Annotated in this window: 108 protein-coding genes and 1 pseudogene (2 of these 109 running past the window's edge); 35 read left to right on the forward strand and 74 right to left on the reverse strand. The window is 69.1% G+C overall.

The annotated features are described in order from the left end of the window. Positions 1-1,277, reverse strand: the 5' portion of a protein-coding gene (locus ABIC25_RS01555; RefSeq protein WP_354559646.1) for a phosphoenolpyruvate--protein phosphotransferase. It extends 433 nt beyond the left edge of the window; 1,277 of the gene's 1,710 nt are visible here — the first part of the coding sequence; it begins with the start codon at positions 1,275-1,277; the stop codon falls past the left edge of the window. A gap of 149 nt (positions 1,278-1,426) precedes the next feature. Between ABIC25_RS01555 and ABIC25_RS01560 the strand changes: the two genes are divergently transcribed. The 4 genes from ABIC25_RS01560 to ABIC25_RS01575 all read left to right on the forward strand — a co-directional run bounded on the left by ABIC25_RS01560 (position 1,427) and on the right by ABIC25_RS01575 (position 5,689). Beyond that, the gene (locus ABIC25_RS01560) at positions 1,427-2,197 is read left to right on the forward strand and encodes a DeoR/GlpR family DNA-binding transcription regulator (RefSeq protein ID WP_354559850.1); all 771 of its coding nucleotides are present in this window, start codon (positions 1,427-1,429) and stop codon (positions 2,195-2,197) included. Further along, on the forward strand, positions 2,194-3,159 hold the full coding sequence (gene pfkB, locus ABIC25_RS01565; RefSeq protein WP_354559648.1) for a 1-phosphofructokinase: 966 nt from the start codon (positions 2,194-2,196) through the stop codon (positions 3,157-3,159). The genes ABIC25_RS01560 and pfkB overlap by 4 nt, the downstream gene beginning before the upstream one ends. A gap of 77 nt (positions 3,160-3,236) precedes the next feature. Further along, positions 3,237-5,318 carry a PTS fructose transporter subunit IIABC gene (locus ABIC25_RS01570; protein ID WP_354559649.1) on the forward strand — a complete coding sequence of 694 codons (2,082 nt, stop codon included), beginning with the start codon at positions 3,237-3,239 and terminating at the stop codon, positions 5,316-5,318. 110 nt (positions 5,319-5,428) lie between these two features. Continuing rightward, positions 5,429-5,689, forward strand: coding sequence for an HPr family phosphocarrier protein (locus tag ABIC25_RS01575; RefSeq protein WP_004019388.1), 261 nt, complete (start codon positions 5,429-5,431; stop codon positions 5,687-5,689). A gap of 20 nt (positions 5,690-5,709) precedes the next feature. Here ABIC25_RS01575 and hflX read toward each other — a convergent pair whose 3' ends face one another. The 4 genes from hflX to ABIC25_RS01595 form a co-directional block, all read right to left on the reverse strand. After that, a complete protein-coding gene (hflX, locus tag ABIC25_RS01580; protein ID WP_354559650.1) occupies positions 5,710-7,182 on the reverse strand; it encodes a GTPase HflX in 1,473 nt (490 codons plus the stop codon). A 52-nt stretch (positions 7,183-7,234) separates the two neighbouring features. Beyond that, positions 7,235-8,125, reverse strand: a complete 891-nt coding sequence (gene dapF / locus ABIC25_RS01585; RefSeq protein ID WP_197505676.1) for a diaminopimelate epimerase — start codon at positions 8,123-8,125, stop codon at positions 7,235-7,237. 61 nt (positions 8,126-8,186) lie between these two features. Continuing rightward, positions 8,187-9,122, reverse strand: a complete 936-nt coding sequence (miaA, locus tag ABIC25_RS01590) for a tRNA (adenosine(37)-N6)-dimethylallyltransferase MiaA (protein ID WP_064571744.1) — start codon at positions 9,120-9,122, stop codon at positions 8,187-8,189. After that, positions 9,119-9,907, reverse strand: a complete 789-nt coding sequence (locus ABIC25_RS01595; RefSeq protein WP_354559652.1) for a class III extradiol ring-cleavage dioxygenase family protein — start codon at positions 9,905-9,907, stop codon at positions 9,119-9,121. The genes miaA and ABIC25_RS01595 overlap by 4 nt, the downstream gene beginning before the upstream one ends. 296 nt (positions 9,908-10,203) lie before the next feature. Here ABIC25_RS01595 and ABIC25_RS01600 point away from each other — a divergent pair, with 296 nt between their 5' ends. Then, on the forward strand, positions 10,204-11,607 hold the full coding sequence (locus tag ABIC25_RS01600; RefSeq protein ID WP_354559654.1) for a DUF349 domain-containing protein: 1,404 nt from the start codon (positions 10,204-10,206) through the stop codon (positions 11,605-11,607). 78 nt (positions 11,608-11,685) lie between these two features. On the opposite strand, the gene ABIC25_RS01605 is transcribed toward ABIC25_RS01600, so the two are convergent. Together ABIC25_RS01605 and miaB are read right to left on the reverse strand one after the other, a co-directional pair. Then, positions 11,686-12,270 (reverse strand): Rv2732c family membrane protein, encoded by a 585-nt coding sequence (locus tag ABIC25_RS01605; RefSeq protein ID WP_051987147.1) that lies wholly within the window; start codon positions 12,268-12,270, stop codon positions 11,686-11,688. Positions 12,271-12,378: 108 nt separating this feature from the next. Then, positions 12,379-13,917, reverse strand: a complete 1,539-nt coding sequence (miaB, locus tag ABIC25_RS01615) for a tRNA (N6-isopentenyl adenosine(37)-C2)-methylthiotransferase MiaB (RefSeq protein ID WP_354559852.1) — start codon at positions 13,915-13,917, stop codon at positions 12,379-12,381. Between the two features lie 134 nt (positions 13,918-14,051). On the opposite strand from miaB, the gene ABIC25_RS01620 reads away from it, so the two are divergent. From ABIC25_RS01620 to ABIC25_RS01635, 4 genes are read left to right on the forward strand one after another with little or no spacing between them, the layout of a single operon-like run. Then, a complete protein-coding gene (locus ABIC25_RS01620) occupies positions 14,052-14,780 on the forward strand; it encodes an amino acid ABC transporter ATP-binding protein (RefSeq protein WP_197505675.1) in 729 nt (242 codons plus the stop codon). A 1-nt stretch (position 14,781) separates the two neighbouring features. Continuing rightward, positions 14,782-15,774 (forward strand): glutamate ABC transporter substrate-binding protein, encoded by a 993-nt coding sequence (locus tag ABIC25_RS01625; RefSeq protein WP_004022867.1) that lies wholly within the window; start codon positions 14,782-14,784, stop codon positions 15,772-15,774. Between the two features lie 15 nt (positions 15,775-15,789). Next, a complete protein-coding gene (locus ABIC25_RS01630) occupies positions 15,790-16,467 on the forward strand; it encodes an amino acid ABC transporter permease (RefSeq protein WP_064571738.1) in 678 nt (225 codons plus the stop codon). Then, positions 16,464-17,354, forward strand: a complete 891-nt coding sequence (locus ABIC25_RS01635; RefSeq protein WP_239403452.1) for an amino acid ABC transporter permease — start codon at positions 16,464-16,466, stop codon at positions 17,352-17,354. The genes ABIC25_RS01630 and ABIC25_RS01635 overlap by 4 nt, the downstream gene beginning before the upstream one ends. A gap of 15 nt (positions 17,355-17,369) precedes the next feature. On the opposite strand, the gene ABIC25_RS01640 is transcribed toward ABIC25_RS01635, so the two are convergent. From ABIC25_RS01640 to pgsA, 7 genes are all read right to left on the reverse strand, one after another. Further along, the gene (locus tag ABIC25_RS01640; RefSeq protein WP_354559655.1) at positions 17,370-17,918 is read right to left on the reverse strand and encodes a regulatory protein RecX; all 549 of its coding nucleotides are present in this window, start codon (positions 17,916-17,918) and stop codon (positions 17,370-17,372) included. A gap of 8 nt (positions 17,919-17,926) precedes the next feature. Continuing rightward, positions 17,927-18,970 carry a recombinase RecA gene (recA, locus tag ABIC25_RS01645; protein WP_004022863.1) on the reverse strand — a complete coding sequence of 348 codons (1,044 nt, stop codon included), beginning with the start codon at positions 18,968-18,970 and terminating at the stop codon, positions 17,927-17,929. Between the two features lie 198 nt (positions 18,971-19,168). Further along, positions 19,169-19,363, reverse strand: coding sequence for a DUF3046 domain-containing protein (locus ABIC25_RS01650; RefSeq protein WP_004022862.1), 195 nt, complete (start codon positions 19,361-19,363; stop codon positions 19,169-19,171). Further along, a complete protein-coding gene (locus tag ABIC25_RS01655) occupies positions 19,354-20,562 on the reverse strand; it encodes a glycosyltransferase (protein ID WP_354559657.1) in 1,209 nt (402 codons plus the stop codon). Before ABIC25_RS01655 ends, ABIC25_RS01650 begins: the two co-directional genes overlap by 10 nt. A gap of 37 nt (positions 20,563-20,599) precedes the next feature. Further along, positions 20,600-21,415 (reverse strand): phage shock protein PspA, encoded by an 816-nt coding sequence (pspA, locus tag ABIC25_RS01660; protein ID WP_033203461.1) that lies wholly within the window; start codon positions 21,413-21,415, stop codon positions 20,600-20,602. A 143-nt stretch (positions 21,416-21,558) separates the two neighbouring features. After that, the gene (locus ABIC25_RS01665; RefSeq protein ID WP_064571734.1) at positions 21,559-21,936 is read right to left on the reverse strand and encodes a helix-turn-helix domain-containing protein; all 378 of its coding nucleotides are present in this window, start codon (positions 21,934-21,936) and stop codon (positions 21,559-21,561) included. 146 nt (positions 21,937-22,082) lie between these two features. Continuing rightward, a complete protein-coding gene (gene pgsA, locus ABIC25_RS01670) occupies positions 22,083-22,784 on the reverse strand; it encodes a CDP-diacylglycerol--glycerol-3-phosphate 3-phosphatidyltransferase (protein ID WP_101818732.1) in 702 nt (233 codons plus the stop codon). 163 nt (positions 22,785-22,947) lie between these two features. Between pgsA and ABIC25_RS01675 the strand changes: the two genes are divergently transcribed. Together ABIC25_RS01675 and ABIC25_RS01680 are read left to right on the forward strand one after the other, a co-directional pair. Continuing rightward, on the forward strand, positions 22,948-23,463 hold the full coding sequence (locus ABIC25_RS01675; protein WP_004021859.1) for an amino-acid N-acetyltransferase: 516 nt from the start codon (positions 22,948-22,950) through the stop codon (positions 23,461-23,463). Between the two features lie 2 nt (positions 23,464-23,465). Next, positions 23,466-23,750, forward strand: a complete 285-nt coding sequence (locus tag ABIC25_RS01680) for a YciI family protein (protein WP_004021860.1) — start codon at positions 23,466-23,468, stop codon at positions 23,748-23,750. Between the two features lie 37 nt (positions 23,751-23,787). Here ABIC25_RS01680 and ABIC25_RS01685 read toward each other — a convergent pair whose 3' ends face one another. The 6 genes from ABIC25_RS01685 to thyX form a co-directional block, all read right to left on the reverse strand. Further along, positions 23,788-24,834, reverse strand: coding sequence for a TerC family protein (locus ABIC25_RS01685; protein ID WP_004021861.1), 1,047 nt, complete (start codon positions 24,832-24,834; stop codon positions 23,788-23,790). 219 nt (positions 24,835-25,053) lie between these two features. After that, positions 25,054-28,053, reverse strand: coding sequence for an FtsK/SpoIIIE family DNA translocase (locus tag ABIC25_RS01690; protein ID WP_354559658.1), 3,000 nt, complete (start codon positions 28,051-28,053; stop codon positions 25,054-25,056). Between the two features lie 81 nt (positions 28,054-28,134). Beyond that, on the reverse strand, positions 28,135-28,767 hold the full coding sequence (locus tag ABIC25_RS01695; RefSeq protein WP_239403448.1) for a TIGR03085 family metal-binding protein: 633 nt from the start codon (positions 28,765-28,767) through the stop codon (positions 28,135-28,137). 46 nt (positions 28,768-28,813) lie between these two features. Next, positions 28,814-30,775, reverse strand: coding sequence for a ribonuclease J (locus ABIC25_RS01700; RefSeq protein WP_354559660.1), 1,962 nt, complete (start codon positions 30,773-30,775; stop codon positions 28,814-28,816). Then, positions 30,775-31,680, reverse strand: a complete 906-nt coding sequence (gene dapA, locus ABIC25_RS01705) for a 4-hydroxy-tetrahydrodipicolinate synthase (protein WP_064571729.1) — start codon at positions 31,678-31,680, stop codon at positions 30,775-30,777. The genes ABIC25_RS01700 and dapA overlap by 1 nt, the downstream gene beginning before the upstream one ends. A 38-nt stretch (positions 31,681-31,718) precedes the next feature. Beyond that, positions 31,719-32,471 (reverse strand): FAD-dependent thymidylate synthase, encoded by a 753-nt coding sequence (gene thyX / locus ABIC25_RS01710; RefSeq protein WP_004021867.1) that lies wholly within the window; start codon positions 32,469-32,471, stop codon positions 31,719-31,721. Between the two features lie 149 nt (positions 32,472-32,620). On the opposite strand from thyX, the gene ABIC25_RS01715 reads away from it, so the two are divergent. Further along, positions 32,621-34,279, forward strand: coding sequence for an alkaline phosphatase D family protein (locus ABIC25_RS01715; RefSeq protein ID WP_354559661.1), 1,659 nt, complete (start codon positions 32,621-32,623; stop codon positions 34,277-34,279). On the opposite strand, the gene ABIC25_RS01720 is transcribed toward ABIC25_RS01715, so the two are convergent. The 4 genes from ABIC25_RS01720 to ABIC25_RS01735 form a co-directional block, all read right to left on the reverse strand. Beyond that, positions 34,276-35,055, reverse strand: coding sequence for an HAD-IIB family hydrolase (locus ABIC25_RS01720; RefSeq protein WP_354559662.1), 780 nt, complete (start codon positions 35,053-35,055; stop codon positions 34,276-34,278). The two genes, ABIC25_RS01715 and ABIC25_RS01720, sit on opposite strands and share 4 nt — an antisense overlap. A 76-nt stretch (positions 35,056-35,131) precedes the next feature. Beyond that, positions 35,132-36,361 (reverse strand): winged helix-turn-helix domain-containing protein, encoded by a 1,230-nt coding sequence (locus ABIC25_RS01725; RefSeq protein ID WP_354559663.1) that lies wholly within the window; start codon positions 36,359-36,361, stop codon positions 35,132-35,134. Next, positions 36,361-36,888 carry a dihydrofolate reductase gene (locus ABIC25_RS01730; protein ID WP_248645298.1) on the reverse strand — a complete coding sequence of 176 codons (528 nt, stop codon included), beginning with the start codon at positions 36,886-36,888 and terminating at the stop codon, positions 36,361-36,363. Before ABIC25_RS01730 ends, ABIC25_RS01725 begins: the two co-directional genes overlap by 1 nt. Next, a complete protein-coding gene (locus ABIC25_RS01735) occupies positions 36,885-37,718 on the reverse strand; it encodes a thymidylate synthase (protein WP_354559665.1) in 834 nt (277 codons plus the stop codon). The genes ABIC25_RS01730 and ABIC25_RS01735 overlap by 4 nt, the downstream gene beginning before the upstream one ends. Positions 37,719-37,799: 81 nt before the next feature. Between ABIC25_RS01735 and ABIC25_RS01740 the strand changes: the two genes are divergently transcribed. Then, a complete protein-coding gene (locus ABIC25_RS01740) occupies positions 37,800-38,201 on the forward strand; it encodes an HNH endonuclease (RefSeq protein ID WP_197505669.1) in 402 nt (133 codons plus the stop codon). On the opposite strand, the gene ABIC25_RS01745 is transcribed toward ABIC25_RS01740, so the two are convergent. Next, positions 38,202-39,188 (reverse strand): AraC family transcriptional regulator, encoded by a 987-nt coding sequence (locus tag ABIC25_RS01745; protein WP_354559666.1) that lies wholly within the window; start codon positions 39,186-39,188, stop codon positions 38,202-38,204. It lies immediately after the preceding gene. Between the two features lie 135 nt (positions 39,189-39,323). Between ABIC25_RS01745 and ABIC25_RS01750 the strand changes: the two genes are divergently transcribed. Then, positions 39,324-40,244 (forward strand): NAD(P)H-binding protein, encoded by a 921-nt coding sequence (locus ABIC25_RS01750; RefSeq protein WP_354559668.1) that lies wholly within the window; start codon positions 39,324-39,326, stop codon positions 40,242-40,244. Here the strand turns inward: ABIC25_RS01750 and ABIC25_RS01755 are convergent. After that, positions 40,178-41,572 (reverse strand): HNH endonuclease signature motif containing protein, encoded by a 1,395-nt coding sequence (locus ABIC25_RS01755; protein WP_354559670.1) that lies wholly within the window; start codon positions 41,570-41,572, stop codon positions 40,178-40,180. The two genes, ABIC25_RS01750 and ABIC25_RS01755, sit on opposite strands and share 67 nt — an antisense overlap. 400 nt (positions 41,573-41,972) lie before the next feature. Further along, positions 41,973-42,218 (reverse strand): annotated as a pseudogene (locus ABIC25_RS01760) (flavodoxin family protein); the annotation flags it as partial. A gap of 299 nt (positions 42,219-42,517) precedes the next feature. On the opposite strand from ABIC25_RS01760, the gene ABIC25_RS01765 reads away from it, so the two are divergent. The 3 genes from ABIC25_RS01765 to ABIC25_RS01775 all read left to right on the forward strand — a co-directional run bounded on the left by ABIC25_RS01765 (position 42,518) and on the right by ABIC25_RS01775 (position 45,128). After that, a complete protein-coding gene (locus ABIC25_RS01765; protein WP_354559671.1) occupies positions 42,518-43,684 on the forward strand; it encodes a hypothetical protein in 1,167 nt (388 codons plus the stop codon). Further along, on the forward strand, positions 43,677-44,177 hold the full coding sequence (locus ABIC25_RS01770; protein ID WP_354559673.1) for an endo-1,4-beta-xylanase: 501 nt from the start codon (positions 43,677-43,679) through the stop codon (positions 44,175-44,177). The genes ABIC25_RS01765 and ABIC25_RS01770 overlap by 8 nt, the downstream gene beginning before the upstream one ends. 132 nt (positions 44,178-44,309) lie before the next feature. Continuing rightward, positions 44,310-45,128, forward strand: a complete 819-nt coding sequence (locus tag ABIC25_RS01775) for a hypothetical protein (protein ID WP_354559674.1) — start codon at positions 44,310-44,312, stop codon at positions 45,126-45,128. Between the two features lie 8 nt (positions 45,129-45,136). Here ABIC25_RS01775 and ABIC25_RS01780 read toward each other — a convergent pair whose 3' ends face one another. The 4 genes from ABIC25_RS01780 to ABIC25_RS01795 all read right to left on the reverse strand — a co-directional run bounded on the left by ABIC25_RS01780 (position 45,137) and on the right by ABIC25_RS01795 (position 47,437). Then, positions 45,137-45,589 (reverse strand): flavodoxin family protein, encoded by a 453-nt coding sequence (locus ABIC25_RS01780; RefSeq protein ID WP_354559676.1) that lies wholly within the window; start codon positions 45,587-45,589, stop codon positions 45,137-45,139. 4 nt (positions 45,590-45,593) lie between these two features. Continuing rightward, positions 45,594-46,133 (reverse strand): hypothetical protein, encoded by a 540-nt coding sequence (locus ABIC25_RS01785; protein ID WP_354559678.1) that lies wholly within the window; start codon positions 46,131-46,133, stop codon positions 45,594-45,596. Between the two features lie 3 nt (positions 46,134-46,136). Continuing rightward, positions 46,137-46,886: a 4-hydroxy-tetrahydrodipicolinate reductase gene (gene dapB, locus ABIC25_RS01790; RefSeq protein ID WP_101818948.1), complete on the reverse strand. Its 750-nt coding sequence runs from the start codon at positions 46,884-46,886 to the stop codon at positions 46,137-46,139. Between the two features lie 68 nt (positions 46,887-46,954). Further along, entirely contained in the window at positions 46,955-47,437 is a 483-nt protein-coding gene (locus ABIC25_RS01795; RefSeq protein WP_354559679.1) for an Lrp/AsnC family transcriptional regulator, read from the reverse strand. A 145-nt stretch (positions 47,438-47,582) separates the two neighbouring features. On the opposite strand from ABIC25_RS01795, the gene ald reads away from it, so the two are divergent. Then, positions 47,583-48,698, forward strand: a complete 1,116-nt coding sequence (gene ald, locus ABIC25_RS01800; RefSeq protein ID WP_101818715.1) for an alanine dehydrogenase — start codon at positions 47,583-47,585, stop codon at positions 48,696-48,698. Positions 48,699-48,708: 10 nt separating this feature from the next. Here ald and ABIC25_RS01805 read toward each other — a convergent pair whose 3' ends face one another. After that, positions 48,709-49,488: an NRDE family protein gene (locus ABIC25_RS01805; protein ID WP_354559681.1), complete on the reverse strand. Its 780-nt coding sequence runs from the start codon at positions 49,486-49,488 to the stop codon at positions 48,709-48,711. A 6-nt stretch (positions 49,489-49,494) separates the two neighbouring features. Then, positions 49,495-50,976, reverse strand: a complete 1,482-nt coding sequence (locus tag ABIC25_RS01810) for a putative nucleotidyltransferase substrate binding domain-containing protein (RefSeq protein ID WP_354559683.1) — start codon at positions 50,974-50,976, stop codon at positions 49,495-49,497. A gap of 136 nt (positions 50,977-51,112) precedes the next feature. Here ABIC25_RS01810 and ABIC25_RS01815 point away from each other — a divergent pair, with 136 nt between their 5' ends. Continuing rightward, on the forward strand, positions 51,113-51,853 hold the full coding sequence (locus ABIC25_RS01815; RefSeq protein ID WP_101818712.1) for a chymotrypsin family serine protease: 741 nt from the start codon (positions 51,113-51,115) through the stop codon (positions 51,851-51,853). A 72-nt stretch (positions 51,854-51,925) separates the two neighbouring features. Here the strand turns inward: ABIC25_RS01815 and ABIC25_RS01820 are convergent, their stop codons facing one another. From ABIC25_RS01820 to ABIC25_RS01830, 3 genes are all read right to left on the reverse strand, one after another. After that, on the reverse strand, positions 51,926-54,214 hold the full coding sequence (locus tag ABIC25_RS01820; protein WP_354559684.1) for a polyribonucleotide nucleotidyltransferase: 2,289 nt from the start codon (positions 54,212-54,214) through the stop codon (positions 51,926-51,928). 473 nt (positions 54,215-54,687) lie between these two features. After that, on the reverse strand, positions 54,688-54,957 hold the full coding sequence (gene rpsO, locus ABIC25_RS01825) for a 30S ribosomal protein S15 (protein WP_004021887.1): 270 nt from the start codon (positions 54,955-54,957) through the stop codon (positions 54,688-54,690). 146 nt (positions 54,958-55,103) lie between these two features. Further along, a complete protein-coding gene (locus tag ABIC25_RS01830; protein ID WP_081487019.1) occupies positions 55,104-56,072 on the reverse strand; it encodes a bifunctional riboflavin kinase/FAD synthetase in 969 nt (322 codons plus the stop codon). A 100-nt stretch (positions 56,073-56,172) separates the two neighbouring features. On the opposite strand from ABIC25_RS01830, the gene ABIC25_RS01835 reads away from it, so the two are divergent. Continuing rightward, on the forward strand, positions 56,173-56,841 hold the full coding sequence (locus tag ABIC25_RS01835) for a metal-dependent transcriptional regulator (RefSeq protein ID WP_004021889.1): 669 nt from the start codon (positions 56,173-56,175) through the stop codon (positions 56,839-56,841). A 27-nt stretch (positions 56,842-56,868) separates the two neighbouring features. Here ABIC25_RS01835 and truB read toward each other — a convergent pair whose 3' ends face one another. The 10 genes from truB to rimP form a co-directional block, all read right to left on the reverse strand. After that, complete coding sequence (gene truB, locus ABIC25_RS01840) at positions 56,869-57,768, reverse strand: tRNA pseudouridine(55) synthase TruB (protein WP_004021890.1); 900 nt, start codon at positions 57,766-57,768, stop codon at positions 56,869-56,871. Between the two features lies 1 nt (position 57,769). Continuing rightward, on the reverse strand, positions 57,770-58,426 hold the full coding sequence (locus ABIC25_RS01845; RefSeq protein WP_354559686.1) for a 4'-phosphopantetheinyl transferase family protein: 657 nt from the start codon (positions 58,424-58,426) through the stop codon (positions 57,770-57,772). Further along, the gene (locus ABIC25_RS01850; protein WP_180819257.1) at positions 58,423-59,424 is read right to left on the reverse strand and encodes a metallophosphoesterase family protein; all 1,002 of its coding nucleotides are present in this window, start codon (positions 59,422-59,424) and stop codon (positions 58,423-58,425) included. Before ABIC25_RS01850 ends, ABIC25_RS01845 begins: the two co-directional genes overlap by 4 nt. Positions 59,425-59,452: 28 nt before the next feature. Further along, a complete protein-coding gene (locus tag ABIC25_RS01855) occupies positions 59,453-60,784 on the reverse strand; it encodes an MATE family efflux transporter (RefSeq protein WP_004021893.1) in 1,332 nt (443 codons plus the stop codon). Positions 60,785-60,801: 17 nt separating this feature from the next. Beyond that, the gene (locus ABIC25_RS01860; protein WP_004021894.1) at positions 60,802-61,758 is read right to left on the reverse strand and encodes a DHH family phosphoesterase; all 957 of its coding nucleotides are present in this window, start codon (positions 61,756-61,758) and stop codon (positions 60,802-60,804) included. Next, positions 61,755-62,207: a 30S ribosome-binding factor RbfA gene (rbfA, locus tag ABIC25_RS01865; RefSeq protein ID WP_004021895.1), complete on the reverse strand. Its 453-nt coding sequence runs from the start codon at positions 62,205-62,207 to the stop codon at positions 61,755-61,757. The genes ABIC25_RS01860 and rbfA overlap by 4 nt, the downstream gene beginning before the upstream one ends. Before the next feature lie 100 nt (positions 62,208-62,307). After that, the gene (infB, locus tag ABIC25_RS01870) at positions 62,308-65,163 is read right to left on the reverse strand and encodes a translation initiation factor IF-2 (protein WP_354559687.1); all 2,856 of its coding nucleotides are present in this window, start codon (positions 65,161-65,163) and stop codon (positions 62,308-62,310) included. 99 nt (positions 65,164-65,262) lie between these two features. Further along, complete coding sequence (locus ABIC25_RS01875) at positions 65,263-65,547, reverse strand: YlxR family protein (RefSeq protein WP_338085710.1); 285 nt, start codon at positions 65,545-65,547, stop codon at positions 65,263-65,265. 103 nt (positions 65,548-65,650) lie between these two features. Continuing rightward, on the reverse strand, positions 65,651-66,661 hold the full coding sequence (gene nusA / locus ABIC25_RS01880) for a transcription termination factor NusA (protein WP_004572239.1): 1,011 nt from the start codon (positions 66,659-66,661) through the stop codon (positions 65,651-65,653). A 16-nt stretch (positions 66,662-66,677) separates the two neighbouring features. Further along, a complete protein-coding gene (gene rimP / locus ABIC25_RS01885; RefSeq protein ID WP_239402774.1) occupies positions 66,678-67,274 on the reverse strand; it encodes a ribosome maturation factor RimP in 597 nt (198 codons plus the stop codon). Positions 67,275-67,370: 96 nt separating this feature from the next. Here rimP and ABIC25_RS01890 point away from each other — a divergent pair, with 96 nt between their 5' ends. Together ABIC25_RS01890 and ABIC25_RS01895 are read left to right on the forward strand one after the other, a co-directional pair. Continuing rightward, a complete protein-coding gene (locus ABIC25_RS01890) occupies positions 67,371-67,934 on the forward strand; it encodes a hypothetical protein (RefSeq protein ID WP_354559689.1) in 564 nt (187 codons plus the stop codon). Then, on the forward strand, positions 67,931-68,413 hold the full coding sequence (locus ABIC25_RS01895) for a ferritin-like domain-containing protein (protein ID WP_004572242.1): 483 nt from the start codon (positions 67,931-67,933) through the stop codon (positions 68,411-68,413). Before ABIC25_RS01890 ends, ABIC25_RS01895 begins: the two co-directional genes overlap by 4 nt. Positions 68,414-68,420: 7 nt before the next feature. On the opposite strand, the gene ABIC25_RS01900 is transcribed toward ABIC25_RS01895, so the two are convergent. Then, complete coding sequence (locus ABIC25_RS01900) at positions 68,421-70,151, reverse strand: proline--tRNA ligase (RefSeq protein WP_354559854.1); 1,731 nt, start codon at positions 70,149-70,151, stop codon at positions 68,421-68,423. Between ABIC25_RS01900 and yaaA the strand changes: the two genes are divergently transcribed. Beyond that, a complete protein-coding gene (yaaA, locus tag ABIC25_RS01905) occupies positions 70,150-70,932 on the forward strand; it encodes a peroxide stress protein YaaA (protein ID WP_354559691.1) in 783 nt (260 codons plus the stop codon). The genes ABIC25_RS01900 and yaaA overlap by 2 nt on opposite strands. Positions 70,933-70,950: 18 nt before the next feature. Here yaaA and ABIC25_RS01910 read toward each other — a convergent pair whose 3' ends face one another. The 5 genes from ABIC25_RS01910 to ABIC25_RS01930 all read right to left on the reverse strand — a co-directional run bounded on the left by ABIC25_RS01910 (position 70,951) and on the right by ABIC25_RS01930 (position 75,791). After that, on the reverse strand, positions 70,951-71,517 hold the full coding sequence (locus ABIC25_RS01910; protein ID WP_354559692.1) for a pyridoxamine 5'-phosphate oxidase family protein: 567 nt from the start codon (positions 71,515-71,517) through the stop codon (positions 70,951-70,953). A 3-nt stretch (positions 71,518-71,520) separates the two neighbouring features. Then, a complete protein-coding gene (locus ABIC25_RS01915) occupies positions 71,521-73,071 on the reverse strand; it encodes a DHA2 family efflux MFS transporter permease subunit (protein ID WP_354559693.1) in 1,551 nt (516 codons plus the stop codon). Between the two features lie 86 nt (positions 73,072-73,157). After that, on the reverse strand, positions 73,158-74,462 hold the full coding sequence (gene cobA, locus ABIC25_RS01920) for a uroporphyrinogen-III C-methyltransferase (RefSeq protein ID WP_248645284.1): 1,305 nt from the start codon (positions 74,460-74,462) through the stop codon (positions 73,158-73,160). Positions 74,463-74,490: 28 nt separating this feature from the next. After that, a complete protein-coding gene (locus tag ABIC25_RS01925) occupies positions 74,491-74,757 on the reverse strand; it encodes a hypothetical protein (RefSeq protein WP_231895979.1) in 267 nt (88 codons plus the stop codon). A gap of 26 nt (positions 74,758-74,783) precedes the next feature. Beyond that, complete coding sequence (locus tag ABIC25_RS01930) at positions 74,784-75,791, reverse strand: acyl-ACP desaturase (RefSeq protein WP_354559695.1); 1,008 nt, start codon at positions 75,789-75,791, stop codon at positions 74,784-74,786. 141 nt (positions 75,792-75,932) lie between these two features. Between ABIC25_RS01930 and ABIC25_RS01935 the strand changes: the two genes are divergently transcribed. Beyond that, positions 75,933-76,628 carry a response regulator transcription factor gene (locus ABIC25_RS01935; RefSeq protein ID WP_354559697.1) on the forward strand — a complete coding sequence of 232 codons (696 nt, stop codon included), beginning with the start codon at positions 75,933-75,935 and terminating at the stop codon, positions 76,626-76,628. A 13-nt stretch (positions 76,629-76,641) separates the two neighbouring features. On the opposite strand, the gene ABIC25_RS01940 is transcribed toward ABIC25_RS01935, so the two are convergent. Genes ABIC25_RS01940 through mqo form a run of 6 tightly spaced genes read right to left on the reverse strand, consistent with a single transcriptional unit; the run spans position 76,642 to position 84,428 of the window. Then, the gene (locus ABIC25_RS01940; RefSeq protein WP_354559699.1) at positions 76,642-78,255 is read right to left on the reverse strand and encodes a GAF domain-containing sensor histidine kinase; all 1,614 of its coding nucleotides are present in this window, start codon (positions 78,253-78,255) and stop codon (positions 76,642-76,644) included. Next, complete coding sequence (locus tag ABIC25_RS01945) at positions 78,255-79,736, reverse strand: cobyrinic acid a,c-diamide synthase CobB (RefSeq protein ID WP_354559700.1); 1,482 nt, start codon at positions 79,734-79,736, stop codon at positions 78,255-78,257. The genes ABIC25_RS01940 and ABIC25_RS01945 overlap by 1 nt, the downstream gene beginning before the upstream one ends. After that, the gene (gene cobO, locus ABIC25_RS01950) at positions 79,730-80,347 is read right to left on the reverse strand and encodes a cob(I)yrinic acid a,c-diamide adenosyltransferase (protein WP_064571085.1); all 618 of its coding nucleotides are present in this window, start codon (positions 80,345-80,347) and stop codon (positions 79,730-79,732) included. The genes ABIC25_RS01945 and cobO overlap by 7 nt, the downstream gene beginning before the upstream one ends. Before the next feature lie 42 nt (positions 80,348-80,389). Next, positions 80,390-82,378, reverse strand: coding sequence for a VWA domain-containing protein (locus ABIC25_RS01955; RefSeq protein ID WP_354559702.1), 1,989 nt, complete (start codon positions 82,376-82,378; stop codon positions 80,390-80,392). Continuing rightward, the gene (locus ABIC25_RS01960; protein ID WP_004572256.1) at positions 82,375-82,854 is read right to left on the reverse strand and encodes a GNAT family N-acetyltransferase; all 480 of its coding nucleotides are present in this window, start codon (positions 82,852-82,854) and stop codon (positions 82,375-82,377) included. The genes ABIC25_RS01955 and ABIC25_RS01960 overlap by 4 nt, the downstream gene beginning before the upstream one ends. A 47-nt stretch (positions 82,855-82,901) precedes the next feature. Continuing rightward, positions 82,902-84,428: a malate dehydrogenase (quinone) gene (gene mqo, locus ABIC25_RS01965; protein ID WP_064571083.1), complete on the reverse strand. Its 1,527-nt coding sequence runs from the start codon at positions 84,426-84,428 to the stop codon at positions 82,902-82,904. 198 nt (positions 84,429-84,626) lie between these two features. Here mqo and ABIC25_RS01970 point away from each other — a divergent pair, with 198 nt between their 5' ends. Both ABIC25_RS01970 and mtr read left to right on the forward strand, forming a co-directional pair. Further along, positions 84,627-85,655, forward strand: coding sequence for an alpha/beta hydrolase (locus ABIC25_RS01970; protein WP_354559703.1), 1,029 nt, complete (start codon positions 84,627-84,629; stop codon positions 85,653-85,655). After that, positions 85,652-87,049, forward strand: coding sequence for a mycothione reductase (mtr, locus tag ABIC25_RS01975; protein ID WP_354559705.1), 1,398 nt, complete (start codon positions 85,652-85,654; stop codon positions 87,047-87,049). Before ABIC25_RS01970 ends, mtr begins: the two co-directional genes overlap by 4 nt. Positions 87,050-87,072: 23 nt before the next feature. Here mtr and ABIC25_RS01980 read toward each other — a convergent pair whose 3' ends face one another. Together ABIC25_RS01980 and ABIC25_RS01985 are read right to left on the reverse strand one after the other, a co-directional pair. Further along, a complete protein-coding gene (locus ABIC25_RS01980; protein ID WP_064571096.1) occupies positions 87,073-87,876 on the reverse strand; it encodes an alpha/beta fold hydrolase in 804 nt (267 codons plus the stop codon). 68 nt (positions 87,877-87,944) lie between these two features. Beyond that, positions 87,945-89,492 (reverse strand): cobyric acid synthase, encoded by a 1,548-nt coding sequence (locus ABIC25_RS01985; RefSeq protein WP_354559706.1) that lies wholly within the window; start codon positions 89,490-89,492, stop codon positions 87,945-87,947. Positions 89,493-89,664: 172 nt separating this feature from the next. Between ABIC25_RS01985 and ABIC25_RS01990 the strand changes: the two genes are divergently transcribed. Next, the gene (locus ABIC25_RS01990; RefSeq protein ID WP_354559708.1) at positions 89,665-91,929 is read left to right on the forward strand and encodes a protein kinase domain-containing protein; all 2,265 of its coding nucleotides are present in this window, start codon (positions 89,665-89,667) and stop codon (positions 91,927-91,929) included. Between the two features lie 77 nt (positions 91,930-92,006). Here the strand turns inward: ABIC25_RS01990 and map are convergent, their stop codons facing one another. After that, complete coding sequence (map, locus tag ABIC25_RS01995) at positions 92,007-92,870, reverse strand: type I methionyl aminopeptidase (protein WP_033203484.1); 864 nt, start codon at positions 92,868-92,870, stop codon at positions 92,007-92,009. A gap of 122 nt (positions 92,871-92,992) precedes the next feature. Between map and ABIC25_RS02000 the strand changes: the two genes are divergently transcribed. The 3 genes from ABIC25_RS02000 to ABIC25_RS02010 are packed head-to-tail and all read left to right on the forward strand — an operon-like array spanning position 92,993 to position 95,984. Continuing rightward, the gene (locus ABIC25_RS02000) at positions 92,993-94,015 is read left to right on the forward strand and encodes a heme/hemin ABC transporter substrate-binding protein (RefSeq protein ID WP_354559710.1); all 1,023 of its coding nucleotides are present in this window, start codon (positions 92,993-92,995) and stop codon (positions 94,013-94,015) included. Beyond that, the gene (locus ABIC25_RS02005; protein ID WP_064571080.1) at positions 94,012-95,148 is read left to right on the forward strand and encodes a FecCD family ABC transporter permease; all 1,137 of its coding nucleotides are present in this window, start codon (positions 94,012-94,014) and stop codon (positions 95,146-95,148) included. The genes ABIC25_RS02000 and ABIC25_RS02005 overlap by 4 nt, the downstream gene beginning before the upstream one ends. After that, positions 95,142-95,984, forward strand: a complete 843-nt coding sequence (locus ABIC25_RS02010) for a heme ABC transporter ATP-binding protein (RefSeq protein ID WP_004572266.1) — start codon at positions 95,142-95,144, stop codon at positions 95,982-95,984. The genes ABIC25_RS02005 and ABIC25_RS02010 overlap by 7 nt, the downstream gene beginning before the upstream one ends. Here ABIC25_RS02010 and ABIC25_RS02015 read toward each other — a convergent pair. The 5 genes from ABIC25_RS02015 to dxr form a co-directional block, all read right to left on the reverse strand. Next, positions 95,926-97,767 (reverse strand): penicillin-binding transpeptidase domain-containing protein, encoded by a 1,842-nt coding sequence (locus tag ABIC25_RS02015; RefSeq protein WP_354559712.1) that lies wholly within the window; start codon positions 97,765-97,767, stop codon positions 95,926-95,928. The genes ABIC25_RS02010 and ABIC25_RS02015 overlap by 59 nt on opposite strands. A 57-nt stretch (positions 97,768-97,824) precedes the next feature. Then, the gene (locus ABIC25_RS02020; protein ID WP_004572268.1) at positions 97,825-98,661 is read right to left on the reverse strand and encodes a GNAT family N-acetyltransferase; all 837 of its coding nucleotides are present in this window, start codon (positions 98,659-98,661) and stop codon (positions 97,825-97,827) included. A gap of 33 nt (positions 98,662-98,694) precedes the next feature. Continuing rightward, complete coding sequence (gene ispG / locus ABIC25_RS02025) at positions 98,695-99,882, reverse strand: flavodoxin-dependent (E)-4-hydroxy-3-methylbut-2-enyl-diphosphate synthase (RefSeq protein ID WP_004572269.1); 1,188 nt, start codon at positions 99,880-99,882, stop codon at positions 98,695-98,697. A gap of 85 nt (positions 99,883-99,967) precedes the next feature. After that, positions 99,968-101,194 carry a M50 family metallopeptidase gene (locus tag ABIC25_RS02030; protein WP_101818690.1) on the reverse strand — a complete coding sequence of 409 codons (1,227 nt, stop codon included), beginning with the start codon at positions 101,192-101,194 and terminating at the stop codon, positions 99,968-99,970. Positions 101,195-101,245: 51 nt separating this feature from the next. Further along, positions 101,246-102,439: a 1-deoxy-D-xylulose-5-phosphate reductoisomerase gene (gene dxr / locus ABIC25_RS02035; protein WP_033203492.1), complete on the reverse strand. Its 1,194-nt coding sequence runs from the start codon at positions 102,437-102,439 to the stop codon at positions 101,246-101,248. A 125-nt stretch (positions 102,440-102,564) separates the two neighbouring features. Here dxr and ABIC25_RS02040 point away from each other — a divergent pair, with 125 nt between their 5' ends. Then, positions 102,565-102,867 carry a DUF2631 domain-containing protein gene (locus tag ABIC25_RS02040; protein ID WP_354559713.1) on the forward strand — a complete coding sequence of 101 codons (303 nt, stop codon included), beginning with the start codon at positions 102,565-102,567 and terminating at the stop codon, positions 102,865-102,867. Positions 102,868-102,944: 77 nt separating this feature from the next. Here the strand turns inward: ABIC25_RS02040 and rlmN are convergent, their stop codons facing one another. Then, on the reverse strand, positions 102,945-104,051 hold the full coding sequence (gene rlmN, locus ABIC25_RS02045) for a dual-specificity RNA methyltransferase RlmN (protein WP_064571074.1): 1,107 nt from the start codon (positions 104,049-104,051) through the stop codon (positions 102,945-102,947). A gap of 30 nt (positions 104,052-104,081) precedes the next feature. Here rlmN and ABIC25_RS02050 point away from each other — a divergent pair, with 30 nt between their 5' ends. Next, complete coding sequence (locus tag ABIC25_RS02050) at positions 104,082-104,489, forward strand: LapA family protein (protein ID WP_004572274.1); 408 nt, start codon at positions 104,082-104,084, stop codon at positions 104,487-104,489. Positions 104,490-104,496: 7 nt separating this feature from the next. Here the strand turns inward: ABIC25_RS02050 and ABIC25_RS02055 are convergent, their stop codons facing one another. The 4 genes from ABIC25_RS02055 to ABIC25_RS02070 all read right to left on the reverse strand — a co-directional run bounded on the left by ABIC25_RS02055 (position 104,497) and on the right by ABIC25_RS02070 (position 107,827). Next, the gene (locus ABIC25_RS02055; protein ID WP_004572275.1) at positions 104,497-105,348 is read right to left on the reverse strand and encodes a phosphatidate cytidylyltransferase; all 852 of its coding nucleotides are present in this window, start codon (positions 105,346-105,348) and stop codon (positions 104,497-104,499) included. Beyond that, a complete protein-coding gene (gene frr / locus ABIC25_RS02060) occupies positions 105,345-105,902 on the reverse strand; it encodes a ribosome recycling factor (protein ID WP_004572276.1) in 558 nt (185 codons plus the stop codon). Before frr ends, ABIC25_RS02055 begins: the two co-directional genes overlap by 4 nt. Positions 105,903-105,959: 57 nt before the next feature. Beyond that, entirely contained in the window at positions 105,960-106,694 is a 735-nt protein-coding gene (pyrH, locus tag ABIC25_RS02065) for a UMP kinase (RefSeq protein WP_004572277.1), read from the reverse strand. A gap of 101 nt (positions 106,695-106,795) precedes the next feature. Further along, positions 106,796-107,827 (reverse strand): alpha/beta hydrolase, encoded by a 1,032-nt coding sequence (locus ABIC25_RS02070; protein ID WP_004572278.1) that lies wholly within the window; start codon positions 107,825-107,827, stop codon positions 106,796-106,798. Positions 107,828-108,127: 300 nt separating this feature from the next. Between ABIC25_RS02070 and ABIC25_RS02075 the strand changes: the two genes are divergently transcribed. After that, the gene (locus ABIC25_RS02075; protein WP_354559715.1) at positions 108,128-109,549 is read left to right on the forward strand and encodes a condensation domain-containing protein; all 1,422 of its coding nucleotides are present in this window, start codon (positions 108,128-108,130) and stop codon (positions 109,547-109,549) included. 95 nt (positions 109,550-109,644) lie between these two features. After that, positions 109,645-111,231 (forward strand): MFS transporter, encoded by a 1,587-nt coding sequence (locus tag ABIC25_RS02080; RefSeq protein ID WP_248645580.1) that lies wholly within the window; start codon positions 109,645-109,647, stop codon positions 111,229-111,231. A gap of 54 nt (positions 111,232-111,285) precedes the next feature. Here the strand turns inward: ABIC25_RS02080 and tsf are convergent, their stop codons facing one another. Continuing rightward, positions 111,286-112,110 (reverse strand): translation elongation factor Ts, encoded by an 825-nt coding sequence (tsf, locus tag ABIC25_RS02085; RefSeq protein WP_004572281.1) that lies wholly within the window; start codon positions 112,108-112,110, stop codon positions 111,286-111,288. 56 nt (positions 112,111-112,166) lie between these two features. Further along, the gene (rpsB, locus tag ABIC25_RS02090) at positions 112,167-112,988 is read right to left on the reverse strand and encodes a 30S ribosomal protein S2 (protein WP_064571072.1); all 822 of its coding nucleotides are present in this window, start codon (positions 112,986-112,988) and stop codon (positions 112,167-112,169) included. 357 nt (positions 112,989-113,345) lie between these two features. Between rpsB and ABIC25_RS02095 the strand changes: the two genes are divergently transcribed. Continuing rightward, entirely contained in the window at positions 113,346-113,831 is a 486-nt protein-coding gene (locus ABIC25_RS02095; RefSeq protein ID WP_248645271.1) for a M23 family metallopeptidase, read from the forward strand. A gap of 25 nt (positions 113,832-113,856) precedes the next feature. On the opposite strand, the gene ABIC25_RS02100 is transcribed toward ABIC25_RS02095, so the two are convergent. Beyond that, a protein-coding gene (locus ABIC25_RS02100) for a tyrosine recombinase XerC (protein WP_101818939.1) crosses the window boundary here: on the reverse strand, positions 113,857-114,102 show its 3' end. 639 nt of this gene lie beyond the right edge of the window; 246 of the gene's 885 nt are visible here — the last part of the coding sequence; its start codon lies beyond the right edge, outside the window — the gene reads right to left on this strand; it ends in the stop codon at positions 113,857-113,859.

Consider the following 114,102-nt stretch of genomic DNA (forward strand, 5'->3'; position numbering starts at 1 on the left):
TCGGCCAGGATGGCGGCCGCGGGCACCTCGATCATGACCCCGGCGACCAGGCCCCGGCCGCGGACCTCCGCGGCGAAGGCGCGCGCCTCGGACGGCGAGGCGATCATCGGCGCCATGACCCACGGCGCGACGTCGGAACCCGACGCGGCGTGCGCGATCGCGTCGAGCTGGTGGGCTCGGATCTCGGGATGCGCCAGGGCGATTCGATCCCCACGGACACCGAGCGCGGGATTGGATTCGTCTGGGTGGGTCACGAACCTCAAGGGCTTGTCCGAGCCGGCGTCGAGGGTACGGATCACCACCTTCTGGCCGTCGAAGGCATCGAGTACCTCGCGGTAGATCGCCGCCTGCTCGTCGACCGATGGTTCGTCGGCGCGTTCGAGGAAGGCGAGTTCGGTGCGGAAGAGTCCGACGCCCTCGACCGGATGCCCGGCGGCGGCCCGCGCCGACGATCCGTCGGCGACATTGGCGAGCACCGAGACGGCGATGCCGTCGGCGGTCTGCCCCGGACCCGTCCACCCGGCGACGAGCTCGGCGTGCCGACGATCCTCCTCGACTCGCGCCCGCGCCGTCTGCGCATCGGGCTCCACCTCGACCCGGCCGGTCGTCCCATCGACGAGAATGGTTGTGCCGGGTGCGATCTCGGCGAGATCGGCCACGGCCACCACACACGGGATCCCCAGTTGCCGGGCGATGATCGCGGTGTGGCTGGTCGGCCCACCCAGCCGGGTGACGAGCGCGATCGTGGTCGTCGGGTCGAGGCCGGCGGTGTCGGCGGGCGCGAGGTCGTCGGCGAGCAGCACCGAGGGCACCTGCGGTGTCGGCACGCCCGGTTCGGGTAGACCGAGCAGTTCGGCGAGCACGCGGTCGCGAACATCGTTCAGATCGGTGACCCGCTCGGCCATCAACCCGCCGAGTTTGGTGAACACCGCCGCGAACTGATCGGTCGCGGCGACGGCAGCGGCCTCGGCCGTGGCGCCCTTGGTGATGAGCGCGCTCGCGGCCCCGATCCACCCCCGGTCCTCGGCGAGTCCCGCGGTCGCCGCGAGCACCTCCGCGGTCACCCCGGTGTTCTGGGAGGCGCGCGTACGCAGTCGCGAGGCGACGGCGCCGGCCGCCGTGGCGAAGCGTGTCACCTCGTCGGCACGACGCTCCTCGGCGATCTCCACGCCGACGCCGAGCTTCTCCGGCGAGTGATCGGGTCGCTCGCCCGGCCACAGCGCGGGACCGTGGGCCAGTCCGCCGACCACCGGGGTCCCTGTCAGGATCTGCGCCATCGTCTTGCCTCTCACTCGACTACCGATGTGACCACCGTTACAAAAAGTGCTTGACTTGTCAACACAAACAGGCGTAAACACAATTACTACAACATGCAATCCCACACGCCTCAACAAGCGGGGTGGTCGGAACCGGAGATCGGAGCGGTGTGTACGCCGAGGAGAGACAACAGGCGATCGTCGACGAGGTGCGCGTCGCGGGGCGGGCGTCGGTGGCTGCGCTCGCCGAGAAGTTCGACGTCACGAGCGAGACCGTCCGTCGAGACCTCGCCGTCCTGGAGCGTGCCGGACATCTGCAGCGGGTCCACGGCGGTGCCGTGCGCGCCGAGGTCATGCGCGCCCTGGGCGAGCTCGGCATCGACGAGCGCGAGTCGAGCCAGATCGAACAGAAGACGGCGATCGGCCGGGCGGCGATCCGTTTCCTGCCGCCGGACGGCGGTTCCGTGCTCTTCGACGCCGGCACCACGACCTACCGCGCCGCCGAGGCGACCGCGCCCGATCGGAGGCTCACCCTGTTCACCAACAGCCTGCCCATCGCCGGCCTGCTGGCCGGCACCCACCCCGACGGGCTCCATGCGCTCGGCGGACGCGTCCGTGGTCTCACCCAGGCCACGGTGGGCGTCGAGACGGTGGACGCGCTCCGCCGACTGCGGGTCACCACCGCGTTCCTCGGCACCAACGGTCTGAGCGAGTCCCATGGGCTGTCGACTCCCGATCCCGACGAGGCGGCGGTGAAAGCGGCGATGGTCTCAGCCGCGCAACGCGTCGTGGTCCTCGCCGACAGCTCGAAGATGGATCGCGAAGACCTCTCCTCCTTCGCCGGGATCGACGACGTCGACGTCCTCATCACCGACTCCGGGATAGACCCGGCCTTCTCGGCGGCACTGTCCGCGCGCGGCGTCGAGGTCGTGATCGCATGATCGTCACCGTCACCGCGAACCCCAGCCTCGACCGCACCCTCGAGCTCGGCGCACCGCTGGCACGCGGCGAGGTGCAGCGCGCCGGTACGGTCCGCACCGAACCCGGCGGCAAGGGCGTCAACGTGGCCCGCGTGGTCGCGGCCGCCGGCCTGTCCACCCGAGCCCTGCTCCCCGCGCGGACGGGCGACCCGCTGTGTACCGCACTCGACGAACTCGGACTCCCCTACGACGCGGTGCCCGTCGACGGCGAGGTCCGCTCCAACATCACGATCGCCGAGTCGGACGGCACGACCACCAAGATCAACGCTCCGGGTGTCGCGCTGACCGCGCGGGATCGCGATGCGCTCGTCGAACTCATCCGGGCGCACGCCGACTCCGCCCAGTGGGTCACCCTCTGCGGCTCCCTCCCGCCCGGCGTACCCGACAACTGGTACCGCGCGATCGCCGACGACCTGGTCCTGGCCGGGTGCCGCGTCGCGGTGGACACCTCCGGCGCCCCGCTCCGGGCGACCGTTGCCGGTCGCGTCGACCTGATCAAACCCAACGAGGACGAACTCGCCGAACTGACCGGCGCCGACCCGGCCACGCTGCGGGAAGCCCTGTCGCGCAACGACCTCGAACCCGTGGTCGAGGCCGCGACCACGATCGCGGAACAGATCGGCGGCAACGTCCTGGCCACACTCGGAGCAGCCGGCGCCGTCCTGGTCACCGCATCGGGCGTCTGGTCGGCGACACCCCCGCCGATCGTGCCGCGCAGCACCGTCGGCGCCGGCGACTCCTCGCTCGCCGGCTTCCTCATCGCCCAGAGCACGGGGGCCTCGCCCGCGGACTGCCTCCGGTCGGCGGTGGCCTACGGCGCCGCGGCCGCCTCGTTAGCGGGCACCCAGGCCCCGACTCCCGACCATCTCGACCTCCCCGGCGTCCGGGTGACCGAACTGTCGGGAGCCGCCCGCATGAGCTGACGCCACCTTCACGGACCCGCACCGCACATCCAGTACCACCCGTTGACCCCGTACCCCCTGTCACCGAAGGACATCCCATGACCGAGCAGATCATCACCGCCCAGACGGTGAGTCTCGACGTCGACGCCGGCGGCGATCCCGCCGCCGTCATCACCACGCTGGCCGACGCGCTCGCCGCGGCCGGCCGGACCACCGATCCCGCCGATCTCGCGCGGGCCGCGCTGGACCGGGAGGCCAAGTCCGCCACCGGGCTTCCCGGCGGCATCGCCATCCCGCACGCCCGGACCGCGTCGGTGACCACGGCCAGTCTCGCCATGGCGCGGCTGTCCCGGAAGGTCGACTTCGGCGCGCCGGACGGGCCGGCCGACCTGGTCTTCCTCATCGCCGCCCCCGAGGGGGGCGCCAGCGCGCACATGAAACTCCTCAGCTCCCTGGCCCGCTCACTCGTCCGGCCCGACTTCGTGGCCTCGCTCCGCGCGGCGGAGAACGAGGAGCGAGTGATCGAACTGGTCGACGAGGCCATCAACCCCGCACCCCCCGCGCCCGCAGCTGCAGCGGTGTCGACCGCGAAGTCCGAGAGCGCACCGGCCCAGAAGGACCCGGCCCCGACCGATCCGGCCCAGACCGCGGACTCGAAGCCGCGCATCGTGGCGATCACCGCGTGCCCCACCGGGATCGCCCACACCTACATGGCCGCCGATGCGCTCAAGTACGCAGCCGAGCGGGCCGGTGTCGAGTTCGCGGTGGAGACCCAGGGGTCCTCGGCCACCACCGCTTTCGACCCGGAGGTGATCGCCTCGGCCGATGCCGTCATCTTCGCCACCGACGTCGGGGTGAAGGGTCGCAACCGGTTCAGCGGCAAACCCGTCATCGCATCCGGGGTGAAACGGGCGATCAACGAACCCGACGCGATGATCGCCGAGGCGGTGGCCGCGGGGCGCAACCCGAACGCGGCGCGCGTCACCGGCGATGGGGCCGATGCCGAGTCCGCCGACACCGCAACGTCGGGCGTGGGCCTCGCGGGCCGCACGCGCCAGGCCCTGATGACCGGTGTCAGCTACATGATCCCGTTCGTCGCCGCCGGCGGACTGCTCATCGCACTCGGCTTCCTCCTCGCCGGTTACGAGGTCGCCAACACGACCCTCGACGACGGCGGCACCCTCAGCGACGGCGCGTTCATCGCCCTGAACAACAGTCTGTGGGACCTGCCGTCCGGTGGACTCCTGCAGTACCTGGGTGCGGTGAGCTTCGCGATCGGCTCGGGGGTGATGGGACTCGCGGTCCCGGTGCTCGCCGGCTACATCTCGTTCGCGATCGCCGACCGACCCGGTATCGCACCCGGTTTCGTGGCCGGCATCGTCTCGCTCGCGGTGGGCGCCAGCTTCATCGGCGCGTTGATCGGCGGCCTCATCGCCGGTGTGGTGTGCCTGTGGATCGCGCGGACCCCGGTGCCCCAGTGGGCGCGCGGCCTCATGCCGGTCGTGGTCATCCCGTTGTTCGGCAGCATGATCGTCGGCGGGTTGCTCTACATGGTGCTCGGCAAGCCGCTCGCCTGGCTGACCGAGCAGATGAACAGCGGCCTGGAGAGCATGTCCGGCGGATCGGCCATCGCCCTCGGGATCGTGCTCGGTCTGATGATGTGCTTCGACCTCGGCGGGCCGGTCAACAAGACCGCCTACCTGTTCGCCACCGCCGGGATCGCCGACGCCGCGACCGCAGGCACCGCGCAGTACCAGATCATGGCGGCCGTGATGTGCGCCGGCATGGTCCCGCCGCTGGCGCTCGCACTCGCCACCGTCCTGCGCCCCGGCCTGTTCACCGAGCCGGAGCGCGAGAACGGCAAGGCCGCATGGCTTCTCGGCGCGTCGTTCATCTCCGAGGGCGCCATCCCGTTCGCGGCGGTCGATCCCTTCCGCGTCATCCCCTCGATGATGGCCGGCGGCGCGCTCAGCGGCGCACTGATCATGGCGTTCGGCGTCGAACTCCGTGCTCCGCACGGCGGCATCTTCGTCTTCTTCGCGATGAACAACTGGGTGCTCTTCCTCGTCGCACTCGTCGCCGGTACCGTCTTGTCCGCCGTCCTGGTGATCGCGGCCAAGCAGGTCCATCGCAGTCGCGACGCCGTCGCGTTCGACGAACTCGAGGCGGTCGCCGCCTGACGCCTCGACGACGCGACCACCCGACCACCCGACATCCGGGTCAGACCCCGGCACCGAATCGCACGACGACCGACCACACCCGACATCCCAACCCACTCGAAGGAGTTCCCATGCCCAGCACCACCGCCACCGTCGGCTCCGCCGTCGGACTGCACGCCCGACCCGCCACGATCATCGCCGAGGCGGTCGCCGAGACCGGCAGCCCCGTGACGCTGGGTCTCGAGGGCGGCGATCCGGTCGACGCGGGATCGGCGCTGATGATCATGACGCTGGGGGCCGAGAAGGGGACCCGGGTGGTGGTCACGGCCGACGACCAGGCCGCGCTCGACACCATCGTCGATCTCGTCGAGAAGGATCTCGACGCGGATTAGTCCGTACGCAGCGAACCCGCTCAGATCCGGAGGTCCGCGATCTCGCCCGCGAACGCGGCCGGGACGCGGACCTTCATCGTCGTGCCGGCCTCGGTGTGCTCCGAGGAGATGACCTCACCCTCGCTGTGGACCCGAGAGACGACGTCGCCCCGGTCGAACGGCACCTCGATGGTCATCTCCACGTCCTCGCGACCGACGAACTCGCGAACACGCCCGAACAGTTCGGGCAGTCCCTCGCCGGTCCGGGCGGAGATGAAGACCGCATCCGCACCGAGCGCACCGCGCAACTCGGTGAGGCGGTTGCCGTCGATGGCGTCGATCTTGTTGATCACCAGCAACTCTGGCGGCGCGGAAACGCCCTCCTCGGCGACGATGTCGTTGATGACCTGACGGACGGCCGAGATCTGTTCCATCGGAAAGGCATCCGCGCCGTCGACGACATGGAGCAACAGGTCGGCGTCGACGACCTCCTCGAGCGTGGACCGGAATGCCTCGACGAGTTGGGTCGGCAGATGGCGGACGAACCCGACGGTGTCGGTGAACACGACCGCGCGCCCGTCGTCGAGCGTGGCACGCCTGGTGGTGGGATCGAGGGTCGCGAACAAGGCGTCCTGCACGAGCACCCCGGCACCGGTCATCGCGTTGACCAGACTGGATTTGCCGGCGTTGGTGTACCCGGCGACGGTGATCGTCGGGATCGAACCACTCTTGCGCGCAGCGCGTTTCGTCGTCCGCGCCTTCTTCATCCCACGGATCTCGCGGCGCAGCTTGGCCATTCGCTCCCGGATCCGGCGACGGTCGGTCTCGATCTTGGTCTCACCCGGACCGCGAAGACCCACGCCGCCGTTGCTGCCCGCCCGGCCACCGGCCTGCCGGGACATCGATTCACCCCAACCGCGAAGTCGCGGGAGCATGTACTCCATCTGCGCGAGGGAGACCTGCGCCTTGCCCTCCCGCGAGGTCGCGTGCTGGGCGAAGATGTCGAGGATCAGGGCGGTGCGGTCGATGACCTTCACCTTCACCACCTTCTCCAGCGCGTTCAGCTGGGCGGGGGTGAGCTCACCGTCACAGACGACGGTGTCGGCGCCGGTCGCGAGGACGATCTCGCGGAGTTCCTCGGCCTTGCCGCTGCCGATGTAGGTGGCGGGATCCGGTTTGGAGCGACGCTGGATCACCGCGTCGAGGATCTGGGATCCGGCCGTCTCGGCGAGCGCGGCCAGCTCGGTCATGTTGGCCTTGGCCGCAGCCGCGCTGCCCTCGGTCCACACGCCGACCAGGACCACGCGTTCCAGTCGGAGCTGCCGGTACTCGACCTCGGTGACGTCGGTGAGTTCGGTGGAGAGTCCCGCGACGCGTTGCAGAGATGCACGCTCGGAGAGCTGGAGTTCGCCGGTGGTGGGGTCCGCGCCAATCGGGTCCCCACTGGTGGGACCTGCGGTGTCCCGGACACCGAGATCGGCTGCGGACATGATGTCTTCTCGTGATTCGGTCATACGAGATCCATGGTCTCACGTCCGCCAGGATGCGAGCACGCGAATATCGAGCTCAGCGCTGCCAGCCGGGCCGGAGCACCCCGTCGGCGACGAGCATCGACGGCCCGCGCAGGGTCGATCCGTCGGGACGGATCGTCACCGTGACCTCTCCGCCCGGGATACCGATACGCAGCTCCCCCGCGTCCGTTCCGCGGGCGTCCAGCGCGGCGCGCGCGGCCGCGACCAGGCCGGTCCCACAGCTGCGCGTCTCCCCGACACCCCGCTCGAAGACCCGCATCCGCGCGGTCAGCCCGCCGTCGGGTCCGTCGACAGGAGGCGTGAGGAGCTCGACGTTGGCGCCGTGCGGGAAGTCGTCGGCCTCGATCGTCACGCCGGCCCCGAAGTCGATGGCGGCGAGATCGTCGGCGGTCATGTCCGCGACGACGCACGCCAGGTGGGGGTTGCCCACGTCGACCATCGCGCCCGGGTAGATGTCGTCGCCGATGCGGACCACCGACGATCCGTCCAGCCGTGCCACGCCCATCTCCACGGTGACCTCGGCGTGTACCGCGTCGAAGGAGTGGATGGTGACGCCTCGCGCGCCCGCCCGGGAACCGACGGGGAACGTGTCGGTGTCGACGAGGCCCGACGCGCGTACGAAGTGCGCGAACACCCGGACGCCGTTGCCGCACATCTCGGCGACCGAGCCGTCGCCGTTGCGGTAGTCCATGAACCAGTCGTCGGCGGACACCCCGTCGGGCAGCGCGTCCAGGACACCACCGGACACCAGTGCCCCCGCCCGCGCGACGCGCAACAGCCCGTCGGCACCGATCCCCCGCTGGCGATCGCAGAGCGCCGCGACCATCTCGGCGTCGAGGGACAGCTCGGCCCTCGGGTCGGCGAGGACCACGAAGTCGTTCTGGGTCCCGTGCCCCTTGACGAAAGGCAGGCCGCCGAATTGCACACCCGGTGGGGCCAGGCCGTCGTTCGCACTGCTCTGCGGGGCGGAAGTCACGGAGAACAGCCTACGGGGCGTCGCCGGCGACGACACGCAGCGCTCGGTCGAGGAGGTCGGGTGCGGCGGCGTCGAGCCACACGGCCCGATGATCGCGCCGAAACCACGACCGCTGCCGCCGGACGTACCGCCGGGTCCCGATGAACGTCAGTTCCTCGGCCTGCGCGAGGTCGTACTCGCCGTCGAGGGCGGCGAGCACCTGCTTGTAGCCGATCGCCTGCGAGGCCGTGCGCCCGTCCCGCAGGCCACGGGCACAGAGCTCCTCCACCTCGTCGACGAGACCCTGCTCGAACATCGCACTCGTGCGCCGTCGGATGCGGTCGTCGAGTTCCTCGGTGTCCCGGTCGAGGGCGAGGATGATCGTGCCCCACCGCGGCTCGCCTATCGTCGGCTGTGACGCGGCGAACGGCGCACCGGTCAACTCGACCACCTCCAGCGCTCGCACGATGCGGCGGCCGTCGGTGGCGAGGATGGTCGCCGCCGCGGCCGGGTCGACCGACGCGAGCAACCGGTGCATCGCGCCCACCCCGCGCTCGTCGAGCATGTCCTCGTAGCGCCGCCGGACGTCGGGATCGGTGGCCGGGAACTGCCAGTCGTCGAGGAGTCCCTGGACATACATCATCGATCCGCCGACGATCACCGGGACCCGGCCCGCGGCGCGCAACCGGTCGACGTCGGCCCGCGCGGCCTGTTGATAACGCGCGACGGTCGCCACCTCGGTCACGTCGAGCACATCGAGCTGATGGTGCGGGATGCCGCGGCGCTCGCCGGGCGGGAGCTTGGCCGTTCCGACGTCCATGCCCCGGTACTGCTGCATGGCGTCGATGTTCACGATCTCCCCGCCGAGCCGTTCGGCCAGGTCGAGGGCGAGGTCGGATTTGCCGCAGGCAGTCGGCCCGACGACAGCGATCGGGGTGGGAGCCGACGGGAGGGATGCCTCGCTCACTGAACACGTCCGCCGCGGTCGACGGTCCACGTCGCGACCGCATACCCCACCCCGAAGGGCGCGTCGGCGAAGTCGAGTGCGGCCCGGACCGAACGGTCGCCGACGAGGCCGGCCGAAACCTGCCACGCGACCCGGCCGCCGACACCCTCGACATCGCACTGCTGCTGATCGAGTGCCGCCAGCGCCGCGGTATCCGCCGCACCGAGCGCTGCGACGACCGTGTCGTTGAGCGCCACCGCCGACTCCCGACGACCCCCGCCCGGGGCCTTGTCGGTGAGCGCGGTCGACCCGTCCCCCACCACGAGGACACCGACCCACTCCGTCCCCTCGTCGAGCCGCGCGGACAATCCGGCACCGAGGGCCACGCACTCCGCGGGCGGCGTCGTCGAACCGACACTGCACACCTGCAGGGGTCCGAGCGCCATCCGCTCCGCAAGCCAGCCGGCGATGAGAATCGACAGACTCATCCGACGCGACGCACCGTCGGGGGCCGTATCCCCCGTATCCCCCGTGTCCCCCGTGATCATCGGGGTCACCGTGTCTGTCGCGACCGGGACGTCGACGCCGAACCGCGCGAAGGTCCCCCGGACCGGCTCGCACACCGGACCCGCGGTCGGCGCGTCGGCGGCGCCGAGAGCCACCCACCGGTCGATGCCGTTGTCGCGCACCGCCGCCACCGCGTCGAGCACCGCCCGACGCACCGGTTCGGTGTCGGAGGCGGCCGGTCCGGCCAGTTCGGGAACGAGCAGAGGAGCACTCGGAACGAAGACGAGGGCCGCAAGCACACCACGACGCTAGTCGACAACAAAGCGCCCGCTCGCCCCACTCCCGGCGCCCGGACATTCGGCCCGCTCGCTCCGCTCCCGGCGCCGGGACATTCGGCCCGCTCGCTCCGCTCCCGGCGCCGGGACATCCGGCCCACGACCCACCAACTCGGCACGGACGCCACATCGACGGGCCTGAACTGCTTGAATGGAACGGTACTTCTCGGCGATCGCGGGCATCGGATGCCCGGCGGGAGCCGACTCCAGCGACCGGCAGCCGTGACGCGCGGCACCACTGAGCGGCAGGACACGTGCACATGACCAACCCGACCGAATCGGCACCCGCGACCGGATCGTCCGCCCCGGGCGACGCTTCACCCGACACCCAGCCGGCGCAGGCAGGCCAGAGCGCACCGACACCCGCGCCCAAACCCGGCCCGCGCCCCAAACCCGGACCGCGGCCGGGCGTCGCATCGGAGCCGGTCGTCACGCACCTGGTCACGGCCGATCCGCACCGCTTCGGCCGGATCGACGAAGCGGGCGTCGTGTGGCTCAAGACCGAGGACGGCGAACGCGAGATCGCGTCGTGGCAGGCCGGGACGGTCGAAGAGGGACTCGCGCACTTCGGACGCCGGTTCGACGATCTGGCCACCGAGGTCGAGATCCTCGAGGAACGACTCAGCGCCCGGTCGGGCGACCCGCGCAAAGCGCAGGGTGCCGCCAAGCATCTGCTCGACGAACTGCCCAACGCGCATGTGATCGGTGACGTCGCCGCGCTGCAGCGCCGGCTCGAGGCCATCGTCGGCAGCGCCGACGAGGTCGCCGAGACGATCCGCGCCGAGCGCGAGAAGAACCGCGCCGAGGCGGTCGCCCGCAAGGAGGTGCTGGCCACCGAGGCCGAGCAGATCGGCGCCGACGCGACCAACTGGAAGAGCGCGGGCGACCGGTTGCGCGAGATCCTCGACGAGTGGAAGTCCATCAAGGGCGTCGACCGCAAGACCGACGACGCGCTGTGGAAGCGCTACGCGAAGGCGCGCGACGCGTTCAACCGCCGGCGCGGTGCGCACTTCGCCGAACTCGACCGCGAGCGCGCCGGAGCGAAAGAACGCAAAGAGGCGCTGATCGCCCGCGCCGAGGAGCTGTCCGGCTCGACCGACTGGGGCCCGACGTCGGCGAAGTTCCGGGAACTGCTCGGCGAGTGGAAGGCCTCGGGGCGCGCACCGCGTGACACCGACGAGGCGCTGTGGCAGCGGTTCAAGGCCGCCCAGGACGTGTTCTTCGGGGCGCGCAACGCGGCATCGTCGGAGCGCGACGCCGAGTTCAGCGCGAACGCGACCGCCAAGATCGCGCTGCTCGACGCCGCCGAGAAGGCCATCGACCCGGCTGCCGACCTCGACGCCGCCCGGCGCGAGTTCCGGTCGTTCCGCGACCAGTGGGACGAACTCGGCAAGGTCCCGCGCGACCAGATGCACAGCCTCGAGGCCCGGGCGCGGGCACTGGAGAAGCGCATCCGCGACGCCGAGGACGCACAGTGGCAGCGCACCGATCCCGAGGCGCTGGCGCGGGCGGCGCAATTCGCCGATCGCGCAGCGCAACTCGAGGACCAGGCACGCAAGGCCGCCGAACGCGGCAAGGACCGGGACGCCGCGAAACTGCGCGACCAGGCGGCGCAGTGGCGCGAGTGGGCCGACGCCGCCGAGAACGCCGTCACCGACCGCTGAATCCGCTGACCGCCGACCCCGGTCGGGGTTCGGCGGTCAGTTGTCGGCGGTCAGATCTCGCTGGTCAGATCTGCGCGGTCAGGGCTGCTGCGGCTTCTTGTGGTACAGCGCCGAGGCGTAGGCCTCCTGCTCGGCGGCCTGGCGTCGGCGTTCGTCCTCGAGGGCGAGCTGGTACGAGCTACGTGCCCACACCACCCGCGACCAGTGGAACGTCAGCACGAAGACCGCGATCCAGCCGAGTACGAGCCCGACGCCGACGCCCGACGGCGGCTCGACGCCACCGACTCCCGGGGTGTTGCGCGACCACCACGCCAGCATCCCGGCGACGCATGCGATGGCGCACCCGCACAACGCGATCCAGGCCAGGAACCAGCGTCGGGTGAGCAGCGCGAGCATCGAGACGACGATGCCGAAGATCGTCACCAGATAGACGAAGATCCGCGAGACGATCGTGACGCGTTCGGCGGCCGCCTCGGGTGTGAAGGTGAGCACCTCGAGGCCGGTCACCGAACCGGTGTGCGGCAGCACCATCGACACCATGGCCAGGACGACGGCCACGGCGACGACGACCGCACGGGCTCCCGGATCGATCTCGCCGGCGACCCGGCGTTCGGCCTTGCGCAGGTCCCGCTCGTACTGCTCGAACGTCGACTTCTCGGTCACGGACTTCTCGAACGCCGTCTTCTCGGGGTCGGGCTTTCCCGGGTCGGACTTGCCGGGGTCGGACTTGCCGGGGTCGGACATGGTCATCGCCTCACTTCGTGATGGTGGTCAGCTGCCGCAGCCGGTACCGCAACCGGCGTCGGCCTCGATCGGGGCCGGGGCGGGGGCACCGACCCCCGGCAGCCCGAGCCCGACGCCGACGGGGGCGGTGGTGGGGGTGCGGCTCTGTTCATGCGCATCGCCGGCGCGGGTCCGACGGTGCGCGAGGACGCCGGAGTCGGCGATCAGATGGTGCGGCGCGGCCGCGGTGAGCTGCGCGTGCACGATGTCGCCGGGGCGGATACCCGCCGCCGTGCCGGGTGCGAAGTGCACCAGCCGGCCGTCGCGGGCCCGTCCGGTCATGCGCCGGGTCTTCGCCGACTTGCGACCCTCGTCGGCGACGACGAGCAGTTCCACCTCGGTGCCGACCAGCGCCTCGTTCTCCGCCAGACAGATCCGCTCCTGCAGGGCGATGAGCCGTCGGTAGCGGTCGGCCACCACGTCGGGCGGGACCTGGTCGGCCATCGTCGCCGCGGGGGTGCCGGGGCGGGGCGAGTACTGGAAGGTGAACGCGCTCGAGAAGCGGGCCCGTTCGACGACGTCGAGGGTGGCCTGGAAGTCCTCCTCGGTCTCGCCGGGGAAGCCGACGATGATGTCGGTGGTGATCGCCGCATGCGGCATGGCCTCGCGGACCTTGTCGAGGATGCCCAGGAACTTGGTCTGCCGGTAGCTGCGGCGCATGGCGCGCAGGATGCGATCGGACCCGGACTGCAGCGGCATGTGCAGCTGCGGACACACGTTCGGCGTCTGCGCCATCGCCTCGATCACATCGTCGGTGAACTCGGCGGGATGCGGTGAGGTGAATCGGACGCGTTCGAGTCCCTCGATGTCGCCGCAGGCGCGCAACAGTTCGGCGAAGGCACCCCGGTTGCGCGGCTGGTCGGGATCGGCGAAGGACATGCCGTAGGCGTTCACGTTCTGGCCGAGCAGGGTGACCTCGACGACGCCCTGGTCGACGAGAGCCTGCACCTCGGCGAGCACCTCACCCGGCCGTCGATCGACCTCCTTGCCGCGCAGCGACGGCACGATGCAGAACGTGCAGGTGTTGTTGCAGCCCACCGACACCGAGACCCAGCCCGAATAGGCGGAGTCGCGCTTGGCCGGGAGGTTCGAGGGGAACCGCTCGAGTGCGTCGAGGATCTCCACCTGGGCGGCGTCGTTGTGGCGGGCGCGATCCAGCAGCGCGGGCAACGAACCGATGTTGTGCGTGCCGAACACGACGTCGACCCACGGGGCCCGCGACAGCACGGTGTCCTTGTCCTTCTGGGCGAGGCAGCCGCCGACGGCGATCTGCATGCCCGGCCGATCGGACTTGACCGGCGCCAGATGCGACAGGTTGCCGTACAGCTTGTTGTCCGCGTTCTCGCGGATGGCGCAGGTGTTGAAGACGACCAGATCGGCGGCGTCGTCCTCGGCCGCGCGCACGTACCCGGCGTCCTCGAGGAGACCGGCGATCCGCTCGGAATCGTGGACGTTCATCTGGCAGCCGTAGGTACGAACCTGATAGCTGCGCGCGGCGGGTGCTGCCTGCTCAGGCCGATCCGACAACTCGATACTCACTCTTACGAGGGTACGGGGCGCAAGCAAATCGACTCCCACAGGACACCCGGATGCACGTCGGCGGATAGGGTTCCCCAATGACCATTTCGCCGAGCAAGTCCGCGGACCCCGGGTCCAAGCCGATGATCGCGATGCGCGGGGTGCAGAAACACTTCGGGTCGTTGCACGTCCTCAAGGACATCGATCTCGAGGTGCCCGCCGGCCAGGTCGTGGTGGTCCTCGGACCCTCGGGTTCGGGCAAGTCCACCCTGTGCCGCACGATCAATCGCCTCGAGCCGATCGACGGCGGCGAGATCCTCGTCGAGGGTCAGGTCCTGCCGGCCGAGGGCAAGGATCTCGCCCGCCTCCGCGCCGACGTCGGAATGGTCTTCCAGTCCTTCAACCTGTTCTCGCACAAGACGATTCTCGAGAACGTCACCCTCGCACCGATCAAGGTGCGCAAGAAGAGCAAGGACGAGGCCGGTAAGCGCGCCCTCGAACTGCTCGAACGAGTCGGCATCGCCAGCCAGAAGGACAAGTATCCCGCCCAGCTCTCCGGCGGCCAGCAGCAGCGCGTGGCGATCGCCCGCTCGCTGGCGATGGACCCCAAGATCATGCTGTTCGACGAGCCGACCTCGGCGCTCGACCCGGAGATGGTCAACGAGGTGCTCGACGTGATGGTGTCCCTCGCGAAAGAGGGCATGACGATGGTGGTCGTGACCCACGAGATGGGCTTCGCGCGCAAGGCCGCCGACCGCATCATCTTCATGGCCGACGGGGCGATCATCGAGGACTCCGATCCGGAGACGTTCTTCAGCAACCCCGCGACCGACCGTGCCCGGGACTTCCTCGGCAAGATCCTGGGGCACTGACATGAGACAGGTACGCACCGCCGGGTTGATCCTGGCAGTCGGCGCACTGCTCGCCACCGTGCTGTCGGCGTGTGGCAGCACCGAACCCCGCAACCTGCTCGACTCCATCCGCGAGGGCTCGGTCGTGCTCGGCGTCAAGTTCGATCAGCCGGGTCTCGGTCTGTACGAGCCGGACGGCAACGTCGAGGGCTTCGACGCGTCGGTGTCGCGGTACGTGGTCAACCACATCGCCGACGACCTCGGTGTCCCCCATCCCGAGGTCACCTGGCGCGAGACGCCCTCGGCACGACGCGAGGCGATGATCGACAACGGCGAGGTCGACCTCATCGCGGCCACGTACTCGATCAACGCGGCCCGGTCGAAGAAGGTGTCCTTCGGCGGCCCGTATCTCGTCACCTATCAGGGATTGATGGTGCGCGCCGACGACAACACGATCGACCAGCTCGCCGACCTCGACAAGGGCAAGAAGCTCTGCTCGGTGACCGGTTCGACGCCGGCGCAGAACGTCAAGGCACAGCTCCCCGCGGTGCAGTTGCAGGAGTACGACTCCTATTCGGCCTGTGTCGAGGCGCTGCGCCGCGACAAGGTCGACGCAGTGACCACCGACGAGGCGATCCTGGCCGGCTACTCCAACTTCTGGGAGGGCGAGTTCAAGCTCGTCGAGATGACCTACCTCAAGGACGCCTGCGTCAAGGACGCCCTGAAGACCGCGGGCAGCCCGTTCTCGACCGAGCGTTACGGCGTGGGGCTCGCCCTGGACGACACCGCCTCGCAGGACGCGGTGAACAAGGCGCTCGACGCCATGCTCGCGCCCGCGGTCGACGGCGAGTCCGCCTGGAACGCCGCACTGCGCGAGGCGCTCGGCAACCCCTACGTGGACGAGATCATCGCCCGTGCCGACCGGCCGGACTCGAAGTTCCCGTACCTGCCCGATCCCGGCGATCTCGACTTCCTCGACTCGCCCTCCACCCCGTGCCCGCCCGGGCTCCAGTGAGCGACGGAGCAACCGATGAATGACGTCTCTCTGTGGGAGAGCATGGGTCCCGAACTGTGGCCCGCCTTCTGGGTGACCATCCAGTTGACCTTCTACTCGGCGATCGGCTCGCTGGTCTGGGGCACGATCCTCGCCGCCATGCGCGTCTCCCCCGTGCCGGTGATGCGCGGATTCGCCGAGGTGTACGTGAACATCGTCCGGAACACACCACTGACCCTGGTGGTGTTGTTCTGTGCGATCGGCCTGTATCAGAACCTGGGACTCACGTTCGCGCCGACGATCGAGTCGAACAACTTCTGGCTCGCCGTCCTGGCCTTCGTGCTGTACACGTCGACGTTCGTCTGTGAGACGTTGCGGTCGGGCTTCAACACGGTCCCGCTCGGCCAGGCCGAGGCGGCTCGTTCACTCGGTCTGTCATTCGCGCAGGTCTTCGGGATCATCGTGCTGCCGCAGGCGATCCGGTCGGTGATCGGTCCGCTGGGCAGCGTCCTGATCGCGCTCACCAAGAACACCACGGTCGCCTCGGTGATCGGTGTCGCCGAGGCGGCGGCCCTGATGAAGACCGAGATCGAGACCTACTCCGATCAGCTGTTCGTCATCTTCGGCGTCATCGCAGTCGGGTTCATGATCATCACACTCAGCGAGGGTGCCGTCTTCGGCTACCTCGCCAAGCGACTGGCGGTGAAACGATGAGTGCCGACTCGACCGTTCTCTACGACGCGCCGGGACCACGCGCCCGGGCCCGCAACCGCCTGCTGGCGATCGCCTTCCTCGCGATCCTGGCCGCCATCGCGATCTACGTGATCGTCGTCCTCGCCGCCAACGAACAGTTCACCGCCGAGAAGTGGTCGCCGTTCGTCACATGGAGCACCTGGACCGGCTACATCCTGCCGGGCCTGTGGCGGACCCTGGCGGCCGCGGCGGTGTCCATCGTGCTGTCGCTGCTGCTCGGGGCCGTCCTGGGCATCGGTCGGCTCTCCGACCACCTGTGGGTGCGGACGCTCTCGGGGTTGTTCGTCGAGGTCTTCCGTGCCATCCCGGTGCTGATCCTGATGGTGTTCACGTGGTTCCTGTTCGCCATCTACGGCATCTTCCCGTCGTCGTTCCTGGCGTTCGCGGCCGTGGTCACCGGTCTGACCCTCTACAACGGGTCGGTCATGGCCGAGATCCTGCGGTCGGGAATCAACTCGCTGCCCAAGGGCCAGACCGAGGCGTCGATGGCACTGGGGCTGCGCAAGAGCCAGATGATGCGCATCGTCCTTCTGCCGCAGGCGATCACCGCGATGATGCCCGCGCTGATCTCGCAGATGGTCGTGGCATTGAAGGACAGCGCGCTGGGCTACATCATCGGGTACTCCGAGGTGGTGCGCAGCGGCCTGCTCTCGGCATCGCGCTACGGCAACTACATCCCCGCGCTGATCGTCGTCGCCATCATCATGATCCTGATCAACTTCGGGCTCTCGACCTTCGCCACCGCTCTCGAGCGACGGCTTCGGCAAGGGCGCCGGTCGTCCGGGCGGCCCGCGGACCCCGAGGCGACGGAACTCGCGGCGTCGGAGAACATGCCGACCGGTAAGTAGTACGAGGTGAGGCGCTCAGCCGCTGCGAAGCGCACTGAGCGCCTCACCCACGACCTCGAAGGCGAGTGACTGGGAATACCCGCGCCGCACCAGCATCCCGACGAGGCGACGCATCGCCTTGTCACGCTCGGCGCGATCATCGCCGATGCGGTCGACGACCGAGGGTGTGAGTTTGCGGGCCACCAGACCAGACGCGATCTCTCGTTCGTCGTCGGGGTCGATATCGGCCAGCGCCTCGGAGATGACCGACTCGTCGACGCCCTTGGTGCGCAGTTCATGCCGTAGCGCCACGCGTCCCTTACCGGAATTGAGGTGCCGGGACCGCACCCACTCGGACGCGAACTCCTCGTCGTCGAGCAGCTTGTGCTGTTCCAGGCGTGCCATCACCTCGTCGACCACCTCGGGTTCGAAACCCTTGCGCGTCAGCCGATCCCGCATCTCTTGCCGAGAACGCGCACGGACCCCGAGCAGCCGCAACGCCGAGTCCCATGCGCTGGGTCCCTTGCGGTCGGGATCACTGTCCCGCCGCCTGCGTGTCTGGTCGGGGTCCGATGCCTCGCTCAAGAACTACCTCAGAATTCGACCGGGGCCGGGGCGATGTCGTCGGCGTCGACCGTGGCACCGATGCCCAGCTTCTCCTTGATCTTCTTCTCGATCTCGTCGCGGATGTCGACGTTCTCGAGGAGGAACTTACGGGCGTTCTCCTTGCCCTGACCGAGCTGATCGCCCTCGTAGGTGAACCACGAGCCGGACTTGCGGATGAAGCCCTCCGCCACGCCCATGTCGATCAGCGAACCCTCCTTGCTGATGCCCTGGCCGTAGAGGATGTCGAACTCGGCCTGCTTGAACGGCGGTGCGACCTTGTTCTTCACGACCTTGACGCGCGTCCGGTTACCGACCGCGTCGGTTCCGTCCTTCAGGGTCTCGATCCGACGGACGTCGAGACGCACCGAGGAGTAGAACTTCAACGCCTTACCGCCCGTGGTGGTCTCGGGCGAACCGAACATGACGCCGATCTTCTCGCGCAGCTGGTTGATGAAGATCGCGGTGGTCTTCGACTGGCTCAGTGCCGAGGTCATCTTGCGCAGCGCCTGGCTCATCAGACGGGCCTGCAGACCGACATGGCTGTCGCCCATCTCGCCCTCGATCTCGGCCTTGGGGACCAGCGCGGCCACCGAGTCGATGACCAGGATGTCGAGAGCGCCCGACCGGATCAGCATGTCCGCGATCTCGAGAGCCTGCTCACCGGTGTCGGGCTGGGACACCAGGAGCGCGTCGGTGTCGACACCGAGCTTGGCGGCGTAGTCGGGATCGAGTGCGTGCTCGGCGTCGATGAACGCGGCGATGCCGCCCTGCGCCTGGGCGTTGGCGACCGCGTGCAGGGCGACGGTCGTCTTACCCGACGACTCCGGGCCGTAGATCTCCACGACGCGGCCGCGGGGCAGCCCGCCGATGCCGAGGGCGACGTCGAGCGCGATCGACCCGGTGGGGATGATCTCGATCGGCTGACGGGTCTCCTCGCCGAGCCGCATCACCGAGCCCTTGCCGAAGTTCTTGTCGATCTGCGCGAGGGCGAGGTCGAGAGCCTTCTCGCGGTCTTGGGGCGCAGGTGCCATGGGAGTTCTCCTCGGTTGTGAGCCGGATTTCCGGCGGGCGGTCTGTGCGGTCCGGGCGTTCATGTGATGAAAGGTAGCCGGTGGGTCCGACAACTCTTCAGACGCAGACGCGGCCCGTGTGGTTCCGTCTGATTTCACCTCTGGGCACCAGGATGGACGAACACCTGTTCGATGGCAAGTGCGACACGCGGTCGCGTGTCACCAGCGGTGGCGCGGCACGTCGAAGTCGCGACAGATCGCGACCCAGACGTCGCGCGGGTCGACCCCGTCGTCGATCGCCTGGGCGCCGGTACGGCCGCCGACATCGATCAGGATGTGATCGGACAGGATCGAATCCGCCGAGGGCACACCGAATTCGGCGGTCATCAGCTCGGTGAACTCGGTCAGACGCACGGGTCCAGCCTAGGGGACGACGCCAGGACCCGATGCGCCACCGCCACCGGGTCGACGACGTCGGCCACCGACTCCCCGATCGCACCCGCGGCTCGGGCGTGCGCCGGATCGTCGAGCACCGCGCGCACGGCCTCGGCGACGGAGACCGGGGTGACCGGGCGGACGACGCGGCCTGCGCCGGCACGCCGGATGCGCGTGGCGAGCTCCCACTGGTCTCCCCCACCGGGCACCGCGACCACCGGCACCGATGCCATCATCGCCTTGGCGAGGATGCCGTGCCCGGAACCGCAGATCAGCAGATCCGCGTGGGTGAGCACCTCGTCCTGCCGGCCCGCTCCGACGGTGATAAGCCGGCCGTCGAATCTCGCGAGGTCGGCGTCGCCCGGGTACCGCAGCCCGGAGACCACCACTCGAACCGTCCTGCCCAGCGAGGCGGGCGACAGCGCGTGGAGGGCCGCGCCGAGCATGTCGGCGGCACCGGTCTCGGCCGTCGACGGTGCGACGACGACGAGCGGATCGTCCCCGGCCGGCACGGCGAAGAGTTCGTCGGTCGGCTCCCACACCAGGGGCCCGACGAGATGCGCGGCCGCCGGCCAGTCCGGTCGCGGGACCTCGAGCCCGGGCAGGGTGGCGATCAGGCGCGCTGATGGCTCCGCGTCGGCTGCGCCCAGACCGATCGAGCGTCGGGCGACCTCACGCTGCCGCACGCCCTGCCGGATCGACGACGCGGTGGCCGCCCGCATCAGGGTGTCGCGCAGCCGTCCGCCGATGCCGCGGCCCGGCTCGAGTCCGGAACCGATCGGCGGCAGTCCCCGGGACGGCCGGTACAGCGGATGCGGGGACAGCTCGATCCACGACAGGCCACACAGCTGGGCAGCCCAGCCACCGCCCACCGTGATGACATCGGAGACGACGAGTTCGGTACCGGCCGACTGCATCGGCCCGACGAGTTGCCGGGCCATCCGGGCGGCGCGTGCGCTCAGCTTGGCCCCTGCGTCGGTGTCGTCGTCGGAGTCCTCGGCACGCAATCCGGGCAGCTCGGCGATCTCGATCCCCCGGCGACGCGCGGCGTCCGACCACCCCAGGGAGGTGAACACGATCGGATCGTCACCGGCCGCTCGAAATCGTTCGGCGAGCGCGAAGGCCGGGAAAGCGTGCCCGGCGTCGGAACCCGCGACGATCGCGACGCGGACGGGCACGTCGCGACCGCCTCCCGGACGCGTCAGCTCGACCGCGTCAATTCTGCTGGGGCGGTTCGGTGGTCGGCGGCGCGGCCTGGGTCGCGGGCTTCTGCAGGCCGGGTGCGGTGGCACCGCCCGAGGGCAGCGCGTCGCCGCGCATGCTGGCGCGGATCTGCTCGAGGCGAGAGTGACCGGCCATCTGGACGCCGGCCTGCTCGACCTCCTGCATGCGGCCCTGGACGGAGTTCTTGGCCAGTTCGGCCGAACCGAGCGCGTTGGCGTAGCGGCGCTCGATCTTGTCGCGGACCTGATCCAGGCTCGGCGTGTTGCCGGGAACCGACAGTTCGCTCATCTGGTTGAGCGAGGCCGAGACCTGTTCCTGCATCTTGGCCTGCTCGAGCTGGCTGAGCAGCTTCGACCGCTCGGACAGCTTCTGCTGCAGGATCATCGCGTTGCGCTCGACGGCCTTCTTGGCCTGATCGGCGGCCTGCAGCGACTGATCGTGCAGGGACTTGAGGTCTTCCACGCTCTGCTCGGCGGTCACGAGTTGCGCCGCGAACGCCTCGGCGGCATTGGTGTACTCGGTCGACTTCTGGGTGTCACCCGCCGCGGCGGCCTGGTCGGCCAGGGTCAGGGCCTGACGCGTGTTGGCCTGCAACCGTTCGATGTCCTCGAGCTGCCGGTTCAGCTTCATCTCGAGCTGGCGCTGGTTGCCGATCACCGAGGCCGCCTGCTGCGACAACGCCTGGTGCTGGCGCTGGGCGTCTTCGATGGCCTGCTGGATCTGGACCTTCGGGTCTGCGTGCTCGTCGATCTTCGCGTTGCCGAGTGCTGTGAGGTAGCGCCACAACTTCACGAACGGGTTCGCCATGCTCGTCGTACTCCATTCCGGGGTCTGAGAACTCTGGTGACCAATCTAGCGTCTGTGAGTCCCGGGTGATTCGGTGTCGTTCGGATGGTGCAAACCGGCGCCCGTCGGACCGTGCACACGGCGTCCTTCGGCGGAACCGGGGATCAGGCAGCGGCCAGAGCCGTGGCATCACGCCGCCCGGTGGGAGCGGGGATGACGACCTTGGTCGCGGTCAGGCCGGCGTCTGCTGCATCCACACCGGCGGCGTCGCCCATCGGCTCGGCGCCGACCACGACCGGTTCGGCACCGGCCGGACGCATGGCGCTCCCGACCTCGAGGAGGAGGTCGGCGATCTCCACGTCGAGCGCATCGCAGATCGCGGCGAGCAGTTCGCTCGACGCCTCCTTCTGCCCGCGCTCGACTTCCGAGAGGTACCCCAGACTCACCCGCGCTCCGGTGGACACCTCGCGCAGGGTTCGGCCCTGTTGCGTGCGGACCCGACGCAGGCTGTCGCCGAGCGCCTCGCGTAAGAGCATCGCCATCGAGTCTCCTCCCTACTGACCATCTCGCCACGCACACCTGACGGTGGCGCGTCTGCTGCCCTAGCCAACGCTTCGCGGCGTCGACGAGTTCCCGCAGACCGACCGGTGGGGTCACCGAAGCACCGTCTGGTCGACGATAGTCGAACTCAGCGGCCGCCGCCGGTTCCTCCCACAGCACGTCGCCGCGGTGCCGACGGTTGCGGTTCCGGATCATCGCGGTCGGACCGGACCTTGATGGCCTGCCAGGTGTAGTCCAGCCCGGTGTAGATCGTCACCACCACCGCGAGTCCCATGAGGATGTCGGCGGCGACCTGCCACGGACCGCCCAGCGGGAGCAGGTAGAGGCCGATGGCGAGCGCCTGCAACAGCGTCTTCAGCTTGCCGCCCCGGCTGGCCGGGATGACCTTGTGCCGCAACACCCAGAAACGCAGCGCGGTCACCCACACCTCGCGGGCGACGATCACCACGGTCACCCACCACGGCAGGATGCCGAGAATCGACAGGCCGACGAGCGCACCGCCGATCAGCGCCTTGTCCGCGATCGGGTCGGCGAGCTTCCCGAAGTCGGTGATCAGGCCACGCTGCCGGGCGATCATCCCGTCGTAGCGATCGGTCAGCGCCGCGACACCGAAGACGATCGTCGCGATCGCGCGCCACAGCGTCGACTCACCGGACTCCATGAACAACGCCACGAGGAACACCGGGACCAGGACGATGCGGAACACGGTGAGCGCGTTCGCGATGTTGACCACCGGCACCGGGTCGACCGGGTCGGTGATGTGATCGGGCCCGCGGCCGACGTTGGCGATGCCCTTCTCGTCGACGGCCCGCCTGATCCGGTCGGTCATGAGCTCGTCCCCGATCGCGGCGTCGTGCCGCAGTTCGGGGCAGTCCTCATGTACACGCCCATCAGGGTATCGGCAGGCCCGGTGAACGTGGTGAACAGGTCGGTCCTGCGCGCCGCGCCGGCGTGGACTGCGCGCGCGCCGGACAGGACTAAAGTGGCTTCCCATGCCCCCCGCCGAACACGTCGTCGTCCGTCGTGCGCGCACCTCCGACGTCCCGCGGATCAAAGAACTGATCGATCAGTACGCCGGCAAGATCCTGCTCGAGAAGAATCTCGTCACGCTCTACGAGTCCGTCCAGGAGTTCTGGGTCGCCGACATCGACGGGGTGGTCGTCGGTTGCGGTGCGCTGCACGTGCTCTGGGCCGACCTCGGCGAGGTCCGCACCGTCGCCGTCGACAACGCGCACGCCGGGCGGGGCATCGGCCACCTGCTCGTCGACCGGCTCATGGCGGTCGCGCGGGAGCTGCAGCTCTCGCGCGTCTTCGTGCTCACCTTCGAGACGACCTTCTTCGCACGCCACGGATTCGCCGAGATCCAGGGCACCCCCGTCACGCGGGAGGTCTTCGAGGAGATGTGCCGGTCGTACGACACCGGCGTCGCGGAATTTCTCGACCTCAGCTATGTCAAACCCAACACCCTGGGCAACACCCGGATGCTGGCAACCATCGAGCAGGAGTGACCATGCCGTTCTTCGCCGTGCAGTACACCTACCGTCCCGCCAAGGCCGCCCTGCGGGATCAGCACCGGCCACTGCATCGTGAGTGGCTCGCCGAGGAACACTCGGCCGGGAACGTGCTGATCGCCGGCCCGTACCCCGACGGTTCGGGCGCACTCATCGTCATCCGCGCCGCCGACCTCGAGGCGGCCGAGGCGTTCCTCGCCAATGATCCGTTCCAGGCCCATCAGGCAGTGGACGCCATCCGCATCGACGAGTGGACGCAGGTGTTCGGGCCGTTCCCGGCCTGACCCACGTCCACCCGTCGATCCGGGACGGACCGACCGGTCAGAGGTCCTTGGTCTTCGGCGCCGGGGTGTCGGAGCCGGTCGGGTCACCGGCGGACTCGACCTCCGGCGTCTTGGCCATCCCACGGCTCTTGATCAGGCTGGCCACCGTCGTGATCACCAGGACACCGAGGATCACCGACAACGACAGGGCCGTCGAGATCTCGGGGACCGCCACGTGCTCGCCGCCGTTGATGAATCCCAGGGTGTTCTCGTGCAGGGCGTGCAGCACCAACTTGACGCCGATGAACGCGAGGATGATCGACAGGCCGATGGACAGGTAGACGAGACGATCGAGCAGTCCACCGATGAGGAAGAACAGCTGACGCAGACCCATCAGCGCGAACGCGTTGGCGGTGAAGACGAGGTAGGGCTCGGACGTGAGTCCGTAGATCGCCGGGATCGAGTCGAGCGCGAACAGGACGTCGGTGAAGCCGATGACGATGAGGACCATCAGCATCGGGGTCGCGAGGCGCTTGCCGTTGACGCGGGTGAACAGTTTGTCGCGGTCGTACGAGTCATGCGTGCGCAGGTAGCGCTTCACGAACCGCTCGAGGCGCGTCTCGCGCTCCTCCTCGTGCTCGACCGGGTCGTCGCTCTCGCGGAGCAGCTTGACGGCGGTGAAGATCAGGAACGCGCCGAACAGATAGAACACCCAGCTGTAGGCGTTGATCGCGGCGGCGCCGACGGCGATGAAGATGCCGCGCATGACCAGGGCCATCAGGATGCCCAGCAGCAGGACCTTCTGCTGATATTCCTTGGGCACCGCGAACTTCGCCATGATGATGACGAAGACGAACAGGTTGTCCACCGAGAGGGCCTTCTCGGTGACGTACCCGGCGAAGTACTCACCGCCGAAGGTGGAACCCCAGTTCCACCAGACGAAGAGACCGAAGATGACGGCGAAGCCGATGTAGACCGCCGACCAGATGCCCGACTCCTTCAGCGACGGCGCGTGGGGCACGCGCACGTGGGTGAAGAAGTCGAACACGAACAGTCCGAGGATCACCGCACAGGTGATCAGCCATACGGACAGCGACACATCCATTCCATACCTCCAGCAGGCAGCATGAGCTGACGAGCCAGAGGTCTCTCCCACCGAACGGGGGCCGACGCTCCGGGTCCCGGCCGCGACGATGATCGGCATCGTCGGGGGTCGTGACCGTATTGACGGAGACGCCGCTTTGGGGATACTCCCCTCATGGATCTTCGGCCACCATATACAAACCGCCGGTGACGCGCAGAAACCGCTGGTCAGGCGAACGCGTCAGGTGTCAGAACTGTCCGTTTCGCCGTCCCCTCCGGTGATGGAGGCGATCACGCCGGCGAGATCGTCGGGCTTGACGAGCACCTCTCGCGCCTTCGATCCCTCGCTGGGTCCGACCACTCCACGCGTCTCCATGAGGTCCATCAACCGGCCGGCCTTGGCGAAACCGACCCGCAGCTTGCGCTGCAGCATCGACGTCGAGCCGAACTGACTCGACACGACCAGTTCGATGGCCTGCAGGAGATCGTCGAGGTCGTTGCCGATGTCGCTGTCGATGTCCTTCTTGTCGCCGGCCTTCGCCGCGGTGACGCCCTCGGTGTACTCCGGCTCGGCCTGCTCCTTGGAGAAGTCGACGACCGCCGCGATCTCCTCGTCGGTGATGTAGGCGCCCTGCATGCGGATCGGCTTGTTGGCACCCATCGGCAGGAACAACCCGTCGCCCATGCCGATCAGCTTCTCCGCACCCGGCTGGTCCAGGATGACGCGTGAGTCGGTCAGCGACGACGTCGCGAACGCCAGCCGCGACGGCACGTTGGTCTTGATCAGACCGGTGACCACGTCGACCGACGGGCGCTGCGTCGCGAGCACCAGGTGGATACCGGCGGCGCGCGCCTTCTGGGTGATCCGCACGATGGCGTCCTCGACGTCGCGCGGCGCGGTCATCATCAGGTCGGCGAGCTCGTCGACGATGGCCAGGATGTACGGATACGGCTTGTAGACGCGTTCGCTGCCCAGCGGGGCGGTGATGTCACCGGACCGGACCTTCGAGTTGAAGTCGTCGATGTGACGCACGCGCGAGGCCTTCATGTCCTGGTAGCGCTGCTCCATCTCCTCGACGAGCCACGCCAGGGCCGCGGCGGCCTTCTTGGGCTGGGTGATGATCGGCGTGATGAGGTGCGGGATCCCCTCGTACGGGGTGAGCTCGACCATCTTCGGGTCGATGAGGATCATCCGCACCTGCTCCGGGGTCGCCCGGCTGAGCAGCGAGACGAGCATCGAGTTGACGAAGCTCGACTTGCCCGAACCGGTCGAACCGGCGACGAGCAGGTGCGGCATCTTCGCCAGGTTCGCGCTGACGAAATCGCCCTCGATGTCCTTGCCGAGGCCGATCACCAACGGATGCTTGTCTTTTCGGGTCGACGGCGAGTTCAGCACATCGGCGAGGCGGACCATCTCGCGGTCGGAGTTGGGGACCTCGATGCCGACCGCGGACTTGCCGGGGATGGGCGCGAGCAGGCGGACGTTGTCCGTCGCCGCGGCGTAGGCGATGTTGCGCTGCAGCGCGGTGATCTTCTCGACCTTCACGCCCGGGCCGAGTTCGATCTCGTAGCGCGTGACGGTCGGGCCGCGGGTGTATCCGGTCACCGCGGCATCGATCTTGAACTGCTCGAGCACCCCGGTCATCCGGTCGATCATGTCGTCGTTGGCGCTGCTGCCCATCTTGGGCGGATCGCCCTCGAGGAGCAGATCGGGCGGCGGCAGTCGATAGTCCCCGTCGCCCGTCGGGTCCGACGGGACGAACGCCTCGTCGTCCGCACTCTCGTCCGCGGGGTCGGGCTGGGGTTCCGGTTCGGGTGCGGGGCGCGGTGCCGGCCGCGCGGTCGCCCGCCGGGCGGGGGTGGTGCGGGTACGGGGGCTCGGTGCGATCACCTCGGTGACCTGATCGGTGACACCACCGGGGGCATCCGCGAAATTCTCGGTGACGGCCTCCTCGAGCGGTGCGGCGTCGGCGACGTCGGTGGGCTTGCGCCGCGCCGTTCGTCCCGAGGTCCGCGCGGGCGTCGAGTCCGGCGGGTAGTTGTCGTACGGATTCGACGAGTACGGGCGGCGCCGGGACCGCGATGCGAGGGCGTCGGAATCCCAGCGGTCCGAGTCGGCGTCCGCATCGCCGCCGGCCGGATCGCCGAAGTCGGGATCCTCGTAGTTCTCGGCGTCGGTGTCCCACGCCTCCGCGTCCCACTCGTCGTCGTCCCAGGGCGCGTCGTCGGCGCGGCCCACCCCGAGACCGAGGTAGCCCGCGGCGGCGTCCACCACCTCGCGGACGGTTCGTCCACTGAGGATGAGCACGCCGAATGCCATGCACAGCAACAAGATCGGGACGGACACCCAGGCGGTGACACCCGCCGTCAACGGTGTGCCGACGGCGAAACCGACAAAGCCTGCGGCCCCGGAACGGCCCGGGAGATCAACCGGCGCCCCGGCGACGAGGTGCATCAGACCCAGCAGCGGCAGGACCACGAGGAACCCGCCCGCCAGGTAGCGACCGCGTCGCTCCGGAGCAGCCGGGCGGCGCATCAGGACGACGGCCAGCGCGAGCAGACCGACCGGCACGACCACCGCCGCGGTGCCGATCACCGCACGGATGAGGGCTTCGATGAAGGCGCCCACCGGGCCGGCCGCGCCGAACCAGACGCTGGCACCGACGAGCAGGCCGAAGGCCAGGAGCCCGAGCGCGATTCCGTCACGTCGATGGCTGTGACCGCCGGCGCGGGGCCGACCACGCTCGTCCACCCCGGCGTCGTCGTCGAACAGGTCCGCATCGAAGTCCGCGTCGTCGCCGTCGTCGTACTCCCCGACCACTTCCGTGCGCGGCCCGCGCCCGACGCCCGAACCCGCCCGTGCGGCACTTCCGACTCCGCGCGCGAACAGCGACCACCCGGCGCCGATGCCCTTGCCGACCGCGGACGCCCCGGCCGCGGCGACCGACCGGCGATGCAGGTCCACCGACTCGGCGGGCGCCGATCGTGCAGTGGAGCGGGAGCCGCCTCGCGAGGCCCCGGCCTTCGACCTCGTGGTACCGCCGCTCGTCGGCTTGCCGGTGGACTTGCCGCTCCTCGAGGCGCCACCCTTCGAACCGCTCGTCGAACGCCGGCCGGCGGTCGGATTCCCCGAGGTCGAACTCCCGCGCGTCGACCCACCGCGTGCGGAACCGCCGCGTGTGGAGCCGGCGGCGCCGCGCGAAGAGGACGCGCGCGTACCCGTGCTTGCCTTCGAAGCCATACGGACAGACTAGTGGGCGGTGATCACATCAGTCACACGGGCAACACGGACAACGGGGTACGTGTCGAAGTTGTGACCGCTCTACAAGCCCCGGGAACTCGCTCGGACATCTGAGATCGCCGAGTCGTCGCCGGTGAAGGTGACGTCGACGGGGGAACGACCGAACGCGAAGAGCACCAGCTCACCGATCCGGCCGGTGACGACGACCTCCTCGCCCGATCCCGCGGTGACGAGGTCCTCACCGTCGGGGGTACGCAGCGTCACCCGGGCAGGGACCTTCTTGAGCGTCATCTTGCCCATCGACTTCGCCGGAGTGCGCAGCTCCGCCTCGAGTTCCGGGGTCAGCGCCCGCGGGGTCCAGGGACCGTCGGGATCGGCGCCGCCACGCAGGACGTCCTCGTGGTGGACGAACATCTCGGCCAGATTGGCGAATCGGTCGACCAGTTTGAACGGCGAGAAGACCGGTGGCCCCGACGCCAGCAGCGCGAGTTGCTCATCCCAGTCCTTCGACGTCGCCTGAACCCGCACTTTCTCGGTGTGGCCGGCGAAGGCGGGGATGAGGATGCCCGGGCCGGTGTCGGGTCGCCGCTCGCGGACGACGAGATGGGCCAGGAGGTCGCGGGTGGTCCAACCCTCACACAGGGTGGGCGCGTCGGGGCCCACCTTCGCGAGGGTCTCGACGAGGGCTGCTCTTTCGTTCTGTGCACCGGTCACACGACCACGGTAGCGACATCACCGGGAATTCGTTCCTTGGCGCCGGTCAGTCCCCCACCGCGATGACCGTGGGCACGATCATCGGCCGGCGACGATAGGCGGTCGACACCCAGCGCCCGACCGCTCGCCGGATCCCCTGGGCGATCCGGTGCGTGTCGGAGACGCCCTCGGCGGCCAACGAATCGAGCGTCTGGTTGACGATCTTCGCCGCCTCCTTGAGCGCGTCGGGGTCATCGGAGAATCCGCGGCCGGAGACCTCGGGCGTGCTCACTGCCCGGCCCGTCGCCACGTCCACGGCCACCGTGATGGCGATGAAGCCGCCCTCACCCAACACGAGGCGTTCGGAGAGCGTCGACTCCCCCACGTCGCCGACCGAGAGGCCGTCGACGTAGACGTGCCCGACCGGAACCCGTCCGACGATGTCGGCCCGACCGTCGACGAGGTCGACCACGACGCCGTCCTCGGCGAGGACCACCCGGTCCTCGGGCACACCGGTCGCGACCGCGAGTGCGGCGTTGGCACGCAGGTGCCGCCATTCGCCGTGCACGGGCATCGCATTCGAGGGGCGCACCGCGTTGTAGAGGTAGAGGAGCTCGCCGGCCGACGCGTGGCCCGAGACGTGGACCTTCGCGCTCTGCTGGGTGATGACGGTCGCGCCGCGCTTGGCGAGACCGTTGACGACGGCGAACACCGAGTTCTCGTTGCCGGGGATGAGCGAGGACGCCAGCACGACGAGGTCGTCGGCCCGGATGTTGATCTGCCGGTGCTCGCCGCGTGCCATCCGCGAGAGCGCCGACAGCGGCTCACCCTGCGAACCGGTGGAGATCAGCACGACGCGATGGTCCGGCAGGCTCGCGGCGGTGTCGAGGTCGACGACGACGCCGTCGGGGACCGAGAGGTAGCCGAGGTCCTGCGCGATCTGCATGTTGCGCACCATCGAACGGCCGACGAAGGTCACCCGCCTGTTGTGGGTGTGGGCGACGTCGATGATCTGCTGGATGCGATGGACGTGGCTGGCGAACGACGCCACGATGACGCGCTGCTTGGCCTTGCCGATGACCTGGTCGAGAACCCCGCCGATCTGGCGTTCGGGAGTGACGAAGCCCGGCACCTCGGCATTGGTGGAGTCCACCAGGAACAGGTCGACGCCCTCGTCGCCGAGTCGGCTGAAGCCGGCGAGGTCGGTCAGGCGGCCGTCGAGCGGGAGCTGGTCGAGCTTGATGTCGCCGGTGTGCAGCACCACGCCGGCGGGGGTCCGGATCGCCACCGCGAGCGCGTCGGGGATCGAGTGGTTGACCGCGAAGTACTCGCACTCGAACGGGCCGTGCGACGTCTTCTGGCCTTCGACGACCTCGACGAGCTTGGGTCGCAGGCGATGCTCGCGACACTTGGCCTCGACGAGGGCGAGCGTGAACTTCGCACCGATCACCGGGATGTCGCTGCGGAGCCGGAGCAGGAACGGCAGGGCGCCGATGTGGTCTTCGTGGCCGTGGGTCAGGATCACCGCGTCGACGTCGTCCATGCGGTCTTCGATGTACCGGAAGTCCGGCAGGATCAGGTCGACACCCGGCTGTGCGTCCTCGGGGAACAGCACACCGCAGTCGACGATCAGCAGACGGCCGTTGTACTCGAAGACGGTCATGTTGCGGCCGATCTCGCCGATACCGCCGAGAGCCACCACGCGCAGACCACCCTTGGGCAGTCGTCGGGGTGTGCCCAACCGGTCGACGGGGGCCGGGGTCGCCGGCTCGGTCCGACGCCCACCGCGGGCATCACCGCGTTCGTGACGCGGCCGGCGGGTGTTCGACGCGGGGTTCGCCGGACGCTTGGCCGCATGCTTCGGGGCGGTCGCGTCGGAGGTGGCGGGTGTGGCGGGCTGCGTGGCCACGGCCGGCGGCGGACTGGGCGGGCCGGCCTTGCGGGCGGCCGCCCGGCGTCGGGTCCGGGGACGGTCGGTGCCGGGGGTGTCGTTGCCGGTGTGGGGACCGGTGGTGTCGTTGTCCGTCATCAGACCAGGACACCTGCCGCACGCAGATCCACGATCAGCTGCTCGATCTGCGCCGGGTTCGCCGGGACCTGCGGAAGGCGCGGGTCGCCGACCTCCAGCCCGAGGATGCGCAGTGCCGCCTTGACCATCGTGACCCCGCCGAGCCGGCCCATGGCGTTGACCAGCGGGAGCATCGAGGTGTTGATCGCCCGGGCGGCGTGGAGATCGCCCTTCTCGACGGCGATCTGCATGTCCCGCAACCGATCCGGGACGAGGTGACCGATGACGCTGACGTACCCGGTGGCACCGATCGAGAGCCACGGCAGGTTGAGCGCGTCCTCACCGGAGAGGTACTCGAGGCTGGTGCTCGCGATCAGACCGGCCGCCGAGTGCAGATCGCCCTTGGCGTCCTTGACCCCGCGGATGTTGGGGTGTTCGGCGAGAGCGAGCATCGTCTCGTTCATGATCGGGACGACCGACCGTGGCGGGATGTCGTAGAGCAGGACCGGCAACGCGGTGGCGTCGGCGACGGTCCGGAAGTGCGCGAGGAGGCCGGCCTGAGGCGGCTTCGAGTAGTACGGGGTCACGACGAGGAGCGCGTGGGCGCCGATCTTCTCGGACTCGATCGCGAACCGGACGCTCTCTGCGGTGTCGTAACTGCCTGCGCCCTGGGTGATCCGGGCCCGGTCGCCCACCGCGTCGAGGACGACCCGGAGCAGCTCGAGCTTCTCCGGCACCGTGGTGGTCGGCGACTCGCCGGTGGTACCGGACACGACCAGCCCGTCACAGCCCTTGGAGACCAGGTGGTCGGCGAGGACGGCCGCCTTGTCCAGATCGAGGCTTCCGTCCGTGCGGAAGGGGGTGACCATCGCAACCACGTTCGTCCCGAAGGGATGCTCGTGCAGCGGTTCCTGGACTGCGTTCATGGTGCTCAAGGCTACCGCCTCCCTGTCCGTGACGATCCTCACCCTTCCAGCACGAACGGTGAGGTCGCGACCTCGGTCCCGTCGGCCAGGGTGCCGATCTCGAAATCACCGAACACGGTGGGCGCCACGCGCATCAGCTGGCGTAGGCATTCCACCGCCAGCTGGCGGATCTCGACGTCGGCGTGCTCGGTGGCACGCATGCCGACGAAGTGCCGCCAGGCTCGGTGGTTGCCGGTGACGACGATCTTGGTCTCGGTGGCGTTCGGCAGCACGGACCGAGCGGCCTGACGTGCCTGTTTCCGACGCAGGATGGCGTTGGGGACGTCGGCGAACTTCGCCTCGAGCGCCGCGAGGAGTTCGGTGTAGGCGGCCCGGCTGGCGTCGGTCGCCGCGGTGAACAGGTCCTCGAGTTCGGGGTCGCCCACGATCGCGGGCGGCGCGACGACGTTCGAGTCGTGCTCGGGCACGAACCGCTGGGACAGTTGCGAGTACGAGAAGTGCCGGTGCCGGATCAGCTCGTGGGTGCACGACCGCGAGATCCCGCTGATGTAGAAGGTCACCGAGGCGTGCTCGAGCAGCGACAGGTGCCCGACCTCGAGGATGTGCCGCAGATAGCCGGCGTTCGTCGCGGTGCGCGGGTTCGGCTTGTCCCAGCTCTGGTAGCACGCCCGACCGGCGAACTCGACGAGCGCCTCACCACCCTCGGCGTCGGTGCTCCACGGCACGTCCTCCGGAGGGGTGAACTGGGTCATCGCCACCATCTGCACCTTCAGCGGCACCAATTCGGACACGCATGTCTCCTGTCGTCCCTCACGTACGGCCACACCTCCGCGTGCCCTGCGGTACCCGATTCTCCCCCACCGCCTCCGTACCGCACCTTCGGGCTGTGCCCGCGGGTAGAGTCCCTGGGGGCGTGCTCGACGACCGGGGGTGGGATGCGATGACGACACGACGCGATTTCCTGCGCACCGGTGCGGTCGTGACCGGGACCGCGCTCGCCGCACCCGCAGTCGTCGCCCACGCGGCACCGCGGTCGCCCGAGTCCTCGTCCGCGCGCGTCTTCGCCCACGGCATCGCTTCGGGCGACCCTCTTCCGAATGCCGTCATCCTCTGGACCCGCATCACCCCGACCCCGGCGGCGACGCCCGGTTCCGGGATCGGACCGGAGAGTCTGGTTCGCTGGGAGGTCGCCGGTGATCCCGGGTTCGGGACTGTCGTGGCGTCGGGCCAGACCCGCACCTCGACCGACGCCGACCACACGGTGAAGGTCGATGTCACCGGCCTGGCCCCGCGGACCCGGTACCACTACCGCTTCACCGTCGTGTCCGGCCCGGCGGCCGGTGCGGTGTCGCCGGTGGGGCGGACGCGCACCGCACCCGCGGCCGGCGCCGACGTCGCGAAGATCCGTTTCGGCGTCGTCTCGTGCGCCAACTGGGAGGCCGGTTACTTCGCCGCCTACCGTCATCTGGCCGCGCAGCCCGCACTCGACGCGGTGGTCCATCTCGGCGACTACTTCTACGAGTACGAGACCGGCCGCTACACCGGCAAGACCGGAACCGTTCGGGCGCACGAGCCCCGGCACGAGATCATCACGTTGCGCGACTACCGAACTCGCCACGCGCAGTACAAGACCGACCCGGATCTGGCCGCATTGCACCGGGAACAGCCGTTCATCTGCATCTGGGACGACCACGAGTCGTCGAACGACTCGTGGTCGGGCGGCGCGGAGAATCACCAACCGGGCGAGGGGTCCTGGGCCGCGCGGCGCACCGCGGCGCTACGCGCCTACGCCGAGTGGATGCCGATCCGCCCCGCCGTCGACACCGCGGGCCGGCATCTGTTCCGCAGGCTCCGCTTCGGCCGTCTGCTCGAATTGTCCATGCTCGATCTGCGCTCCTATCGCGACCTGCAGGTCAGCGCGCGGTCGGCGGCCATCGACGATCCCGCCCGCTCGATCCTCGGCCGCGCGCAGATGTCGTGGCTGACCAACGGACTCACGTCGTCGGAGACCCGCTGGAGGATTGTCGGCAATCCGGTGATGATCGCCCCGGTGCTGATCCCCCCGCTGGATCCGCAGACGACCGGGGCGGTCACCGCGCTGCTGGGCATCCCGCGCGAGGGAATCCCGTACAACGCCGACCAGTGGGACGGTTACGCGGCCGATCGCCGGCGGTTGCTGGAATCGCTCCGCCGCGATCGCGTCGACAACGTCGTGTTCATCACCGGCGACATCCACTCGTCGTGGGCCTGCGACATCCCGGCCGACCCGGCGAATTATCCCGGCGGCGGGAGCGTCGCGACGGAACTGGTCGGTACGTCGATCACGTCCACCAACATCGACGACATGCTGAACGTGCCCGCCAACACCGCGGGGGTCGCCGTGTCCTCGGCCTTCGGTGCCACCAACCACCACGTCCGCTGGAGCGAGTTCGACGCGCACGGCTATTCGGTCCTGACCGTGACCCCGGCGGCCACCCAGATGGACTGGTATTTCGTGCACGACAAGACGAACCCGCGGTCGGGGCAGTACTACGCGAAGTCCTACCGAGTCGCCAGCGGCACCCAGCGGGTCGTCCCGGCGGGCGGGCCCGCGGTCTAGCTGCCGGTGTCGACCTGATCGAGCAGCGCCGACAGCTTGGCGTGGGTGTCGGGCCAGCCGTGAACCGCGATCGAGGTGATCCCGAGGGCCTTGACCGGGTAGTCGTTGCCGCCTTCGTCGAGCCGGTCGCCGAAGAACAGGATGTCGCTTGTGCCCAGTCCTAGGATGTCCATCAACTTCAGTGCGCCATAGGCCTTGTCGATGCCCTTCTTGGTGACATCCACCGACGTCGAACCACCGCTGCGCACCTCGAGGTCGGGAAGTCGCTCGGCAGCGTAGGCGCGCAGTGACTCCTTCTTCGCCCCGTCGGGGTCCCAGGCCGCCTTCGCATCGACCGGGGCCTTCTGGCCCAGCGCGCTGAAGGTGATCTGGCTGCCGCGGTCCTCGAGGATGTCACCCCACGTCTCGCTCGCCCACAGGCCTAGTTCGCGAGCGCCGGTCTCCAGCACGTCGAGAGTGCGCTGCTTCTCGTCGTCGGTGAGGAATTCCGCGTAGACCGTCTCCCACTCGTCGCCGGACCATCGCACGTACTGGGTTCCGCAGGTCGGCATGAGGTGGAGGTTCCCGACGCTGTCGAAACTGCCCAGGCGCGCGAGCACCTGCTTCTCGAACTGGGCGAAGTTGCCGCCGGAGATGATGCAGCCCAGGCTCACGTCGAGCATGCGACGCAGGAGCTCGACCATCTTGTCGTCGAGCGGGCTCTTCGACGGCGCCAGGGTGTCGTCGAGATCGAACATCACCAATCGGTAGTCGTTGCCCTCATACGACACGGTCATCTCTTCGTCTCCCATCGCTGTCGTGAACTTCTGATCTCCAGGATTGCATCAACCGGTGCACAGCACCCGCCGTGACTCACCCGCCGTGCGCGAGGCGTTGCAGGTCGGGCGCGAGGTCCCCGCGCCCGGCCACGACGACGTCGTCGAGGTCCTGCCAGCCGGCGAAGTTCCGCAGATCCGCGGACAGCCGGTCGGCGACGAGGTCGCGGGGATGCCCCGGTTCGCAGTACGCCCCGAGGACCAGGAGGGTGCGGTTCTTGCGGTCGGCCTTCAGGTCCACGCGCGCCGCGATGTCGGTGCCCAACAGGTACGGCAGCACGTAATAGCCGTGCACGCGTTTGTGTTCGGGCACATAGATCTCGATGCGGTAGTGGAAGTCGAAGAGACGCTCGGCCCGCGGACGGAAGAAGACCAGCGGGTCGAACGGCGACAGGATGGCCGAGGTGTCGACGCGTCGCGGCATCGCTGCGCCCGCGGCCAGGTAGGCGGGGTCGCGCCAGCCGTCCACGGAGATCTCCTGCAGCGCCCCGCTCTCGACGAGTTCGGCGACCGCGGGTCGCGCGTCGGCCGGCCGGAGCCGGTAGTAGTCCGCCAGATCGGCGACGGTCGCGACTCCGAGTGCCTGTGCGGCGCGGCTGACGAGTTCACGGTGCGCCTCGGCGCGGCTGGGTCGCTGCGCGAGGGTGTCGGCGCCGACGACCCGCTCGGTGAGGTCGTAGTGGCGCACGAAGTTGCCGTTGCGCACGGCGGACAGGTCACCGGCAGCGAACATGGCCTCGCACAGGTGCTTGACCTCACCCCGCTGCCACCAGCTGCCCGCGGCGCCGGGTGCCCGTTCGATGCCCAATTCCGCTTCGATGGCGCGGGGCGTGGTCGCGCCCAGCGCCTCGATCACCGCCCGGACGTCACTCACCAGAGAACGGTTGCGACGCATCACGTCTCGCGTGTGCCGATACCGTCCATCGGCGAATTCATCCATCCGCCACCGGAAGAGCGGCCAGTCGGCCACCGGGATCAGCGCGGCCTCGTGCGCCCAGTATTCGACGAGCAACCGCTGACTCCGCCCGGGTTGCCACGCGGCGCGGTGCAGCAGATCGGGGTCGTAGGGGCCGAGCCGAGAGTACAGCGGCATGTAGTGGGCTCGCGCGGCGATGTTGACCGAGTCCATCTGCAGGAGCCTGGTCCGGCCGACAACCCGCTTCAGGTGCGCCATGGTGGGCGCCGCGGCGGGCCCGCGGTCGGTGAAACCCTGTGCGGCCAGCGCGGTTCGGCGCGCCTGAGCCGGCGAGAGACGATCCGGCGGCATCAGGCCTGCCGGGTCCGCCGGTAGTCGACGAATCGGTACGGGATCCCGCTCGTCGAGGTCTGCCACTCGCCACGGACCGCCACCGTCCAGTCGTCGGTGATCTCCGGCGCATGCGCGTCGGCACCGTCGACCTCGACGTCGATCTCCGTCACGCACAGTTCGGTGGCGAATCCCATTGCCAGCCGGTAGATCTCGCCACCACCGATGACCCCGATATGGTCACCGCCGGCCAGCTCGAGCGCGTCGGCGACCGATCCCGCGACCGTCGCCCCGTCGGCGGACCATCCCGCGTCGCGGGTGACCACCACATTGGTACGGCCGGGCAGCGGCCGGAAGCGCGGCGGCAGCGAATCCCACGTCTTGCGGCCCATGACAACCGGGTGCCCGACCGTCAGTTCCTTGAACCGAGCCACGTCTTCGGGGACCCGCCACGGGATCGTGTTGTCCCGGCCGATCGCCCCGCCCCGTCCCTGCGCCCAGACCAGCCGCACCTGGCGCGACCCCTCCCCCGCGAGGTCGGATGTCACACTGCCACCGGGGCTTTGATCCCGGGGTGGGACTGATAATCGACGATGGCGATGTCGTCGTACTCGTAGTCGAAGATCGAGTCCCGCTTGCGCAGTTCCAGTTTCGGATACGGATACGGCTCGCGCGACAGTTGCAGCGTGACCTGGTCGACGTGGTTGTCGTAGATGTGGCAGTCGCCGCCGGTCCACACGAACTCGCCGACCTCGAGGCCCGCCTGCTGGGCCATCATGTGGGTCAGCAGCGCATACGACGCGATGTTGAACGGCACGCCGAGGAACAGGTCGGCGCTGCGCTGGTACAGCTGGCACGACAGTTTGCCGTCGGCGACATAGAACTGGAAGAACGCGTGGCAGGGCGGCAAGGCCATCTGCGGGATCTCCCCCACGTTCCACGCGGACACGATGTTCCGGCGCGAATCGGGGTTGGTCTTGAGCAATTCCAGCGCGGCCGAGATCTGATCGATGTGCTCGCCCGACGGGGTCGGCCAGCTCCGCCACTGCACCCCGTAGACGGGTCCGAGTTCACCGTTCTCGTCGGCCCATTCGTCCCAGATGCTCACCCCGCGCTCCTGCAGCCACCGCACGTTGGAATCACCGCGCAGGAACCACAGCAACTCGTAGACGATCGACTTCAGGTGCACCTTCTTGGTGGTGATCAGCGGGAAGCCCTCGGCGAGGTCGTAGCGCAACTGTCGACCGAACAGGCTGCGTGTCCCGGTTCCCGTGCGGTCGGCCTTCGGTGTCCCGGTCTCCATGACGAGGCTCAACAGGTCCTCGTACGGTGTCGGGATGGTCCCGGTCGATGACATGTCGCGGATGGCCGTACTCACGGCTGCCAGTCTAGGCAAAGCCGCGGTCGTACCGCCGGGCGCACGACACGACGCCACGTCGGGTTGTGACAGCTGTGACTCATGTGGTCCGGGCGGTACTCTCCCCTCGTGGCCACCCGCAGCACGACCCGCGCCAATCGCTACGCGAAGCGTCGTCGAAAGCGTGTCGCCGCGCGCGACAACGACCTCACCGACACCCAGTGGCTCGCACTGCAGGAGGCCTGGGGTGGGTGCGCGTACTGCGGCGCGGTCGGTGTCGCCTTGCAGCGGGACTGCATGCTGGCCATCTCCCGGGGCGGCCGCTACACCGTCGCCAACGTCGTGCCGTGCTGCGGTTCGTGCAATGCGAGCAAGTGCAACTCCGAGGTCACGACGTGGATGCGGCGCAAGAAGCTGGACGAGAAGGCGTTCCTGGTCCGGCAGTTCGAGGTGAGCAGGGCGCTCGCCGAAGCCGTCGACCCGGACGCCGACCAGGACGGTTGATCACCCAGCTCGCGCCTCGCGTCGAACCCGGCCGGGCGATGACCCGTTGACCCGCTTGAACGCCCGGCTGAACGCCGCTTCGGACGAGTAGCCGAGACCGCCCGCCACCGATGCAACCGACGCGTCCTGATCGCGGAGACGATCTGCCGCCACATACATCCGCCAGCGGGTGACGTACTGCATCGCCGGCTCGCCGACGACGGCGGTGAACCGCGCCGCGAATGTCGACCGCGACATGGTGCACACCCGGGCCAGACGATCGACGCTCCACGGTGCAGCCGGATCCCGGTGGACCGCGGCGACCGCTCGGCCGAGTCGGGGATCGGCGAGAGCTCCGAGCCATCCGGTGCGGGTGCCCTCCGCGTCCTGTAACCACGATCGGATGGCGTGGATGACGATGATGTCGGACAACCGGGTGATGACCGCTTCGCCCCCGGGCCGGAGTTCGCCGGCCTCGTCGATCACGATGCGCATGAGGTCCCGCAGCCACGATGCGTTCGCACCCGAGCGGGATTCGGTGGCACGGATGGTGAGGACCGGCGGCAGCATCGACGTCAACGATCGCGCCGAGGGATGGTCGAATCTGACCACCGCACAGATGAGGACAGTTCGATCGGGTCCGTCGCCGCCGTGGCGCAGGATGGCATACCGGTCGCTCAGGTAGTCATGGGGCAGCTCGGTGACGACCGGGGCGAAGGTCGCCTCGGCGTGTCCGCGGATGACGTGCGACCGGCCGTGTGGCACGACGACGAGATCCCCCGGCCCGAAGCTCAGCGTCTCACCATTCGGCGCGGACAGGCGCAGGACTCCCGACACGACCAGGTGTACACACAGGCAGTCCTCCCACACCGGCATCGTGAGGGCCCACGGCTCGCTCAGTTCGGATCGGCAGTAGAACGCGCCGTTCAGCCGGAAGAAGTGCAGGGCCTCCCCGAGCGGATCGGGGGTGTGGAACGGGTCCGGATGTATGTCGTCGGCGGTGCGCACCCCTCCATGATCGACCATCGCGTGCAGAACGTCCGAAGAACTCGGACGTTCGGACAAGAATGACGGACCCTACGCCATGGAACGTCCGGCCATCTCCGACGATTCTGGACTCACAGCATCAGTCAAGGAGGTCTCATGTACACGATTCTCGGCGCGACGGGCACCGTCGGCGCACAGGTCACCACCCGCCTGCTCGACGGCGGACATCGGGTTCGGGCGGTCGGCCGTTCGCCCGAGCGGCTCGACGCCCTGGCCCGGCTGGGCGCCGATACCGCGGTCGGCGACACAACAGATCCGTCCGCGCTCGCCGCAGCGCTGCGCGGCTCGTCGGCCGTGTTCGTTCTGCAGCCCGCGGACTACACCGCCACCGACCATCTCGCCTCGCAACGGACGATGACCGAATCGATTGTCCGTGCGGTCCGTGAGTCGGACGTTCCGCGAGTGGTCGCCCTCAGCAGTGTCGGAGCGGAGATCCCGGCCGGCACCGGGTTTCTCGTCGGTCTGCACATCCTGGAGGAGGGCTTGGCGGCGTTGTCCGATGTCGAGGTACTCGCTCTGCGTGCGGGCTGGTTCTACGACAACGCCCGCTCCTACCTCCCGCTGATGCAGAACGCGGGCTTGATCGCGGACTCGCTCGACGCCGAGGTGCGTGTTCCGATGGTCGCCACGCGGGACATCGCCGCGGCAGCGGTGGACGCGCTGGTCGAAACGGGTTGGGGCGGCGGACATCTGACGAGTGAAATCCTGGGTCCGGTGGACGTCGATCAGCGGACTGTGACAAACGCACTGGGCGACGCCTTCGGTCTCCCCGAGTTGCACTACCAGCGGTTGTCCGACGACGACATGATCGCGACCCTCGTTGCTGAGGCCGGCTTCAGCCCCGACGTCGCGCGTCACCATGTGGGCATGACCCGGGCCATCAACGACGGCCGGGTCGTCGGCCGACGTCCGGGCACCACGGTGATCACCGGTCCGACGACGATCGACGCCTACGCCGCCGATCTGGCGAGATCGACGCGAGAAGAGTTGCGTTCCTTCCATTCCCACACGGCGTAGAGCACCTCGGTGGTGTACCCCAAGTCCATCCGCCCGCCATCGACCGGCACCGTCGCCGTTGCACCGATCCGGGAATCGGGCACCCAGCCCACCGGTTTCGAGGTCGGCGGGGCTGCCACGATCTCGACACCGTCCGGACTGCGAAAGGTGAACCGCTGCTCACCGTGCGCGGTGATAGAGAACTCACCCCGATGCAACGACCGATGACACGACCCACACAACAAGATCAGATTGTCCGGATCCGTCCGCCCACCCGCCGACCAGAACCGCACATGATGGGCATGCAGATGACGCGTCCGACCACACCCCGGCATCTGACAACACCGATCACGTAGGAACAACGCCCTGATCAGGGCCTTGTTCGGCGCCCGCGACTTACGCCCCACACCCAACAACGCCAAGGTCCCCGGACGACCAGGCACCCTGCGGCTCACCACTTCCCGCGTCGACGCCCCGCACCGAGCTTCGGCCATCTCGACTTCCGACAACCCGGGACCGTCATCGAGATGAGCGTGCTCCATCCCTGCACCGGCATGAACGAGGATCTCCGCACCGGGTGCGAGTTCGGGCATAGCGATCCCGTCATGCACCATGTCGGCCATTGCGACCACCGCCGGCGCCACATTCGACGGCACCTGCCGCCACAGATCCCGACGATTCGCCGGCTTGACCTCCGAGTCCCGCTCACCAGACTCGGTCTCCATATCGTCTGGAGTGTTCCGCGGAACGCTCGGCAGGTCCGGGTCCTCAGCCGTGCGGGTGCGTTCATACTCGGCGCGCACTGTGCCCGCCAGGAAACGTGCACCGTCCAACGGAGACAGGGTCAACGACACCGACAACGAACCGTCGAAGTTCCACTTCCACCGGCCCGTCGACTCCACTGGCGGCCCACTCCCGTCCTCGACACCGCGGTTGCGGTCGATACCGACCATCGCCCGCACCGCCCGATCCAACTGGCTCGCCGTGCACGACAGCGCAAGATTCACCAATTCCTGCTCGCGCTCCGGCGTAGCCACCCGCGTCAACGCCCGAACCTTCGAATACGACAACCGGCCCTCACCAAAAGCGTTGCGAATCGACGGCAATCCTCGGATCGCCTTCGCGACCCTCACCTGCTCATGCGCCGTTCGCGGCGCAATACCGGCCTTCCATGACAACCAGTGCGCCAGCGAATGAATCCCCGGCCCCCGCCACGACTCCCGCTCATCTAGCTCCGCCACCAGGTCCAGGAAATCCGCCGTCAGCGCCGTGATCTGCGCGGCGTACCCCAGCACCCGCCCCTCGAGCACCTCATCCGACAACGACACCGGATCCGCACCGTCGAACATCGACGACACATCACCACCCGAACGAAAAGCACTGACCCCCAACGCAACCCCCTGAACCAGACGAACGGGACAGGACAAATATATCGGCCGCCACCGACAAATCTCGGGCCTCAACCCGAGGTCGAGAGTGTTCCGCGGAACACTCTCAAGAACCTTGGCGAACCCAGCCGCGGCCGCCGTGGTTACCCCCTGATGCTTCTTGAGAGTCCGCTGTTCCGGCAAACCAACGAAACAGGTAGGTCCCAGATTGACCGCCGGTCACGGAGTCGCCCGTCAGGCAATGCATCCGACTCTTCGAACCAGTTGGCGGCGTCGCTCTCGATTCGTGACATGAGCTTTTCGAATCACAGCTCGGGATAGTCGTTCTTCAGGTCCTCTCCCGAGATCGGCCCTGCAAGGCTCATCCTTCCATCAGGTTTGCCGCGACAGTCGCCCCCAGCTCCCAGCACGGTTCGCGGTCTTGTCTACCCGGGGCGCCGGAGACGATGACGCGCTCGGCAGCCTTGGTCCAACCGAGTCCGCCGGTGATCGAATCGACGGCTCGCACAGCGCCTTCGGCGCCCTGGTTGCCGTGGAGGTACAGCCCGAACGGCCGGCCCTGCGTCGAGTCGAGGATCTGGTAATAGCTGACGTCGAAGGCGTGTTTATATGTCGTAACTCTCTTACTATGAGCACCGCGCTGACCAGCTGTTGGGTCTCGATCACCGGACTCGCGCACCAGCTCTACACCGATGGCAAGGTATCCCAGACCGGCGTCGACAGGCGCTGTTCCTCCCCCTCGACGACCCCGACGCCCGCGCGGTCGCACTCGCCAATATCAGGAGCGGTGCGACGCCGGGCACCTTTCGGGATCACCCCGGCAGGCGTGCGGGCCTGAGCCCCCGTATGGGCCAGATCCTCGGGGTTCGATCCATTGAGGTCAGTGCCCTCGACTAACCTGCACGCATGGCCTATTCCGGCGATTACGATGACTCGCGTGTCATCGCGGCGTTGCGACTATCGGGTCCACGGTTCGATGGCGCGGGAATGCCCGCCGACTCCCTGCTTGAGGTTGCCGCGTTCGACGACCTAATGCGTACCCTCGTCGAGATGTTCTGGCGTGATCGCCATCCCGGCAAACGACTGCCGGGGGGATACGACTCCAGCGTGGGACTGCGGCTGACGGAAGTGCTGGGCGGCTCTGCGGTGCCGGTGTTGGAGCACGAACCCGCCCTCGATGTCTCCGACATGTTTGGTCCGACCGAGGTCAAGAAAGACTTCGACCGGGCAATGACCGTGATGCAGCAGTACGTTCACTGTGCGTACACCGACCAGGGTGAGATCCCTGTGGAGATCCGCCGCCTACCGCCCTCAAAGCTCAAGAAGTTCGGACAAACCCTCAATCCGCGTGAGGGAATCCAGGTCAGCCCGACACCTCTACAGGATTGGTCCGAGGTCACCACCTATACCGCCGAGGCTCGCAGTAATGGTCTCGTGAAGGTTCTCGGCGAATACACCAAACCCGTTGTTGTGGAAGGGCTGGTGGCTGGGTTCAACCCCGAGGTGGGCAAGCTCACCGTCAAGGACCGTGGGCGAAAGACGCGAGTTGTGGTGCCCTACACCGAGTCCGACATCAAGGCCAGGATCGAGCCCGACCGCCAGATATTCGACTGTCGGGCCGAGGGCGTCGGCACCTTCAAATCAGACGGTCGGCTCGTCGAGCTGGAAACGGGTGCCACGCTGCGGATTGTGGACCTGACCGAGGACGATCGGGCGGCCAGTCAGGGACTCGAAGCGTTGGCCTCCCTGGAGGAGGGCTGGCTCGACGGTGACGCTGGGGACGCGATCTCAGCCGAGGTCATCGACCGGGGGCGCGAGGTCATCAAGGCGATGAGGAACCTGGGCAACATCACCCGCTCGGTGTTCCCGACCGAGGAGGGCGGCGTGCGGTTCTACTGGCCCGAGACCGAGAACCAGCTGTCGATCGAGGTGGAACCGTCCGGCGCACTCTACGTCCACACCGCCGATGTGGAGGCGGGTACCTTTCAGGACGCGACGGTGCCCGAGGGCGCGGCCAACCTGACCGACCGGCTCGCAACGTGGTTGATCGAGGAGGACGTCGCCGATGAGTGAATTCAGGCGCGAGCGGATCACCGACGCCGGGATGGAGCTGCTGCGCCCCATCATCGCCAACTGGTACAAGGACGGCGTAGTCGACCCCCAGGCATTCAAGCTCAGCACTGCGGACAAGAAGGACCTCAACCGCCTGTCTATCGCGCGCGGCGACGCCACGACGCCCGAGCAGGCTTACAAAGATCGAGCATCGTCGATCAAGGCACGGTGCGACGCCAAGGGCACCACCTACACACCGCCCGTGGGTGTGTTGGCGGTGTCGGTCGAGGAGGTCGAGTCCGTCGAGATCAAGTCTCCAGAGGGCAGCGCGAGCCGCACGCCGTTCACTGTGTGGGACGACTCGATGAACGACGACCGACCCGACGACCACGGCCACATCGACTTCAACGAGCTGCCACCGACAGACAAGGGCGCCTGCCTGCTCGCCGCTAAGGCGATGTTGGCGAAAGCTCGCGACAGAGGTTGGAGGGTCGGCCCCGTCGAGCCTGCCTAACCCTAAAATGACACACCGCCCCCGCGGGATAGCGGTCACCGGGAGCGGTGTAGAAGGTGACGGCGGATGGCCTCGAGACCCACGGGCGACGATAGCGGCGGCCGGGCCAGCCGCAGCAGATACGCTCTGCGCATGAGCGAGAGCGCGCGCCTGCCGGGCCTGGACAAGATCGTGCGCGCATTCGAGATTCGAGACGAGTGGCGGGACCTACTCGAAGAACTGCTCACCGCCGAGAAGAAGTACTCCCGACGCAGCAACATGTCTGAGGCGTCGGAGCCCACCGTCTGGGCTGAGTGGACGCTCGATGAAGTCCCGGACTACACGAGGTCGTCGCTGCTCATGGGCGACGTCATCCACAACCTCAGAGCCGCAATGGACCACGCGGTCTGGGCTGTCACACCGCCACGGATTCAGGCGAACAGCCCTCTGGACGTGGCGTTCCCACTCCAGCGCTCGGCCGAGTCTTTCAAGAAGTGGATCGGCAAACGCAAGAAGTGGTACGGCCCGACAGTTACCAAGGTGTTGGAGTCCCAACAGCCGTACCACGCAGGCGCTGACAAACTGCACCCACTGCACGTGCTGCAGCACCTCTCGAACACTGACAAGCATCGACTGCTGAACGTAGTGGCCAACAACGTAGTTCGGATGGCCGAGGTGCGCGTATCACCCTCACCACCCGGCGTGAAGTCGAGCGTGTACGAGGGAGTGGTTGAGGCGGGCGGGGTCCTCGCGCGTGTTGAGTTCGCGCGGCCCGCCGGTGGAGGTTCTATCGACCTCATGCCGGTGTTCGCGTTCGAGCAGGTCTTTCGCTACGTTGACCCCACCGGGGCAGAGCGCTGGTTACAGCTCGGCGAGGCGATGAACGCCGTGTGCCCGGCGGTCGTCGAGGCAGTCGGCTACGTGGCCTCGGCCCACGAGAATGACCTCGGTGGCGGGTGGCATCCGCAGTGACGCGATGGCTACTCCATCAACCCCGCCGCGACCGTCGCGCCCAGCTCCCAGCATGCTTCGCGGTCGTCTTTGCCCGGGGCCCCGGAGACGATGACGTGTTCGGCGGCCTTGGTCCAACCGAGCCCGCCGGTGATCGAATCGACCGCTCGCACAGCACCTTCGGTGCCCTGATTGCCGTGGAGGTACAGCCCGAACGGTCGGCCCTGGGTCGAGTCGAGGATCTGGTAATAGCTGACGTCGAAGGCGTGTTTCAGTGCGCCGCTGATGTATCCGAGATTGGCGGGCGTGCCGAGGAGGTACCCGTCGGCGTCGAGGAAGTCGGAGGCGGTGACGGCGAGCGCGGCCCGTCGGATCACCTCGACGCCCTCGATCTCCGGATCGGTCGCGCCGGACACGACGGCCTCGAACATCTCCTGGCACGCCGGAGACGGCGTGTGGTGGACGATCAGCAGCCGGCTCACCGGGCTACTGTTCCCGGCCGTGGTACTGGGCGACGGCCCGCTTCATCATCGAGCGGGCGCGGGTGCGGTCGCCGGCGTAGTCGTAGGCACGGGCGATGCGGTAGGTGTTGCGCCAGTCGTTCGGGTCGGCCTCCCACTCGGCCTTCACCTGTGCGAAGAGTTCGTCGGCCGCGTCGCGCTCCATGCGGCCCGATGCGCGGTGCGGCAGGTGGGAGATGTCGAGTTCGCGACCCTCGTCGGCCATGATCGCGGCGAGTTTCTGGTGCTCGAGCCCCGCCCGCAGCGTCGCGTAGACCAGCCATGCCCCGATGAGCGGCAGCGCGATGACGCCCACGCCCAGACCGATGCCCGCCAGCGAACCGGAGGCGATCAGCTGGAAGCCGCGCCATCCGAGCAACACGAAGTAGACGATCAGCGCAACGACCAGGAACCCGATCATCCAGACGATCGGCCGGGAGTCCTTCTTCCGCGGGCCCAGGCGCGGTGCGCCGCCTTCGGTGTCGTCGTCGTGGGCTGGTTCACCCTGCGGATCGGCGGGGGTCATCGGTCAGAGGTCCATCAGTTCTTCGAGCCCGATGGTGAGGCCCGGGCGGCCGGCCATGCTGCGCACGCCCAGGAGCACTCCCGGTGCGAACGACGCCCGGTCGAGGGAGTCGTGCCGGATGGTGAGCGTCTCACCGGCGGTGCCGAGCAGCACCTCCTGATGGGCGACGAGTCCGGCGAGCCGTACCGAGTGGACGCGCACGTCGTCGACGACAGCGCCGCGGGCGCCGTCGAGTTCCTCGGTCGTGGCGTCGGGGCTCCGTCCGACCCCGGCCTCGGCCCGCGCCCGCCCGATCAGCTCTGCCGTCCGATAGGCGGTACCCGACGGCGCGTCGGCCTTGTGCGGGTGGTGCAACTCGATCACCTCGACCGACTCGTAGTACTTGGCGGCCTGCGCGGCGAAACGCATGGACAGCACGGCGCCGATCGCGAAGTTGGGTGCGATGAGGACGCCCACGCCGGGGTTGTCCGACAGCCAGCCACGGACCGTGTCCAGTCGTTCCTCGGTGAATCCGGTGGTGCCGACGACGGCGTGAATCCCGTTGGCGATGAGGAACTTCAGGTTGTCCATCACCACATCGGGGTGGGTGAAGTCGACGACGACCTGGGTCTCGGTGTCGGTGAAGAACTCCAGGGAGTCCCCCTTGTCGACGCCCACGGTGTAGGTGAGGTCGTCGGCGTTCTCGACCGCGGCGACGATCGCCTGCCCGACCTTGCCCTGGCTGCCCAGGACGCCCACCTTGATACCGCTCATGCCCACCCTCTTCTTGTCGACGCGCCACATCCCAACCGTTGCCGGCCCAGTCTAGTGGCGTCGGAGCCTCAGAAGATCGGGGCACCGCCGCGGCGGTGCTCGAACACCAGCGACGTGGTGGTGCCGGCGACCTCCGGCCGGCCGTTGAGTCGTTCGACGAACTGGCGCAGCGCCTCGGTGTCGGCAGCGGCGACATGTAGCAGATAGTCGTCGGTGCCGGCGAGGAAGAACACGTCGATCACCTCGTCGTGGGTGGCGATCTCGCCGACGAACTGCCGGATCCGCCCACGCGCGTCGGACTGCAGGCTGACGGCGACCATCCCGCGCAACGGACGTCCCAGCGCGGCCGGGTCGACATCGGCGAAGAAGCCGCGGATGATGCCGAGTTCGACGAGCCTCCGCAGACGCCCATGGCAGGTCGACGCGGCGATGCCGACGCGCTGGGCCAGTTCGCTGTTGGGCATCCGCGCATCCGATTGCAGCAGTCGCAGCAGTTCCCGGTCCGTCGCGTCGAGGTCGCCCGTCCGAACATCCTTCGGCGTCGCCGGCATCGCATGCTCTCCGATCACAGAATCGTCGGCGAATCCCGACTGTCGAGAATATTCTTCAGTCACATTGTGACACGGTCGACGTTCCTTCACGCTGGAATCAGTTCATCGAGGAACATTCAGGAGACGCAACCAGTACGGAGTCACCATGCGTATCGGCATCCCCACCGAGATCAAGAACCACGAGTACCGGGTGGCCATCACCCCGGCCGGCGTCGCCGAACTCCACCATCGCGGTCACGACGTCGTGATCCAGGCCGGTGCGGGTGAGGGCTCGGCGATTCCCGACAACGATTTCAAGGCCGCGGGCGCACAGATCCTGGGATCGGCCGCCGAGGTGTGGGAGCAGGCCGATCTGCTGCTGAAGGTCAAGGAACCGATCGCCTCCGAGTTCCCGCTGATGCGCCGGGATCAGACCCTGTTCACCTACCTTCACCTCGCGGCGGGCCGAGAGTGCACACAGGCACTGCTTGCCTCGGGCATCACCTCCATCGCCTACGAGATGGTCCGCAGCGCCGACGGTGCACTCCCCCTCCTGGCCCCGATGAGCGAGGTCGCCGGACGCCTCGCACCGCAGGTGGGCGCCTACCACCTGATGCGTTCGGCGGGTGGCCGGGGCGTACTGATGGGCGGCGTCCCGGGAACCGAGCCCGCCGACGTCGTCGTTCTCGGCGGTGGCGTCAGCGGCGTCAACGCGGCCCAGATCGCGCTCGGCATGGGCGCCCAGGTCACCGTCTTCGACATCGACATCGCCAAACTGCGGGCCGTCGACGCCCGCTTCGCCGGCCGCGTCCACACCCGGTACAGCACGGCACTCGCGATCGAGTCCGCCGTCGTCGACGCCGACCTGGTGATCGGAGCCGTTCTCGTCCCGGGTGCCAAGGCACCGGTCCTCGTTTCGAACAGCACTGTCGCCCGGATGAAGCCGGGCGCGGTGCTCGTCGACGTCGCGATCGACCAGGGTGGTTGTTTCGAGGACTCCCGGCCCACCACGCATGATGATCCGACCTTCGCCGTCCACGAGACCGTCTTCTACTGCGTCGCGAACATGCCCGGCAATGTCGCGCGTACGTCGACCCAGGCGCTCACCGGCGCCACCCTCCCGCACGTCCTCCGGCTGGCCGATTCGGGACCGGCGAAGGCGTGCGCGGCCGACCCTGCACTCGCCTCGGGGCTGAGCACGCGAGACGGCGAACTGTTCACCGCGGAGGTCGGCGCCGCACTCGGCCTGGAAGTGTCGCCGAACCCTTTCGCGCACAACTGAGCAGCAGCGGTCAGAAGGTCAGGGTCGTGGTTCCCCGACGACGCCCTCGCCAGCCGTAGCGGCGCTCGGTCATCGATCCGTGGCCGTCGTGCCCGACCCGCAGAAGGGTCGATGCCCGGGTGCCGTATCCGGGGATGTTGATGAACATCGACGACAGCGCCGCCTCGGCCTGTGGGCCGACGCCGGTGTCGGGCAGCCTCGCCGGGTCCGGCCGATCCTGGTCGGCCAGCATGGCGAAGTAGGACTCGTCCAGGGTGGCGGCGTCTGGATCGGCGCCCTCCGCCTCGACCAGCTCGCCCAGCGCCGCCGCACCGTCGACGACCTTCGGCCAGTCGTTGTCCAGGGCCCCGTTGGAGAGACCGTGCACGCCGTCGGCGACCCGCTCGGCGTGCGGCTCCGGCCAGTTCGTCATCCACCACAGCTCGTTCCGATCGGCGACGAGCAGATTGACCGGGTCGTACGCGGCAGCGTCGTCGACGACCCGGTGCGCGTACACCTTCGGATCGTCGTCACCGACCAGATAGTCCACGGGAAGCTGTCCGCGCGAACGGATTCCGGCTCGTCTAGCCGGACCGACGCGGACGTTCGTGACCATCGCCACCCGGTCGGGCGTCTCCGCCGAGACGGCCATCCACGTCCCGCCGGCGACGGCATCGCGACCCCCGAGGATCGGCAGGTCGTCCCAGTGCGACAGCGCGAACGTGCGGCGGCGGTGCTGCTCGTCCCGGTTGGCGGCGACGATCAGACGCCGGGTGGGGTGGGCGTTCCACGCGAAGAGGATCAGACACATCGGGTCTCAGGTCACCTGCTCGGGTCCGGGGAGGAGTCGGCTCATGGTGGACATCCGCCGCTGCACACCGGCGATCTCGCGGACCGCCTGCCCGAGGAGGCTGCGGTCCAGCGGGGACAACTGTCTGACGTCGAACCGATCGCCGGGCGGGTCGCCGTTGTCGAACTGCGCGACCTGATATCGCAGTCGGACGCGCTGCAACACGTCGAAGACCTCGATGAGCATCGACGCCTGCTCGTCCGGCAGCATCTCGCTGCCGGACGCCGCGCGCAGACGGCCCCGGGTGTCGACGTCGGTCGAACCGACACTGACCGCAGCCCATCGCGCGATGTTGACCAGCGGTGTGACCGCATGCTTCTTGATGTCGACGACGTTGCCCCGCCCGGTCAGCACATCACGCCGGGAACGCAACCGGGCGCGCGTCGCCAGAGTCTCGGCCAGAAGCAGATTCATCGTCCTCGGGTCACGCCGCAGGCCGGCGATCATCGCCACCGCCGGCGTCGCCGACGACGCGCCGCCCCCGCGGACCGGCCGGCCGTCGAGCATCAGCGACGTGAAGATCATCCCCTTGCCCGCGAGCGGGTCGTCGATCCAGCCCCGCGCCGCCGCCTGCCACTGCGAGTGCGTCCGCGCGAACAGCGGCTTCGACGCGAGGGCGCCGTTGGCGTCGACCCGCAGTCCCGCGTTCCGCAACACCTCGTCGACCTCACCGAACGCCGACCGGTACCGATCGATCTCGCCGGCCACCGAATCGTCGAGAGAGACAGCCGAATCCACGTCGGAGCTCAAGACCGGTTCCCGACGGGCGGTGCTGCCCAGCGACAGCCAGGTGAACGCCGCCGGATCGAGCTCGGGATGGGCGGCGAGGACGACATCGAGCGCACGACCGACGACCGAATCGACGATCAGGGACGCCGCGCGGGTGATCTCGTACGGCGGCCGGTCGCGGCGCACCAGGTCGGCGACGAACTGCGGCAGTCGGCGCGCGTGCCCCTGCAGCTCGTCGACGTCGATCGACCGCCGGATCTGTTCGCGCAGAGGGATTCCGGCACCCGCCGGGTCGGCGACGAAATCGCCCGGACCGACGACACCGACCACATCGCCGTCGGCGTCGCACACCGGGACGATCGAGAGGTCACGATCGACGAGTTCGGTCAGGACGTCCACGGCGGCCGCCCAGGCATCGACGACGAACGCCGGCTCCGTCACGATCTCCCCGACCTCGGTGTCGACGCTGCGCCCGGCCGCGACCACCTCGGCCCGGATGTCGCCGTCGGTCAGCACACCGTGGCGTCGGTCCGGCAGCGGGATGACCACATAATCCTGTCCGCGCTCGGTCATCAGCGTGGCCGCCTGACGGACGGTCATGTCGGCCCGGCCGATCACCGGTGCGGTGCGCAGGAGTTCGGCGACGGCGCGCGCGGCGGAGACGTCGCCGGCGTCGCGACGGCGCGCGACCGTCAGCTGCACCTTCTCCTCACCGGACATCTCTGCAGAGTCTAGGCGCGCGTCGCGACCGACCGGGCCGTCGGCCGGTCGGATGATTCCGGGTCGGGCCGGACACCACAGGTCCCGTGCGGCACTCCAACGGAGCAGACACCCGCTCGGAGCAAAGGACACCACGATGATCAAGCCTCACGTCGCCGCCGCGACCACCCTGCTGGCCGCCCTGGCCGTGGCGCTGGGCACCGCAACCCCCGCAACCGCGGTCACGCCCCGGTACGCCGACACGCTCACCGCCGGGCAGGGCATCCTGATCGGCGACGGACTGTGCTCCATCGGATTCTTCGGGACCAATGCCGACGGCGACCGTCTCGCGGTCACCGCCGGACACTGCGCCGACGGTGTCGGCGACGAGGTCACCACCACCGACGGCGAGCCGATCGGCGAGGTCGTGGAATGGAAGGACGACGGCGGCACCCCGGACGGGTCGATCACCCTCGCCGATCCCCGCGGCTACACCGTCATCGCGATCGAGGACGACTGGGACGTGGACCCGGTGTTCGTGACGGCGGCCGACCCCGAGGTCGGCGAACCGGTGGCCAAGACCGGTGAACGCACCGGCACGACAGTCGGCACCGTGACGGGACTGCTGCATCAGGACGCGGCACCCGAACACCGGCTCGTCAACGCCGAGCTCGTCGTCCTGGGCGGCGACTCCGGGTCGCCCTGGTACCAGGAGACCCGCGCCGGCCGGTACGTCCTCGTCGGGATCTCCTCGAGCGGGAACTTCGGTACCCAGAACCCCGACCAGGCGATCTCGACGGCCCAGACCATCGAGGGTCTGTACGAGCAGATCGCCGGCTCCGGAACGGCCTGGACCGACGGATTCGAGATCTGGTTCGACGAACCCGATCGTCGGTAGAGCCACGACACGGCGAAGGGGCCCGCCGTCCGCATGGACGACGGGCCCCTTCCGGACCCACTCGGTGTCAGATCAGGCGTCTGCGGTGGCTGCCTCGGCAGCCGGTGCCTCCGCCTTGTCGGCGGCATCGTCGACCGGGACGAGGCTGATCTTGCCGCGCTCGTCGATGTCGGCGATCTCGACGCGGAGCTTGGAGCCCACGTTGACGACGTCCTCGACCTTGTTGACGCGCTTGCCCTTGCCGAGCTTCGAGATGTGCACCAGACCGTCGCGACCCGGCAGCAGCGACACGAACGCACCGAACGCGGTGGTCTTGACGACGGTGCCGAGGAAACGCTCCCCGACCTTCGGCAGCTGCGGGTTGGCGATCGCGTTGATGCGATCGATGGCCGCCTGCGCCTTGACGCCGTCCGAGGCACCGACGAACACGGTGCCGTCGTCCTCGATGGAGATGTTGGCGCCGGTCTCCTCGGTGATGCCGTTGATCGTCTTGCCCTTGGGGCCGATCAGCTCACCGATCTTGTCCATCGGGATCTTGATGGTGGTGATCCGCGGCGCGAACGGGCTCATCTCGTCCGGCTCGTCGATGGCCTCGGCCATCACGTCGAGGATGGTCAGCCGGGCGTCCTTGGCCTGGCTGAGCGCACCCGCGAGCACCTGCGACGGGATGCCGTCGAGCTTGGTGTCGAGCTGCAGGGCCGTCACGAAGTCCTTGGTGCCCGCGACCTTGAAGTCCATGTCGCCGAACGCATCCTCGGCGCCGAGGATGTCGGTCAGTGCGACATAACGGGTTTCGCCGTCGACAGTGTCGGAGACGAGACCCATGGCGATACCGGCGACCGGGGCGCGCAGCGGCACACCGGCATTCAGCAGCGACATGGTCGACGCGCAGACCGAGCCCATCGACGTCGAGCCGTTGGAGCTCAGTGCCTCGGAGACCTGACGGATCGCATACGGGAAGTCCTCGACGCTCGGCAGCACCGGCATCAGGGCACGCTCGGCGAGAGCACCGTGGCCGATCTCGCGACGCTTGGGCGACCCGACGCGACCGGTCTCACCGGTCGAGTACGGCGGGAAGTTGTAGTGATGCATGTACCGCTTGGACGTCTCGGGTCCGAGCGAGTCGATCTGCTGCGCCATCTTGACCATGTCGAGAGTGGTGACACCCATGATCTGGGTCTCGCCGCGCTCGAACAGCGCACTGCCGTGGGCGCGCGGGATGATCGCGACCTCGGCCGAGAGCGCGCGGATGTCGGTGATGCCGCGACCGTCGATGCGGAAGTGGTCGGTCAGGATGCGCTGGCGCACGAGCTTCTTGGTCAGCGACCGGTAGGCGCCGCCGATCTCCTTCTCGCGACCCTCGAACTGCTCGCCGAGCTGGGCCAGGATGTCGGCCTTGAGCTCGTCGGTCTTGTCGTCGCGCTCCTGCTTGCCCGCGATCGTCAGGATCTCCGACAGGCGATCGGTGGCAGCGGCGGCCACGGCGTCGTAGACGTCCGACTGGTACGGCGGGTACAGCGGGAACTCGGCGGTCTCCTTGGCCGCGGCGGCGGCCAGGGACTTCTGCGCCTCGCAGAGGCGGGCGATGAACGGCTTGGCGGCTTCGAGGCCCTCGGCCACGATCGCCTCGGTCGGCGCCTGTGCGCCACCGGCGACGAGGTCGATGACGTTGTCGGTGGCCTCTGCCTCGACCATCATGATCGCGACGTCGGCGGTGTCACCGGAGCCGGCGACGATGCGGCCCGCGACGACCATGTCGAACACGGCGCCCTCGAGCTGCTCGACGGTCGGGAACGCGACCCACTGTCCGGCCTTGTTCTCCTCGGTCGGGATGAGCGCGACGCGCACGCCGCCGACGGGGCCGGAGAACGGAAGGCCGGCGAGCTGGGTCGAGGCCGACGCGGCGTTGATCGCGACGACGTCGTAGAGGTCGTTGGGGTTGAGCGAGAGGACGGTCACGACGACCTGGATCTCGTTGCGGAGACCGTCGACGAACGACGGGCGCAGCGGACGGTCGATGAGGCGACAGGTCAGGATCGCGTCGGTCGAGGGGCGGCCCTCGCGACGGAAGAACGATCCGGGGATGCGTCCGGCGGCGTACATCCGCTCCTCGACGTCCACGGTGAGCGGGAAGAAGTCGAAGTGCTCCTTCGGGTGCTTCGACGCCGCGGTGGTCGAGAGCAGCATGTTCTCGTCGTCGAGGTAGGCGGTGACCGACCCGGCGGCCTGCAGCGCGAGGCGTCCGGTCTCGAACCGGATCGTGCGGGTGCCGAAGCTCCCGTTGTCGATGACGGCGGTCGCCTCGGTGATGGCGTCGTCGTAGTCGTCGGCGAAGTCTTCGGTCGTGTTCACATCTGTCATGTGGGGTGGAATCCCTTCGTAGCGGCTGCCGGTGGCGGCCGTCTGACGCGGCCACGCGAAGTCGGCCGCTTGTGCGGTTGGGGGTGGTCATCGCGGAGGTGCGCAGCACGTACTCACATGCCGCATCGAGCGGACATGTCCTCGAGAGCGCACGCGCGGATCGGACCGACCCAGAACGCGCCGAGAATGTGCGGCAGCACGGTGAATGGCGCAGCGTATCTGCGCCGGATGAGTGCTCAGACGGCCTTCGATCGAAGCGGCCGGAATCCTGCGCGCCCGGGGATTGCCCGGGCGAGGTTTCCGGCGGCCACTACCGAGGACCGATCTGGCTGGTCGTTCCGTACTGCCTCGAGTTCCGGCACGATCCGTCTGTCAGCGTATCACCGCCGACTGTCAATACCTCAATACGACGAACATGCATACGACAAACCGGCCGCCCCCGGATTCGGGGGCGGCCGGTCGAAGTCGTGGGATCAGCGACGCAGGCCGAGGCGCTCGATGAGCGAACGGTAGCGGTTGATGTCGACCTTGGCGACGTACTTGAGCAGACGACGACGGCGCCCGACCAGCAGGAGCAGGCCGCGCCGGCTGTGGTGGTCGTGCTTGTGCTGCTTCAGGTGCTCGGTGAGGTCGGTGATGCGCTTGGTCAGCATCGCGACCTGGGCCTCGGGCGAACCGGTGTCGGTCTCGTGCAGACCGTACTCGGCGAGGATTTCCTTCTTCTGCTCGACAGTCAAAGCCATGGAGATACTCCTGTTTCTCAGTACCGCGTCCGAAACGACAACGATGCGCCACCGCGGACTGCAGCAACACCGACTGATCAGGCTACAGCCCGGGTGGGACGCGGCCCAAATCGGCGCCGGGAGCGCAGCGAGCGGGCCGTGGACCCTCAGCTCTCGGCCGCGGCCAGGATCTCCCTGGTCTTCGTGACGTCGTCACCCATCGCGGTGATCAGATCGTCGACGCCGTCGAACTGCTCCATGCCACGGATGCGATGGACGAAGTCGACGGCGACGTGCTGGCCGTACAGATCGGCACTCTTGTCGAGCACGAACGCCTCGACGGTGCGAGTCCGGCCGGAGAACGTCGGATTGGTGCCCACCGACACCGCGGCCTCGTACCGCTCCCCCGGCTCGACCTCGCCGACGACCGGACCGGCGCCGAGGATCGTGAACCAGGCGGCGTAGACGCCGTCGGCCGGGATGGCGGCGTACATCGGCGGCGCCACATTGGCCGTCGGGTAGCCCAGGTCGCGGCCGCGGCCGTCGCCGCGCACCACGACGCCCTCGACCCGATGCGGCCGACCGAGCGCCTCGGTGGCACGGTCCACGTCACCGGCCGCGACACAGGAACGGATGTAGGTCGACGAGAACGTCACCGCGTGTTCACCGAACAGCGACACCGATTCCACCGAGAAGCCGAATTTCCCACCGAGTTCGGCGAGCTTGGACACGTCCCCGGCCGCCTTGCGACCGAAGGTGAAGTTGTCGCCGACCACCACGACGGCGGCGTGCAGCGTCTCCACGAGGATGTCGTGGGCGAAGTCCTTCGGCGACCGGGCGGCGAGTTCGGGGGTGAACGGCATGACGCAGAAGACGTCGATGCCGAGTTCCTCGGCCAGCTCGGCGCGCCGCGTCAGCGTCGTCAGTTGCGGCGGATGGGATCCCGGCCGGACCACCTCGGACGGATGCGGATCGAATGTCATCAGCACCGCCGGCACCCCGTGCTCCTTCGCCGCCGTGGTGGCGGCGCTGATGAGCTCGGCGTGTCCCCGGTGGACACCGTCGAAGACACCGATGGTGACCACGCACCGTCCCCAGTCCGCGGGGATGTCGTCCAGACCTCGCCATCGCAACACGCGACCAGACTACGGGCACCCGGTGTTCCAAACCACCACCGCCACTCGCGTTTGCGGTGGGGTTAAGCTCTTGGTCATGCCTCGGGGATCGGATCGTCCGGTGACAGAACTGTCACAGGTGACCCAGGACTATCTCAAAGTGATCTGGACCAGCCAGGAGTGGGAGGACGTCAAGGTCACCACCAAGCTGCTGGCCCAGTCCCTCGGTGTGTCCGCATCCACCGCCTCGGAGGCGATCCGCAAGCTCGCCGACCAGGGATTCGTCTCCCACGAACCGTACGGCGCGGTCACCCTGACCGACGAGGGTCGATCCGCGGCCATCCTGATGGTGCGCCGCCATCGTCTGATCGAGACCTTTTTGGTGCGCGAACTCGGATACCGGTGGGACGAGGTGCACGATGAGGCGGAGATCCTCGAGCACGCGGTCTCCGACCGTCTGATGGCCCGGCTGGACGCGAAACTCGGTTTCCCCGACCGGGATCCACATGGTGACCCGATCCCCGCCCTGGACGGCACGATCCCCGCGCCGGACGCGGCCCTGCTCGCCGACCTGGATGTGGGGGCGTCGGGCGCCATCGCCCGGATCTCCGACACCGATCCCGAGATGCTGCGCTACTTCGATCAGGTGGGCGTCGCGCTCGACTGCGTGGTGACCGTCGCCGAGAAACGCCCGTTCGCGGGCACGATCTCGGTGTCGCTCGACGATGCCGATCCGATCGACCTCGGCGACATCGCCGCGCGCGCCATCTTCGTCGTCCCGCGCGCCTGAACCGGTCCGGGAGCGCGGTCACGGGCGTCAGCGCAGCGTCGCCGGCCGGACCACCATCACCGAACTCGCGCGACGACCCTTCTCCTGGATCAGCGCGATCGCCTGCTCCCGCGGGTCGACGACGACATAGATCTCCTTGCGTCCGATCGGCTCCAGCCACCGTCCCTGACTGATCGACTCGGCCTCGTCGTCGTCGATGTCCCGGCGCGGGAACGAGATCTTGACCGCCTCGTCGATGTCGAGGCTGACGCGCGGCTCCTCGCGCACGTCGTCGAGCGTGCGCGCATGGTCGAGCGTGAACGGGCCGACCGCGGTCCGGCGGAGTTCGGTGAGGTGCCCGCCGAGTTCCAGGGCGGCGCCGAGATCGCGTGCCAGTGATCGGATGTAGGTACCCGACGAACAGTCCACCACCACATCGAGATCGACGAACTCCCCGTCGCGCCGGGTGGCGAGCAGCTCGAAGCGGGACACGGTGACCGGGCGCGCCGCGAGGTCGAAGTCGGCGCCGGTACGCACGAGCGCGTGCGCCCGTCGGCCGTCGACCTTGATCGCGCTGACCTTCGCCGGGACCTGCTGGATGTCACCGGTGAGTTCGACCATCGCCGTGGCGATCTCGGTATCGGACACCCCGGATGCGTCCGCGGTGGAAAGGATCTCCCCCTCGCGGTCGTCGGTCGTCGTGGACGCACCGAGCCTGATCGTCGCCGTGTAGGACTTCGTGGTCAGCGACAACAGACCGAGAAGTTTTGTGGCCCTCTCGATCCCGACGACCAGGACGCCGGTCGCCATCGGGTCGAGGGTGCCCGCATGGCCGACGCGGCGGGTGTTGAAGATCTTCCGGCAGCGCGAGACGACGTCGTGGCTCGTCATACCGGCCGGCTTGTCGACGACGAGCAGCCCGGCGTTCTCGATGGTTGCGTCGGCCACGTCAGGTCAGCGCGATCGTGGTGGTGATGATGCCCCGCTCGACCAGCCAGCGACCGGAGAACTCGAGCAGCGGCGGCCCCCCGTCGGTCGCGGCCGGGTCGATGAGAATGCGCGAGGTGAACGTGCCCGACGTCGGGGTGGACTGCTCGAAGGTGATGTGCGCGTCCTCGAAACCCAGCCAGCGCTTGGCGACCGGGAACCAGGCCTTGTAGGTGGCCTCTTTGGCACAGAACAGCAATCGGTCCCAGTGCAGGTCGCCCGATCGCGTCGCAAGGACCTCCCGCTCGGCCGGCAGACTGGTGTGCTCGAGCACGCCGTCGGGCAGGGCGTCGTGCGGTTCGGCGTCGATGCCGAGGGACCGCACCGACATGGCATACGCCACCGTCGCGGCGCGATAGCCGTCGCAGTGTGTGAGGCTGCCCACGATCCCGGCCGGCCAGACGGGTGCACCCTTGTCGCCCTTGAGGATCGGGACCGGCTCGTGACCGAGCTCGCCCAGCGCCTGGCGGGCGCAGTGCCGGACAGTGGTGAACTCGCGGCGGCGCTTCTCCACCGCACGCGCGATCAGGCTCTGCTCGGCGGGCAGCGGGACCAGACCGGGCGGGTCGGCGAACGCCTCCGCCGAGGCGACGCCCGCCGGCAGGAGTTGCTCGATCATCGGTTGTCCTCTCGTGCTCGGCGTTCGGCCTGTCTCTCGGCCTGTCGGGTGCGGCGCTCCGCCTGCCGCTGCTCGACGCGCTGCCGGAACTCGGCGGCGCGTTCGGCATAGTCCGGCGGCAGATCGAACCGGACCCCGTGCTCGGGCAGATCGGCCGCGCCGAGCCCATCGCCGGGAACGATGTTGCGCATCAACGGATTCGGCAGTCCGCGACGCTTCCATTCCCGCGGGTAGCCGACCGACACCTCTTCGAACCGGATGCCGTCGTACCAGGTGGTCCGCGGGATGTGGAGATGGCCGTAGACACAGCAGGCCGCGTTGAACTCGGTGTGCCAGTCGGCCGTCAGTTCGCTGCCGCACCACAGGGCGAACTCGGGATAGATGAGTGCGTCGCACGGTTCCCGACGCAGGGGCCAGTGATTGATCAGGATCGTCTTCTCGGCCGGATCGATGGCCTCCAGCCGGCGTCGGGTGATCTCGATCCGCGCTCGCCCCCAGGCGTCGCGGGTGGGGAACGGCTCGGGCGACAGCAGGAACTCGTCGGTCGCCACCACGTTGCGCTCCCGGGCGAGCGCGAGCGCGGTCAGCTTGTTCGCCGTGCCCTCGGGGCGGAAGGTGTAGTCGTAGAGCAGGAACATCGGGACCACGCGGACCGGATCCGAGCCGTCACCCGGGTCGAAGAGCGGATAGATGTCCTCCGGGGTGACCACACCGATGTCGCGGCAGGCCTGCACCAGGTAGTCGTAGCGCGCGACCCCGAACACCTGCAGCGGATCCTTGGCCGTCGTGTACAGCTCGTGATTGCCCGGCACCCAGACGACGGTGGCGAAGCGCGCCCGCAGTCGACGCAAGGTGTCGACGACGTCGTCGGTGCGTTCGGCGACATCACCGGCCACGATGAGCCAGTCCTCCGGCGACGTCGGCCGAATGCTGTCGATGATGTGCTCGTTGCCCCGATGTGCGATGTGCAGATCGCTGATCGCCCACAGAGTAGCCACGAGGATCCATCGTGCCAGAGTCGCGGTCTCAGGCGCGGACCGCACCCGCCTGCCGCCAGCGTCCGGATCGGATCCGCCACACCACGGTGGCCAGCCGGACGAGCATGAACACCACCAGGCCCGACCAGACGCCGGCGAGGCCCCAGTCGAACACCAGCGACAGCCAGATCAGTGGCAGAAAGCCGACCAGGGCGCCGGTGAGTGTCGCGGTGCGCAGGAAGGCGGCGTCGCCGCTGCCGAGCAGGACGCCGTCGAGCGCGAAGACCACCCCGGCGATCGGCAGCATCCCGACGAAGAACCACCACGGCACACCCACGGCATCGAGGACCGCGGCGTCGGAGGTGAAGATGCGCGGGATCAGCGTCGCGCCGGCGGCGAACAGTGCACCCATCGCGGTGGCGGCGACCACGGACACCGCGGTGACGCGACGGGCCACGGAGTCGGCGGCGCCGAGGCGTCCCGCACCGAGTGCGGCGCCGACCAGGGCCTGGGCGGCGATGGCCAGCGAGTCGAGGAACAGCGCCATGAACTCCCACAGCTGCAGCACCAGCTGATGAGCGGCGACCTGGGCCACCCCGAATCGGGCGGCGACTGCGGCCGCGGACACGAAGCAGATCTGGAACGACAGACTGCGCACGACCAGATCACGCGCCATGACCAGCTGGGCGCGGATGATCGACCAGTCGGGCGCGAAGGCGCGCGAACCCGGGACCCGTCGCGCCTCACGGACCACTCGCACGGCGAACAGCATGCCGGTCACACCCTGTCCGATCACGTTGGCCACCGCGCTGCCGTCGAGGCCCAGACGCGGGAACGGGCCGATGCCGTGGACCAGGCCGACGACGAGCACCGCGGCGAGGGACAGGCCGACCACGACGTAGACGACCGGACGACGCGTGTCCTGCACTCCGCGCATCCACCCGTTGCCCGCCATCGACAACAGGATCAGCGGGACACCGAACATCGCGATCCGCAGCCAGCCCGCCGCGTCCTGGGCGACCGCGGCCGACTCCGGCGACGACGTTCCGACCAGCAGGCGCATCACGACCGGGGCACACGGATACGCCACCGCGACGATCAGGATGCCGACCGCCACCGCGATCCAACTCGCCTGCACGCCTTCGACGACCGCACCGGGCCGGTCACCGGAACCGAAGCGTCGCGCGGACCGGGCCGTGGTGCCGTAGGACAGGAAGGTCAGTTGGGTGCTGACGATCGAGAGCACCAGGGTGCCGACTCCCAGTGCGGCCAGTTGTTCGCCGCCCAGACGTCCCACGACGGCAAGGTCCAGCAGGAGGTAGAGCGGAGGCGCGATGAGAACCGCGAGAGCCGAGACGGTCAGCGTGGCGATGCGCGCCACGCCTGGGGAATCCTCGCTCAGAGCGACTCCAGCAACCTGGCGACCACGTCGTCAGCGGTACCGGTGTCGCTGTACCCGGAGGCCTGACGATGTCCGCCGCCACCATGGGCCCGGGCGATCGGGACGAGATCGACGATGTCCTTGGATCGCAGCGAGACCGTCCACCTCCCCGGCTCGCTCTCTTTGAAGACCGCGGCCACCTCGGCTTCGCGCGCGGTACGGATCGTGTCGATCACGCTCTCGGCCTCGTCCCAACTCATCCCGGCCAGTGCCTGGTGATCGACGATCGCGTAGACGAGACCCTCGCCGTTGCACGCCGACGGGGCGAGCTGCGCCGACGCCAGGACGCCCGACATCATCGAGAACCACGCGAACGGATGCGAGTCGAACAGGATGCGGCTCCACCTCCGCGCGTCGACGCCGGTCTCGAGGAGTCGGGCCGCCACCCGGAACGACGCCGGACGAGCCCACCGGAACGAACCGGTGTCGGTGCTGAGACCGGCGTAGATGCAGGTGGCGATGTCGGCGTCGAGTTCGACGCCCAGGTCGTCGAGGACGTCGAGCACCAGGACCGCGGTGCAGTCGGCGTCCGGGTCGACCAGGTCGAGGTCCCCGAAGCCGGGATTCGACGCATGGTGGTCGATCACAACCGAGGTCTGCGCCGCGGTGAACGTCGCGCCGAGCGACTCGAGACGATCGAGGTTGGCGGCGTCGACCGCCACCACGAGCGGATGTCCGACGACCTGCGCGGGCGAACACAGCAGCTTGCTGCCGGGCAGCCCGGCGAGCGACGCCGGCAGTTGCTCGGTCCCCGGGTAGGACACCTCGACGTCGACGCCCCGGCGGTCGAGTGCCAGCCCCAGCGCCAGACCACTGCCGATCGTGTCCGCATCGGGGCGCACATGACAGCAGATGGTCACCGCGGTCGCAGAGGCCAGCGTCGCGGCGATCGCCGCGCTCGACGAACCGCTCACTCTTCGGTACCGGTGGAGTCGTCCGCCGAACGGTACGGGTCCGAATCGCCCGCCGGCTTCGCCTCCGCCGCACGCCGGGCGACGATTTCGTCGTTCGCGCGGGCGCGGGCGACGAGCTCCTCCATCTGACGTGCCGCGTCGGGCACCGTGTCGAGTACGAAACGCAGCGTCGGGGTGAAGCGCACCCCGGTGCCCGCGCCGACCTTCGACCTCAGCACGCCGGTCGCTTTCGCCAGCCCCGCGGCCGCGGCCTCGACATCGGGCTCGGCATCGATGGATTCGCCCATCACGGTGTAGTAGATCGTCGCGTCGTGCAGGTCGTTGGTCACCCGGGCATCGGTGACGGTGACATACGCCAGTCGCGGATCCTTGATCTCGTGCGCGATCGCCGACGCGACGATCGACGAGATCCGCTTGGCCAGGCGCTGAGCTCGTGCCGGATCAGCCATTACAGGACTCCTTCCGTAGCGCTGCGTGCGCGCCGACCGGAAACCGGTCGGCGCGCACCACAGCTGTCGAGATGTCGTACGAGGGCAGTCGCTGCCGCGATCAATCGCGCGGCTTCTCCCGCAGCTCGTAGGTCTCGATCACGTCGTCCACCTTGATGTCCGAGTAGGTCAGCGTGAGACCACATTCGTAGCCTTCGCGAACCTCGGTGGCATCGTCCTTCTCGCGCTTGAGCGAGGAGACGGTGAGGTTCTCGGCGACCACCACGTTGTCGCGCAACAGGCGGGCCTTGGCGTTGCGCCGCATGATGCCCGACTGCACGAGACAACCGGCGATGTTGCCGACCTTCGACGACTTGAAGATCGCGCGGATCTCGGCGCGGCCGAGCTCCACCTCTTCGTAGATCGGCTTGAGCATGCCCTTGAGCGCGCTCTCGATCTCGTCGATGGCCTGGTAGATCACCGAGTAGTACCGGATGTCGACGCCCTCGCGGTTGGCCAGCTCGGTGGCCTTGCCCTCCGCACGGACGTTGAAGCCGATGATGATCGCATCCGAGGCCGCCGCCAGGTTGACGTTGGTCTCGGTCACGCCACCCACGCCGCGGTCGATGATCCGCAGCGAGACCTCGTCGCCCATCTCGATGTTCAGCAGCGCCTCTTCGAGGGCCTCGACCGTACCCGAGTTGTCACCCTTGAGGATGAGGTTGAGCTGGCTGGTCTCCTTGAGCGCCGAATCCAGGTCTTCCAGGCTGATCCGCTTGCGGCTGCGTGCGGCCAGCGCGTTGCGCTTGCGCGCGTTGCGCCGGTCGGCGATCTGCCGGGCGATGCGGTCCTCCTCGACCACGAGCAGGTTGTCGCCTGCGCCGGGGACCGAGGTGAAACCGATGACCTGGACCGGACGCGATGGCAGCGCCTCGGGGACGTCGTCGCCGTGCTCGTCGACCATGCGACGGACACGTCCGTAGGCGTCACCGGCGACGATCGAGTCGCCGACCTTCAGCGTGCCGCGCTGGACCAGCACGGTCGCCACCGGGCCACGGCCGCGGTCGAGGTGCGCCTCGATGGCGACACCCTGGGCGTCCATGTCCGGGTTGGCCCGCAGGTCGAGCGACGCGTCCGCGGTGAGCAGGACGGCCTCGAGCAGCGCGTCGATGTTCTCGCCCTGCTTGGCCGAGATGTCGACGAACATGGCGTCGCCGCCGTACTCCTCGGGGATCAGACCGTATTCGGTCAGCTGTCCGCGGATCTTCTGCGGGTCGGCGCCTTCCTTGTCGATCTTGTTCACCGCGACCACGATCGGCACGTCGGCCGCCTGGGCATGGTTGACCGCCTCCACCGTCTGCGGCATGACGCCGTCGTCGGCCGCGACCACGAGGATCGCGATGTCGGTCGCCTTGGCACCGCGGGCACGCATGGCGGTGAACGCCTCGTGACCCGGGGTGTCGATGAAGGTGATCAGGCGATCCTCGCCGTTGAGGTGGGTGTTCACCTGGTAGGCACCGATGTGCTGGGTGATACCGCCGGCCTCGCCCTCACGGACGTTGGCCTTGCGGATCGTGTCGAGCAGTCGGGTCTTACCGTGATCGACGTGGCCCATGACGGTGACCACGGGCGGACGCTGTTCGAGGTCTTCCTCGCCGCCCTCGTCCTCGCCGTAGGTGAGGTCGAAGCTGTCGAGGAGCTCGCGGTCCTCGTCCTCGGGGCTGACCACCTGGACGCGGTAGTTCATCTCCGAGCCGAGCAGCTCGAGTGTCTCGTCGTTGACCGACTCGGTCGCGGTGACCATCTCGCCGAGGTTGAACAACGCCTGGACCAGCGATGCCGGGTTGGCGTCGATCTTGTCGGCGAAATCGGACAGCGACGCGCCACGGGCGAGACGGATGATCTCGCCGTTGCCGCGCGGCAGCCGGACGCCACCGACGGCCGGTGCCTGCATGTTCTCGTATTCGGCGCGTTTCGCCCGCTTCGACTTGCGACCACGGCGCGGTGCACCACCGGGACGACCGAAGGCGCCTGCTGCGCCGCCGCGGCCACGGCCGCCACCGCCACCGGGACGACCGCGGAAGCCGCCACCTGCGGGTGCACCGGGTGCACCGCCGCCGCCACCGGGGCCACCGCGGTATCCGCCGCCGCCACCGCCACGGCCGCCGCCACCGCCGGGTCCGCCACGACCACCCGGGCGGGCGTCCGGACGGGCCGCGCGCGACGGCATGGCGCCGGGACTCGGGCGCGGGGGCATGTTGCCGGGATTGGGTCGGGGGCCGCCCTGACCGGGAGCGGGACGACCGCCGCCGGGACGCGGACCACCCTGGCCGGCCGGGCCGGGACGACCGCCGCCGGGACGCGGGCCGCCCTGTCCCGGACCGGGACGGGCAGCCGGACGCGGCGCGGGCGCCGGTGCCGACGAGTACGGGTTGTTGCCCACCCGCGGTGTGCGCGGGCCCGGCTTCGGGCCGGGACGCGCGCCCGGGGACGGTGCCGGGGCCGCAGGTGCCGCCGACGCGGCCGGGGCCTGCGGGGCGGGTGCCGCGGGGGCGGGCTTCGGGCTGGGACGTTCCGCCGCCGGTGCGGGCGCAGCCGGCGCCGGGGTCTCCACCGGTGCGGGTGCGGGCTTGGGTGCGCCGGGCTTCGGGCCGCCGGTACGCGGACCGGGGCTCGGGCGGTCGGCGGCGGGTGCCGCCGGGGTCGCAGATGCACCGGGCTTCGGTGCACTGGTGGTGCCGGACGGCTTGGGTCCGGGCTTTGCGCTCTGGCGCGGGCCGGGGGCCGGCGACTTGGAGTCCTTGGCTCCCCCGTCCTTGCCGGGGAATGATTCACGCAGTCGACGGGCCACGGGGGCCTCTACCGTCGACGACGCCGATTTGACGAACTCGCCCTGTTCCTTGAGTCGCTCGAGCACCTGTTTGCTGGTGACGCCGAGTTCCTTGGCCAGTTCGTGCACGCGGGCTTTGCCTGCCACTGCTCTCCTCACTTGGAGGCCAAGCGGCTCACCCGCTACGGCCTCGATTTAAGTCCGGTACATGCTCATCGTGACTTCACGGTGTGCTCATGTCTTCTGCTACCTGTTCTGGCTCCGGGGAGCCTTCCTCTGGTGGGTGATCGCGCCGAGCTGTTCGGTGAGATCGTCCGGGTCCACGGTCAGACCGGGGGTCCGGAGCGCCGTGGCGAAGGCCCGGCGTCGCGTCGCGGTGGAGATGCACTCCGCCCGCGCGTGCAGCCACGCGCCTCGCCCCGGCATGGTCTTCGCGGGATCGACCACGACTGTCGGGGTGCCGTCGCGCAGTTGCGCCACGACACGAACCAACTCGACGGCCTCTGCCCGCTGCCGACAGCCGATGCACATCCGGATGGGTGTGCCGTCGGCGGGCGACCGTGGGGCGGATCGCTGAACCATCGATCAGTCTAGCGCGAGCGAACGCGCGGAGGACAATCGACCGTCGCGCGCGTCACTCCTGCCCCGCCTCGGCGGCCGGCGCGGCGTCGGATCGGATGTCGATCCGCCACCCCGTCAGCCGGGCCGCGAGTCGGGCGTTCTGGCCTTCTTTGCCGATGGCCAGCGAGAGCTGGTAGTCGGGCACGACGACCCGCGCGGCCTTGAGTTCGGCGTCGACAACGGTCACCGACACAACCTTCGCGGGTGACAGTGCATTCCCGACGAAGGCCGCCGGGTCGGAGTCGAAGTCGATGATGTCGATCTTCTCGCCGGCGAGTTCGCTCATCACGTTGCGCACGCGCTGACCCATCGGCCCGATGCACGCGCCCTTGGCGTTGAGGCCGGAGACCCCGGTGTGTACGGCGATCTTCGACCGGTGTCCGGCCTCCCGCGCCACGGCGACGATCTCGACGCTGCCGTCCTCGATCTCGGGCACTTCGAGCGAGAACAGCTTGCGCACCAGGTTCGGGTGGGTCCGGGACAGGGTGATCTGGGGTCCGCGGGGTCCACGGCTGACCCCGACGACGTAACACTTGATCCGGTCGCCGTGGGTGTAGACCTCGCCGGGCACCTGCTCGGCGGGCGGGATGATCCCCTCGGTGGAGTTGGCGTCGCTGCCGATCTGGACGACGACCATGCCCCGGGCGTTGGCGCGTGAGTCCTGCTGCACGACGCCGCCGACGATCTCGCCCTCGTGGGCCACGAGGTCGCCGAAGTTCTTCTCGTTCTCCGCGTCGCGCAGACGTTGCAGGATGACCTGCCGCGCGGTCGTCGCCGCGATGCGTCCGAATCCCTCGGGGGTGTCGTCCCACTCGTGGACGACATTTCCGTCCTGGTCGACCTCCTGTGCCATCACACGGACGGCGCCGGACTTGCGGTTGACGTCGACGCGGGCGTGCGGCGCGAATCCGTCGGTGTGCCGATAGGCGGTCAGCAGCGCGGTCTCGATCGCCGTGATGACGGTCTCGATCGAGATGCCCTTGTCGGCCTCGATCATTCGCAGGGCGGCGATGTCGATGTTCATGTCGTCGGTCTCCTATTCACTTGTCGTGTTCGGTTGTAGTGTCCAGCCGGCGTGCCGCGGCGGGTGCGCGGCGCGCCTCGATCTCGTGCGGTTCGAGGCCGCACAGTTCCAGTTCGCGGACGCTGGGCTGGGAGAAGTCGACCTGCACCACGGCCGTGGTCACCGAGCCGAGCTCGACCGTCTCCACCGCTATCCGTCCCTTGTGGTTCGCGACCACCTCGACCGCCGGGGCCGGGTCGTCGAGCAGCCTGCCGATGCGGCCGGTGACCGTGCGCGCGGGCGAGTCGGGGTCGCCCGTCAGCTCGACGACCACCCGGCGGCCGGTGTTGCGGCGCCAGTGCCGGGGCAGGGTCAGTGGGCTCTCGACGCCGCGCGAGGTCACCTCGAGCACATATGCGAGGTCGGCGAAAGCGGGGGTGGCGTCGAGGAGGTCGGAGATCTCGGTGCTGAGGCCGGCGAGGACGTCGAGGTCGCTGCCGCCGTCGCGGTCGACCACGATCGACAGTTCCTCCTGGCCGTCACGGGTGCGTACCGCGACGTCTTCGAGGTCGAATCCCCGTTCGGCGACAAGCTTTTGGACGAGTTCGCTCACGTGCGTCGGGCTGATCGGCATGCCACTCCCCTCGTCTTCAGTTGTCGGGCCGTGCCGGGTGTCGCACGACGTTGCTCCGAACATCGTAGTGGATCGATCGGGTGGAGAACTGCTGGCATGATGTCCCGGGTGAGCATGCCCCCGATCGCGCGACGGACCGTGCGGCACCCGATCGACCGGCGCACGGCGTTGCGCGGCGGACTCCTCGCGGGTGCCGCCGTGATCGGTGCCGGCGCGGCCGGTGTCGGACTGACCGGCTGCGATTCGTCACCCTCCGCGGAGACCCTCCTCGCCAAAGACCTCGTGCCTCTGGTGCGGTCGGCGACCGCCGACGAGAGCACCGCGCGCGCCCTGGTCGCCGTCGAGCCCGCCTACGCGACCGCGCTCGGGGTCGTGGCCGATCAGCGCGCGCAGCACGCCCGCGCGCTGCGTGAGGAGATCATCCGCCTCGACCAGGACGTGGCGGCGACCCTCGATCGCCCGGCCACCTCCTCGACCGCCGCGACCTCGGCTGCGGGCGCGCCCCCCGCCGCACCGTCGTTGGCCCGGCTCCGCACCGATCTCGATGCCGCGGCCGGGCAGGCCCGTACGATCGCCCTCGCCGCGGGCGGGTATGTCTCCGGGCTCACCGGCTCCGTCGCCGCCGCGGTCACATCGATGCGAGAGGTGCAGCTGGCATGACCTCACCACTGAGCACGACCCCGAACAGCCCGGCCGCACAGGCCGATTCCGACGATCCGCTCGCCGTCGCCGCCGAGGCGGAGAACGCCGCCGTCTTCACCTACGGCGTCATCACCGCGTTCGTCGCCGCATCGCGCCGACGCACCGTCGCCGACTACGCCGACGCGCACCGGGCGCGTCGCGACGAGATCGAGCGGGCGATCGAGGCGGCGGGGAACACACCGCCGCCGGCCGCCGCCGGTTACACGCTTCCCGTCGAGGTCACCGATCCGACCACCGCGGCCCGCGCGGCCCTCGCCGCCGAGATCGACTGCACGGTCGCCTATCGCGCATTGCTGGAACAGGCCGACGACGAGACCGGCCGGCGGATCGGCGTCGACGGACTGACCGAGAGTTCGGTGCGCGCCGCCCGGTGGCGGGTGGTGCTGCAGGAGAGCCCGGTCACGGTGGCGTTCCCTGGGTCTCCCGCACAGGGCTGAGCCGCGATCAGGCCCGGGCGGCCGCCACCACCGTGTCGACCGCGGCGTCGACCGCGACCTCGGCGGCCTCGCCGGTGAAGCGATCCCGGATCTCGATGGTGCCGTTGGCATATCCCCGTCCGACGACCACGACGGTCGGCATGCCGAGGAGTTCGGCATCCTTGAACTTCACACCCGGAGAGGCTTTCCGGTCGTCGAGGAGCACTTCGAGCCCGGCCGCGTCGAGGTCGGCGGCGAGCTGTTCGGCGCCCGCGACGGCGGCCTCGTCCTTGTTGGCGATGACGAGGTGAACGGCGAACGGCGCCACCGACTTCGGCCAGCGCAGACCCTTGTCATCGTGGGACTGCTCGGCGATGACCGCGACCAGACGCGACACCCCGACCCCGTACGACCCCTGCGTGAGGCGGACCGGTTTGCCGTTCTCGCCGAGGACGTCGACCTCGAAGGCGTCGGTGTACTTCTGGCCGAGCTGGAAGATGTGCCCGATCTCGATACCCTTGGCGCTCACCAGGGGTCCGGCGCCGTCGGGCGACGGATCGCCGTCCCGGATCTCGGCCGACTCGACCGTTCCGTCGGGCGTGAAGTCGCGACCCGCGACGAGCCCGACGTAGTGCCGGCCCGGCTCGTCGGCACCGGTGATCCACGCGGTCCCGTCGACGACGCGCGGATCGACGAGGTAGCGGACCCCGTTCGCGGCCAGCGCCTTCGGTCCGATGTATCCCTTCACCAGGAAGGGGTTCGCGGCGAAGTCGGCATCGGTGAGCAACTCCACCTCGGCCGGCTCGACCGAGGCCTCGAGACGCTTGAAGTCGACCTCGCGGTCACCCGGGACGCCGATGCCGGTGATCTCCCAATCACCACCCGGCGCACGGAGTTTGACCAAGACGTTCTTGAGTGTGTCGGCGCCGCTGTACTGCCCGTCGAGCGTCGCGTTCGCCCAGTCGACGAGGCTGTCGATCGTCGGGGTACCGGGCGTGTCGTGGACGACCGCCGCGGGCAGGTCGTAGTACGGCAACGGGTCGGGCGCGCGGGTGATGACCGCCTCGACGTTGGCGGCGTAGCCGGACTCGACGCAGCGCACGAACGTGTCCTCGCCGACCGCGGACTCCGCCAGGAACTCCTCGGACGCACTGCCTCCCATCGCGCCGGAGGTCGCGGCGACGATGACGTACTCGATCCGCAAGCGCTCGAAGATCTTCTGGTAGGCCTCGCGGTGCGCGTTGTAGGCGGCCTTGAGCCCGTCGTCGTCGAGGTCGAAGGAGTAGGCGTCCTTCATCACGAACTCGCGGCCGCGGAGGATGCCCGCGCGCGGCCGTTCCTCGTCGCGGTACTTGGTCTGGATCTGGTAGAGGATGACCGGCATGTCCTTGTAGGACGAGTACTCGCCCTTGACCAGGGTCGCGAACAGCTCCTCATGCGTCGGGCCGAGGAGCATGTCGGCACCCTTGCGGTCCTTGAGGCGGAACAGCGCGTCCCCGTATTCGGTCCAGCGGTTGGTGGTGTCGTAGGGCTCACGCGGCAGCAGGGCCGGCAGGAGGATCTCCTGGCCGCCGATGGCGTTCATCTCCTCGCGGACGACGTTCTCGATCGCCTTGAGCACGCGCAATCCCAGCGGCAGCCACGAGTACACGCCGGGTGCGACCCGGCGGACGTAACCGGCTCTGACCAGCAGCTTGTGGCTGGGGACCTCGGCGTCGGCGGGGTCGTCGCGCAGGGTCCGCAGGAACAGGGTCGACATGCGTGTGATCACGACCAACCAGCTTAGTTATGGTGTTGCGGTGCTCGTCATCCTGCCTCCCTCAGAGACGAAATCCGACGGCGGCCGCGGGGCTCCCCTGGATCTCGACACGCTGTCCTTCCCCGAGCTGAACCCCGTCCGCAAACAGCTCGCCGAGGCGCTCGTCGCCCTGTCCGCCGACCTCGACGCCAGCCGCACCGCGCTCGGTCTCGGGGCCACCCAGCTCGACGAGGTCGACCGCAACGCCGAACTCTGGCTCTCGCCCACGCGGCCGGCGCTCGAGCGCTACACCGGCGTCCTGTACGACGCGCTCGACCACCGGTCGCTGACCCGGGCGGGCAAGACGAAGGCGGCCGACCGGCTGGCGATCGGCTCGGCGCTGTTCGGCGTGGTGCGAGCACCCGATCCGATTCCCGCCTACCGCCTCTCGGGTGGGTCCAAGCTGCCCGGCATGCCGACCCTGGCGGCCCTGTGGAAGCAGGACCTGTCCCCCGCGCTGGACGCGGTCGACGACTTCGTCGTGGACCTGCGGTCGGGTGTCTACCACCAGCTCGGACCGGTACGCGACGCGGTGACGGCGACGGTCATGACCGAGCAGGCCGACGGATCGCGCAAAGTGGTGAGCCACTTCAACAAGCACTACAAGGGCCTCATGGCGCGCGAATTGGTCCGCACGCGCCGCACCGTCCGCGACATCGACGGACTGGCCGCGGTCCTCGCCGACGCCGGGCAGCGGGTGGAGATCGAGGCTCCCGACCGCATCGTCGTGCTGACCGACTGACCCCAACTCGATGGGGCGCTACCGCTCGTCGAACTCGAACAGCGTCGCGCCACCGGGCTCGACGGTCTGCAGAACGGTCGCCCGCCTCGGTGCGACGCGGTAGACGTGCCACGGCGGCGGGCCGGCCGACGGCGCACTGAAGTCGGCGGTCAGCGCGATCCCGGACTCGTCGACGCGACACGGCCAGCCGTCACTCGCCCACAGTTCGGCGAGTTCGGCGACGATGTCGGGTTCGGTGATCCGGCGCGCGTGCCCGTCGACGACGAGATCGGCGTCGTCGAGGGCGACCGACAGGGTGCAGCGCGGATCGCGCGCGAGATTGCGCGCCTTCCGGGTCGAGGGTCCGGTCTCGAGCCACAGCGCGTCTCGATGCCACAGCGCCCCGATGCCGGTGACGTGCGGACTGCCGTCGGAGTTGATCGTGGCGATCCACCACGTGTGCCGGTCGGGACCGCCGGTGCCGGGTGCCTGGGACACCCCGGCCGCCAGTCGCGCCGCGACGGGTTGCCAGTCGAGGGTGTCGATGTCGTAGAGGTCAGCGAGATTCTTGGCGTCCATACAGAGGTCGACCGCGCCGGCGGCCACAACTCATCGCTGGGCGTCGTGGCCCGGGGTGCTCGTCTCGGCGTCGACGCCTGCGTCGGCGGCTTCCTGAGCGGCTTGTCCCTCGGCCACCTGTTCGGGCGTGAACCGCATGAACAGCACGACGATCGCGGCGAGGACGGCGATGCCGGCGCAGGCTCCGAAGGCCAGTCCGTAGCCCTCGGCCTGCGCCGCGAGCTGAGCGGGATTCATCGTCTCCACGGGCGCGGTGGTGCCGCCCTTCGACAGTGCTCGCGAGGTCACCATCGCACCGACGACGACCAGGCCGACGGCGCCGCCGAGGTTCTGCGCCACCTGGGCCAGTGCGGTCAGCGGTCCGATCTCGGTGGTGCCCACCCCGGCCACCACGGACAGGGTCAGCGGGATGACCGCCAGACCGACGCCGAAGCCGATGACGACGACCGGGATGAAGATGCTCGGGAAATAGTCCGGCGAGTCGGTCGCGATCGACGACGCGTACAGGCAGCCGACGAGGATCACCGCGCCGCCGACCAAGACGAGCCAGCGCGGCTGGATCATCAGCGCCAGCTTCGACGCGATCGCCGCGGCGATGCCGAGTCCGAACGCGAAAGGCACCACCGCGAGCCCGCTCTGGATCGGCGAGTACTGCAGGATGCCCTGCAGGTACAGCGAGATGAAGACCGCCATGCACATCATGATCATGCTGGCCAGCAGGATCGCGAGCAGCGCCGCGACACGGGAGCTGTTGTCGAAGAGGGAGAACGGCAGCAGCGGGTTGCGGGCACGACGTTCGACCACGATGAACGCCGCCAGGGCGAGGGCGCCGAGGATGAACGACCCGACGACGACCGGCGCGGTCCAGCCGTTCGGTCCCTCGTTCACCGCGAGTACGAGCAGGGTGCAGCCCAGCGTGCCGAGGACCGCGCCGGGGACATCGAGAGGCAGTCGTTCGCCCTGGGACTCCCGGAGCGCGACGATCGCCCCGACCACGACGATCAGACCGATCGGCACGTTGATGAGGAAGACCAGGCGCCACGACAACTCGGTCAGCACCCCGCCGAGGATCAGCCCGGCCACCGAGCCGACACCGGTCATGGCCGCGTAGACCGCGAAGGCCTGACTGCGCGGTTTGCCGGGCGCGAAGGTCGTGGCGACCAGGGCCATCGCGGTCGGCGCCGCGATCGCGGCCGACGCACCCTGCAGAGCCCGCCCGGCGAGGAGACTGGCCTCGTTCCATGCCAGACCACACAGCAATGACGTGAGTGTGAAGGCGACGACCCCGACGATGAACATCCGCTTGCGACCGAAGGTGTCGCCGAGTCGGCCGCCGAGGAGCATGAGCCCGCCGAAGGCCAGCACATAGCTGCTGATGACCCAGTTGGCGCTCGACTCCGACAGGGCGAGTGCGTCCCGGATGCTCGGCAGCGCGAGCGCGGCGACGGTGCCGTCGAGCACGACGAGCAGTTGCATTCCGGACAGCACCAGGATCGGCAGGCCGAAGACCGGACGGAACTGCTCGCTGTTCACCGTTCCAGTGTTCACGGTTCCGGTGTTCACAGGTCCGGGAGTCGACATAGAGAACGACCGTACCGGCCGACGGCCGGGACATGCCAATCCCCGTTGATTCGGTCGGACGCCGGTTCGGCCGGGTGCCGGTTCGGTCAGGCGCCCTCGGTGAACGCGGCCACGTCGCCGATGACCACGATCGCGGGCGGGCGCAGTCCCTCCGCCTCGGCGACCTCGCCGGCGTGGGCGAGATCGGTACGCAACAGCCGTTGGGTCGGCAGCGACCCGTTCTCGATCATCGCGACCGGGGTGTCGGGTCGGCGGCCGCCCTCGAGCAGCGCGTCGGCGAAGACGTCGACGCGTTCGACGGCCATCATCAGGACGAGGGTGCCCCGCAGCCTGCCCATCGCCGACCAGTCGATCAGCGAGTCGGGGTGACCGGGTGGCACGTGCCCCGAGGCGATGACGATCTCGTGGGTGACGCCGCGGTGCGTGACCGGGATGCCCGCCGACGCCGGTGCGGCGATCGAGCTGCTGATCCCCGGGACCACGGTCACCGGGACGCCGGCGGCCACGCAGGCCTGCAGTTCCTCGAAGCCCCGTCCGTACACGTAGGGGTCGCCGCCCTTGAGACGGACCACGAACTTGCCCTCCTTGGCCTTCTCGACCAGGACGTCGTTGATGGCCTCCTGCTTCATCGCGCGGCCGTAGGGCACCTTCGCGGCGTCGATGATCTCGACCTGCGGGCCGAGCTCGGCGAGCAGTTCGGGCGGCGCGAGCCGGTCGGCGACCACGACGTCCGCCTCGGCGAGGAGCCGCTGCCCGCGGACGGTGATGAGGTCGGGGTCACCCGGACCGCCGCCGACGAGGGCCACGCCTGCGGCATGTGGTGCGGCGTCGTCGACGCTGAGCGAGCCCTCCGCCAGCGCGCGGCTGATCGCGGCGCGGAGCGCGGCCGACAGTTTGTGATCGCCGCCGGCGAGGACGCCGAACTGCACGTCGCGGTGACGCCCGGACGCCGGTGTGACCGCGGTGCCGTGGCGGGCGTCGTCGGCGCGCACGCAGAACGTGTGCCTGCGCTCGGCCTCGGCGACCACCGCCTCGTTGACGGCCGGGTCGTCGGTGCAGGCCATCGCGTACCAGGCACCCTCGAGGTCCCCGTCGACGTAGCGACGCTGGGTGACGGTGATGCCGGTGAAGGACTCGACGGCGGGCGTCGGGTCGAGCGCGACGACGTGGACGTCGGCGCCGGCCGCCACGAGGTTGGGCAGGCGCCGCTGGGCGACGGACCCACCACCCACCACGACGACCTTCCGTCCGCGGAGGTCGAGGCCGACCAGGTAGTGCCCCTCGCCGGAGGGGAAGGCGTCGGGCCCGGGGACGTGCGGGGGTCCTGGGACATTCGACCCCGGGACATTCGACCCCGGGACACTCGACAGGGCGGAGTCAGGCTCGGACATGGGAGCTGACACTACCGGGACGGCCGGGTCAGAGCGGCACCTCACCCGTGGAGCGGATGTGCGCCCACACGTCGGCCGCCGGGACCCCGAGGCGATGGGCTGCGGACTGCAGGAGCACGCCGAGCAGGGTCGAGGTGCAGAACGCGGCATCCAGCGAGTCGTCGGCGTTCACCCGGATCTCGTTCCACCACAACGGGTTGCGATCCGCGGCGGCCTCGGCCATGGCGATCGCGGTGGTGAACCCGGCGGGTGTGGTGGCCGAGGACCCGGGGTCGGTCATCGTCGGGTCGGTCATGGTCGGGTCGATCACTGTCATGCCGGTCACTGTGTCCGTTGCTCGCGTGCGCGCTGTCGTTCCAGTGCGCGCTCGCGCGACTCCTCGAACTTGCGCACCTTGATGTCCATCTGTTCCAGGAACTGCGCGAGCAGTTCGCGGTAGTGCTCGCCGATCGGGCCGAAGTCGTCGCGCTCGAAGATCCGCCACTTGCGCAGGACCGGCATGACGACATCCGACATGTGTTGCGGCAGATCGTAGATGCCGCCCTTGGCGATCAGCACCGCGTTGCGCCGGAAGTTCGGCATGGTCGCGCCGGGCATCTGGAAGTTCGTCACGATCGCGTGGATGGCCGCCATGGTCTGATCGGGAACGAGGTCGAGGGCACCCGCGACGATGTTGCGGTAGAAGAGCATGTGCAGGTTCTCGTCGGCCGCGACACGTTGCAGCATGCGGTCGGCGATCGGGTCACCGCACGCCTTTCCGGTGTTGCGATGCGACACCCGGGTGGCCAGTTCCTGAAAGCTGACGTAGGCGACCGCGAAGAGCATGTCGAAACTGTGGTCGCGCTGGCCGTCGTCGTCGGGCAGCGGGTTGAACCCGGACGTCATGTGCGCCATCCGGATCTCTTCGAGTTCGACCGGGTCGACGCCGCGGGTCACCACCAGGTAGTCCCGCATGACGATCGAGTGGCGGTTCTCCTCGGCGGTCCAGCGGCCCACCCACCAGCCCCAGGCGTCGTCGAGGGTGAAGTTGTCGGCGATCACCCGGTGATACGACGGCAGGTTGTCCTCGGTCAGCAGGTTGGTGATCATCGCGGCCTTGGCGACATCGGAGAGCCGGGATTGCGACGGATCCCAGTCGTGTCCGCCCAGGGCCGCGAAGTTGCGTCCGTCGTCCCAGGGCACGTAGTCGTGCGGGTGCCAGTCCCGGGTCATCTTCATGTGCCGTTCGACTTCGGTCTCGCACACCGGCAGCAGTTCGCGCAGCAGGTCCGAGCCGGTCATGCCGGGGTTGCCGAGGTCGGTGTCGGGGGGTCCGATGAGGGTTGTCACATGCTCTCCTGGTCGCGGGCCGGGGGTCGTACCGTTCACTCTGCGCGACGGGACGGGTGGTGTTCGTGAGGCAAAAGTCCCGCCTGGATGGGGTCCGACGTCGCGAGTTGGCGGAGCCGGACATCCGGTACTTTCAGACCCATGGCCCCTGTCACGACGGATTCGCCCACCGCCGATCCGACCGCGTCACCGACCCCCGTACGCGCCTACCTCGTCGACGACCACGAACTCGTCCGGCGCGGCCTGCGGGACCTTCTCGGGACCGCGGGCGACATCGAGGTGGTCGGTGAGGCGGCGTCGGTCGGCGAGGCCCTCGTCGGCATCCTGGCGACCAGGCCCGACGTCGCCGTCCTCGACGTCCGCCTGCCCGACGGCAGCGGGGTGGAGCTGTGCCGGGACGTCCGTGCCGCCGAACCCGGGATCCAATGTCTGATGCTGACGAGCTATGCCGACGACGACGCGCTGCTCGCCGCGGTTCTCGCCGGAGCGTCGGGTTTCGTCCTCAAACAGATCCTGGGCCACAACCTGGTCGCCGCCGTCCGGACCGTCGGCCGGGGCGGCTCGCTGCTCGACGATCGGTCGACGGCGGCGCTGCTGGCCAAGTTGCGCGACGGCAAGCAGACCGAGAAGGACCCGCTCGCCGAGCTGACCCACCAGGAGCGCGAGGTGTTCGCACTCATCGGCGAGGGGCTGACCAACCGCCAGATCGCCGAGCGGATGTTCTTGGCGGAGAAGACGATCAAGAACTATGTGTCGCGCATCCTCGGCAAGCTGGACATGCAGCGACGCACCCAGGTCGCGGTGATGGCGACCAAGCTCCGCGACGGCAGGGACTGAGCCGGGAAGCGAGCTATCCCAGGAGAGGTACGGACCAGGTGAGCGTCGTCCCGTCCGTGCGTGTGAAGACGCTGAACGTCCCGTCGCAGTCCTCGGCCCGCCGCGTCAGGTTCTCCAGTCCGCGATAGGTCACGTCGGCGCCGATGCCGATGCCGTCGTCGCTGATCTCGACCGTCAGCACGTCGTCGGCGGTCACCGAGACCTCGATGTGCTCGGCCCGCGCGTGCCGCAGCGCGTTGCTCAACCCCTCCCGCAGGACCGCGTCGATGTGCGGTCCGAGGGAATCCGGCACCACCGTGTCGACCGGGCCGTCGAACTCCACGCTCGGGGAGATGGATGCGTGCCCGGACAATTCGGCGACGATGTCGAGGACCCGCCGTCGCAGTGTCGGATCGGCATCGGGTCCATACGCCGTCTGCAGGTCGAAGATCGAAGTCCGGATCTGCGCGATCGTGCGGTCCAGATCGGTCATGATCTGTTCGAGGCGCGCGGTCGCGGCAGCCGGGTCGGTGGTCCCGGCCAGCAGCGTCTGGACCGACATCCCCACCGCGAAGAGTCGCTGGATGACGTGATCGTGCAGGTCGCGGGCGATCCGGTGCCGGTCTTCGAGGACCTCCAGATCGCGGGCGATCTGCTGCTGCTCGGCGTAGACCACCGCCAGTGAGGCGACTTCGGCGACACCCGCGAGACCGGCGATCTCCTCGTCGTCCCAGTACGGCCGTTTGCGGTGGGTGATGAGCATCCACCCGAACGCCCCCGAGGCGCGCTGGAGCGGCTGCACCGAGGTCCAGCGCGCGCCGTGGCGGATGAGCGAGTCGGCGATCTGACCGGCTCGCTGCACCCGCAGGGCCGTGGCGTCCGGCGCGATGAAGGTGTCGACCTCGACCGGGTCACCGGTGTGACCACGCAGTTCCACCTGTCCGGCCAGCTCGGTGAACAGGTACACGTCGACGGCGCCGACCAGATCGGCGACGTCGGCACACATGCGGGACATGGTGTCCGACAGCGCGATTCCGGCGAGCGGCTCCGACCCGCGCCGGGCGAGGACCTGCATCCAGCGGTGCCGGGTGCGGGCCCGCTCGAACAGGCCCGCATTGTCGACGGCGATCCCCGCGGCGACCGCGAGCACCGCGACGACGGTCTCGTCGACCTCGGAGAAGTCCTCCGCGGACCGCTTCTCGGTCAGGTAGATACTGCCGAAGACCTCCCCGCGCACCATGATCGGCGCCCCGAGGAACGTGTGCATCGGCGGGTGGTTCGGCGGGAAGCCGACCGAGGTCGGGTGGGCGCCGAGGTCGTGGATGCGGTGCAGGCGGGGGTCGTCGATGAGCAGGCCCAGCACCCCGCGTCCGACTGGGAGGTGCCCCATGGTGGCCCGCTGGGCATCGGTGATCCCGATGTGCACGAACTCACTCAGGCCGCCGTCGGGACCGCGGACGCCGAGGGCGCCGTACTGGGCATCGACCAGCCCCGCTGCGACCTCGACGATGCGCTGCAGCGCCCGGTCGAGTTCGACGCCCTGCCCGACGACGAGGACCGCCTCCAGCAGTTCCCGGAGCAGCGCCGGGTCGTCGGCGCCGTGGTCGGCCAACGCGTCGAGCGTCTCCCGGAGCCGATGGTCGAGCATCAGGACATCCCGGCGGTGTTCCCGGCCCGCGACGCCGACCTCGCCGGGGACACCGCGGCGGCACGAGAGACGAAGCGGCACAGCGCTTCCGGAATCGATGCGGGGTGCAGGTGCAGATAGGAGGCGTGCACCGAGGAGGTCGTCACCCCGTGCGTCGAAGCCCGGCCGGCCGTGTCCCGCCACGCCCAGGCGGGTGCGAGCGCCCCGTCCCCGACCCCGCTGCGGTGGAATTCGTGGCCGGTCACGCGTTCGCCGGTCCGGAACAGGACCGAGTCGCTCACGGCGACGGCGTCGCGATAACCGAGTGTCAGGGTGGGGCCGAAGTGGCCGGGGATGTCGAGGACGCCGCTCATCGGGTGCCCGTCGAGCTGCTCGCACAGGTACAGCAGACCCGCGCATTCGGCGTGGATCGGTCGGCCCGCGGCGGCATGCGCGCGGAGGTCGGCGCGCAGCACCTCGTTGGCGGCCAGCGCCTCGGCGTGTTCCTCCGGGAAGCCACCACCGATCACGACACCGGCCGCGTCGGCCGGCAGCCGGTCCACGAGCGGGTCGAACACGACGACGTGCGCGCCGGCGGCCGTCAGCATCTCGGCGTGCTCGGTGTAGCCGAAGGTGAACGCCGCTCCCCCGGCGACGGCGATCACCGGTGACCCGGTCGGATCAGTGGGGCGATGGGGCGCAACGGCTTCCGCCGCCGACCACGGCGTCGCGTCGGGTGTCGACCGGCCGCGGGCGGCGGCGACGATGGCCGGGAGATCGAGGGCACCGCGCAGGTGCTCGGTCATCGCGTCCACCGCCGCGACCGCATCGGCATTGCGTTCGGCGGCCGGGATCAGGCCCAGGTGGCGGGAGGGCACCGTCAGCGACGGGTGACGGCGCAGCACGCCGAGGACCGGCAGTCCCACCCGCGCGGCCGCCTGCCTGAGCACCATCTCGTGACGCGGCGAACCGACCCGGTTCAGGATCACGCCCGCGATCGACACCGAGGGGTCGTAGGACAGGAATCCGTGCAGCACGGCGGCCAGCGACTGGCTGTGGCCCGCGGCGTCCACGACGAGGATCACCGGCGCGCCGATGATCGACGCGACGTGCGCGGTGGACCCGACACCGAGGGAGCCGTCCTCGTCCGCGGTGCCGGAGTCGACGATGCGGCCGTCGAACAGGCCCATCACGCCCTCGACGACCGCGATGTCGGCGCCCGCGGCGCCATGGGCGAAGAGCGGCGCGATACGGTCGGCGCCCACCAGATTCGGGTCGAGATTGCGCCCCGGCCGGCCGGCCGCGACGGCGTGGTACCCGGGATCGATGTAGTCCGGACCGACCTTGAAGGGCGCCACCCGGTGACCGGCCGCCCGCAGGGCACCGATGAGGCCGGTGGTCACGGTCGTCTTGCCGCTGCCGGACGACGGCGCGGCGATCACGACGGCCGGCGTCGAACCGGCGGCTGGAGCCCCGGTGGTGGCCCCCGTGGGTGTCACCATTCGATCCCCTTCTGCCCCTTGCGGCCGGCGTCCATCGGGTGGGCGATCTTGCGCATCTCGGTGACCAGATCGGCGGCGTCGACGAGTTCGGCCGGCGCGCGCCGGCCGGTGATGACCACGTGCTGGCGTCCGGGACGTCGGGCGAGGGTCTCGACCACCTCGGTGGTGTCCACCCATCCCCAGTGCAGCGGGTAGGTGAACTCGTCGAGGACGTAGAAGTCGTGTTCGCCTGCGTCGAGACGGCGGGCGATCTCGGCCCACCCCGCCTGCGCGGCGGCGGCGTGGTCGTCATCGTGGTCGGAGTTGGCGCGCAGCCACGACCAGCCCTGGCCCATCTTGTGCCACTCGACCGGACCGCCGGCACCGGTCTCGGCGTGGACCCGATCGAGGGCGAGCATCGTCGACTCCTCCCCGACCTTCCACTTCGCGCTCTTGACGAACTGGAACACCGCGACGCGCATGCCCGCGTTCCACGCGCGCATCGCCATGCCGAAGGCAGCGGTCGACTTGCCCTTGCCGTCGCCGGTGTGCACCGCGAGCACAGGCTGATTGCGGCGCTGTCGCGTCGTCAGCCCGTCGTCGGGGATGCTGACCGGAACTCCTTGGGGCACTCGACTTCTCCTCGCGCTGTCAGTGGTCGGTTCGGTGGCGGGTCAGGCCGCCCCGCGTGCGGGTGCCGGTCCGGTGAGGGCGGTGGCCGACAGTTCGTCCATGGGGATCAGGCTCGCGCCGAGGTGGGCCGCGAGATCGCCGGCCAACCCGAGCCGGACCATTCCCTGCTCGCAGTCGACGACCACGGATCCGATGCCGCGCCGCCGGATGCCGTCCGCGGCCTCCCGTGCGCGTGTCATCGCGCTCCGTCCCGACGCGTCACGGCCGGACGTGGCCCGCCCGTCGGTGAGCACCACGAGCAGCGGCCGCCGGTCGGGTTCGGCGCGGCGACACCGCTGCACGACGTCGGCCGCCAGTTGCAGACCCTCACCGAGGGGCGTCCGGCCACCGGTACGGATCTCCTCCAGTCGGCGCACCGCGATCTCGACCGACTTCGTGGGCGGCACCGCGAGTGTCGCGGCGGACCCCCGCGCGACGACGACGGCGACGCGGTCGCGGCGGGTGTAGGAGTCGCGCAGCATCTCCACGCACAGCTCGGACACCGCGGCCAGCCGCCGCCGGGCGGTCATCGAACCGCTGAGATCGACCACGAACACGACCAGGTTCGACTCCTGACCGATCCGCTGCGCGGACCGCAGATCCGGGGCGGCGATCCGAACACTGCCGGGCCCGGTCCCTTGCTCGCGTCCGGCGGCCCGGCCGGCGGCGGCGAGGACGGTGCCGAACAGGTGGACCGGTCGGGCGGCGTCGAAGTCGACGGCGTGGGTGGTGTGCCCGCGGCGGCTGCGGGCCTTCGAGCGGCGGCCCGGGTCGCCGTCGCCGAGGCCGTCGACGCGCAGGGTCCTCAGCCGGCGACCGGTGGGGGCCGACGCCGCGCCGAATGCGGGGCCGGGTGCATGCTGCGGGGCGTCGTCGGTGTCGGGTGCATCGGCGGCCTCGGGTGCGGCATCGGGTGCCGTGCCGGCCTCGGGTGCCGCCGGCGGCTCGCCTCCACCACCGGGCGGTGGCGTCTCGGGTGGTCCCGGGTCGTCGTCGGGCGTCTCGGGTCCGGCTGCTTCGTCGCCCGCCGACATGGCCTCGTCGAGCTGATCCTGGGTGAGCCCGGATTCGTCGAAGGGATTGCGGCGCCTGCGATGTGGCAGCGCGAGCTCGACAGCCGCGCGGACATCGACGTCCTCGACCACGTCGGCACCGCGCCAGGCAGCGTGCGCGAGCGCGGTCCGCGCCACGACGATGTCGCCGCGCAGGCCGTCGACGTCGAGGTGCGCACAGATCCCGGCGATCCGCCGCAACTCCCGGTCCGGGAGGCTCACGCCGCCCACTGCGGCCCGCGCGGTCGCAATGCGTTGCGTCAGTTCGTGTTCGGCGTCGGCGTGGGCGGCGACGAACGATGCCGGATCGGCGTCGTAGGCCATCCGCCGGCGCACCACCTCCACGCGTTCGTCGACCTCGCGACCGGCCGCCACGTCGACGGCGAGCCCGAACCGGTCGAGCAACTGCGGACGGAGCTCGCCCTCCTCGGGGTTCATGGTGCCGACGAGCACGAAATCGGCGGCCTGCGTGTGCGACACGCCGTCGCGCTCGATCGTGACCCGCCCGCTCGCCGCCGCATCGAGCAGCACGTCCACGAGATGGTCGGCGAGCAGATTGACCTCGTCGATGTAGAGGACCCCGCGGTGCGCACGGGCGAGCAGACCGGGAGTGAACTCCGCGCGGCCGTCCCGCAGCACCGAGGTGAGGTCGAGGGAGCCGATCACCCGGTCCTCGGTCGCGCCGATCGGCAGCTCCACGACGCGGCCGGCGGACTCGTCCGCCGCCCCGGGGGAACTCAGCAAGGGGCCGAGTCCACGGACGATCGTCGACTTCGCGGTGCCCTTCTCGCCGCGGATCAGGACACCTCCGATGCCCGGCGAGATGGCCGAGAGGATCAGCGCGAGTTTGAGCTGCTCCTGGCCGACGACGGCGCTGAAGGGGTACCGCACCTCAGCAGGTGGACCGGCAGGGGCGGGAGGTTCACCGTAGGGGGTCATCGCGACCCGGCGCGGAGCATCGACACGTGGGGTATCCCGTCCTCGAGGTAGTCCTCGCCGTCGCGGGCGAAGCCGAACTTGCCGTACATGTCGGTCAGGTAGGCCTGTGCCTCGATCCGGCACGGCCGGTCCCCGACCTCGTCGAGCGCCGCGGTCATGAGGGTTGACACGAGACCGTGGCCCCGATGGTTCCGCTCGGTGCACACCCGCCCGATCCGGAAGACCTGACCGCCATCGGCCTGCGGTTCCTCCAGCAGACGCAGGGTGGCCAGCACCGACCCCGCCTCGCCGGACCCGTTCTCGTCGGTGATCCAGAACTGTCGCGTGGTCGGTTCCAGATCCCGTCCGTCGAGTTCGGGGTACGGACACGCCTGCTCGACGACGAAGACCTCGACCCGCAGCCGCAGTATCCGATACAGCGTGGCTGCGTCGATGTCATCGGCCAGGGCGCGATGCACCCGCGGTTCGGAGATCATGTGTCGTGGTTAGCACACAACGCGACCGGACTTCATCTCGCGAGAGATCAGCCGGCGGTGGCGGGGGCGAGCCGACCCGTCTCGGCCGGGGTCTCGGTCCGCTCGGTCAGCTGCAGGGACTTGTTCGTCCAGTCCCAGACCTGGCGGTACAGGTCGCGGTTGCCGTTCAGCTTCTGGCCGAAGGAAGGGATGATCCCGGACAGCTTCGACGACCAGCCCGCGTACTCCTTCGGGAAGCACTGCTCGAGAACCGAGATCATCGCCGGGACGGCGGTCGAGGCACCGGGGGATGCACCCAGCAGACCGGCGATGGTGCCGTCGCCTGCGGCGACGACCGCGGTGCCGAACTCCAGCTGCCCACCCACGCCGGTCTTGCGGATGACCTGCACGCGCTGGCCGGCGGTGATGAGCTCCCAGTCGGCGCCGAGCGCGCGGGGAACGAACTCCGAGAGCGTCTTCACCCGGTCGGCGGGGCCGGCGGCGAGCTCGCTGATGAGGTACTTGAGGAGTCCGAACTCCTTCGGTGCGATCGACACCATCGGGAGCAGGTTGCCCGGCTTGATCGACGCGGGCAGGTCGGTGATCTTGCCGCTCTTGAGGAACTTCGGGGACCACCCGGCGTACGGACCGAACAGCAGGCCGGGCTTGTGGTTGATGACCCGGGTGTCGAGGTGGGGCACCGACATCGGCGGCGCACCGACGGCGGCCTGTCCGTAGACCTTCGCGTGGTGCTCGGCGACGAGATCGGGGTTGGTGCAGCGGAAGAACTCGCCGGACACCGGGAACCCGCCGAATCCCTTGGCCTCCTTGATCCCCGACTTCTGCAGCAGATGCAGTGCGCCACCACCGGCACCGACGAAGACGAACTTCGCGTGCACGGACAGCTTCTCCCCGGTCCGCCCGTTGCGGACCTTGACGATCCAGCTGCCGTCGGACTGCTTGGACAGGTTGGTGACCGAGTGGCCGAAGTAGATGTCGGCGCCCTGTGCGACGTAGTTGAGGAGTTGCTGGGTGAGCGCGCCGAAGTCGACATCGGTGCCCTGATCGAACCAGTTCAATGCGACCGGGTCGGCGAAGTCGCGCCCCTGCGACATCAGCGGCAGCCGCGCGGTGAACTCGGCGGGGTCGTCGATGTACTCCATGCCCTCGAACAAGGTCTGCGTGGCGAGATTGTCGTAACGCTTGCGCAGGTACTTCTGCCCCTCCGCGCCGTGCGTGAACGCGACGTGCGGGATCGGGTTGATGAACTCCGACGGGTCGCCGAGGATGCCGTTGTCGACCGCATGGGCCCAGAACTGGCGCGAGACCTGGAACTGCTCGTTGATGGTGAGCGCCTTGTCGATGTTGACGTCACCGTCGGCGGTCTTCGGCGTGTAGTTGAGCTCGCAGAGCGCCGAGTGGCCGGTGCCGGCGTTGTTCCACGGGTCGCTGCTCTCCGCGGCTGCCGCGTCGAGCTGCTCGAACAGGCTGATCGACCAGTCGGGCTGCAACTGCCGGAGCAGTGCACCGAGGGTGGCGCTCATGATTCCCGCACCCACCAACGCGACGTCGGTCGTGATCTCCGTTTTCGACACCTGGACTCCACTTCACCTGGTGGGACACTGTGACCTGAGTTCGTCGCGGCACGTCGTCCCGGATGGCAACTTCTTCTACCGGGCACTTCTCGCCCGATCCTTCTCAACCGCCATTGTCCAGCATGGCATGTCCCCCGACAGAATCGACCTGCGCAACTGTGTGCTGCACGACACCTGAGCAGTCGGTGACCTGTCACTATGCTGGCTGCCGTGAGCGCATCCGACGCCGCCGACTGGCGGCCCGACCGATTCCTCGAGGACTACCGGCAACGCGTGCTCCCGCTGGGCCCCGACCCCGACGGCGAGTCGCCGGTCACCGCAACCCTGGTGCGCCGAGCCGAGACGTCACCCGCACGCGGTGCGGTGCTCTACGTCCACGGCTTCACCGACTACTTCTTCCACGAGCCGCTCGCCGACTTCTTCGTCGACCGCGGTTACGCGTTCTACGCCGTGGATCTCCGCAAATGCGGACGGTCACGCCAGGCGCACCACACGCCACACTTCACCACCGACCTCGCGATGTACGACGAGGAGCTCAACTCCTCGCTCCGGATCATCCTCGGCGAGGTCGGCACCGATTGTCGGGTCGTGGTGGCCGGCCACTCGACCGGCGGTCTCATCACCGCGCTCTGGCTCGACCGGCTGCGGCAGCGTGAGCCCGACCTGCACGCCGCGGTCGACGGGCTGCTGCTCAACTCCCCCTGGTTCGATCTGCAGGGCGATGCGATCCTGCGCACGCTCCCGGTGACCATGCTCATCAAGGCGGTCGCCGCCGTCGCGCCGACGAGGGTGATCCCGAAGGAACTCTCGCAGGCCTACGGCGAGAGCCTGCACGACAGCGCCCACGGCGAGTGGAACTACGACCTGTCGGCGAAACCGCTGGGCGGCTTCCCGGTCACCTTCGGGTTCCTCGACGCGGTCCGCACCGGGCAGCGGCGCCTGCACCGCGGCATCGACGTCGGCGTTCCTGCACTCGTGTTACGTTCGGACAAAACGCATTTCGCCCGGACCTACTCCGCGTCCACCGATCACGCCGACGCCGTCCTCGACGTCACCCACATCGCCCGCTGGAGCGGCTGTCTCGGCGGCCGGGTGACCGCGGTGCCGATCCCCGACGCCCGGCATGACGTATTCCTGTCCGTCCGGCACGCTCGTGAACACGCGTATCGCGAGGTCGATCACTGGTTGTCCGCCGTCCTCTCAACCGAAAGCGAGAACCCCCTATGACCGCCACACAGGTCGTCGACCTGGCCATCATCGGCTCCGGGAGCGGCAACGCGATCCCCGACGACCGGTTCGCGGACAAGACCCTCGCGATTTTCGAGGAGGGCGTCTACGGCGGCACCTGCCTCAACGTGGGCTGCATCCCGACCAAGATGTTCGTCTACGCCTCCGAGGTGGCCGAGATCGCCACCCACGGCGCCCGCCTGGGCGTCCACGCGAAGGTGGACTCGGTCGACTGGCCGGGGATCGTCGAGCGCGTGTTCGGCCGCATCGATCCACTGTCGCAGGGCGGCAAGGAGTATCGCGTCGACCGGTGCGAGAACATCACCGTGTACGACTCCCACGTCGAGTTCGACGGACGCGACGACGACGGCCGCTATCGACTGGTCACGCGAGACGGCGACACGGTCCTCGCCGCCGAGGTGGTGCTCGCCGCCGGGTCGCGCGCGGTCATCCCCGACGTCATCGCCGACTCGGGTGTCACCTACTACACCAACAACGACGTCATGCGTCTGCCCGAGCTGCCCGAACGCCTGATCATCGCCGGGAGCGGTTACATCGCCGCCGAGTTCGCGCACGTCTTCGGCGCACTGGGCTCACATGTGTCGATCATCGCGCGCGGACCGGCACTGCTGCGCAAGCAGGACGCCGACATCTCCAACCGCTTCACCGAGGTCGCCCGGGAGAAGTGGGACGTCCGGCTCGAGACCACGATCACCGACGCCGAGAACCTGCCCGACGGCGGTGTGCGAGTGGAGCTTTCCGACGGCACGACGATCGAGGCCGATGTGCTCCTGGTCGCGACGGGGAGGCAGCCCAACGGCGACCGGCTCAACCTCGACTCCGTCGGCATCGAACTCGACGACGAGGGCCGGGTGCGGTGCGATCAGCACGGGCGCACCGCCGCGCGCGGCGTGTGGACGCTCGGCGACGTCAGCTCGCCCTACCAGCTCAAGCACGTCGCCAACCACGAGCAGCGGGTCGTTCAGGCCAATCTCCTGAAAGGCTGGGACGCAGCCGATCTGGATGCGTTCGACCACCGGTTCGTGCCGGCTGCGGTGTTCACCCACCCCCAGATCGCATCGGTGGGCCTGACCGAGGGAGAGGCCCTCGACGCCGGCCTCGACATCGCCGTCAAGGTGCAGGCCTATGGCGACGTCGCCTACGGCTGGGCCATGGAGGACACCACCGGATTCTGCAAGCTGATCGCCGAGCGGGGCACCGGGAGGCTGCTGGGCGCGCATCTCATCGGCCCGCAGGCACCGACCGTCATCCAGCCGGTCATCCAGGCGATGCACTTCGGACAGACCGCACACGAGTTGGCGCGCGGGCAGTACTGGATCCACCCGGCGATGCCCGAGGTCCTCGAGAACGCACTGCTCGGGCTCCAGATCTGACCGAGCGGCGATCGCCGGGCGGCTCAGAAGATCGTTGAGCGCAGCGCGATCTCGCTGGCGAGGGCCGGAGCCGCGTGCTGCGGGATCCAGTGGTCCACGCCGGCGAGTTCGCAGAAGCGGAAGTCGCCGTAGACGTACCGGCCGCTACCCTGCGCCTGTTCGCGGCCCAGCGCGGTGTCGGCGTCGCTCCACAGCAGCGTCGTCGGGATCTCCACGGGCGGGCATGCCATCGTCGCCTTGATGTCGCCGGTGAAGTTCGCGCGGTACCAGTTCAGCGCCGCGGTCAGCGCCCCCGGCTCCCGGAGAGGGGCGAGCTCGTCCGCGGTGATCCCGACGGCCCGCAGCTCCGCCCCGTCGTCGGCGAGCAACTTCTCCTCGGCCCCGTCGGCGACGAAATCGAGGATGTACGACGAACGTTCACGCTGATCGCTGCCGACGAGCGCGTCGCGCATGGCCGACGGGTGCCCGGTGCTCCCGACGACGAGTCCGGTGAACCGGTCGGGATACTTCCCGGCGAGGTGCCACGCGACGATGCCACCCCAGTCGTGTCCGACCAGGATCGCGTAGCCGATGCCCAGCGCGTCGAGCACACCGATCACATCGGAGACGAGGTGGGTGAGGCGGTAGTCGTCCACCTCGGCGGGTCGCGCGCCCGGGCTGTATCCGCGCTGATCGATCACCAGGGTGCGCAGACCCGACTCGTGCAGGCGCGGGAGGACCTGGTCGTAGCAGCTTCCGTTCACCGGGAAGCCGTGCAGCAGCAGAACCCACGGACCGGTCTCCGGTCCCCCGATCCGGACGTCGAAGGTGAGGCCGTTCACGGTCACCTGCGTGGCTTCAGTCATTGGGCCACGATAACCCGGCCGGCACCACCCGTCGACGGTGGCCGCAACGCCTAGAAGGCTTCGAGGTGGTGCCGGATGATCGGCGGATTGTGTGGCGGCCCTTGTTCGATGAGGCGCGTCACGGCGTCGAGGTCGAGGTGGTCGGTGACGAGGTCGGCCATCTGGTCGACCTGCCGTCGGCGTTCGGCGTCGACGTCGGTGTCCGGTGCCACACGGAATCCGCGCACCCCGGCCTCGGCGGCGACGTCGACGAGCAGACGGCGACGGAAATCGTTGCACGCGAGCAGTCCGTGCCAGTGCGTACCCCGCACGGCTCCGCGGACCGCACCCTCCGGTCCGTACCTGTCGTCGACGATCCAGGTGTCCTCCGCCGACCGGACCACGCGGCCGTGATGGATCTCGTAACCGCTGATCGGGCCGCCCCCGGTGCCGGTGACCTGCCGCACGGTCTTGTCGGTGTGGAACTCGATGTCGAGGTCGAACAGCCCCAGTCCCGGCACCCGCCCGCGACCGGATTCCACCCGGTCGTCGAGCGTGCGCCCGAGCATCTGGAAACCGCCGCAGACGGCGACGATCGGACGGCCGTGAGCGGCGCGTTCGCTCAGCGCCTCGCCGATGCCGCGCGCCCGCACCCACTCGAGATCGGCGACGGTGGCGCGGGTGCCGGGCACGACCACGAGGTCGGCGGCCGCGACCCCGGCCGGGTCGTCGACCCAGGTGACGTCGACTCCCGGTTCGCAGGCGAGCGCCTCGACGTCGGTCGAGTTCGAGATCCGCGGCAGGCGGATGGCCGCGACCCGTAACCGGGCGCCCGGGGTGGAGCCGGACTCGGTGAACGACCGTGGCGGCCCGACGCGGCGCCCGACCGGCGCGGGGAGGGAGTCCTCGGCGTCGAGCCACAGGTCGTCGGCGAACGGCACCACGCCGAGCGTCGGCCGTCCGGTGATCGCCTCGACCTGGCGAAGCCCGGGTTCGAGGATCGACGGGTCGCCGCGGAACTTGTTGATCACGAAACCCGCGATCAGCGCCTGATCGGCGTCGTCGAGAACGGCGGTGGTCCCGAACAGGTGGGCCAGCGATCCGCCCCGGTCGATGTCGGTCACCAGCAGCACGGGGAGACGTGCCGCCTGGGCGAGACCGAGATTCGCGATGTCGTTGGCGCGCAGATTGATCTCGGCGACCGAACCCGCACCCTCGCAGATGACGACGTCGAAATCCGCACGCAGACCCGCCAATTCGTCGGCGACGACGGCGCGCAGACGCGCCCGCCAGGCCAGGTAGTCGGCGGCGCCGACGTCACCGGCCGGCCGGCCCCGGAGGATGACGTGCGAGCGGCGGTCACTGCCCGGTTTGAGCAGCACGGGGTTGAACCGGGTGGACGGTTCGAGCCCGCATGCGAACGCCTGCAACGCCTGCGCGCGCCCGATCTCGCCGCCGTCGAGGGTGACCACCGAGTTGTTCGACATGTTCTGCGCCTTGAACGGCGCGACACGCACGCCCGTCCGGCTCAGCGCCCGGCACAGTCCGGCGACGATCAGGCTCTTGCCGGCATCGCTGCTGGTACCACCCACGAGCAGCGCGCCACCGAGTCCGTCCACCCGAACAGCGTAGTGGTCCCGGGACACACCGCCGGATGGCGCCGACCCCAGTGGCGTCGTTCACACGACACACCGTTCGCCTCGCGAACCGGCAGCGCTGGATACAGTGACCCCAACGAACAGGTGGACAGCCTGTCGTCGAGCAACGGGGGGGTCGTCGGACGTGGAGGTCGTGAAGCCCGGATCCGTGTTCGCCGGGTATCGCGTTCTCTCGCTGCTCGGACACGGCGGCATGGGACAGGTCTGGCTCGTCGAACATCCGACGCTGGGCCGGCGCGAGGCGCTCAAGATCATCTCACCGAATCCCGCCGACCCCAGTTTCGCCGAGCGGTTCCGCAACGAAGCCCGCACCGCGGCCGCACTCGATCATCCCGGCATCGTGACCGTCTACACGCATGGCGTGGAGAACGGGAGCCCGTGGTTCTCGATGACCTATCTCGAGGGCGATGACCTCACCGCCGCACCGGTCCTGCCCATCGAGGACGTGGTGACGATCGCCGGCAAGGTCGCCGACGCCCTCGATTACGCCCACACACAACGCGTCATCCACCGCGACATCAAGCCCGCGAACATCGTGATCGCGCGCGGGCCCGATGGCCGGATCACGCGCGTCACCGTGCTCGACTTCGGCATCGCGCGGCTGATGGACGGCGCGAAGATGACCGCGACCAATCTGTTCGTCGGCACTCTCGCCTATGCCGCGCCCGAGATCCTCACCGGCGACGCGGCGATCCCGGCGTCGGACCAGTACGCGCTCGCCTGCACCATGTTCCAACTGCTCACCGGAACCCAGCCCTTCCCCGGACAGACCCCCATGGCGTTGATCGCCGGCCACGTCAACTCACCCGCGCCGCGGATCTCCGAGCGTCGGTCCGATCTCGGCCATCTCGACCCGGTGTTCGCACGTGCCCTCGCCAAGAACCCGGCCGACCGGTTCTCGTCGTGCTCGGAGTTCGCGGCGACGCTGGCGCGGGCTGTCGAGACCGCTCCGACGAGTCCGCACGCCAGGCGGCCGGAACCGTCTCCGATGATGCCCGAGGGATGGATCGCGACCACCCCGGCTCCCACACCGTCGTTCCCGCACCACCAGTCGCCGGGTCAGCACCAGCCCACCCAGCAGGCACCCGCCCACAACCCGCCACCACCCGGTGGCGGCCGGTACACCCCGTTCCCGGCGTACGGTCCGGCCGGGCCACCCCCCGGCCCCCCTCCCGGGTACCCGACCGGCCCCGGCGGACCCCAGGGGCACGGCCCGGGACCCCGGGGATCGGGCTCACGCACCGCATGGATCATCGCCGCGGTTCTCGGCGTCCTCGTCCTCGTCGTCGGCGTCGTCGGAGCCGCCATCGCGCTCAGCGGATCGGAGTCGGAACCCGGGACGACGGTCGCCGGATCGTCGACGACCGGGCCCAGCACCTCGGGCGGATCATCCTCGGGCGGCGGCACTTTCGAGTCCATCGCCTCCAGCGGCGACAGTACGTGCGCGGTGCGCGAGAGTCGGCTGTACTGCTGGGGCGGCAACGAGCGCGGCACTCTCGGCGACGGAACCACGACCGACCGGCCGCGGCCCGTCGCGATCACCGGCATCTCCGACGTGTCGGCGGTCAGCATGGGCGGCCTCGGCACGACGTGCGCGATCAGTTCGGGCGACCTGTACTGCTGGGGATACGGGGTCGGCCAACCGGGGCAGAACGTACCGCTCCCCACGAAGGTGGCCGGTCTGTCCCGGGTGACAGCGGTGTCGGTCGGCTTGACCATCTGCGCGATCAGCGACGGCGGCGCCTACTGCTGGCGCAACAACGCGAGCGGACAGGTCGGCAACGGCAGCACCGGGTCGGTGGAAGAGCCCACCCGTGTCGCCGGCCTGTCGAACGTCACCGCCGTCTCCACCTCGCACACCACGAGTTGCGCGATCGCCGGCGGCTCCGCGTACTGCTGGGGGAACAACCGGGAGGGCCAGATCGGCGACGGCACCACCATCGACCGACTGACCCCGACCCGCGTTCTCGGACTCGACACGCCCACGTCGATCAGTACGAGCCTGTACTCGACGTGCGCGGTGGCCGGCTCCGGTGGCGTGTTCTGCTGGGGACAGAACACCAGCGGTCAGCTCGGCGACGGAACCGAGCAGAACCGGCGCACGCCCACCCGGATCGACGTCCGGGGTGCCACCGAGGTGTCGACCGCGGCCTACGGCGGCTGCGCCGCGGCAGGCAGCTCCGCCTACTGCTGGGGTTCGCGCAGCGACCAGCCAGACAAGAGCCCCGACCGGGTCAACGGACTGTCCGGGGTCACCGAGGTCACCACCGGTTCGGCGAACGTGTGCGCCGTCGCCGACGACGAGATGTACTGCTGGGGCCTCAATGGGAAGGGGCAGCTCGGCAACGGGACCACCACGACGAGCAGCGAACCGCAACCCGTCCGGTTCCCCGCCTGACCCTCAGTCGTCGGGCCCGAACTCGGTTGTCCGGCCCGATTCAGTTGTTTTGGCCTGTATCAGTTGTCTGGCCCGTATCAGTTGTCTGGCACGGTGAGGATCTCGGCGCCGTCGTCGGTGACGACGAGCGTGTGCTCGAACTGGGCAGTCCACCGGCGGTCGGCGGTCACCACGGTCCAGCCGTCGTCCCACATCTCCCACGGCAGCGCGCCGAGGTTGATCATCGGCTCGATCGTGAACACCATCCCGGGTTCGAGGACCGTGTCGACATTCGGTTCGTCGTAGTGCAGCACGATCAGCCCGTTGTGAAAGGTCTCACCGATGCCGTGGCCGGTGAAATCGCGCACGACCGTGTAGCCGAAGCGGTTCGCGTAGGACTCGATGACACGACCGACGACATTCAGTTCGCGGCCCGGCTTGACGGCCTTGATGGCCCGCTCGGTGGCGATCCGGGTCCGGTCGACGAGGTCGACAGCCTCCTGATCGACGTCACCGGCGAGGAACGTCGCGTTGGTGTCGCCGTGCACGCCGTGGATGTAGGCGGTGACGTCGATGTTGACGATGTCCCCGTCCTCGATCACCGTCGAATCCGGGATGCCGTGGCAGATCACCTCGTTGAGCGACGTGCAGCACGACTTCGGAAAGTCCTTGTAGCCCAGCGTCGATGGGTATGCGCCGTGGTCGATCATGTACTCGTGCGCGATCGCGTCGAGCTCGTCGGTGGTCACACCCGGGGCGACGGCCCGGCCCGCCTCGGCGAGTGCGTTGGCCGCGATCTTGCTCGCGATGCGCATCTTCTCGATGGTCTCGGCGGTCTGCACCCAGGGCTCGTGGCCCTCGTTGACCGTGGGCTTCCACACGTACTCGGGACGTTCGATGGAGTCGGGCACGGACCGGACGGGCGACACGATCCCAGGCGTGAGGGCACTACGAACTGGCATGCGGTCCAGACTATCCCTGCCCGCCGCGGCGAGGCCCGTGGGCGGACTCCGGACCGAACGCCACTAAGCTCGCCGGGAGGAGCCGATGGGAGGCCATCGGGGTCGACGGTGGAGGTGAGGCAGTGCGGACCAGGGGGTGGCGGGCGGCGCTCGTGATGGTGCTGGCCGTACTGAGCCTGTCGGCATGCTTCGTGACCCCGATCGAGCAGGACCGGCACTCGCCGGGTGCGCATCTGCGCACCGGCCCGCAGACCGCGACGCTCGCGGAGTCCGATGTCACTCCCGTCGTCGAGAACCCTGCTCCCCGGCTGCCCGCGACCGTCGACTCACTGCGGTACGGCGACGTGACCGTCGACGACGCCGACCGGATCATCGCCGTCGACATCAACGGAACCCTCGGCAACATCGTGTACGCCCTCGGACTCGGGTCTCGCGTGGTGGGGCGTGACACGTCCACCGCCTTCCCCTCGGCGAGGTCGCTCCCGGTCGTCACCAACCGCGGGCACAGTCTCAACGCCGAATCGGTTCTCGCACTCGACCCGAGCGTCCTGCTGGTCAGCGAGTCCACCGTGCCGACCGCCGCAGTCGACCAGATCCGCGACTCCGGGGTCGCGGTCGTCGTGTTCCCGGCCGCCCGCAACCTGGAGTCGAATGACACCCTGATCCGCTCGGTGGCGGCCGCTGTCGGCGTCGCCGACGCCGGCGAGAAGCTCGTCGCGCGGACCGACGCCCAGATCGAGCAGGCGCGCGCACTGGTACCGAACCCGTCCGGGGACCCCACGATGGCGTTCCTCTACATCCGCGGACGCAACCTGCTGCTGCTGGCCGGGCCCGGATCGGGCGCCGACGACCTGATCGAGGCGCTCGGTGGCCGGGATGCCGGCGCGGCAGCCGATCTCACCGGCGCGTTCACCGCGATCAGCGCCGAGGCCATGATCACCGCCGACCCGGACGTGATCCTCGTGATGACCCAGGGCGCCGCCACCGTCGGCGGGCCCGAGGGAGTGCTGACCCTGCCGGGTGTGGCCGACACCGAGGCCGGCCGCAACGGACGGGTCGTGCAGATGGACGAGAGTCAGATCCTGGCGTTCGGACCCGAGGTCGGACTGGTGCTCGGCGCCCTCGCGAAGTCGATCTACGCATGACCGACCCCGCGCGGACCACGACGGAGCCGACGACCGAGCCGACGACCTCGTCGGCCGTCGCCACTCCCCCGGGCGGCACACCGCACCGGGTCCGCGACCTCACGGTGGTGGCGGTGATGCTGGCCGCCACCGTCGTTCTCGTCATCGTGTCGGCCGGTACCGGCAAGGTGTCGGTGCCGCCACTCGAGGTCCTCGGCAGCATCGCCCACCACTTCCACCTCGACCTGGGACCACTCCCGTCACACCCGAACGGCGAGGGCGCACTCTGGAATGTGCGATTCCCCCGCATCGTGCTCGGTCTGTTCGTCGGTGCCGCACTCGGCGCCGCGGGCTGCCTCCTCCAGGGGGTGCTGGCGAATCCGTTGGCCGAACCGGGCATCATCGGCGTCTCCTCAGGCGCCGCGGTCGGCGCCTGTCTGATGATCGTGCTGGCCGGCGGCACCGCCGGAGTCGGTGGCGCCGCGGGCAATTGGGCTCTCGCCGGGGCCGCTTTCGTGTTCGGCCTCATCACGGCCGCGGCGGTGTACCTGCTGTCGCTCCGAGACGGTTCGTCGTCGGCGATCATGCTGGTCCTCACGGGTATCGCGGTCAACGCGTTCGCCGCGGGGATCATCGCGTTCCTCACCTTCGTCGCCACCACCGCGGCTCGCGAGCAGATCATCTTCTGGCAGCTCGGCTCGCTCGCCGGCCGCACCTGGAGCGAGATCTGGGTCGTGGCACCACTGGTGATCGGCGGTGTCGCCGCCTGTCTGTTCCTCGTGCACAAGCTCGACCTGCTGGCCCTCGGTGACATCCAGGCCGCCTCCCTCGGCGTGAACGTGGAGGCCGTCCGCCGACAGGCGATCGTCCTGACCGCGGTGCTGACCGCCGCCGCAGTGGCCTTCGCCGGGATCATCGCGTTCGTCGGCCTGGTGGTGCCGCACGTGATGCGTCTCATCGTCGGGCCGCGCCACGCGATCCTGCTGCCGACCAGCGTCATCGGCGGAGCACTGGTCATCACCGGCGCCGACCTGGCCGCCCGGACGATGCTGGGTGACGCCGACCTCCCGCTGGGGATGTTCACGTCCCTCATCGGCGGTCCGGTCTTCTTCATCCTGCTGCGTCGAAGCCGTCATGCGGGTGCCGGATGGTGACCGCCGACAAGCCGGCGACCACGGTCCTCGGTATCCACGCCCGGGACGTCTCGGTCGTCCTGGGCGGGCGCGAGGTGGTCCGCGGGGTCTCCCTCGACGTCGGTCCGGGCGAACTCGTCGCGCTGGTCGGCCCCAACGGGTGCGGCAAGTCGACGCTGCTGTCGGCACTGTCGGGCACCCGCGCACCACAGCGGGGACACATCGAGGTCGACGGTCGGGACGTCACCTCGACCTCGATGCGCGAACTCGCCCGACACCGCTCGCTGGTCACGCAGCTGAACCGCGTGGACACGCCCTTCACCGTGGCCCAGGTCGTCGCGATGGGCCGGTACCCGTGGCTGCGGACACCGCGCGCCGCGAACTCCCCCGCCGTCATCGCCGACGCGATGGCTCTGTGCGAACTCGGCGCCATCGCCGACCGCCCGTTCGGGCAGCTCTCCGGCGGCCAGCAGGCACGCGTATCCCTGGCACGCGCACTCGCCCAGGACACCCCGGTGATGATGCTCGACGAGCCGACCGCCGCCCTCGACATCCACCACCAGGAGCAGGTCCTCGACATCTTGCGGGTTCACCGCGACGCGGGGAACGCGGTGCTGCTCGTGGTCCACGACCTGACCCTCGCGGCCGCCTACGCGGACCGGGTGGCAGTGATGAAGGACGGCCGGTTGCTGGCGATCGGACCGACGTCGGAGGTGATGACCGTCGATCTACTGAGTCGCACCTACGATCACCCCGTCGAGGTGATCGAACACGCCGGTCGACGCGTGGTCCTGCCGGTCAGGACGCCGAGCGAATCGCGTACCCCGGTCCGAGACCACCGAAGAAATCCCGGGTGACGGCCACCGCGTTGTTCGAGTCACCACCACCGACGACGAGGGTCGCGAAGGCGATGTCACCGCGGTACCCGGCGAACCAGGCATGCGAACCGCCGGCGAACTCCGCCTCACCGGTCTTGCCGAAGACCGCTCCCTGACCGTCGATCACCGACGCGGTTCCGCTCGTGATGACCGCACGCATCATCGGACGCAGCTGGTCGTAGACCTCGGGCGCCATGGTGGGCCTCGGGCCCTCGACCTTGGTGGGCTTGTCCAGGATGAGTTGGGGCACCGGCGCCTTCGTGCCGTTGGCGACTGTTGCCGCCACCAGCGCGAGGCCCAGCGGGGACACGAGCACCTTGCCCTGCCCGAAGCCGTCCTCGCTGCGGGCGACGAGCTCGTTCTCGATCGGTACCGAGCCGGACACCGCGTCGAGGCCGGCGATCTCGTACTGCTGTCCGATGCCCATCGCGGCCGCGGCATGCGCAAGGTCCGACGGCCCCATCTCACTGGCGAGCTTGGCGAACGTGGTGTTGCAGGACTGCGCGAACGCCCGGAGCATCGACACGGTCCCCAACGAGAAGCCGTCGTAGTTCGGGATCAGTCGTGGGCCGATCTGGATCGCGCCCGGACATCCGACGGGGGTGTCGGGGGTGGCCATCCGGTGGCTGATGGCAGCCGCGGCGGTCACCATCTTGAACGTCGAACCGGGCGGGTACAGACCGGTCGTGGCGATCGGGCCCTGTCGGTCGGCGGCGGGGTTCTGCGCGACCGCGAGTATGCGTCCGGTGGACGGTTGCACGGCCACCAGCGCGATCTGGAAACGATTGGTGGCGTTGACCGCTCGCTGGGCCGCGTTCTGCACCGTCCGCGACAGGCTCAGCGAGACCGCGGGCGCCGGATCCGGGTCGTGGTCGGCGAGCACGTCGGCGTCGAGCCCGTTGGGATTGACCGTCACCACGCGCCAGCCCGCCCGACCCGACACCTCGGAGTCGACGACCTTCTTGACCTCGGTGAGCAGGGCGGGCGCGAATTGCGGGTCCTCGGGGACCAGTTCGGCCTGTTCGTTCGTCACCACACCGGGGATCGCCAGCTGATCGCGCAGGCGGTCGAACTGCTCATGCGAAAGCCGGGCGAGCGGGTACTGCTGCCGGTTCGCGGTGACCTGTTCGGTGATCGTCTGTTCGTCGAGCGACGGACTGAACCGACGCAGCACCGCCACCGCAGCGGTCACCGACTCCGCGATCGGCGCGCCCTGTTCGGCGGCGGCGGACGCATCGAAGTTGATGCCGACGACGCTGCCGTTGACCATCACCTCCGAGCCGTCGGCCTCGTTGACCGTGGCGCGCGGCGCCTCGACGACCTGGAGCGAGAGTCGTTGATCCGCACCGAGTTTCGGGTGGATGTTCGTCGACGCCCAGCGCACCGCCCACCCGGTGTCGGACCGGCCCATCCGCAGGGTGGCGTCGTAGGCCCAGTCGCGACCGCGCGGCAGCGCCCAGCGGTAGTCGACGTCGACCTCGGCGGTGTCGCCGGTGACGCGGACGCGGCCGGCCTGCGACTCGAGTGCCTCGGCACCCAGACCGGACCAGGCCGCGTCCATCGCGGACTCGGCGGCGGCGGGCGCGTCGGTCAACGCGGCCGCGGATCCGACCTCACGGTCGGCGTAGGCCTGGAGGAAACGTTCCGCGGCATGGCGCGGGCCGTCGTCCTCGGAGGCCGAACAGCCGACCGTCGCCACCGTCACGGCAGCACACAGCGCGACGATCACCGCCGGGGTCCATCGAGTTCGCATGTGCCACATCGACGTCGAGTCTAGGGTGGCGCGGTCGGATTACCGGGACGCCACGCGGTGGGGCGTTCAGTCGACGAGGACGGTGGCGAAGGTGCCGACCTCGGTGAACCCGATGCGGTCGTACACCGCGCGTGCGGTGACGTTGAAGCTGTTCACGTACAGACTCGGGATGCGACCGTGCGCGGCCACCGCCTCGGCGACCGCCGCGGTACCGCCCAGCCCGAGCCCCTCACCACGCCGGTCCGGGGCGACCCAGACACCCTGGATCTGGCCGACTCGACGGGACAGTGAGCCGATCTCGGCCTTGAACACCACGTCGGGGCCGTCGAACCGCGCGAACACCCGCTGCGCGGTGATGAGCGAGGCGAGACGCCGCCGGTACGACCGGCCGCCGTCCCCGGCCGTCGGATCGACGCCGACCTCCCCGATGAACATGTCGACGGCCGCGGGCATGTATGCGTCGAGGTCGTCGAGCGTGACCAGCCGCACGAGCGGGTCGACAGGTACCGCCGAGCAGGTCGTGAGTGCGAGCAGTGGCTGCACCGGTCTGACCTCGCGCGCCGGACCCCACACCGGCTCGATCTGATCCCACATCTGGAGCACGAGTTCGGCGCGGCCGACGATCGACGAACAGGCTCGCGGTCCGGCGATGGCGCGATCGGAGAAGTAGTCGAGGTCTCCGGGCGACCCGCTGAGCGGGATCAGGTTGGCCCCGGAGAAACACAGCGATGACGCCGGGTCGTGCGCCGTCCACAGTTCACCACCGAGCAGGCGCGGATTGATCCCGTGCGTCTCGAATCGGGCGGCGACCATGCACATCGCCACCGGGTCCGAGGTGAGGACGCGCTCGACGACAGCCGCATCACGAGCACCGAGCGGCTTGTCGCCCAGAAGCTTCAGCAACGCCGCTCCTCCCTCTCGAGCCTTGCGCCCGACCTACGAGACGGTCACCACGGGTGGGCCCACGTGAGTACTGTCTCCAGTTTCTCCTGATTCCTCGGCGATCCGCAGCGCTTCTTCGATCAAGGTCTCCACGATCTGCGCCTCGGGGACGGTCTTGATGACCTCGCCCTTGACGAAGATCTGCCCCTTGCCGTTGCCGGACGCCACCCCGAGGTCGGCTTCCCGGGCCTCACCGGGACCGTTGACCACGCAGCCCATCACGGCGACGCGCAGCGGGACCTCCATGCCCTCGAGTCCCGCGGTGACCTCGTCGGCGAGTTTGTAGACGTCGACCTGGGCGCGGCCGCACGACGGGCACGAGACGATCTCGAGCTTGCGCGGGCGGAGGTTCAGCGACTGCAGGATCTGGTCGCCGACCTTGATCTCCTCGGCGGGCGGCGCCGAGAGCGAGACCCGGATGGTGTCGCCGATGCCCTCGCTCAGCAGCGCGCCGAAGGCGACCGCGGACTTGATGGTGCCCTGGAATGCCGGGCCGGCCTCGGTGACGCCGAGATGCAGCGGGTAGTCGCTGGCGGCGGCGAGCTGCCGGTAGGCCTCGACCATGATCACCGGGTCGTTGTGCTTCACCGAGATCTTGATGTCGCCGAAGCCGTGTTCCTCGAACAGGCTCGCCTCCCACAGAGCCGACTCGACCAGCGCCTCGGGCGTCGCCTTGCCGTACTTCTGCAGGATGCGCTTGTCGAGGGAGCCGGCGTTCACGCCGATGCGGATCGGGATACCCGCATCACCGGCTGCCTTGGCGACCTCTTTGACGCGTCCGTCGAACTCCTTGATGTTGCCGGGGTTGACGCGCACGGCGGCGCAGCCGGCGTCGATCGCGGAGAAGATGTACTTCGGCTGGAAATGGATGTCGGCGATCACCGGGATCTTGGACTTCTTGGCGATGATCGGCAGCGCCTCGGCGTCCTCCGGACGCGGGCACGCGACCCGCACGATGTCGCAGCCGGAGGCGGTCAACTCGGCGATCTGCTGCAGGGTCGCGTTGATGTCGTGGGTCTTGGTGGTCGTCATCGACTGCACCGAGATCGGGTGATCGCTGCCGACCCCGACCGAGCCGACGAACAGCTGGCGGGTCTTGCGGCGCGGAGCGAGCACCGGCGGCGGCCCGGCGGGCATGCCGAGTCCGATCGGCACGGCGTTCGCGGAAGTCGGGGCGTTCATCTCGTTCACCTCTGGGGAATCGGAGTGTCGGTGTGTTCGGGCTGGGTCACAAGGTGTTCGTCGTGCGGGCTCACCCCGGATGTGTTCACCACGGGTTGATCGGGTTGACGATGTCGGCGGTCAGCGTGAGGACCATGAAGCCCGCCATCACCACCACCGCCGCGTAGGTGATCGGGAGCAGCTTGTAGTAGTCGACGGCTCCGCCGGGCGCGCGGCCGAACCAGCGGCGGATCGTGTCGCGGCCCTTCTCGTAGCCGACGATGGCCATGTGCCCGCCGTCGAGCGGGAGCAGCGGCACGAGGTTGAACAGGCCCAGGAAGAAGTTGATGCTGATCAGCAGCATCCAGAACATGTCCCAGAGACCACGCTCGACGGCCTGCCCGCCGAGCACCGACGCGCCGTACACGCTGACCGGGGTGTCGAGCGCGCGCTCCCCGCCGGTGACCGCCGTCCACAGGTCACCGATCTTCGACGGCAGCGACAGCAGCGCGTTCCAGGTCTCGACGATCAGGTCGCCGGTGAAGGCGAACGCGCCGGGCACGATGTCGGTCACGCCGTACTGGATGATCCCGGGCGGGACGTCGTAGGCGATGCCGACCATGTTGTAGGTCTGGGTCTCGCTGGTGCCGTCGGCACGCGTCGCCGTGACCGTGACCGGCTCGGGGGTCATCGTCAGGTCGAGTCGCCGACCGTCGCGGTCGACGGTCAGGGCGACCGGGCCGGTGGACTCGCGGATCACCGGGGTCAGGTCCGAGGCCTGGCCGACCGGCCGGCCGTCGATCGCCACGATGTCGTCACCGGGGAGCAGTCCGGCGGCGCCCGCGGGACCGGTGCCGGTGCAGGGCGAGTTGGTCTGTTCGTTTCCGGCGATGGTGATGGTCGACGACACGCACTGTGTCTCCGCGACCCGCGCGGGCACCGGCGGCGGACTGAGGTCGGGCAGCCCGAAGCTCAATCCGACGATGATGATGAGGACGAAACCGAGGATGAAGTTCTGGGCCGGACCGGCGAACAGCACGACGAGGCGCTTCCACGCCTTCTGCTTGTACATCGCCCGGTCTTTCTCGTCCCAGGCGAGCTCCTCGTGCGGGGTCATCCCCGCGATGTCGCAGAAACCGCCCAGCGGCAGCGCCTTGATCCCGTACTCGGTCTCGCCGCGGCGGGTGGACCAGATCGTGGGACCGAAGCCGACGAAGTAGCGTCGGACCTTCATGCCCGTCGCCTGGGCGGCCCACATGTGACCACACTCATGCCAGGCGACCGACAGCAACAGCGCCACGGCGAACAGCGTGACGCCGATCGCGAAACTCACGTACCTACTCCATCCGGATCACGGGACGCACCCGCTCACGAGGGCCGCCGATCAGCGGGATGCCGCCGCGACCAGCTGCGCGGCGCGATCCCGGGCCCACCGATCGGCGGCGAAGACCTCTTCCACAGTACCTGGCGTCCGGCGCCACTGATCGGCCTCGCCGAGCACCTCCTCGATCACCTCGACGATGCGCGGGAACCGGATCGCACCTGCGAAGAACCCGGCCGCGGCGGCCTCGTTGGCCGCGTTGTAGACCGCCGTCAGGCTGCCCCCCGCACTGCCGGCGCGCCGCGCCAGATCGATCGCGGGGAACACCGCGTCGTCGACCGGCTCGAAGGTCCACGACGACGCGGTCGAGAAGTCGCACGCCGCCGACGAACCGGGCACCCGGTCCGGCCAGCCCAGCGCCAGCGCGATGGGCAGCTTCATCGACGGCGGCGAGGCCTTCGCCACCGTCGCGCCGTCGACGAAGGTCACCATCGAGTGGACGATGGACTGCGGATGGACGGTGACGTCGATGCGGTCGTAGTCGACGTCGAACAGCAGGTGCGCCTCGATGACCTCGAGAGCCTTGTTGACCAGGGTCGCCGAGTTGAGGGTGATCATCGGACCCATCGACCAGGTGGGGTGTCGGCCGGCCTGCTCGGGGGTGACGTCCTCGAGCTGTGCGCGGGACCACCCGCGGAACGGGCCGCCCGACGCGGTGAGGACCAGCCGGTCGACCTCGGCGGCCGTCCCGGCGCGCAGGCACTGGGCGATGGCGGAGTGTTCGGAATCGACCGGCACGATCTGCCCGGGCGCCGCGGCGTCGAGGACGAGGGCGCCGCCGGCGACGAGCGACTCCTTGTTCGCCAGCGCGAGCCGGGCACCCGAGCGGAGCGCGGCGAGACTGGGTGCGAGCCCGATCGAGCCGACGACCGCGTTGAGGATCACATCCACACCGGTGTCCGCGACAACCGCGTCGATGAGGTCACACATGGCGTCGGGTCCGCCGAGGACCCGGCCGCCGAGACGGTCCGCGAGCTCCTGCGCCCGCGCGGTGTCCGCGACGGCGATCCGCGCGGCCGGAACGCCGAACGCGGCGGCCTGGTCGGCGAGGAGATCGGGGTTCGACCCGCCGGCACCGAGACCGGCGACCTCGAAGAGGTCGGGATGCTCGGCGATCACCTCGAGCGCCTGGACGCCGATGGAACCGGTGGAACCGAGGATCAGCACACGTGTGGGCACGCACCCATTCTGGACCATCGGGTCGCGCGGCCCACCGTGGCCGGCGACACCGGACCGACCCGCGGGCGGGGCGTGCCGCTATGCTGCTCGGAGAACTACTACCGATCGTCAGACATCTGACGTCCGCGCTGTGAGGAGTGGCTGTGGCAAGCACCGATGTGGAGCACACTGTGGGGCACGGCGATGGGGGGCATGGCGAAGTCGAGGTCATCGACACCGGCTGGCGCCGCGAGCCCGCCGATGCCCCGTCCGCCCGGTTCGGCTGGCACGGCGCGGCGACCAAGACCTTCTACGGTGCGGCCATCTTCTTCGCGCTGTTCCTGCTCGCGATGATCATCGGCAACCACACCGGCCACATCGAGGACCTCTACCTCATCGTTTTCGCCGTGGGCACGCTGTTCTTCGCGGTCCGCGGCTGGTGGATGAACCGCGGAAAGTGGTCCTGACCGGCCACCTCGCCAGACCCAGAGAAAACGCCGAGCGGTGATCCGCTCGGCGTTTCTCGTGTCTGCCTCGTCGAGACTCAGCGCTCTTCGGCCGCGAGCTGGCCACATGCGGCGGCGATCTCCTGACCGCGCGTATCGCGGACGGTGCAGGAGACTCCCTGCTCGCGGACCCGCCGGACAAATTCGCGCTCGACCGGTTTGGGACTGGCGTCCCATTCCGAGCCCGGGGTCGGATTCAGCGGGATGAGATTCACGTGCACCAACGATCCGAGCGCGCGGTGCAGCTTCTCCCCCAGCAGATCGGCGCGCCAGGGCTGGTCGTTGACGTCCCGGATGAGGGCGTACTCGATCGAGACGCGCCGTCCGGTGGTGTCGGCGTAGTATCGCGCAGCCTCGAGCACCTCGGCGACCGACCACCGGTTGTTGACCGGGACGAGGGTGTCGCGGAGTTCGTCGTCGGGCGTGTGGAGCGACACGGCGAGCGTGACCGCGAGCCCCTCGTCGGCGAGCCGACGGATCGACGGCGCGAGACCGACGGTCGAGACGGTCACCGAGCGCGCCGAGATGCCGAGTCCGTCCGGCGCGGGCGAGGTGATCTGCCGGACCGCGCTCACGACCCGCTTGTAGTTGGCCAGCGGCTCGCCCATGCCCATGAACACGACATTCGACAAGCGCCCTGGTTCGCCGAGCTCGCCGTCCCGCAGCGCGCGCGCCGCGGCCCGGACCTGGTCGACGATCTCCGCGGTCGACAGGTTGCGGTCGAGCCCGCCCTGCCCGGTCGCGCAGAACGGGCAGGCCATGCCGCACCCGGCCTGGCTCGAGATACACAGGGTGTTGCGTTCGGTGTAGCGCATGAGGACGCTCTCCAGGAGAGTGCCGTCGTGCAGGCGCCACAGCGTCTTGCGTGTCGAGTCGTCGTCGCACGAGATGTGCCGGACCGGGGTGAGCAGTTGCGGGAAGAGCTTGTCCCGCACCGCTTCGCGAGAGGTGGCCGGCAGGTCCGTCATCTCGTCGACGTTCCCGTTGAGACGCGCGTAGTACTGCCGGGCCAACTGGTCGGCCCGGAACTTCGGCAGCCCCAGCTCGGCCAGCGCCGCGACGCGACCGGCGGCGTCGAGGTCGGCGAAGTGTGTCGGCGGACGCCCGCGTCGGGGCGCGTCGAACACAAGTGGCAATGAGGTCATTTCGCCATTGTCGCATGTCATGATGAAGCGATGACGACACCCGAGGACCGACCGCACACGGGTTCGGTACCAGCGTGGGGCGAACAACCCGCCGGGTCGCCGGTCCCGGCGGCCGGCCACCCGCACACCCCCGAGCAGCACTCCCCCGAGCCCGACCCCCGCGATCGTCTCCGTCGCACGGTCGCCGACGTGGAGCACACACGCACCAGAGCCACCTGGTTCGGAGTGGTGATCGGTGCGATCATCCTCGTCCTGCTGCTGGTCTTCATCGTCCAGAACCTCGGCTCGCAGACCATCGAGCTGCTGTTCTGGGAGGTGAATCTGCCACTCGGGGTGAGCCTGCTCATCGCGGCGATCGCCGGCGCGCTGATCGTCGCACTGGTGGGTGGCCTGCGCATGTTGCAACTGCGGCGTGCGCTGAAGAAAGCCGCGAAGTAGCGCCCGGTCAGAGCAATCCGGTCAGCACGACCCACACCACGAACGCCGACGGCAGCAGGCTGTCGAGCCGGTCCATGATCCCGCCGTGCCCGGGCAGCAGCGTGCCCATGTCCTTGATCCCGAGGTCGCGCTTCACCTGCGACTCGACCAGGTCGCCGAGGGTCGCACAGACAACCAGGACCGGTCCGAGGATGATGCCGATCCACCAGTGGCTCCCGAGCAGATACACCACGCAGCCGACGGCACCGACCGTGCCGACGACCAGCGACCCCACCATGCCTTCCCAGGACTTCTTCGGGCTGATGGCCGGTGCCATCGGGTGTTTGCCGAACAGCACGCCCGCGGCGTAACCGCCGACATCGGAGCACACCACGACCACCATCAGCGTGGCGACCCGCGCGGCTCCGTCGTCCTGCACCACCAGATGTGCGCCGAAGGAGGCGAGCAGCGGCAGCCACGCGAGCACGAAGACGGTGACCGCGAGGTCGCGCAGGTAGTTGACCGGCGCATGGTTGATGCCCTGCCCGAGGAGCTTCCACACCATGGCCACCAGGACCGTCGCGACGAACGCGACGAGCGCGCCGGTCGGACCCCAGGGCCAGCTCGCCCAGATGATGGCCTGCCCGCCGATGAGCAGCGGCCAGAGCGCAACCTCGTAACCCCCGGTGCGGAGGCGTTTGACGACCTCCCAGGTGGCGATCGCGAAGGCAACCGCCACGAGGCCGTACCAGACCTTCGGTACGAAGATCAGTATCGCGATGATGCTGATGCCGAGTGTGCCGCCGACCGCGATGGCGGCCGGCAGGTCGCGCCCCGCGCGCGACTTCTTCTCACCGCCTCGTTGCGGAACCTCGTTCACACCTCGAGCAATTCGTCTTCTTTGTGCTTGACCAACTCGTCGATCTGATGCACGTAGGTCGCCGTGGTCTTGTCCAGTTCCTTCTCGGCGCGGGTGACCTCGTCCTCGCCGGCCTCGCCGTCCTTCTGGATGCGCTTGAGCTCGTCGGCGGCCTTGCGGCGCACGTTGCGGATCGCGACCTTCGCGTCCTCACCCTTGCCCTTGGCCTGCTTGACGAGGTCGCGGCGTCGCTCCTCGGTGAGCTGCGGGACGGCCACCCGGATGATCGTGCCGTCGTTGGTCGGATTCACCCCGAGGTCGGAGTTGCGGATCGCGGTCTCGATGTCGCGCAGCGTGGACGCCTCGTACGGCTTGATCACGACGAGGCGCGGTTCGGGCGTGTTGATGCTGGCGACCTGCGTGACGGGGGTCAACGAGCCGTAGTACTCGATGTTGACCTTGTTGAACATGGCCGGGTTGGCGCGCCCGGTCCGGATCGAACCCATGTCCTCCTTGGCGACGTTGACCGCCTTCTCCATCTTCTCCTCGGCGTCGAGCAACGCGTCGTCGATCATGTTCGTCCTTGTTCCGTTCGGTCGGGGTTCTCGTCGATCTCGGGGTGGGGCGCCGGGTCAGGTGCTGACCAGGGTGCCGATGCGATCGCCTGCGACCGCACGGGCGATATTGCCCTGTTGGAGCAAATTGAACACCAAGATCGGCATCTTGTTGTCCATACACAGGCTGAAGGCCGTCGCGTCGGCGACCTTGAGTTCCTTGTCGAGCACCTCGCGATGGGTGATCTCGGTGAAGAGGGTGGCATCGGGGTTGGTGCGCGGGTCGGCGTCGTACACACCGTCGACCGCCTTGGCCATCAGGACCACCTCGGCCTTGATCTCCAGCGCACGCTGGGCGGCGGTGGTGTCGGTGGAGAAGTACGGCATGCCCATGCCGGCGCCGAAGATGACCACGCGCCCCTTCTCCAGATGCCGCTGCGCGCGCAGCGGCAGATACGGCTCGGCGACCTGTCCCATCGTGATGGCTGTCTGCACGCGGGTCGAGACTCCCCGCTTCTCCAGGAAGTCCTGCAGTGCAAGGCAATTCATGACCGTGCCGAGCATGCCCATGTAGTCCGAGCGGCTCCGGTCGAGGCCTCGTTGCTGCAGCTCGGCGCCGCGGAAGAAGTTTCCGCCGCCGATCACGACAGCGACCTGGACACCGGAATTGACGACGTCGGCGATCTGGTCGGCGACGGTGCCCACGACGTCGGGATCGAGCCCGACCTCGCCGCCACCGAACATCTCGCCGCCCAACTTCAGCAAGACCCTACGGAATCCATCCCGCCGGATGGGGTCGGACGCTTCACTCATCGGCTTCCTCACTCGTCGGTTCGGTGAACTATCGTACGTCGTCACCGGAACCGACCCGCGACACGCGTCGTGCGCGCCTCGGGAAACCGCCTCGCGCGAGGTCAGCCGCGCAGCGCCGCCTCGAACTGCGGCCAGGCGCGATGCAGTTCGTCCTGCCAGTACGGCCACGCATGCGTGCCGCCCTCGTAGAGGTGGAACGTCGCAGGCACCCCGATGTCGCGCATCCGGCGCTGGAGATTCCGCGTGCACTGAGCCGTGGCGGTCTCGATCACCGCCCCGACCGCGATCTGGTCGAACAGCTTGGAGCCGTTGCCGTCGATGCCGGGGCCGTCGAGGGTGTCGTACCGTCCCGGCATCCCGGACCCGTTCGAGACATAGATCGACATCCCCCGGAACGCCTCGGCATGCAGATAGGGGTCGTTGGCACGCCAGGCGGGATCGTCGGGGGGTCCCCACATGTTCAGGGTGTTGGCGCCGCCACGCCCCTCGACGACCATCCGGACGACAGCCTGGCCGAGCGGATCGCTGGTCTGGGCGCAGCCGCTGAACGAGCCGATCGCCCGGTACACCGACGGCGCGTGCAAGGCCAACTGAAACACCGACGTGCCCGCCATCGAGATCCCGGCGATCGCGTTGCGCCCGGTGCCGCCGAATCGGTCGTCGATCGTCCCGGGCAGTTCCTCGGTGAGGAAGGTCGCCCATTTCTGCCTCCCCAACACGGGATCGGGGCGGTGCCAGTCGGTGAAGTAGCTCGCCGCACCGCCCATCGGGACGACGACGTTGACGTTCTCGTCGGCGAAGAAGGTCCGGATGTCGGTCCGGTCGAACCAACTGCTCCCACCTTCGCCGCCGGCCGCGCCGTTGAGGAGATAGAGCGTCGGCGCGGGCCGGTTCCCGCGGGCGGGCCACACCTTGACCGGGACCACCCGGCGCATCGCCGCCGACCGGACGGCGACGTCGATCTCACCACCGCGCTGAACCGTCTCGCCGACGATGCGAGCGGGCGCGGGTGTCGCGGCGGCGGGCACCGCCAGCCCGAGAGTCGCAGCGACCAGCGCGATCACGAGCACGGCCGGTCGCACCGGCGTGTGCCGGTGCCGTGGTCGGTCCTCGTTGACAGACCCGTCGTCCATACCCCTCGCCTTCATTCGGGTGCGACCGGCGTCACACGCGCAACCCCGGCAGTGTGCCCGACGCACCGCCCGATGTCCACATGGGTCAATCGTCCAGCACCGCAACGGCATTCGATGACACAGAGATACACGAACCGATACACCGTCTCATCGCATCGAGGTTGTCCCGTTTCCCCGACCGTCGAGGTTACCGTGCGGTAGGGTGCGTCCCGGTCGGCCGCTCCGTCCGGGAGACCTCGGACGCCTCTCGAGCGAGCGGTCGCCGGATCCACTTTCCCACAGGCGAATCGAGGAACACACATGATGAAGTTCGGCCTCATCGAGCAATGGGAGCCCCGTCCCGGTCACCTGACCAGCTGGGTCGCCTCCCTCGCTTCGGTGACGAATGCCGATCGGGCTCCTGTGCATCCCTCCCCGCCGTCCCACCAGCAGGAGGAGTACCTGCGGGTGGCGTGGCGCAACGAGTCCGCGGGGTTCCGCTTCGCGCGGCTCTGCCTGATGGCCTTCGACGTCTCGGCACCGCTCGACGTGTCCGCGATGACGAAGGCGGTCAACGAGTTCGTGAAGCGCCACGACAGTTTTCGGTCGTGGTTCTCGATGGAGGACGACGGTTCGGTCCTCCGCCATCTCGTGCCCCCGGAGGTCGTCGAACTGGTTCCGGTCGCACACGGCGACCGCGACGCGTCGCAACTGCGGACGCACGTGCAGGACGAGACCTCCGGGCCGTTCAACTGGGACTGTTTCACCTTCGGGGCCATCGAGTGGGAGGGCGGGTTCACCCTCTACGCCGCGGCCGACCATCTCAACACCGACGGGATCTCCCAGGCCATCACCTGCGTGGACCTGTTGACGCTCTATATGAACGAGGCCTTCGGCGGCGACGCCGAGCTACCCCCGGTCGGCAGCTACCTCGACTACTGCGTGCGCGAGCGCGCCGTGTCGCGCCGGCTGACCCGTCGATCATCGCACGTCCAACGCTGGATCGACCTGGTGCAGGCCAACGGTGGGCACCTGCCCGGCTTTCCGCTGCCGCTCGGCACCGGCGCGCAGACCTACACCCGCAGCGCAATCGTGAACTCGACCCTGTTCGACGAGCCCACGGCCGCGCGCTTCGAGCAGATCTGTCGCGATCTGGGCGCCAACATGATCGCCGGGATCATGACGGCGGCCGCCCTCGTGTATGCCGAGTTCACCGGTCGGACCGAGTATTTCGGGATGACCCCGAAGAGCACGAGATCGGGTGCCGCGGAACTGAAGTCGGTCGGCTGGTTCACGAGCCTGATCCCCGTTCCGCTCACCGTCGGCGACGACACCACGTTCCGCTCCCTCGCGCCGGCGGCCGCGCGCAGCTACGAATCCGGAAAAGAGCTGACCGACATCTCGTTTCACCGGGTGCTCGAACTCGTGGAACCCGGTGACGAGATCGCGGTCCGGTCCGGCTGGGCGGTACCGATGGTGTCCTACATCGACGTCCGCAAACTGCCCGGCGTCGAGATCTTCGAGGCCGGGAACGGGTGCCTCTTCGGCAATCGCGGGAGCAGCGAAGAGGTGTACATGTGGGTCAACCGGTTCTCCGGCCAGACCTCGATCACGTTGCTGTACCCCGACACCGAGATCGCGCACGACTCCGTGGCGCAGTACGTCGACCGATTCGTCGCGGTGATGTCGGCGGTCGCCGACCTCGGCGATTACCGACCATCGCTGCCGGCTCTCGCTCCGTGACCGCCGGTCCCGCGGCGGGCCGGGAGACCGCCGGCGCTCTGCGCGATCGTCCGGGCGCATGGGCGGCCCTCGCGGGATGCCTGCTCGGTGTGTTCATGCAGATGCTGGACACCACCATCGTCAACATCGCTCTGCCCGATCTCGCCCGGGATCTCGGCGCGTCGACCTCGCAGCAACTCCTGGTGCTGACCGTGTACACACTGTCGTTCGCCTGCACCCTGCTGACCGCGGCAACGCTCGGGGCGCGAGTCGGACGCCGCCGGATGTTCGTCGCCGGGATGGTGGCCTTCACGCTGACGTCGGTCCTGTGCGGGGCGGCGACCGGCCCTGGTGAGCTCATCGCCCTCCGCGGGATACAGGGCGTCAGTGCGGCACTCATGTCCGCACAGACCCTGGCGCTCATCGCGGCCCTGTTCGACAAGAGGCGTCACGGACTCGTCTTCGGCGTCTACGGGGCCGTCGCCGGTCTCGCCGCCATCCTCGGACCGGTGATCGGCGGCGTGCTCGTCGACGCCGACGTCCTCGGATGGGGCTGGCGCGCGATCTTTTTCGTCAACGTCCCGCTCGGCCTGCTCTCCTGTCTGCTCGCCCACCGCCGCCTACCCGACGCGCGCGAGCCGGCGCCGGGACGCGTGGACGTCCCGGGCGTGGTTCTGTCGGCGACGGCGCTGTTCCTGCTGCTGTACCCACTGGCCCTCGGACGCGAGATGGGGTGGCCCCCGATCCTGTGGATGATGATCGGGGCAGCCGGAGTCCTGTTGACGCTGTTCGCCCTTCACGAGGTGCGCGTCGACGCCCGCGGTGGCACTCCCCTGTTGCGACCACAGCTGTTCGCCTCGCGCCGGTTCGCGGTCGGACTTCTCCTGTCCCTCGTGTTCTTCAGCGTGTTCGCGGGATTCTTCTTCACCGTGTCGATCTCGGCCCAGTTCGGACTCGGCTACTCGGCGTTCCGAACCGGGTTACTGGCCCTGCCCTTCGCGATCGGCGCCGCCGTCGGCTCGCTCTGCTCGCCCCGGGTGGTTGCCCGGTTCACGGCTCCGTACACCCTGATGGCCGGATCTCTCGCCGTCGGAGCCGGATTCGTCTGGCTCGCGATGATCATCGAACCGGCAGCGGAGAGCTTGCCGATGCCCGGGATTCTCGGTCCCCTCGTACTCGGCGGCGTGGGCACGGGTCTGTTCATCGCACCACTGCAGGCGGTGATCCTCTCCGACACGACCGAGGCCACGGTGGGCACGGCAACCGGGACGATCCCCACGGTCCAGCAGATCGGCGCCTCGCTCGGCCTGGCGGTCGTCACCCTCTTCTTCTTCGGCCAGGTGGCCGGCCAGACAACCGAGACGGTTCCGGCGGTTCGAGCCGAACTCGTTGCCTCGCTGTCGGAGTCACCCGTTCAGCCGATGCTCCACGAGGCGGTCGCCGACCGTTTCGCCTCCTGCGCGAGCGAACAGCTGCGGTCCGCTCATCCGGAGCGACCGGCGCCCGCCTGCGCGGGCGGACCGACGTCGCCGGCGGTCGCCGCGGTCGCCGCGCAGGCCCGACCCTGGACCCAGGATGCGGCGCGGTCGGTGACCGCCCGGACGTTCCTGGCCGCGCTGCAGACGACCCTGGTGACACTGGGCCTCGTCGCCATCGCGATCGCGGCACTCACGACTGCTCTGCGGACACGACAGACCCCGTGAACGCACATCGCCCCGTCTCCTCGACGGAGACGGGGCGATGCGGAGCGAGTTCGATCAGGCCTGGCCGACCTCGAACCGGGTGAAGCCCTTGATGGTCACGCCGGCCTCGTCGAGCAGTGCCTTCACGGTCTTCTTGGAGTCCTGCACCGACGACTGGTCGAGCAGCACGACATCCTTGTAGAAGCCGTTGACGCGACCCTCCACGATCTTGGGCAGAGCCTGCTCCGGCTTGCCCTCCTCCTTGGCGGTCTGCTCGGCGATACGACGCTCGTTCTCGACGACGTCCGCGGGGACCTCGTCACGAGTGGCGTAGCGCGCCTTCAGGGCAGCGACCTGCATCGCGGCGCCGCGAGCGGCCTCTTCGGCACCCTCGCCCTCACCGGTGTAGGACACGAGCACACCGACCGCCGGGGGCAGATCGGAGGCACGCTTGTGCAGGTACACGGCCACCGGGCCGTCGTAGTACGCCACGCGACGGAGCTCGAGCTTCTCGCCGATCTTGGCCGAGAGGGCGGCGACCGCTTCGTCGACGGTCCCGTCGCCGAGCGGAGCCTTCTTCAGTTCGTCGAGATCGTTCGTCTTGGCCGCGGCCGCCGCGTTCACGATGTCGTCGGCGAGCTGCTGGAACTCACCGTTCTTCGCGACGAAGTCGGTCTCGGAGTTAATCTCGATGAGCGCGCCGTCCTTGGCCGCGACCAGGCCCTCGGCGGTGGAACGCTCAGCGCGCTTGCCCACGTCCTTGGCACCCTTGATGCGCAGCTCTTCGACGGCCTTGTCGAAATCGCCGTCGTTGTTGGCCAGCGCGTTCTTGCAGTCGAGCATTCCAGAGCCGGTGAGCTCACGGAGACGCTTCACATCAGCTGCGGTGTAGTTCGCCATCGTCGGCGAGCCTCCTTCGGGAAGTGTGTTGGGACCGGACTGCAGAGCAGTCGGGACTACTGAGCGGCCGGTGCGTCGGTCGCGGCGTCGCCGCCTGCCGGCGCGGCAGCCTGGGTCAGCAGTTCCTGCTCCCACTCTGCCAGGGGCTCGCCGCCGCCGGCCTCGGGCTTGGCGTCGCCACTGGCGGCACCGGCACGGGCCTGGACACCCTCGGCCACGGCCGAGGCCACGACACGGGTGAGCAGCGCGGCGCTGCGGATGGCGTCGTCGTTGCCCGGGATCGGGTAGTCGACGAGGTCGGGATCGCAGTTGGTGTCGAGGATCGCGATGACCGGGATGTTCAGCTTGCGCGCCTCACCGACGGCGATGTGCTCTTTGTTGGTGTCGACGACCCACACGGCCGAGGGGACCTTGGCCATGTCACGGATACCGCCGAGCGTGCGCTCGAGCTTGTTCTTCTCACGCGTGAGCATGAGGATTTCCTTCTTGGTGCGACCCTCGAAGCCACCGGTCTGCTCCATGGTCTCGAGTTCCTTCAGGCGCTGCAGGCGCTTGTGGACGGTCGAGAAGTTGGTGAGCATGCCACCGAGCCAGCGCTGGTTGACGTACGGCATGCCGACACGGGTCGCCTCCGCGGCGATCGACTCCTGCGCCTGCTTCTTGGTGCCGACGAAGAGGATGGTGCCACCGTGGGCGACCGTCTCCTTGACGAACTCGTACGCCTTGTCGATGTAGGTCAGCGTCTGCTGCAAATCGATGATGTAGATGCCGTTGCGGTCGGTGAAGATGAATCGCTTCATCTTCGGGTTCCAACGGCGGGTCTGGTGCCCGAAGTGTGCGCCGCTGTCAAGCAGCTGCTTCATGGTCACGACAGCCATGATCGTCCTTTTCTCGCAGTTGTCGTCGGCACCGTCGGTACCGACCCTGGCGCCTGCGGCCGAGTGCCACCCGAGACGGCATGGACCGTTCCGGGACTGCTCACTTGGCGTGTGTTTTCTCGACTGTGCTGGTCAGGGCGTCGAAGCCGCTGAGCAACACGGAACCGAATGCAGGCGCGCGAAGTCACCTCATCAACGATCGATGAGGTGCGGTGAGAAGTTTACGCCGCCGCGGAAGGAACACCAAAACGCCTTCGCCCACGTCGGAGTGCGGATCCGGCACCGGTGCACCGACCGGCGGATCCCGCACGGCTTCTGGTGCGTCCAATCCAGGTGCCATTTCCTTCACCGCGTGTCGTGGCCACGCTCGTGCTCGCCGCCCTCTGGTGTGCCGGTCCGATCGCCACTGCCTCCACCGACGGGGTGTACTCGGCCCCGCTGACACCTCGGCCGACCGTGGTGACGGCCTTCGACGAACCGGAGAAACGCTGGCAGCGGGGGCACCGGGGCGTCGACCTCGCCGCCGGGCCCGGACAGGCCGTCCGCGCGGCCGGTGCCGGGCGGGTGCGGTTCGCGGGAACGGTCGTGGGACGGCCGGTCGTCTCGGTGGCGCATCCCGACGGTGTGATCACGACGTACGAGCCGGTGGAGGCCCGCGTCGCGACGGGTGACCACGTCTCTCGTGGCGAGATCATCGGGACGGTGATCGGCGGGCATCCGGGCTGCCCGGTGGTCGTCTGCCTGCACTGGGGAGCTCGGCGCGGCAGCGGCCGCGGGTCGGACTACATGGACCCGCTGGGACTGCTCGGCGCGGTCCGAGTCCGACTCAAACCGGTTGGATGACCGACGGGCGCGCCGCCCGGAGTCCTCAGGCCCGCGGGTGCGCCTGACGATGGACGGCGCGCAGGCGCTCGACGCTCACATGGGTGTAGATCTGTGTCGTCGCGAGCGACGAGTGCCCGAGCAATTCCTGGACGACGCGCAGGTCGGCGCCGCCCTCGAGCAGGTGTGTGGCGGCGCTGTGGCGGAGCCCGTGCGGTCCGGTCGCCGGCCCGCCGCTCGCGTCGACCGCCCGTGCCACGACCGAGCGCGCCATCCGCTGGTCCAACCGGCC

Origin of the sequence: Gordonia sp. PvP123, assembly GCF_040547295.1 — a bacterium.
Classification (GTDB): domain Bacteria; phylum Actinomycetota; class Actinomycetes; order Mycobacteriales; family Mycobacteriaceae; genus Gordonia; species Gordonia terrae.

What these genes read in the sequence shown, in the direction of transcription:
- pfkB (WP_354559648.1), top strand. Translation starts at nt 2,194, where the DNA reads ATGATCGTCACCGTCACCGCGAACCCCAGCCTCGACCGCACCCTCGAG.
- ABIC25_RS01570 (WP_354559649.1), top strand. Translation starts at nt 3,237, where the DNA reads ATGACCGAGCAGATCATCACCGCCCAGACGGTGAGTCTCGACGTCGAC.
- ABIC25_RS01575 (WP_004019388.1), top strand. Translation starts at nt 5,429, where the DNA reads ATGCCCAGCACCACCGCCACCGTCGGCTCCGCCGTCGGACTGCACGCC.
- hflX (WP_354559650.1), bottom strand. Translation starts at nt 7,182, where the DNA reads ATGACCGAATCACGAGAAGACATCATGTCCGCAGCCGATCTCGGTGTC.
- ABIC25_RS01600 (WP_354559654.1), top strand. Translation starts at nt 10,204, where the DNA reads ATGACCAACCCGACCGAATCGGCACCCGCGACCGGATCGTCCGCCCCG.
- ABIC25_RS01620 (WP_197505675.1), top strand. Translation starts at nt 14,052, where the DNA reads ATGATCGCGATGCGCGGGGTGCAGAAACACTTCGGGTCGTTGCACGTC.
- ABIC25_RS01625 (WP_004022867.1), top strand. Translation starts at nt 14,782, where the DNA reads ATGAGACAGGTACGCACCGCCGGGTTGATCCTGGCAGTCGGCGCACTG.
- ABIC25_RS01630 (WP_064571738.1), top strand. Translation starts at nt 15,790, where the DNA reads ATGAATGACGTCTCTCTGTGGGAGAGCATGGGTCCCGAACTGTGGCCC.
- ABIC25_RS01635 (WP_239403452.1), top strand. Translation starts at nt 16,464, where the DNA reads ATGAGTGCCGACTCGACCGTTCTCTACGACGCGCCGGGACCACGCGCC.
- recA (WP_004022863.1), bottom strand. Translation starts at nt 18,970, where the DNA reads ATGGCACCTGCGCCCCAAGACCGCGAGAAGGCTCTCGACCTCGCCCTC.
- pspA (WP_033203461.1), bottom strand. Translation starts at nt 21,415, where the DNA reads ATGGCGAACCCGTTCGTGAAGTTGTGGCGCTACCTCACAGCACTCGGC.
- ABIC25_RS01665 (WP_064571734.1), bottom strand. Translation starts at nt 21,936, where the DNA reads ATGGCGATGCTCTTACGCGAGGCGCTCGGCGACAGCCTGCGTCGGGTC.
- pgsA (WP_101818732.1), bottom strand. Translation starts at nt 22,784, where the DNA reads ATGACCGACCGGATCAGGCGGGCCGTCGACGAGAAGGGCATCGCCAAC.
- ABIC25_RS01675 (WP_004021859.1), top strand. Translation starts at nt 22,948, where the DNA reads ATGCCCCCCGCCGAACACGTCGTCGTCCGTCGTGCGCGCACCTCCGAC.
- ABIC25_RS01680 (WP_004021860.1), top strand. Translation starts at nt 23,466, where the DNA reads ATGCCGTTCTTCGCCGTGCAGTACACCTACCGTCCCGCCAAGGCCGCC.
- ABIC25_RS01685 (WP_004021861.1), bottom strand. Translation starts at nt 24,834, where the DNA reads ATGGATGTGTCGCTGTCCGTATGGCTGATCACCTGTGCGGTGATCCTC.
- ABIC25_RS01690 (WP_354559658.1), bottom strand. Translation starts at nt 28,053, where the DNA reads ATGGCTTCGAAGGCAAGCACGGGTACGCGCGCGTCCTCTTCGCGCGGC.
- ABIC25_RS01700 (WP_354559660.1), bottom strand. Translation starts at nt 30,775, where the DNA reads ATGACGGACAACGACACCACCGGTCCCCACACCGGCAACGACACCCCC.
- dapA (WP_064571729.1), bottom strand. Translation starts at nt 31,680, where the DNA reads ATGAACGCAGTCCAGGAACCGCTGCACGAGCATCCCTTCGGGACGAAC.
- ABIC25_RS01715 (WP_354559661.1), top strand. Translation starts at nt 32,621, where the DNA reads ATGACGACACGACGCGATTTCCTGCGCACCGGTGCGGTCGTGACCGGG.
- ABIC25_RS01720 (WP_354559662.1), bottom strand. Translation starts at nt 35,055, where the DNA reads ATGACCGTGTCGTATGAGGGCAACGACTACCGATTGGTGATGTTCGAT.
- ABIC25_RS01725 (WP_354559663.1), bottom strand. Translation starts at nt 36,361, where the DNA reads ATGCCGCCGGATCGTCTCTCGCCGGCTCAGGCGCGCCGAACCGCGCTG.
- ABIC25_RS01740 (WP_197505669.1), top strand. Translation starts at nt 37,800, where the DNA reads ATGTGGTCCGGGCGGTACTCTCCCCTCGTGGCCACCCGCAGCACGACC.
- ABIC25_RS01750 (WP_354559668.1), top strand. Translation starts at nt 39,324, where the DNA reads ATGTACACGATTCTCGGCGCGACGGGCACCGTCGGCGCACAGGTCACC.
- ABIC25_RS01755 (WP_354559670.1), bottom strand. Translation starts at nt 41,572, where the DNA reads ATGTTCGACGGTGCGGATCCGGTGTCGTTGTCGGATGAGGTGCTCGAG.
- ABIC25_RS01765 (WP_354559671.1), top strand. Translation starts at nt 42,518, where the DNA reads ATGGCCTATTCCGGCGATTACGATGACTCGCGTGTCATCGCGGCGTTG.
- ABIC25_RS01770 (WP_354559673.1), top strand. Translation starts at nt 43,677, where the DNA reads ATGAGTGAATTCAGGCGCGAGCGGATCACCGACGCCGGGATGGAGCTG.
- ABIC25_RS01775 (WP_354559674.1), top strand. Translation starts at nt 44,310, where the DNA reads ATGAGCGAGAGCGCGCGCCTGCCGGGCCTGGACAAGATCGTGCGCGCA.
- ABIC25_RS01785 (WP_354559678.1), bottom strand. Translation starts at nt 46,133, where the DNA reads ATGACCCCCGCCGATCCGCAGGGTGAACCAGCCCACGACGACGACACC.
- dapB (WP_101818948.1), bottom strand. Translation starts at nt 46,886, where the DNA reads ATGAGCGGTATCAAGGTGGGCGTCCTGGGCAGCCAGGGCAAGGTCGGG.
- ABIC25_RS01795 (WP_354559679.1), bottom strand. Translation starts at nt 47,437, where the DNA reads ATGCCGGCGACGCCGAAGGATGTTCGGACGGGCGACCTCGACGCGACG.
- ald (WP_101818715.1), top strand. Translation starts at nt 47,583, where the DNA reads ATGCGTATCGGCATCCCCACCGAGATCAAGAACCACGAGTACCGGGTG.
- ABIC25_RS01805 (WP_354559681.1), bottom strand. Translation starts at nt 49,488, where the DNA reads ATGTGTCTGATCCTCTTCGCGTGGAACGCCCACCCCACCCGGCGTCTG.
- ABIC25_RS01810 (WP_354559683.1), bottom strand. Translation starts at nt 50,976, where the DNA reads ATGTCCGGTGAGGAGAAGGTGCAGCTGACGGTCGCGCGCCGTCGCGAC.
- ABIC25_RS01815 (WP_101818712.1), top strand. Translation starts at nt 51,113, where the DNA reads ATGATCAAGCCTCACGTCGCCGCCGCGACCACCCTGCTGGCCGCCCTG.
- ABIC25_RS01820 (WP_354559684.1), bottom strand. Translation starts at nt 54,214, where the DNA reads ATGACAGATGTGAACACGACCGAAGACTTCGCCGACGACTACGACGAC.
- rpsO (WP_004021887.1), bottom strand. Translation starts at nt 54,957, where the DNA reads ATGGCTTTGACTGTCGAGCAGAAGAAGGAAATCCTCGCCGAGTACGGT.
- ABIC25_RS01845 (WP_354559686.1), bottom strand. Translation starts at nt 58,426, where the DNA reads ATGATCGAGCAACTCCTGCCGGCGGGCGTCGCCTCGGCGGAGGCGTTC.
- rbfA (WP_004021895.1), bottom strand. Translation starts at nt 62,207, where the DNA reads ATGGCTGATCCGGCACGAGCTCAGCGCCTGGCCAAGCGGATCTCGTCG.
- ABIC25_RS01875 (WP_338085710.1), bottom strand. Translation starts at nt 65,547, where the DNA reads ATGTGCATCGGCTGTCGGCAGCGGGCAGAGGCCGTCGAGTTGGTTCGT.
- nusA (WP_004572239.1), bottom strand. Translation starts at nt 66,661, where the DNA reads ATGAACATCGACATCGCCGCCCTGCGAATGATCGAGGCCGACAAGGGC.
- rimP (WP_239402774.1), bottom strand. Translation starts at nt 67,274, where the DNA reads ATGCCGATCAGCCCGACGCACGTGAGCGAACTCGTCCAAAAGCTTGTC.
- ABIC25_RS01890 (WP_354559689.1), top strand. Translation starts at nt 67,371, where the DNA reads ATGATGTCCCGGGTGAGCATGCCCCCGATCGCGCGACGGACCGTGCGG.
- ABIC25_RS01895 (WP_004572242.1), top strand. Translation starts at nt 67,931, where the DNA reads ATGACCTCACCACTGAGCACGACCCCGAACAGCCCGGCCGCACAGGCC.
- yaaA (WP_354559691.1), top strand. Translation starts at nt 70,150, where the DNA reads ATGCGTGTGATCACGACCAACCAGCTTAGTTATGGTGTTGCGGTGCTC.
- ABIC25_RS01900 (WP_354559854.1), bottom strand. Translation starts at nt 70,151, where the DNA reads ATGTCGACCCTGTTCCTGCGGACCCTGCGCGACGACCCCGCCGACGCC.
- ABIC25_RS01915 (WP_354559693.1), bottom strand. Translation starts at nt 73,071, where the DNA reads ATGTCGACTCCCGGACCTGTGAACACCGGAACCGTGAACACTGGAACG.
- cobA (WP_248645284.1), bottom strand. Translation starts at nt 74,462, where the DNA reads ATGTCCGAGCCTGACTCCGCCCTGTCGAGTGTCCCGGGGTCGAATGTC.
- ABIC25_RS01925 (WP_231895979.1), bottom strand. Translation starts at nt 74,757, where the DNA reads ATGACCGACCCGACGATGACCGACCCCGGGTCCTCGGCCACCACACCC.
- ABIC25_RS01935 (WP_354559697.1), top strand. Translation starts at nt 75,933, where the DNA reads ATGGCCCCTGTCACGACGGATTCGCCCACCGCCGATCCGACCGCGTCA.
- ABIC25_RS01940 (WP_354559699.1), bottom strand. Translation starts at nt 78,255, where the DNA reads ATGCTCGACCATCGGCTCCGGGAGACGCTCGACGCGTTGGCCGACCAC.
- ABIC25_RS01945 (WP_354559700.1), bottom strand. Translation starts at nt 79,736, where the DNA reads ATGGTGACACCCACGGGGGCCACCACCGGGGCTCCAGCCGCCGGTTCG.
- ABIC25_RS01955 (WP_354559702.1), bottom strand. Translation starts at nt 82,378, where the DNA reads ATGACCCCCTACGGTGAACCTCCCGCCCCTGCCGGTCCACCTGCTGAG.
- ABIC25_RS01960 (WP_004572256.1), bottom strand. Translation starts at nt 82,854, where the DNA reads ATGATCTCCGAACCGCGGGTGCATCGCGCCCTGGCCGATGACATCGAC.
- ABIC25_RS01970 (WP_354559703.1), top strand. Translation starts at nt 84,627, where the DNA reads ATGCTGGCTGCCGTGAGCGCATCCGACGCCGCCGACTGGCGGCCCGAC.
- mtr (WP_354559705.1), top strand. Translation starts at nt 85,652, where the DNA reads ATGACCGCCACACAGGTCGTCGACCTGGCCATCATCGGCTCCGGGAGC.
- map (WP_033203484.1), bottom strand. Translation starts at nt 92,870, where the DNA reads ATGCCAGTTCGTAGTGCCCTCACGCCTGGGATCGTGTCGCCCGTCCGG.
- ABIC25_RS02005 (WP_064571080.1), top strand. Translation starts at nt 94,012, where the DNA reads ATGACCGACCCCGCGCGGACCACGACGGAGCCGACGACCGAGCCGACG.
- ABIC25_RS02010 (WP_004572266.1), top strand. Translation starts at nt 95,142, where the DNA reads ATGGTGACCGCCGACAAGCCGGCGACCACGGTCCTCGGTATCCACGCC.
- ABIC25_RS02015 (WP_354559712.1), bottom strand. Translation starts at nt 97,767, where the DNA reads ATGTGGCACATGCGAACTCGATGGACCCCGGCGGTGATCGTCGCGCTG.
- ispG (WP_004572269.1), bottom strand. Translation starts at nt 99,882, where the DNA reads ATGAACGCCCCGACTTCCGCGAACGCCGTGCCGATCGGACTCGGCATG.
- dxr (WP_033203492.1), bottom strand. Translation starts at nt 102,439, where the DNA reads ATGGTCCAGAATGGGTGCGTGCCCACACGTGTGCTGATCCTCGGTTCC.
- rlmN (WP_064571074.1), bottom strand. Translation starts at nt 104,051, where the DNA reads ATGACCTCATTGCCACTTGTGTTCGACGCGCCCCGACGCGGGCGTCCG.
- ABIC25_RS02050 (WP_004572274.1), top strand. Translation starts at nt 104,082, where the DNA reads ATGACGACACCCGAGGACCGACCGCACACGGGTTCGGTACCAGCGTGG.
- frr (WP_004572276.1), bottom strand. Translation starts at nt 105,902, where the DNA reads ATGATCGACGACGCGTTGCTCGACGCCGAGGAGAAGATGGAGAAGGCG.
- pyrH (WP_004572277.1), bottom strand. Translation starts at nt 106,694, where the DNA reads ATGAGTGAAGCGTCCGACCCCATCCGGCGGGATGGATTCCGTAGGGTC.
- ABIC25_RS02070 (WP_004572278.1), bottom strand. Translation starts at nt 107,827, where the DNA reads ATGGACGACGGGTCTGTCAACGAGGACCGACCACGGCACCGGCACACG.
- ABIC25_RS02075 (WP_354559715.1), top strand. Translation starts at nt 108,128, where the DNA reads ATGATGAAGTTCGGCCTCATCGAGCAATGGGAGCCCCGTCCCGGTCAC.
- ABIC25_RS02080 (WP_248645580.1), top strand. Translation starts at nt 109,645, where the DNA reads ATGCAGATGCTGGACACCACCATCGTCAACATCGCTCTGCCCGATCTC.
- tsf (WP_004572281.1), bottom strand. Translation starts at nt 112,110, where the DNA reads ATGGCGAACTACACCGCAGCTGATGTGAAGCGTCTCCGTGAGCTCACC.
- rpsB (WP_064571072.1), bottom strand. Translation starts at nt 112,988, where the DNA reads ATGGCTGTCGTGACCATGAAGCAGCTGCTTGACAGCGGCGCACACTTC.